This window comes from Stenotrophomonas sp. Iso1, assembly GCF_027497995.1.
Lineage (GTDB): Bacteria > Pseudomonadota > Gammaproteobacteria > Xanthomonadales > Xanthomonadaceae > Stenotrophomonas.
Window position 1 is genome coordinate 172830 of record NZ_JAODBT010000002.1, and the last position, 114413, is coordinate 287242.

A 114413-nucleotide genomic window follows, 5' to 3' on the forward strand; every position below is an offset into this window, starting at 1 on the left:
CGGTGCAGGGTGATGTGGTGAATCTGGATGGCCGGGTGACGCTCACCGAGGGTGATATCACCAGCCTCAACACGGTGGTCAACAATCTGTCCTCGGGTGCAGCCGGCATCGTCGTGTATGACGCGGCCAATAGCACGGTCAATGTGGCGGCGTTGCAGGGCGGGCAGCAGGTCAGTATTGCGGGCGCCGACGGTAACCGCGTTCTGGCTGGTGTGATTGGTGGCACGGTAGAGGACGGCAGCGATGAGGCGGTGAACGGCTCGCAGCTGAATGAAACCAACGTGCGAGTGGCCGACGCAGAGACCCATATTTCCAACCTGGATGCGCGGGTAACCGTCACCGAGGGTGATCTCGTCAGCCTCAACCAGCAGGTGACCAACCTGTCCAGTGGTGCTGCCGGTCTGGTGACCCTTGATGCGCTCACCGGCAACGTGCAGGTCGCCGCTGGCAAGGGCGGTGAAGCCGTGGATATGCGGGGCACAGAAGGCAAACGCCGTGTGGGCGGGGTGGCCAATGGCAAGGATGACGGTGATGTGGTGACGATGGCGCAGCTGCGCGCAGCCGGTGCAATTGATCCGGTCAGTGGCGATGTGCTGAGTGTGCTGACCTATGACGACAGCAGTCTGGCCAAGGCCACTCTGGGTGGCACCAATGGAACCGTGCTGGGCAACGTGGCCAGTGGCCTGATTGGGTTGGGTAGCCGTGAGGCGATCAATGGCGGCCAGCTGTACGACATGAAGCAGCAGCTGGAAGGCCGCTTGGACAACCTGGATGGTCGGGTCAGCACCATTGAGGGCGGTATCGCTGAAGGTTCGATCGGGGGCAGCGGCGAGGGCTCGACCACGTGGTCTGGAAGCGGCGAAGGTTCGATTGCGATCGGCGAGGATAGCGATAGCTCCGGTAGCGGCTCGGTCGCCATCGGCAAGGATGCGCAGGCCTCGGGGAGCAATTCGGTCGCACTCGGTGCTGGCTCCACGACCGACCGTGACAATGAAGTCTCGATGGGCTCGTTGGACAATGAGCGCGTCATCAGCAATGTGGCTGCCGGTACCCGCCCCACTGACGCGGTCAACCTGCAGCAGATGGATGACCGTTTCAAGGCCGAGCGTGCGTACACCGATGGTCGCTTCAACGCGGTGGACAAGCGTCTGGATCGGATGGGTGCGATCAGTGCGGCCTACGCGGGCATGGCGATCAACACGGCCGGTCTGGCCGGTGACAATCGCATCGGTGCTGGTGTTGGCTCACAGAACGGGCGTACCGCACTGGCGGTGGGCTATCAGCGCATTCTGGGCGAGAAGAAGAACGTATCTGTCTCGTTGGGTGGCGCCTTCAGCGGCAGCGACCAGAGCGTCTCGGCGGGTGCCGGTATGAGTTGGTAAGCCGTGTGAGATTGCCAGGGTGATACGCAGGGGTGACAGCCTCCGCTGAAACCAAGCCCGCGGCCTGAAGGCCGCGGGCTTTTTAGGGTTCTTGATCCAACGATGGAGAGTGCTGCGGACTTTGAGGATGTGCAGGCATCCTCCCTGTCGAGGGTGCGCTGAGTGATCCAGTGCCGCCTCCGCGGCCATGGCACGTCATGTTGGGCGCGTCCATGCCGCTGACCTCGGCAACGCCGGGCGCCTGGGTTGATACCGATGCGGGTACTCAACGGCGCCGCTGATTGAGGCGTGGCAAGTGCGGACACCGCCGCGCTCGACACCGATGCTCAGTAATGGTCTTTCCCGGTAAAACGTCAGCGGCGCGTGGCGCCGCTCTACAGGGCGCCTATCGCTGGATGTTCGTACGTGCCGCTTCGATAGCGCCGCTGATCGCTGCGCGTGCCTGCGGACTGTTGCGCCAGCAGCTGCTGCCGAGCATGGCCGAGGCCTGGGTGACGATGTCCACGGTCTGGGCTTGGGCCAGCTGAGCCAGTGAGTGGAAGCCCAGCTGCTCCAGCCGGGCCACCACGGTGTTGCCGACGCCTTTCACCGCCAGCAATACGGCGCGCTCTTCATCGCTGAAGCCGTTGGGCATCACCATGCCTTAGTGGCTGCGCTCGACGGCGTAGCGGGCCAAACCGCGCAAAGCGGCAATTGCATCGCACTCTGGCAGGCCAGCCAAGGCCTGTTCGGCGGCGTCGGCATACTCCACCGCGCGCTTGCGGCTGTATTCCAAGCCGCCAGTGGCGTGAATGGCAGACAGTACTTCCGGCATGGCACTGGCGTCGCCGTCCTGCACAATCGCACGCAGGCGCTCGCGGATGGCCGCATCGGAATGCGCCATCGCATGGATCAAGGGCAGTGTTGCCTTACCCTCGGCCAGATCGTCGCCCAGGTTCTTGCCCAGTTCGTCGGCATTGGCCGAGTAATCCAGCACGTCATCGGCGATCTGGAAGGCGTAGCCGAGGTTCATGCCGTAGTCGTACAGCTTCTGCTGCACGGCTTCGTCGGCACCGGTAGCCAGTGCGCCGAGACGGGTGCCTGCAGCGAACAGCACCGCGGTCTTGCGCTCGATCACACGCAGGTAGGCCGCTTCGTCGGTGTCCGGGTTGTGGACGTGCAGCAGCTGCAGCACTTCACCTTCTGCGATGCGGTTGGTGGTGTCGGCCAGGATCTGCATCACCGGCATACGGTCCAGCTCGACCATCAGCTGGAAGCTGCGCGAGTACAGAAAGTCGCCGACCAGCACGCTCGGGGCGTTGCCCCACAAAGCATTGGCGGTGCTGCGGCCGCGGCGCAGGTCCGACTCGTCGACCACGTCATCGTGCAGCAGGGTGGAGGTGTGGATGAACTCGATGATCGCCGCCAGCTGGTGGTGCTCCGGGCCGGCGCCACCGACCGCATGGCCGGCCAGCATCACCAGCATCGGCCGCAGGCGTTTGCCACCGGCGGAGATGATGTGGTCGGCGATCTGGTTGATCAGTACCACGTCGGAGGACAGGCGTCGGCGGATCAGGGCATCGACGGCAGCCATGTCCGGTGCAGCAAGGGTCTGGATGGCGGGCAGGCCCAGCGCGGGGCGGAGGTCTTCGACGAGGCTCATACGGTTGCTTCTTGGGGTACCGGGCGATTATAGGCGGTGCGGGTGAAAGACTGGCGTAGAGGGCTGGCAATTGGGCCCGGGGCAGTGAATACGTATGCAAGCAGCACCACCGGCAAAGCGCCACCGCTAAGCTGGCCGGCATACGTTTTGTGGCCCCTTTGGGGGCAATGAAGCCCGGAGGGGGCGGTCAATGTCGAAGACTTCATGGTGGCGTGGTGCCGTCATTTACCAGATTTATCCGCGCAGCTTCCTGGACACCAATGGTGACGGGGTAGGCGACCTGCCGGGCATCATCGAGCGCCTGGATTACATTGCTTCGCTGGGCGTAGACGCGATCTGGGTATCGCCGTTCTTCAAGTCGCCGATGGCCGATTTCGGCTACGACATCGCCGACCAGCGCGATGTCGACCCGCTGTTCGGCAATCTGGCCGACTTCGACCGGTTGTTGGCCAAGGCGCATGCGCTGGGCCTGAAGGTGATGATCGACCAGGTGTTCAGCCACACCTCGGTGGACCATGCCTGGTTCAAGGAAAGCCGCGAAAGCCGCGACAACCCCAAGGCCGATTGGTATGTGTGGGCCGATGCACGCGAAGACGGCACGCCGCCCAACAACTGGCTGTCGATCTTTGGTGGCGTGGCCTGGCGCTGGGAGCCGCGCCGCCGTCAGTACTACCTGCACAACTTCCTGTCGTCGCAGCCGGACCTGGATTTCCACAACCCGGCGGTGCAGCAGGCCACGCTGGATTACGTGCAGTTCTGGCTGGATCGCGGTGTGGATGGTTTTCGTCTGGATTCGATCAACTTCTGTTTCCACGACGCGCAGCTGCGTGACAACCCACCCAAGCCGGAAGACCAGCGGCTGGGCCGTGGCTTCAGCCCGGACAACCCGTATGCGTTCCAGTATCACTACTACAACAACACGCGGCCGGAGAACATCGGCTTCCTGGAGCGCTTGCGCGCCTTGCTGGACCAGTACCCGGGAGCGGTGACGCTGGGCGAAATCTCTTCGGAAGATTCGCTGGCCACCACGGCCGAATACACTGCGCCGGGCCGCCTGCACATGGGCTACAGCTTCGAGCTGCTGGTGGATGACTACAGCGCGGCGTACATCCGCAGCACGGTGGAGAAGCTGGAAGCCACCATGTTGGACGGCTGGCCGTGCTGGGCGGTCTCCAACCATGACGTGCAGCGTGCGGTGACGCGTTGGGGTAGCCATCCGGCTAACCCGCAGCTGGCGCGCATGTTGGCAGCGCTGGTGTGTTCGTTGCGCGGTTCGGTGTGCATTTATCAGGGTGAGGAGCTGGGGCTGGGCGAGGCCGATGTGCCTTTCGAGGCGCTGCAGGACCCATACGGCATCACTTTCTGGCCGAATTTCAAGGGCCGCGACGGTTGCCGCACGCCGATGCCGTGGACCGATGCCGCGTTGGCCGGCTTCACCAGCGGCAAGCCGTGGCTGCCGATTCCTGCCGAGCACCGCGCAATGTCCGTGCAGGCGCAGGAAGCGATGAGTGATTCGGTGCTGCAGGCGTTTCGCGCGTTTCTGGCGTGGCGAAAGACGCAGTCAACCTTGGTGGAAGGCGCGATTCGCTTCGTCGACAGCGCCGAGCCGGTGTTGATGTTTGAGCGCAGCCTGGGCGATGACGTGTTGCTGCTGGCGTTCAATTTGTCGGGTGAGCCAGTAAGGCATGCGTTGCCCGCAGGACAGTGGCAAATGGTGGAATTGCCGGGGCCGGTTGCCGGCCATGTGGATGGCGATGAGCTGGTGCTGCCGGGGCATGCGGTGTATTGCGCGCGGCAGGGCTGATTCCAAGCAAGCGATCCTTATTGAGGGACGGAGATCGTATCTCCGTCCCTTTTTCGTTGCTTGTTGTGTGAGCCACTCTCCGGCAAGGCGGGGTGAGATGAGAGGGGCTGATAAGGGTGCTTTTTGTCGATAAGTCAGAGCTGAAGTCAAAGCCGGAACGAGAGCCAGAGCCAGGGCGAGAGTGAGAGATCCCCCCATCCGCCCTTCGGGCACCTTCCCCCGCAGGCGGGAGAAGGGACGAAGCCAAAGCCAACGTCAAAATCAAAGCCAAAGCCAAAGCTAGAGCCCAAGCTCAAGCCCAAACCCAAACCCAAACCCAAAGCCAAAGCCAAAGCCCAAAGCCCAAAAGCCCAAGCCTTAAAGTCCAAGCCTTAAAGTCCGAAAGGCCATTTTTGTTGGTCGCGTAGGCTGCGTGCATCCGACTCCTTTCCGGGCCATTCGCGATGTTTCCGCTGGTTTGTAAGACCCCGCGTGTGCGGTTTCCACCTGGGCTACCCAGCTGTACCCAGTGCACGTGATCATTCGAAAAGCGTTTTACTCCCGGGCCGGAGGCTGCATCTTCTGCCCTCGTTTCCGCTGTGGGTGGGTTCAAACTCCAGCATTCCGGAGGTGGTATTCCCGCGGCATGTTTGGATTCCACATCGCTGCCTCCCTGTTCACCGATCTGCAGTGCCTAGTTGTGTTCGGCATCGGGCCTGCTCGGTGATGTTGCGGGGAGCATGGTTGCGCGCTACCGCTGGTGTCTGGCTGCTTCAATCGCGTTGTTTGCCCGTTACAGCTGTGATCGTGCAGTCGCCAGAAACGAAAAACCCGCTGCTTGGGCAGCGGGTTTTGTGTCGCATAAAACAGGTTCCGGATCAGAACTTGTAGTTCACGCCCACCTGGTAAGTACGGCCCCATTCCACGGTTTCCAGTGGACGGTCTTCGCTGCCTGCGTAGGTTTCGTACTTGGAGTTGGTAAGGTTGCTGGCCTGCAGGAACAGGCTCAGGCCCTTGAACATCGTGCCATCGGCGAAACTGTAGCCGACCTGCGCGTCCAGCACGTCCTCGCCTTTGACGTAGCGCAGGGTGCGCGCGCCGTTGAAGTTGCCGATTTCGCCGATGAAATCCGAACGCTTGCGCTGGTTCAAACGCACTTCAAAGCCGCTGTTTTCGTAATAGGCGGTGAAGTTGTACACGCGCTTGGACAGGCCCGGCAGCATGATCGGCTCCGAGCCCACGCTCGAGGTGGTCGCCGGGTCCGGCATGATGTTGATGTTGCTGTCGTTGAAGCTGGCACTGGCCACCACACCGAAGCCCTTCAGGCTTTCGAAGAACAGATCCAGCGGCAGGGATGCGGTCAGTTCAGCACCACGCAGGCTGCCACCGTTGCCATTGAACGGCGCGGTGTAAAAGCCGGTCTTGTCCACCACCAGGCCCGGCGGCAGGGTGATGCCGTTGGCGTCCAGCCATGCATCCACCTGCTGGGTGAAGTCATAGCCGTCGCGCTTCTCGGTGTAGATGTAGGTCTTCAGGTCCTTGTAGAATACGGCGACCGCTACGTATGCCTTGTTGCCAAAGTACTTTTCCCAGGACAGGTCGACCGCGTTGGCCACCCACGGATCCAGATTGGGGTTGCCGCCGCTGGCGCCGGGCTTGCCGGTGCTGGTGTCGACACCAAACTCCATCGACGCACGCAGTTCATCCACACGCGGGCGTGCCACCTGGCGGGCCATGGCGAAACGCACGGTGTTTTCGGCCGGCAGTTGGAAGGCGAGATTCAGGCTGGGCAGGAAGTCGATGTAGCTCTTGCCTTGGTTGATCGGAATCACCTGGCTGCCCACCGGCTGCGAGCCATCCCAGTAGTTCGAGCTCGACGACTGGTCCACGTGCTGGGCTTGAATGCCGATGTTGCCGCGTACTGGAATGGAACCGATCTGCGTGTCGATGTTGGCGCGCAGGAAGGTGGTGGTGATTTCCTCATCCACCGTCCACTGCTTGGGAATCAGGTAGCTCTCGGTGGTGGTCGGGTTGAACACCATGTAGCGGGCGACGGCGGCCGGTACATTCCACGCGGGAATGTAGCCTGCGCCGGCAAAGCCCAGGTTCACCGGCTTGTACTGCAGGTCGGCGGCGATGCTGGTGTCACCCTGTGCGCCGAGGTTGATGTTGCCTTCGGCCTGGGTCTTGTTCTTGCTGCGGTCGGCATAGTTGATACCCATGTCGATATCGGAGAACAGGGTGAAGCCGTCCGGTGCCGGGAACGTCGCTGCCAGCTTGAAGCCTTTCAACTCATCATCCACATGCGGGGTCTTGCCGTAGCCCGAGCCGTAGATGGTGTTGGTGAGATACAGATTGTTGTAGTCGGAGTAATCCCGTCCCGGCGTGAACTGCGGGAACTTGCCACCGTAGTTGAGCGTCACCGAATCCAGCTGCGGTGCCGGCAGCATCTGCAGGTTGTTTTCCAGGTTGATCTCGTCACGCTCAGCCTTGGACCAGCTGACGTCAGCCACCAAGCGCACGTCGCCGAAGGTGAATTCGTTGTTCCAGCCGAGGGCCTTGATGCTGTCTTCGCGGTGGTTGTACATGCCGCGCACCAGCGGGTAGACGTTGTGTGCCACGCCGCTGACGAAGCTGCCGTTGTCATTGATGACCGCGTCGGTCACGTTCAAACGGTCATAGCCACCGTTGAAATCGCCCAGATGGATTTCCATCTGGTTGGCGGTGTCGTACTCCTTAGCCTTGGTGTAGAAGGCATCGAGCGTGCTGGTCCATGCGTTGTTGGGGCGGAACTGCAGGGTGGCCATCACGCCGTCGCGCTTGGCCTTGCCGGTGCGGCGCAGCGCCTTGATGCCGTCGGAATAGTAGGTGCCGGCATCCACGCCCGGGCGCCAGCCATCACCGACGGCCTGCCACGGCTCGTACAAGCCAACCTGGTTTTCCTGCTTGGACATCTCCGAATGGGAGTAGCCGATGGCCAAGCCGATGGTGTCGTCGGCGAACTTGTCGACGAAGCTGGCATTGATGCGGTTGCCGTACGGGTCTTCACCAGCAGCTTCGCCCAACGAGTTCTTCTGATAGCGGCCGCTCAGCGCGATGACGCGGTCGCCGTAGCTCAGCGGGCGCACGGTCTGCATGTCCAGCGTGCCGGACAGGCCCTGGCCGACCAAGCCTGCATCCGGGGTCTTGTACACCGTGACGCCGCTGATCAACTCCGACGGGTATTGGTCGAACTCAACGCTGCGGTTGTCGCCGGTGCTGACCATTTCCCGGCCGTTGAGCAGGGTGGTGGCGAAGTCGGGCGACAGGCCGCGCACGCTGATGACCTGGGCACGGCCAGCCACGCGCTGCGCAGCAAGGCCGGGCAGACGGGCGATGGATTCGGCGATGCTGACGTCCGGCAGCTTGCCGATGTCCTCGGCCGAGATGGCCTCGACGATCGAGCTGGAATCACGTTTGACCGAGATGGCGCTTTCGATACCGCGACGGATGCCGGTAACAGTGACGGTGTCCAGGTCGGTTGCTTGGGCCTGGGCCTTGTTTTTGGCTTCTTCGTCTGCCGTCTGAGCCTGCACGCCGGTGGCAGTCAGCGTGATCGCAGAAGCAAGTGCCACGCTCAACAAATTGCGTTTGATGTCCAACATTCTCCCCTCCCAGGTAATGTCGTCGGATTATTTTTTTGTGCGTGCCAGGTGGTGTCGGGGCACTGTCGCCGGTGTGATATGGCTGATTGCGACATGTCTCGCATGGTAATCAGCGCGCAACGCTGCGGCGCCGGTCTGCATACGTATTCAATGCGTTTTGCGGTAGCGCATTGCATGCTGGAACCGCTTCCGGTCTGGTTGGAAGCGCGGGGCGTTCTTCGGGGAACGGCCAAACCGTCATTTCAGATCGTCATTCCCACGAAACGGGGAATGACGATTTGCGGGACTGCGGGTAGTGCTGCGTTGCGTTCCTGCCTACGCAGCGGCTCGCGACGCCTATCGCATCACTCCAATGGCACCAGTCGGATCGCGGCACCCCCGCCGGCGCCCAGCTGCAGCGTCAGTTCATCCGTACTCCGGACGTCTCGGGTCTCGCGGACGAAGGCAAATGGCTGGGTTTCCCAGTGGGCGCCCTCACCATCGCGGTAGATCTCGGCGCGGTAGCGACGCTTGGGATCGAGGAAAGACAACGCTGTTTTCAGCGTATGCGGCTGATCATCCCCCACGCTGCCGATGAACCACGCATCCCCGCCACGGGCTTTGCGGGCGAGGGTGACGTATTGGCCGACTTCGCCATTCAGTACGTGGCTTTCGTCCCAATCCACCGCCACATCCTTGATGAACTGGAACGCGTCTGGGTGCTGCGCGTAATGCTCGGGCAGGTCGGCCACCATCTGGATCGGGCTGTACAGCACCACGTACAGCGCCAGCTGTTTGGCCAAGGTGCTGCGCAACGGCAGGCCATTGCGGCCCTTCAGGCTGACGATGCCGGGCGTGTAATCCATCGGCCCGCCCAGCATGCGGGTGAACACCAGCGTGGCTTCGTGGCCCGGCGGGTTGGGCGGGTTGCCCCAGGCATTGAATTCCATGCCCCGTGCGCCTTCGCGCGATACCCAGTTCGGCCAGGTGCGACGCAGGCCGGTGTCCTTGATCGGCTCATGCGAGTTGATTGCGATGTGCTTGGCGGCGGCCTGCTGCAGCACGCGTACGTTGTGGTTGCTCATCCACTGGCCTTCGTGCCACTCCCGCACGATCGTGCCGTGCATCTTGTCCTGCCGCTGGATGTCGCCGGCGTCGCAGACATAGCCGGTCTTGATCACGTCCACGCCATTGCGCGCATACAGATCCAGCGCCGCCGGCAGTTGCCGCTCGTAGTGGCTGACCGCGCAGGCGGTTTCGTGATGGCCGATCAGGTGCACGCCCTTCTCGGCGCCATAGCGGGCCAGCGCGGGCAGGTCGAAATCCGCTGTGGGACGGGTGAAGTCAAAGCCCCAACCGTTGGCGAACCAGTCGCCGTCCCAACCCGGATTCCAGCCTTCCACCAGTACGCCGCGAAAGCCATTGGCGGCCGCAAAATCGATATAGCTACGGGTGTTGGCAGTGGTGGCGCCATGCCTCGGGCCGGTGGCCCAGGTTTCGGTTTCCAGATGCAGCGACCACCACACGCCCACGTACTTGGCCGGTGTGAACCAGCTCACGTCGCCGATTGCATTGGGCTCGTTGAGGTTGAGGATAAGACTGGATTCGACCAGATCGCCTGCTTTCTCACCCACCTGCACGGTGCGCCACGGCGTGTTGAATGGCAGCGTGCGCACCACCGGCGCGCCATTGCTGGACGGCGTCAGCGCGGCATGCAGCACATCGCCGTCACCCCGGGCCAGGTTCATGCCGGCGTAGTCCACCAGGGCAGCTTCGTGGATGGAGATATGCAGGCCGTTGTCACTGCGCAGGGTCAACGGGGTCTGCGCGGTGCCAATCTGGTTGAGCGGGGTGTGGTGGTACAGGTATTCCTCGCGGTTCCATTCAAAGGCGGGAATCCACCATGCCGTGGCCGGGCGGGCGATGGTGAATTCAGTCAACTCGGCGTTGATCTGTGCCTGCTGCATCGCCGGCTGCTGTGGGAATTCATAACGGAAGCCCACGCCATCGTCGTAGACGCGGAACACCACGTCGAAGCGGCGCCCGTCTTTGCGACCGCCACCGGCTTTTTCGGCGAAGCTGGCGCGCAATTCGTTGTAGTGATTGCGGGTGAGGCGGCGTTCGCCCCAAGGCTGCTCCCAGGTTTCGTCAAAGCTGCTGCGGGACTGGCCGGTCAGCACGATGTTGCGTTCCAGGCGCCCGTCGCTGAGCAGGAAGCCCAGCCGCGAGGGTGCAATGACTGCTTCGCCCTTGCGCTCAACACGGTAGGCCAAGCGGCCTTCGTGCTGGGATTGGATGGTGACGGTCAGCACGTCGCCGGGCGAGCTGATGTGGGCCAGGTCGGCGGCATGGGCGGCGGGCAGAGCGACCAGCAGCAATGCAAAGGCCATCTTCAGACGGAACATCGGCGAAGCAGGGCGTGGTTGGGCCATGTCAGGTGTCAACTCTTTGAGGCGGGACAGAAGGCAGGCGCTGCGGCGGGGGGCGTAGCTGCACCCACTATTCCAGCTGCCAGCGGGCGCGGTCCGTGATTCACGCACTGAATACGTATGCACCGGCGATGCGCATCCCGTAGCACGCCTCTACCATGAGCCAGCGCAACCGCGCAGCCACATCGCATCCGTGATTCCCGGAGGGGGGAAGCGCTTGATGAAAAGTAAACCGCAGTTGTCGTTCTGGCAGATCTGGAACATGTGCTTTGGCTTTCTGGGCATCCAGTTCGGCTTTGCACTGCAGAACGCCAATGCAAGCCGCATCTTCGAGACGCTTGGTGCCTCGATGGACGAGGTGCCGGGGCTATGGATCGCCGCACCGTTGACCGGTCTGCTGGTGCAGCCGGTGATCGGCTATCTGTCCGACCGCACCTGGACCCGCTGGGGCCGGCGTCGCCCGTTCTTCATGATCGGCGCGGTGCTGACGACGCTTGCGTTGTTGGTGATGCCCAATTCGCCGACGCTGTGGATCGCCGCCGGTACGTTGTGGGTGTTGGATGCATCGATCAACGTATCGATGGAACCCTTCCGCGCTTTTGTCGGTGATCAGCTCTCGCCCCGGCAACGGCCCAGCGGCTATGCGATGCAGAGTTTTTTCATTGGCGTGGGCGCCATCGTCGCCAGTTTCCTGCCCTACCTCCTGGCCCACTTCGGTGTGGCCAACACCGCAGCAGCGGGGCAGGTACCGGACACGGTGCGTTACGCCTTCTATTTCGGCGCGGCGGTACTGTTGGCCGCGATCACCTGGACCGTGCTCAGCACGCGTGAGTATTCGCCGACCGAGCTGGCCTCGTTCGACGATGCCGAACCGTCTGCGGCACACGCAACCGTGCGCGTCGCAGGTCCACCGGAATGGGGCCGCATCGCGTTATGGCTGGTGCTGGGTGTTTTGTTGGCTGCGCTGATCGCTTGGCGCCAGGGCGACCGCATGCTCTATGTGCTTGCCGGCCTGTGTGCGGCTTACGGCATGTTGCTGGGTGTGGCACGGTTGCTGCCGGGTACGCACATGCTCGCCGTCATCGTCGATGACTTGCGTGCGATGCCACAAACCATGCGGCGTCTGGCGTGGGTGCAGTTCTTCTCCTGGTTCGCTCTTTTCGCGATGTGGATTTACACCACCGCAGCGGTGGCTGGCACGCACTTCGGCTCCACCGATACCAAATCGGCGGCCTACAACGAAGGTGCGAATTGGGTAGGTGTGCTGTTCGGTGCGTACAACGGGTTTGCCGCGCTGGCCGCGCTGGTGATTCCGCTGATGGTGCGCAGGCTCGGCCTGCGCTGGAGCCACTTGATCAATCTGTGGCTGGGGGGGGGGGGGTTGATCTCACTGATGTTCATCAATGATCCCAAATGGCTGTTGTTGTCGATGGTCGGCGTGGGCTTTGCGTGGGCATCGATTCTGTCACTGCCGTATGCCCTGCTGTCCGACAGCGTGCCGTCGTCGAAGATGGGCGTGTACATGGGCATCTTCAATTTCTTCATCGTGATTCCGCAGCTGGTTGCAGCAAGCGCGCTGGGCTTTGCGCTGCGCACCTGGCTGGGCGGCGTGCCGATGCACGTACTGGTGTTGGGTGGCTGCAGTTTGTTCGTGGCGGGCGTGTGCGTGCTGCGGGTTCCGTCGCAATCGGAGGTGGTGTGATGCGTATGCGTTTGTCTGTCGCGGTTTCACTGGTGCTGTTCGCAAGTGCGGCATGGGCCGGCAACCGGCCGGATTACATCGGTACCACCGAGCCATTCGCCAGTGATGCGGTGTACTTCGTGGTCACTGACCGCTTCGTCAATGGCGATACCCGCAACGATCATCGTGATCAGGGCGGCGCGCACCGCACCTTCGATATCCCAGTGCCGTGTCCGGACAAGATCGACGGCAATATCGGCTACCTCGGTGGCGATTTCAGGGGTGTACTGGACAACGCCGGGTATATCCGCGACCTCGGTTTCGGTGCGGTATGGATCACGCCGATCATCGACAACCCGGATGAAGCCTTTACCGGCAGCAAGCCGATCAACTGCACCAGCACACTGACGGATCGTGGCAAGACCGGCTATCACGGTTATTGGGGCATCAACTTCTACAAACTGGACGAGCACCTGCCCAGCGTGGACCTGGATTTCGGCGGGCTGGCCAAGGGCCTGCACGATGCCGGGTTGAAAGTGGTGCTGGATATCGTAGGCAACCATGGTTCACCGGCATGGACCATGCCGGTCAAGCAACCCCAGTTCGGGCAGATCTTCGACAAGGACGGCAAGCACATCGCCGACCATCAGAACCTGGCGCCGGACAAGCTCGACCCCCAGCACAACCCATTGCACACCTTCTACAACAACATCGGTCCCGTCGATGGCAGCAAGGGTTCGATCTTCGACGGCAACTTGGCCGAGTTGTCCGACTTCAACGAACACAATCCAGCGGTGATGGATTACCTCACCGGCGCCTATCTGCAGTGGACCGCGCAGGGCGTGGACGCGTTGCGCATCGACACCATCGGTTGGCTGCCGCATCCGTGGTGGCATGCGTTTGTCAAACGCATCCGTGCGCAGCACCCAGGCATGTTCATGTTCGGCGAAGCGTTCGATTACGACGCCAGCAAGATTGCCGAACACACCTGGCCGTCCAATGCCAACGTCAGCGTGCTGGATTTCCCGCTGCGTGGCGCGCTGTCGGCCACCTTCGGAAAGGAACAGAAAGGTTTTGAGGCGTTGTCCGAGCCGCTGCATCTGCTCAACGGGCCCTATGCGAATCCGTATGACCTGATGAGCTTCTACGACAACCACGACATGGCGCGACTGGATGCCACCGACGCGGGTTTCATCAACGCGCACAACTGGTTGTTCACCGCACGCGGCATCCCGGTGGTTTACTACGGCTCGGAAACCGGCTTCATGCGTAGCCGTGCCGAGCACGCAGGCAATCGCGCCTACTTCGGTCAGGAGCGGGTGAATGCGGCACCGCAGAGCCCAATCTTCGCGCCGCTGCAACGCATCTCGAAACTTCGCCAAATGACACCGGCGTTGCAGCGTGGGTTACAGGTCAACGAACGTCTGCACGGTGACCAAGCGGTGTTCTTCCGCGTGCTACAGCATGGCGACACGGCGCAGACCGCGTTGGTGCTGCTGAACAAGGGGGACGCCACGCAGCGCTTTGAAGTGAGCCGATACCTGCAGCCTGGCCAATGGCGCGATGCGTTGGACGGCGGCACGCTGACGGTGACGCAGTCGCTCAGGACCGACGTGCCGGCGCACGGGGTCAAGGTGTTCGTGCTGGATAGCGTGGTGATGCAGGTTGAATTGCAGCAGCAGTTGGAGATGGCGATGGCCGACCAGCTGGCGCGCACGCAGCGTTTGAAGCGCTGAGTAGCGCTGAAATCCCTCTCCGGGAAACCGGAGAGCGGCGGCTGCCGCAGTCGCCTCGTCGGCGCCCAGCCACTGCGAGCCGAACCGCTACAATCAGCACCCCACAGCCGTCGCCCAATCTCCACATGAACGATCTCCCCCCGCAGACGCCCATCGAAACGCTGTTGCAGACGGCGATGGAAGGCAAACTGCCGATCAAAGCGTTCATGCAGGCCTTCGTGGCGTCCGAGGTGGTGTTGCTCACCGGCAGCCTGGTCACCCCGGACGGCAGCGGCTTCGACCCACTGCTGTTCGACAAACAGGGCGTGCTGCATGTGGCCGTGTTCACCGACATGGCACGCGTGGGTTTCAACTCCCAGCAGGCGCCGCACGACATCCGCATGCTGATGTTCGACGTGTTGCGTCGTGTGCCCGCTGGCTACGGCGTGGTGGTCAACCCCGGCACCACGTTGGGCTTTGAAATATCGCCATCGGGCGTGCAGGAAATCCTCAAAGATTTCAGCTGACCGGATTCTGGTGCAGAGGCGGCTATGGCCACGAAACGGGGGCTGCCGCGGTATCTGCAATTGCTGCGGTTTGCGGCGGCGCAGGAAGCGTGGACTTAGCGGCTGAAGCCGTTCCTAAGGAGCACTACGCCGCGAAGAATCACGCACCACCAGCTTCACCGGAATGTTGATCCCTTCCACTGATTCCCGTGCGACCAGTGCCAGCAGCTTTTCGACCAGCAGCTGACCGGCCTGCTTGGTGTCCTGCTGCACCGTAGTAAGCGCCGGCGATACCGATGCTGCCAGGGGAATATCGTCAAAGCCCGTGACCAGCACGTCGTCGGGCACCCGCAGCCCGCGCTCGCGCAGCGCCCGCAGCGCGCCGATGGCGATCAAGTCGCTGGCCGCACACACCGCATCAAAGCGTTCGCCACGGTCGAGCAGGGCCACGCAGGCAGCGTGACCGGATTCTTCAGTGGTGATGGCATCGTGCTGCAGCGTCGCGACGGGTTTCAGCCCGCGCGTACGCAGTGCTTCGGCATGGCCGCGATAGCGTTCATTGAATTCCGGGTAGTGACTGGAGGCATGGCCGAGGAAGGCGATGCGTTGGCAGCCCTGTTCAAGCAGATGCTCGGTGATGTCGAAACCGCCCTGGAAGTTGTCACTGCCCACTGACACCCCCGGCTGGCCCGGCAGCGCCGCACCCCAGCGCACGAAGTGGGTGCCTTGCTCCACCAGCCGTTGCAGGCGCTCCACCGACTCGTGGTAGTCGCCATAGCCCAGCAGGATGATGCCGTCGGCCTTGTTGCTGTCCTCGAAATCGGCATGCCAATCGCTGGACAGCTGCTGGAATGACACCAGCAGGTCATGCCCATGCAATGCACAGGCGCGGGTGATCGAGCCGAGCATCGAGTGAAAGAACGGGTTGATCAGCGAATCGTCCGGGGTGGGGTCCTCGAAGAACAGCAGCGCCAGCGTGCCGGACTGTTGGCAGCGCAGGCTGGAGGCGTTCTTGTCCACCTTGTAGTTCAGTTGCCGGGCGATCTCCAGGATGCGCTGGCGGGTTTCAGCATTGACCATCGGGCTGCCCCGCAGAGCACGCGAGACCGTGGGCTGGGAGACCCCGGCCATGTGCGCGATATCCAGTGAGGTGGCTTTACCTTTGATCGACATCATGACCGGCAACGTGAATGACGCCGGCATCATGCCATGCGCTGTCGTGTGCAGGGATGGGCCAGGTCTGCCCCGATCCCGCCGCTGCCCGTGGCGGGGCTTGGCGGCCACCGCGTGGGGCCGGGCGGGCCGCCCCGGGTGCCGCCAAAGGCAGCAAAGGCCTTGGCCCATAAGGGCTGCGGCAGTTGGCCGATATCGGCCGCCGGGGCGATATAATCCCATGGCTATTGCCCGCATCCGGCGGGTGGACCCCAACGGAAGAGTAGGAACCCTATGGCCCGCGGCATCAATAAAGTCATCCTCGTCGGCAACCTCGGTAACGACCCGGACACCAAATACACCCAGGCCGGCATGGCGATCACCCGTATCAGCCTGGCCACCACCAGCGTCCGCAAGGACAAGGACGGCAACCAGCAGGAGCGTACTGAATGGCACCGTGTGGTGTTCTTCGGCAAACTCGGTGAAATCGCTGGCGAGTACCTGCGCAAGGGCAGCTCGGTCTACGTCGAAGGCGAGCTGCGCTACGACAAGTACACCGGCCAGGACGGTGTGGAGAAGTACACCACCGACATCGTCGCCAACGAGATGCAGATGCTTGGCGGCCGTGGTGAAGGCGGCGGCGGTGGCGGTGGCAACGTCGGCGGTGATCGCCCGCAGCGCCAGTCGGCCCCGCGTCAGCAGGGCGGCGGCCAGGGTGGTCAAGGCGGCTACGGCAATCAGGATCAGGGCGGCGGTTACGGCGGCGGCCAGCGCCAGCAGCGTCCGGCACCGGCCCAGCAGCAGTCGGCTCCGCCGCCGATGGACGATTTCGCTGACGACGATATTCCGTTCTGATCAACGACCGATAACTCCGTTTTGCCAAAGGCCATGCATTGCATGGCCTTTTTTTTGCCTGATTCCGTAGACCAACGAAAGCTTGATGGCTAACAAGTTATCGCCATGAGCTGACTTGACCACCTCCCAGCTTTTTGAGCCATTCAAAAGTAGAGAAATTCGGCGAAACTAACCCCAAGCAGAAAGGTGGTTTTGCCATGAAGAAGTCGAAGTTCACCGAAGAGCAGATTGCGTTTGCCCTCCGTCAGGCCGAGGGCGGGACATCGGTCGGCTGTACTGGCCAAAGGGCGAGGTGCTTTTGTGGGTTCGAGGGATAGGGTGGAAGGAATGATGTCAGGATCTAAGCGTGACGCCATCGTTTTGGAGATGCGCAGTCTCGATAAAACTATGGATCCGCCTGCGCGGTTCCTATCGCAGCCGGATTGGTCGTGCGTTCTCATGGCAATTCGGGATGTCTTTGAAAAAGACGGTTTTGTTTATCTGAAGGTTTTGGCTCCAAGGGAATCATTTGTTAAAGAGATTTCCATGAAGGCGGTTGATGGTCGTTACAGAGTGGTAGCTCTTACGAGGTCTGGCGATCCAAAGATGGCGGTGTTGGAATGGCGGCAAGAAAGTGATTTCGCATTGATGAAGCAAGTTAGATTTGGCGGTGATGAGTGGGATGCACGTACGATATGCTCCGACATATCAGTTGCCGAGCGAATATTTAAGGAGGTATATGATTTTGGCGGCATTATGGAGGGGTTGAGTTGTATGAAGTCCCAGTGGGATTTGTCATAGGATTTTTCGGAAAAAATAGGCGGATTCGAAATAAGTGATTGCCGAAGGTAAGTAACAATAGGAGTTGATACGTAGAAATGCAGGGGCAAAGTCCGAGGGTCTCCCCACGTTTTTCGGCCCAACATCATCTCGCTGAGGATCTGCTCCGAGAGCGAGTGCAGTAGTTTGAGCATCTGTGCGATGGGAACGGTATCCCATCGCTTCAGCGATACATCACGAACGATGCGGAACGTGGGGTGGAGTTTGTGTTTTTGCTTTTTTTGATCGCGCCAACCAGGCATCGCGTCCACTTTGCTCGCAACTTATTCCCAATAGCCAGAGGTACGTCGTTGCTGATCGACCCCATTTCTTTCTTGCATCCAATGCCCGACTATTTACTGGGACGCTGGGACGCTGGGACGCTGGGACGCTGGGGCGGCACCTGCTGCGCAAAGCATGCGTGGTTTTTGCGGTGAAGTAAGGGGCCACGGCAATGACACGGTGTCTGGGACAAATGGACGTTTGATCAGGGGACGAGCATGAAGGGATTGGGATTAGGGATGCTGCTTGCGCTGGTATTGCCAATGGGCAGTGCCTGGGCGGCGGTCGATCTGGCGCAGTTCATCCGCAAGGATGATTTCAACGACATCAAAATTTCGCCGACGGGCAAGTACTACGCGGCCACTGTGCCGTTGGAGGACAAAACCGCGTTGGTAATTTTTACGCGGGATGGAAACAAAAGCGCCGGCACGTTCATGCCAGCACGTAACGCCCATGTGAGTGAATTTGAGTGGGTCAACAACGAGCGCGTATTGATCAGTATTGCCGAGAAGTACGGCATGTTGGATGTGCCGCAGCTCACCGGTGAGATCTACGCCATCAACGCTGATGGCGGCGGCGCCGAGCTGCTGGTCGGTTATCGCGTGCAGGACAATGGTTTGGGAACGCGCATTCAATCCAAGCGGGCAGAGCGGGTTGCGGCGTTCCTGACCGACTCACTCCCCGCGGATGATCGCTATGCCGTGGTCTCGGTGTGGCCAGAGGGCGATGATCCGTTTACCCGCGCCGATAAACTGGATGTCTTCAGTGGTCGCCGTACTACCTTGGCATTTGCGCCGGTACGTCGCGCGCGTTTCGCCACGGACAATAGTGGTGAGGTGCGTTTTGCATTGGGGGCAGGCGCGGACAATGCGAGCAAGTTGTACCACCGCCAGGCGAAGGGAACGGAGTGGCAACTGATCAATGATCAAATCGGTACCGGGCGCGTTGAGTTTCCGCTGGGCTTCTCCGCCGATAACCGGCTTGCCTATCTGCAGATACATGGCGATGGAGCAGGAACGGACAAGATTGTCAGTTGGGACCCGGCCAGCAACGAGCGAAAGACGCTGCTGCAGGACATGGGCGCCGACCCGCTGACAATCATTCAGCAGAATGGGACATCCATACCGGTGGGCACGCAGGTGATGGATGGGCGTTACCGAAATATGTTCTTCGACGAGGCATCGCCCGAGGCCCGTCAGCATCGCAGTCTGGAAGCTGCGTTTCCGGGGCAGTCGATCCGCATTACGTCCAGTACCCGCGATGGAACGTTGCAGTTGTTGCAGGTGTGGTCGGGCAACAATCCTGGCGACTTCTATCTGTACGAACCTGCGAGCAAGAAGGTCGGCCATGTGGTGAGCGCGGGTAGCTGGATTGACCCGGATAAGGCCGCTTTGGTGGAACCTTTCAGCTTCCCGGCGCGTGATGGTCTGCGCATCAGCGGTTATCTCACCGTGCCGCGTGGTGCGAGCGGCGCACGGCCGCTGGTGGTGATGCCGCATGGCGGGCCGTTCGGCATCTTCGACCAGTGGCGTTACGACAAGGACGCGCAAATGTTGGCAGCCGCCGGCTACAGCGTCATGCAGGTGAACTATCGCGGCTCAGGTAATCAAGGCCTGGCATTCCAGCGCGCCGGTGCGCGCCAATGGGGCGGCACCATGCAGGACGACCTTACCGACGCCACCCGCTGGGCGGTGGCGCAAGGCCATGCGGATGCATCGAAGATCTGCATCTACGGTGCCAGTTATGGCGCCTATGCCGCGTTGATGGGCGTGGCCAAGGAGCCGTCTCTGTATCGCTGTGCGGCCGGCTATGTAGGCGTGTACGACTTGCCGATGATGCAGCGCGAGGACGGCCGCAAGCGGCGCAGCCTGGGCAACTGGAGCAAGGATTGGGTGGGTGAGGATCAGGCTGCCCTGGCCGCCGCGTCGCCCAATCGTCTGGCCGGTCAGATCAAGGTGCCGGTATTTCTGGCGGCAGGTGGCGAAGATGAAATCGCACCGGTCGAACACACCCGGATGATGGAAGCCGCGTTGCGGAAAGCTGGCGTGCCGGTGCAATCGTTGTACTACGACACCGAGGGCCACGGTTTTTATACCGAGCCGCACCAGCGTGAGTACTACAGCCGCTTGCTGGCGTTCCTTGCGGAACATTTGAATGGCGAGACGGCCAAGTAAATGGCCGTCAAGGGTAGGCAGTGCCCCGAAGGGGCGCTGCCTGGAGAGTGGGGGGGAGTCGCAAGCCTGGCCCGGTGCCTTTGAGTGGACCTGATTGGCGCGATGGCTCAGTGATTCCGCTCTACAACTGCTCCCCCGCAAAAAACCGTTGCCCGGCAGCGAGACTCAACGCACCCCATGCATCATCCGCTTGAGCAGCGGTGACACCACCAGCGCGACGACCGCGCAACCCAGGCCGATCCACATCAGCAGCCAGAACAGATGCTCGTAGCGTGCGGCGGCTTCGGCAATGTTCATGACTTCGCCTTCGGGTACATCAATCGCAGCAAGCTTGCCGAATAGCGCCGCCAGCGTTTCGGAGAACGCCGTCGCCAGGAACCAGGTGCCCATCATCAGGCTTACGACGCGCGGTGCCGCCAGCTGGGTGACCGCCGACAAGCCCACCGGCGACAGACACATCTCGCCGATTTCCAGAATCAGATACGCCAGCACCAACCACCACACACTCGCCATCTGCCCGGTGAGGCCGACCTGCTGCGCAGCGAATGCCAACGGCACGAATGACAAGGCGGCGAATACCAAACCGAACGAGGATTTGATCGGCTTGGACGGATCCAGCCGACGCTTGTCCAGCCACGCCCACAGCGCGGCAAACAGCGGTGCCAGCAGCACCAGGAACAACGCACCCAGATAGGTGAGCGAACCTGCCGTCTGCGGCAACACCAGGCAGTCGCGCACCAGCATCACCAGCATGGCGACGACGATGACGGCGAACAGCGTGCGCGGTGCTTTCGATGCGGGGTTGCGGTCGGACAGGCGCGCCGCCACCACGAAACCCAATGGCGCCAGCAACAACGAAACAATCGACCACGGCAGCGGTGTGCCTTCGCGCACGACCAGCGAGGGCACCAGATCCTTGGTCAACAAACGGTCGGTGAAAGTGACCCATGAACCATAGGTCTGCTCATACAAAGTGAAGAACACCAGCGCCATGAAGATCAGCACCATCAGCGCGATCATCTGCTGGCGTTGTTCCGGTGTGCATTGGGTGCCGGTGAACCAAGCGAACCACAGCAGCACTCCGCCCAGCACCACGATCATCAGCATCAAGGCAAGGCTGATTTCGCCGCCCAGCGCGAACGCACCATTGGCAGCGGCCCACATCAATGCCGCCACTGGCAGCACCGCGACGATGGCCACGCCATAGATCAACCACTCACGCGGCATCCCGAGCACGCGCTCTCGCAGCGTTGCCGGTTGCGCAGGTTCGGCATGGCCGTGTAGATATTTCTGGCCCCACAGGAACATGCCAAGGCCCACCAGCATGCCGATGCCGGCGGCGCCGAAGCCGTACTTCCAGCCGTAGGCTTCACCGAGGAAGCCGCATACCAGCGAGGCGAACAGCGCGCCGAGGTTGATGCCGGCATAGAACAGCGAGAAGCCCGAATCGCGGCGCGGGTCATTCTCCGGGTACAGCTTGCCGACGATGGTGGAGATGTTGGGCTTGAGGAAACCTACGCCCATGATGATCAGCGCCAGCGACAGGTAGGTGATGCTCAGCGCGGCCTCGTCGCGCACCACTTGCCCGGCTACGCGATGCGCCTCATGGCCCTCGAACGCCATGCCGGCATGGCCCAGCACCAGCAGGATGCCGCCGAACACCACGGCCTTGCGCATGCCCAGCCAGCGGTCGGCCAATAGCCCGCCAAATACGGGAATGCAGTACACCAGCCCGCCATAGGCGCCGAGCAGATCCAGACCGGCCTTGTCACCGAACAGGTGGTACTTGGTCAGGTACAGCAGCAGCAGCGCCTTCATTCCATAGAAGGAGAAGCGTTCCCACATTTCGGTGAAGAAGCAGACGTATACGCCCTTGGGGTGGCCCAGGAAGTCGTCCGTGCCGGTCATGGGGAGGGAAGCGGAAGACATGCGCGACGGCCAGTACGAATGAAGCCGGCGAGTATAGAGGCGAGGGGCGGCGGGTTCTGCGGCACTGCGGCAACCTGCCGCAACAGGGGGGCTGGCTGTGCCAAATCCGGTCAGGGGGTGTACTTTGCCCCGCGCAATGGTCTGCCCCGACTGGACTTGCCGTTAAGCGGGCGTTAGCGTGACAGCGGTTTTTTGCCATCAAGGGCTTTACATGAACAACGCTGCGCCTGCGCAGCTCACATTCCGTGCGGTGGTTCTTGCCATCGTGCTGGCTGTGGTGCTGTCTGCTGCCAATGCTTACCTGGGCCTGTTCGCCGGCCTGACCATCGCCACCGCTATTCCAGCCGCCGTCGTCTCGATGGGTGTGCTGCGTCTGCTCGGTGGCGGCACCATTCTTGAAAACAACATCGTCCAGACCGGCGCCTCGGCCGGTTCGTCGATTGCCGCTGGTGTCATCTTCACCATCCCCGCGCTGGTGATCATGGGTTACTGGCCGGACTTCAAGTACTGGTGGGTGCTGGGCATCGCCGGCCTGGGTGGCCTGCTGGGCGTGCTGTTCTCGGTGCCGCTGCGGCGCTCAATGATCGTCGAAGATCCGCTCCCCTTCCCGGAAGGCAAGGCAGCGGCGGAAGTGCTCAAGGCCGGTGAGAATCCGGGCCCGGGCATGAAGATCCTCGGCTTGTCGGCGGCCATTGGTGGCTTGGTCAAGCTGGCCGCGGCTTCGGGCCTGCGTATCTTCCCGGATGCCTGGGCGCAGTCGGCTTATATCGGCAGCTCCAAGATCACCGCGTTCATCGGCACCAATCTGTCGCCGGCATTGCTGGGCGTGGGTTACATCGTTGGTTTGAACGTGGGCATCGTGGTGCTGTCGGGTGCGATCCTGTCCTGGCACATCGCCATTCCGCTGTATCAGGCGTTCTTCCTGTCGGGTAACCCGGATTTGGCTGCGTCGCTGGCTTCGGCGTCCTCATCGGATGCCGCGTTCGCCATCTGGGGCTCGCAGATCCGTTACCTCGGCGTGGGTGCGATGCTGATCGGCGGCGTATGGACGCTGTTCTCGCTGCGCAAGTCGCTGTTCAACGGCGTCAAGAGTGGCTTCGCCGCTGCCCGCAAGAGCACTGGTCCGGCCGTGGCCGAGACCGAGCGCGACCTGCCGATGAAGTGGATGCTGATCGCACTGATCGCCTTCACCCTGCCGCTGCTGGGCCTGTACCAGGCCATCGTCGGCCAGTGGCATGTGTCCATCCCGATGACCATCATCATGATCGTCGCCGGCTTCCTGTTCGTGTCGGTGTCGGCCTACCTGGCGGGCCTGATTGGTTCGTCCAACAACCCGGTGTCGGGCATCACCATTTCCACCATCCTGTTTGCCTCGGTGGTGTTGGTGTTGCTGCTGGGCAAGGACGGCCTACAACCGGTGGGTGTCGGTGGTGCACCGCTCGGTGCGGTGGCCGCGATCATGATTGGCGCGGTGGTGTGCTGTGCCGCCGCGGTGGGTGGTGACAACCTGCAGGACCTCAAGGCCGGTTATCTGGTCGGTGCCACGCCGTGGAAGCAGCAGTTGATGCTGGGCATCGGTGCGTTCTCATGTGCGCTGATCATGGCCCCGGTGCTGAACCTGTTGGCTCACGCCTACGGCATCGGTGCGCCGACGGCAGAGCACCCGAACTCGCTGGCTGCTCCGCAGGCCAACCTGATGGCATCGGTGGCGCGCGGCCTGTTCGGTGGCGAGCTGCCCTGGACGATGATCGCGCTGGGCGCAGGCGTCGGCGCGGCGATCATCGCCATCGACGAATGGCTGAAGAAGACCGGCAAGCGCTTCCGCGTACCGGTGCTGGCTGCGGCTATCGGCATCTACCTGCCGCTGGAACTGATGGTGCCGATCTTCCTGGGCGGCCTGCTGGCCCACCTGGTCGAGCGTTTCCACAAGCTGCGTGCGGACGATGAAGAGGGCCGTGACCGCGTGCATCGCCCGGGTGTGTTGTTCGCCGCCGGCCTGATCACCGGTGAAGCGTTGATGGGTATCGCCATTGCTGTGCCGATCGTGGTCAGCGGCCAAGGCGACATCCTGGCCCTGCCGCTGGGCGGTTTTGCCGATACCTGGGCGGTGTTGTCGTCCTGGGTGGGTTTGTTCGTACTGTTCCTGGTCGGCCTGTTGCTGTACCGGATTGGCAAGAAGGGCGAACCGGCAGCGCCGAGCAAGGGCTGAAGAGCGGGTTTTTGAGAGTTGTCCCTTCCCCCGCTTGCGGGAGGAAGGGGTCTGAAGGGCGGATAGGGGAGTTTTTGCTTTCGTTTCGGCTGGTGCTTTGGACCCAAAGCCAAGGCCAAAACAGGAGCGGCCTCACTCCAACCCCTCTGCCGCTGGAGCGGGAGAGGGGCTCTGGCAACCGCAACGTCAATCATCAGCAAAGCCGCCTTCGGGCGGCTTTGCTGTTTCCGGCCGTTGCACGGGCATGACTTCAAGCCTTTGCAACAGGGCAAGCTCGCCGCCTACCATCGGGGTTTGCCTTTATCCCGGGAGATGCCCATGAAGCTTCGTCACGTCCTGTTGCCGCTGTGCCTGTTGGCCGCATTGCCATCATTGGCCAGTGCGCGCGGTTTTGAAGTCCGCGACATGGTCAAGCTGGACCGCGCCTCCGCACCACTGCTCAGCGCCAATGGCGCCCAGGTAGTGTTTGCCAAGCGCACGGTCGATGCCGATCTGAAAGCCAGCAGCAGCCTGTGGATCCGCGACCTGCGTACCCGCGACATGGCACCGCCGCGCCAGTTCACGCCGGAAGGCTGGAACGTCAACTCGGCCTCGATCTCAGCCGATGGCCAAAACGTCTATTTCCTCAGTGCCAAGAACGGCAGCCAGCAGTTGTATGTCATGCCGCTGGCCGGCGGCGCACCGCAGCAGTTGACCGATTTCGCCACCGATGTGGACAGCTACCACGTCTCGCCGCAGGGTGACCGTGTGGTGTTCAGCGCAGGCGTGTTCCAAGACTGCGGCTCGGATTTGGCATGCACCAGCAAGCGTCTGGAAGCCGAGAAGGCGACCAAGACCAGCGGCCAGGTGTTCGACAGCATGTTTGTGCGCCATTGGGACACCTGGGCCGATGGCCGCCGCAACACGTTGTTCGTGGCACCGCTGCCAGCCGGCACGGCCGCCGCAGTGAAGGGTGCTTCGGCCATCAGCGCGACCCTGGCCGGCGATGCGCCGTCCAAGCCGTTCGGTGGCAATGAGGATTTCGCCTGGTCGCCGGACGGTAAGTCGGTGGTGGCCAGCATTCGCGTGCAGGGCAACCAGGAGCCGTGGTCGACCAACTTTGACCTGTACAAGCTCGATGCTGCCGGCAAGAAGGCACCGGTCAATTTGACCGCCGGCAACCCGGCGTGGGACGCCGGCCCGGTGTTCAGTGCCGACGGCAAAACCCTGTTTTATCGTGCGATGAAGCGCCCAGGCTTCGAGGCCGACCGCTTCGGCCTGATTGCACTGGACCTGGCCAGCGGCAAAACACGTGAGATTGCCCCGCAATGGGATCGCTCCGCAGATGGCATCACTTTGTCGGCTGACGGCACCACCATTTACACCACCGCGCAGGACATGGGCGAGCACCCGCTGTTCGCCGTGGCCGTGGCCGATGGTGCGGTGAGCAAGGTAGTAGGCGAGGGCAGCATTTCGTCCTTCGACATCGCTGGTGATGCGCTGGCTTTCAGCCGCAATTCGCTCAAGAGTGGCGACCAGGTGTTCACCAGTACCACCACCGCCGGTGCGCCGCTGCGTGCCATCACCCAGAGCGCCAGTGAGATGCTGCCGGGCGTGGACTTCGGTGATTTCGAGCAGTTCTCGTTCAAGGGGTGGAACGACGAGACCGTGCACGGTTATGTGGTCAAGCCGCACAACTACCAGGAAGGCAAGCAGTACCCGGTGGCATTCCTGATCCACGGCGGCCCGCAGGGCAGCTTCGGTAATGGCTGGAGCTACCGCTGGAACCCGCAGACTTACGCAGGCCAGGGCTATGCCGTGGTGATGATCGATTTCCACGGTTCCACTGGTTACGGCCAAGCCTTTACCGATGCCATCAGCCAGCATTGGGGCGACCGCCCGCTGGAAGATCTGCAGAAGGGCTGGGCGGCTGCGCAGCAGAAGTACAGCTTCCTCAATGGCGACAAGGCTTGTGCGCTGGGCGCCAGCTACGGCGGCTTCATGGTCAACTGGATCGCAGGCAACTGGAACGAGCCGTGGAAGTGCCTGGTGAACCACGATGGTGTGTTCGACCAGCGCGCCATGGGGTACGCCACCGAAGAACTGTGGTTCACCGAGTGGGAGCAGGGCGGCACGCCGTACGACGTCCCGCAGAACTACGAGAAATTCAACCCGGTCAACCACGTCGCCAACTGGAAAAAGCCGATGTTGGTAGTGCAGGGACAGCTGGACTACCGCATCCCGGTGGAGCAGGGCCTGGCTACCTTCACCGCGTTGCAGCGGCAGGGTATCGAGTCCAAGTTCCTGTACTTCCCGGACGAGAACCACTGGGTGCTCAAGCCGCACAACAGCGTGCAGTGGCATGACACGGTCAATGACTGGCTGAAGCAGCACATTGGTCAGTAAGTGAGTAGAGAAGGCATGCTTTTTGGCATGCCTTCTTTTTTGGGTGGGTGGTTTGGAGGGGAAGCGAAAGCCGCTCATCCGCCCTTCGGGCACCTTCTCCCGTTAGAGAGAGAAGGGAACAATCCAAAACAAGGCTGCACAGTCATAACCCCTCTCCCGGCTGCGGTGTGAGAGGGGCAACGTTTGCAAACCACTGGTTCGCTGTCCCACGAACGGCCTTGCGCTGGCGCAAGGGCCGGGGCGCGGAGAGGGGCGAGGGCAAGGGACTTGCCGATATCAATTCGTACTGCGCGCACGCTGCCGACATTGGAAGCGATGTCGTTGCGGCAAGGGGCTTGCCCGAATTCAAGCAACAAAGGGGATCGACGATGACGGCAGCCGCGACAGGCGCATTCATCACCAATGACATCATCGTGTTCGGCCTGATCGCGGCCACGCTGGGCGTTATTTTCTGGACGTCAGGCAGCAACAACGCGTTGCTGAAGAAGTTCTACAGCTTCGTACCGGCACTGCTGCTGTGCTACTTCATTCCCGGGGTCTACAACACCTTCGGCCTGATCGACGGTGAAACCACCAAGCTCTATAACCCGATCGCGCGGGATGTGTTCCTGCCCGCTGCGTTGGTGCTGCTGACGTTGTCCATCGATCTGAAAGGCATCATCGGTCTGGGTTGGAAGATGCTGGCCATGTACGTGGCCGCGGTGCTGAGCATCATGCTCGGCGCGGTGGTGGCCTTTCAGGTGATGACCTGGGTCCATCCGGAAACAATGGCCGGGGCTACCTGGGGCGGCATGGCGGCACTGGCCGGCAGCTGGATTGGCGGCGGCGCCAACATGCTGGCGATGAAGGAAATATTTGAAGTCGATGCCACTACGTTCGGGCAGTTCGCCGTGGTGGATGTCGGTGTGGGTTATGTGTGGATGGCAGTACTGATTTTCTTCGCTTCGCGTGCACCCGCTCTCGACAAACACAGCGGTGCCGACACCACCGCGCTGGATGAGTTGCGTGACCGCGTCGCCAGCTACCAGGCGCAGCACGCACGCATTCCCGTGCTGGGCGATCTGATGGTGATGGGCGGCGTGGCGTTCGGCACCGTTGCATTGGCACATGGCGTGGCCGGCCCGCTGTCGCAATGGTTTGCCGCCAACGTGAGCTGGTCCGCGTCGGTCAGCCTGGACAAGCCGTTTGTGTGGGTGGTGTTGCTGGCGACCTTCATCGGTCTGGGCCTGAGTTTCACCCGCGCACGTCAGCTGGAAGGCGTGGGCGCGTCGAAGTGGGGTTCGATGTTCTTGTACTTCCTGATCGCCTGCATCGGCATGCAGATGGACTTGTTGGCGCTGCTGGAGAAGCCGTGGCTGTTTGCGCTGGGCGTGATCTGGATTGGCGTGCACATCGTGCTGCTGTGGCTGGTCGGCAAACTGTTGCGGGTGCCGTTCTTCTATTTCGCCATTGCCTCGCAGAGCAACATCGGTGGGCCGGCATCGGCACCGGTGCTGGCTACTGCATTCCACCCGGCGCTGGCGCCGGTCGGTGTACTGCTGGGCACGTTGGGGTATGCAGTGGGTACCGGCGCGGCATATATGGTGGGCATCGCATTGCGGGCGATGGCCGGGGCGGGTTGAGAGCGGCGTCGCCTTTCCGTTCCTCAACCCTCACTCCGCACCCTGGCGCTTGCGTTGCTGCAAGGGTGTTCACTGAGCTGTGAACCAGGGGAAAGCTTCGCCCCGCAACGGGAAAGGGGCGAATGCTGCAGTTGCGCCAGTCCGCAGCGTGCCAAGCCCTTTCCCCACGGCGGGCGGGGGTTTGGCGAGAGTATTGAGCGCCAAGCGCGCCACCGACCATTTCCGCGCGCACGTCCCTCGGCGTTTAAAAGCCCGCATCCCACATTGGCATGCTAGGCTCTGCGCCTCCCACGCCACGTCACCCACGTGGCGTTTTTATTTCCCTTCGATCGACAGGAACAGGCCTTATGCCGACCGAAAATACCCCCGCACTCATCACCAATGACATCGTCGGACTTGGCCTCATCGCCGCCACGCTGGCATTGATCTTCTGGTTGGCCAGCGGACCAACACCGCTGTGGAAAAAAGTATTCACCTGGGTGCCGGCGTTACTGCTGTGCTACTTCATCCCCGCGATCTACAACACCGTCGGTCTGATCGATGGCCACAGCACCAAGCTCTACAACCCCATTGCACGTGACGTGCTGCTGCCGGCGGCACTGGTGCTGCTTACCTTGTCCATCGACCTCAAGGGCATCATCCGCCTTGGGCCGAAGCTGCTGATCATGTTTGTCACCGGTACCGTCAGCATCGTGCTGGGTGCAGCGGTGTCGTTCCAGGTGATGAAGCTGATCCACCCCGAAACCGTGGCCGGTGATACCTGGGCCGGCATGGCGGCATTGGCCGGCAGCTGGATCGGTGGCGGCGCCAACATGGCTGCCATGCGCGAGACCTTCAATGTCGATGCCACCACCTTCGGCCAGTTCGCGGTGGTCGATGTGGCCTGCGCCAGTCTGTGGATGGCGGTGCTGTTGTGGCTGGCCGGGCGCTCGCAGGCCATTGATGCCAAAAGCGGCGCAGACACCTCGGCCATCGACGACATGAAGCGTCGCATTGCCGAGTACGAAGCCAAGAGTTCTCGCAACCCGAGCCTGACCGACTTGATGGTCATTGTGGGTGTCGGCCTGGGGGTGGTGGGTCTGGCCCATGCGTTGGCCACGCCTTTGGCGTCCTGGTTTGGTGACAATGTCAGCTGGGCCAGCAAGGCCTCGTTGAATTCGTCCTTCGTGTGGGTGGTGATGCTGTCCACCCTGATTGGTCTGTTTTTGAGTTTCACCCGCGCACGCAATCTGGAAGCGGCCGGTGCATCGAAGATCGGCACGCTGTTCCTGTACTTTCTGATCGCCTGCATCGGCATGCAGATGGATCTGCTATCGCTGATCGACCGCCCGTGGTTGTTCCTGCTGGGCATGATCTGGATGGGCGTGCATATCGGCATGTTGTACGTGGTCGGCCGACTGCTGCGCACGCCGCTGTTCTTCTTTGCGATTGGCTCGCAAGGCAACATCGGCGCAGCCGCATCGGCACCGGTGGTCGCAGCAGCGTTCCACCCGACATTGGCGCCGGTGGGCGTGTTGCTTGGCACCGTGGGCTACGCCACCGGCACCGTCATCGCCTATATGACTGGCCTGATGTTGAAGTGGATGGCCGGCGCCTGAGGCAGCGGGGATGTCGTAACGGCGGCTGATACCGCGAAACGACGGGCTCCCTTGCTGCGGATGACCCTGCGGCCGGATGGTCTGCCGGCTTCACGGCGTAAGCCGCTCCTACGGAACGCAACCGCCGCTAGCAATGAAAAAGGCGGGGCCAATGGCCCCGCCTTTTTTGTTTTCCAATCACAACAAATCAGCAGCAGCGAAAGCCGCTCCTGCCGCCGAAGCGGGCTTCCTGACGTTCGCGGAAGAAGGTTTTGTAGTCCATGACCTCGCGGTCAGGATGTTTCTCCCGCATGTGCCGGACGTAGTTGTCGTAGTCCGGTACCCCGCAGCACAGGCGTGCGGTCTGCACCAGACGCCGCCACGTGCGGCGGAACGTCTGGTATTGACCAACAGGGACCAGCTCGGTGCCCATTACAGATCGATCTCGTGCGGCTTGAGGGCGATGTACGGCGTCTCGTGGTCGGTACGCACCGACGAGCGACGAGCGGCAGCGATGGTCTTGATCGAATACACCAGCACAGCGAACACTACGAACAGGAACAGCACGGTGAGGCCGGCATTGATGTAGTTGTTCACCATCACCTGCTGCATCTGGTCGAAGTTCTTCGACGGCGCCAGCAGGTTGCCGTTGGCGATGGCGTCACGGTACTTGTGCGCCTGCGCCAGGAAGCCCACACCCGGTTCGCTGGAGAAGATCTTGATGAAGCCGGCTGCGGTGGTGCAGATCAGCAGCCAGATGGCCGGGATCAACGGCACCCAGGCGTACTTGTCCTTCTTCATCTTGAACAGCACCACGGTGCACAGCAGCAATGCCACACCGGCCAACATCTGGTTGGCGATGCCGAACAGCGGCCACAACATGTTGATGCCGCCCAGCGGATCGGTCACGCCCTGATACAGGAAGTAACCCCACAGCGCGACGCAGCCACCGGTGGCGATGAAGCTGGCCACCCACGAGTCGGTGCGGCGCAGGGCCGGCACGAAGTTGCCCAGCAGGTCCTGCAGCATGAAGCGGCCCGAACGGGTGCCGGCATCCACGGCGGTGAGGATGAACAGTGCTTCAAACAGGATGGCGAAGTGGTACCAGAACGCCATCATGCCGTCGCCCGGAATCACGGCATGCAGGATCTGCGCGATGCCCACGGCCAGTGTCGGTGCACCGCCGGCACGGGACAGGATGGAGTGTTCGCCGATTTCCGCGGCGGTGGCGGTCAGCTGGTCCGGGGTGATCGCAAAGCCCCAGTTGGTCACGATCTGCGCAGCGTGGACCACGTCCGTGCCGATGATCGCGGCAGGGCTGTTCATGGCGAAGTAGATGCCCGGCTCGATGATCGAGGCAGCCACCATGGCCATGATCGCAACGAACGATTCCATCAACATGCCGCCATAGCCGATGTAGGCAATGTGGCCTTCATTGGCCAACAGCTTGGGCGTGGTGCCCGAGCTGATCAGCGCATGGAAGCCGGACACCGCGCCACAGGCGATGGTGATGAACAGGAACGGGAACATGCTGCCCTTCCACACCGGGCCAGTGCCGTCGGTGAACTGGGTCAGCGCCGGCATTTTCAGCTCCGGCATCACGATCAGGATGCCGATGGCCAGGCCAACGATGGTGCCGATCTTGAGGAAGGTGGACAGGTAGTCACGCGGGGCAAGTAGCAGCCACACCGGCAACACCGCTGCGACAAAGCCGTAGCCGATCAACATCCAGGTGATCTGCACGCCGGTGAAGGTGAACATCGGGCCCATCACCGGGTCTGCGGCGACCTTACCGCCGTACCAGATGGCGCCAAGCAGCAGCACCAGGCCGACCACGGAGATCTCACCGATCTTGCCCGGGCGGATGTAGCGCATGTACACGCCCATCAAGATGGCGATGGGCATTGTCGCGATGACGGTGAACATGCCCCACGGGCTGCCCTCCAATGCCTTCACCACAATCATCGCCAGCACCGCCAGGATGATGATCATGATCATGAAGACGCCGAACAACGCGATGGTGCCGGGCACCGGGCCCATTTCTTCGCGCACCAGATCGCCCAGCGAGCGGCCATTACGGCGCGTGGAGATGAACAGGATCATGAAATCCTGCACCGCGCCGGCCAGCACCACGCCGGCAATCAGCCAAAGCGTGCCGGGCAGGTAGCCCATCTGTGCGGCAAGCACCGGGCCGACCAATGGACCAGCGCCAGCGATGGCGGCGAAGTGGTGACCGAACAGGACGTGCTTGTTGGTCGGCACATAGTCCAGACCATCGTTGTTGATGATTGCGGGCGTGGCACGGGTGGGATCAACCCCCAACACCTTGTTGGCAATGAACAGGCCGTAATAACGGAAGGCGACCAGGTACAGCGAAACAGCTGCCACCACGATCCATAGGGCATTGATGTGTTCGCCGCGGCGCAGGGCCACAACACCTAGACAGAATGCGCCGATCAGGGACAGAAGCGCCCAGCCGGCTTTGGAAAAACCTTTCATCGAGTCGCCTCGCAGGGGGATGCAAGCAAGGTTCTACCCATGAAGGGCAGGGGTCAACGTGTATGGCAGGTGAAGCGGATGAGACTTTGGTAGTAGGACCCCGTGCCAGCTGTCTGACAACGTGTCCCGTTCTTGCAGGGTGATGACCCATTTGGAACGAATGGTTGCATCGGCAACGGTTGGCTCGGCCATCGACGGAGGCCATTGTCGGTGGAACTTGAAAGGAACCCGATATGAGCAGTGAACCGACCGCGCGCGTGCTGCGCACTTTCCGCGGCATGCCTACCTCCGACGGCGCCGGTGTGCGCCTGACGCGTGTCATCGGCACCCCGATGCTGCCGGATCTGGACCCCTTCCTGATGCTGGATGAATTCGGAACCGACCGTGCCGAGGACTACATCGCCGGTTTCCCCAATCATCCACACCGGGGCTTTGAGACGGTCACCTACATGCTTGATGGCCGTATGCGGCACAAGGACAACCACGGCAACGAGGGTTTACTGACCCCCGGGAGCGTCCAATGGATGACAGCCGGGCGCGGGCTGGTGCATTCGGAGATGCCTGAACAGGAGTCAGGGCGCATGCGCGGTTTCCAGCTGTGGGTGAACCTGCCGGCGCGCGACAAGATGAGCGAGCCGCGTTATCAGGAGTTTGCGCCCGACCAGATTCCGCAGGTCACGCCGGTTGAAGGGGTCACGGTGAAAGTGATTGCCGGGCAGTTGGGCGATGTTCACGGGCCCATCGTGCAGCCTGCGACCGACCCGCTGTACCTGGATATCGCCATGACAGCTGGCAGCCGTTATGTGTACCCATTGCCTGAAGGGCTCAGTGTCTTTGCCTATGTCTTTGAAGGCGGCGTAATGCTGGGTGATGCCGCTAACGCCCGCTCGGTGGTGCAGCACGAGCTGGCCGTGCTGGGTGACGGCCAGCTGGAAATGTTGGCTGGCGCCGGTGGCGCGCGGCTGATCCTGGTCGGAGGCCGTCCGCTGCGGGAGCCGGTCGCACGGCATGGCCCCTTCGTGATGAACACCCGCGAGGAGCTGATGCAGGCCTTTGTGGACTACCAGGAAGGCAAGTTCTGAAGCGCAGGAGCGCGCTGGCGGAAGCCAGAAGCGAGCAACGGCTCAGGCGCCGCCCACCCCGAGGCAACGCCCAGAGCCGGGTGTGTGCCCGGCTGGTTGTGCATGCGTCGATGCGTGGATGAAGCGGGCAGGGCAGTTGCGGCGATTGCCCCTGCTCACTGCGCTTCACTCACTCCTGGTTTGCACCGGCCAAGGTGGACGGGCTGAGGTTGAGCGTCTGCGTCAGGTTCTGCAGGTTGCCCAGCTCGCCGGTGTCGGCGGCATCAATCCAGATCTGTGCGTAGCGGGTCTTGTCCAACTTGACCGTCGTGATGCGGCGCGACTCCAGCCCCGGCAGGTCGCGGCCACCCATGTCGAGCTTGTACCAATGCAGGGACTCGCCGGCGAACGTGCCTTTTTCCGCACGCAAGGCGCGGTTCAACTGCAGGTCCGGGTCGCGCGTGGTCAGCATCAGGTTCAACACGGCACGGCCATCGTCGGTGGTGGCCTTGCACACGATGAACGCGCTCTGCGTCTGTTGCTCCCAATGCAGGCCGCTGTCGGACGGGAGGGTCGGGCACTGGTCGGCTTGCTGGCCCCAGGCGGTACTACAGGCGGCAAGCAACAGTGCGGCAGAAACAATACGGACAGTCTTCACTTCACATTCCCCATAAAACATCGGCCGTGGGCGGCACGACGGCAGTCGTGGATGGTTCTGAAGGCAGCAGCGTTGGCCGGTAGGCAATGTTCCCCTCGCCCCGTCAGCGCATCCCCATGCGCATCCGGCCAAACCCGACGTTATTACAGAATCTACCTCGCTGGCAAAAATGATGTTGCCGGATATGCAAACGGCCCCGTTGAGGGGCCGTTTGCAGGTTGCCGGAAGCGGAGGGCTTACTTGTCGTTACCGATCCACTTGTAGGCGATGCCGCCAATCATTGCGCCCAGAATCGGCGCCACCCAGAACAGCCACAGCTGGCTCAGTGCGCCGGAGCCGGCAAACACCGCCACTGCGGTGGAGCGGGCCGGATTCACCGAGGTGTTGGTCACCGGGATGCTGATCAGGTGGATCAGGGTCAGTGCCAGACCAATGGCGATAGGTGCAAAGCCGGCCGGGGCGCGGCCATGGGTGGCACCCATGATCACCACCAGGAACACCGCCGTCAGCACCACTTCACACAGGAAGGCCGCTGCAACGGCATAGCCGCCGGGCGACAGCGCGCCGTAGCCATTGCTGGCGAAGGCGCCGGCCTGGCTGCCGTCAATCAGGAAGTTGGGATTGCCCTGGGCGATCTGCAGCAGGATGAAGCCGGCAAAAATGCCGCCGAGCACCTGCGCCACGATATAGGGCACCAGGTCCTTGCCCGCGAAACGGCCGCCGGCCCACAGGCCGATGCTCACCGCCGGATTGAAGTGCGCGCCGGAGATGTGGCCAAACGCGTAGGCACCGGTCAACACGGTCAAGCCGAAGGCCAGTGCCACACCGACGAAGCCAATCCCGAGCGGGTTGCCATCACCACCGAAATTCGCTGCCAACACCGCACTGCCGCAGCCTCCCAACACCAGCCAGAAGGTGCCGAGAAACTCGGCGGTCAGTCGCTTTCCCATGCTCATTAGTGTTGTTTCCTTATTGACCCCGAACGGGCGTACGAAAAATAGCCGAATAACCTGTGTAGGTGAATCTAAATCGTTTGCATCTGTCGTCATGTGCCGGCAAATAGCTCCCTGGACAGGCCAAGCGAAGCACGCCGCACTGATCATCCGTGCTTCCCGTCCCCGCCGGGCCAAGCCGGGGAGGGCTGGACTGAGGGACGTCGAAGGCGGATCAGATGGACAAATTGCGGGCGGGCCCGATGTAGAAGTCTCACCCCCGAAAACGGCAACAACGCCCCTCATCTGCCCCTGCGGTGCACCTTCTCCGCTTACCGGGAGAAGGGACGGAAGCACACATTGCCGGCGCTTTTTTGCCGACCCAAGCGAGATTCGGCGCTAACCAGACCGGGGAGGAGCTGCGAGCGAGGGGTCTTCGTGCGAGCGTCAGCGGCGAGGTCGAAGGTGGTTGAATGCGATCCAACGGCAGCGGCATGTCGACGAGACTGTTCACCGTATCCGAGGGCCCAGCTCACCGCGGCAGCGGGATGAACTCCTTGTCATCGCCGGGGATGGTGCCGAAGCGTCCGCTCTGCCAATCGTCCTTGGCCTGCTCGATGCGCTCTTTAGAGCTGGACACAAAGTTCCACCACAAATGCCGAGGGCCATCCAACGGTTCGCCGCCCATCAACATCGCTTTGACCGGTGTCTTGGCACGCAGGCGGCCCCGCGCACCCGGCTCGGGAATGATCAGGTGCTGGGTGGGCACATCGACGCCATCCAACTGTGCGTCACCTTCCAGGATGTAGAGCGCGCGTTGTACATGCGAGGTGTCCAGATCAATTTCGGCATCCGGGTTCAGGTCGATGGCGACATTCAAGGTGTCAGCGAAGACCTTGACCGGCGATTCTTCGCCGTAGGCGCGGCCCGCGATCACCCGGAGCCAGGCACCATCACGGCGCTGTTGCGGTAGCTGCTCGGCCGGGAAATGAAAGAATGCCGGGTCGGTTTCCTCGTGCGCTTTGGGAAGCGCCACCCAGGTCTGCATGCCGTGCACCGCCTGCTCCTGCGCGCGGACGTCGGCCGGGGTGCGTTCGGAATGGGCGATGCCGCGGCCGGCAGTCATCCAGTTCACGTCGCCGGGGCGGATCACCTGTTCCGAGCCGAGCGTGTCGCGGTGGCCGATCTGCCCGGCCCAGAGGAAGGTCACCGTCGCCAGGCCGATGTGCGGATGTGGACGCACATCGATGCCTTGGCCTGGGCTGAAGATGGCCGGCCCCAGGTGGTCCACGAATACAAACGGCCCGACACTGCGTGCCTGCAACGAGGGCACCGCACGGCGTACCTGAAAGCCGCCGAGGTCATGAACGCGTGGGCTGATGATGGTGGTCATGATGTCTCCATGGTGGGAACCAGGGCCGCAGGATGGCATGGGCGATGCGAGTACGTCGTGACCAGCGCGGCAACGGATTGTCTTGTTGGCTTGGTTCTTTTGTCTTGAAAGCAGGTGCAACGGCAATGCTCCCGCACGTCTCTTCGCCGTTGAAGGTGGAGCGACTTCATCAAGTGTGAAGGGCGGGAAAGGGCTGCGTGCTACCGGCGCGATGCCAACCTGTCCGCCAATCGTGTCGGTTCGGGCAGTCGATAACCGCGCAGGCAATCCAGCACCAACGGCAGGCACGCTGCCACCGAGACACGATGCCCGGGTGATACGAACAACGGGTTGCATCGTGGCTTGCTGCGCAGCACCCAACCCACCTGCCGGCCTTTGAACATCAATGGCGAATGATCACCCTGCAGCGGGCCGGGCTCGTCGTAGTCGCCCACCAGCCGGCTCTTGCCAATGCCGATGCTGGGCAGCCCGGTGAGTACACCAAGATGCGCGGCAATGCCAAGCCCGCGTGGATGCGCGATGCCGTGACCATCGACCATCACCAGTTGCGGTACATGCGGCAACTGCGCAAGCGCCTGAAGGGCCGCAGGCAACTCGCGGAAGCTGAGCAGGCCGGGGATGTAGGGCAGGGCCGTGGGTAGGCGCGCCAGCGCAGACGCCATGGCCGCAAGGCTGACGCCATCCAGCAATACCGCCGCCGCAAGCGTGGTGCGGCCACTGTCCTCGAATCCGCTGTCGATACCGGCAACCCGGGCGGGCAGGCCAACCAGCGCATCGGTCAGTTCAACCTGTGCTGCCAACGCCACCTGTTGTTGGCGCAGCTTCGCGTAGTCGGGGGAAATTGAATTCATGGCACCCAGCCTGCCAGCTCACAGGTCATCGGGGCGTGTGGGGCGGGGGGTGTGGCGACCGGCTACAATCGGCCTCTTTCTTCCCCCCAACCCGGAGACATCCGCAGTGACCCGCAAACTCGTGCTGTTGCGCCATGGCCAGAGCCAATGGAACCTCGACAATCGCTTCACCGGTTGGGTGGACGTAGAGCTCACCGAGCAAGGCCGCCGGGAAGCTGCCGCCGCCGGTCGGCTGATGAAGGAAGAAGGGCTGCAGTTCGATGTCGCCCATACCTCGGTGCTCAAGCGTGCCATCCACACCTTGCAGGGCGCGTTGGCCGAACTCAACCAGGACTGGCTGCCGGTCAGTAAATCCTGGCGACTGAATGAGCGTCACTATGGTGGCCTGCAGGGTTTGGACAAGGCTGAAACCGCTGCCAAGCATGGCGAGGAGCAGGTCAAGGTCTGGCGCCGTTCCTACGACATCCCGCCGCCGTCGATGGACCTGGAAGACCCGGGCCACCCGATCCACGACCGTCGTTACGCCGGGCTGGACCGCAACGCGCTGCCGGGCACCGAGTCGCTGGCGACCACGCTGGACCGCGTGCTGCCGTACTGGCACGACGCCATCGCACCGCAGTTGAAGGACGGCAAGACTGTGCTGGTCACCGCCCACGGCAACTCGCTGCGCGCGCTGTACAAGTACCTCAACAACGTAAGCAAGGAAGCCATTCTGGAGCTCAACATTCCGACTGGCATCCCGTTGTTGTTTGAATTGAATGACGACCTCACCGTGCAGTCGTTCCGTTACCTGGGCGATCCGGAGGCGGCGAAGAAGGCCGCCGAGGCCGTCGCCAACCAAGGCAAGGCGAAGTAAGCCAGCGCCCACGTTTCACCTGGACACCCGGCCTTGTGCCGGGTGTTCTGTTTTTGTGGCCGTGGTTGGCCCTGTGCCATGATCCGGCACGGAAAAAACAAAGGAGTGAAGCGTGAGGCGAAAGGTGATTTCTGGATGTCTTGCCCTGCTGTTGGCAGGCAGCGCCATGGCGGCGACCGCACCGGCGGCCCCATCCGCTTCGCCAACCTTGCAAGATGCGCAGCGTGGTGGCGGCCAACCCTACGAAGTCATCGGCAGTGAAGTGTGGGATGTGCCGGATCCGGTATCGGCCCGTGTCTACCAGGTGTTCGTCGCCTTGCCGACCGGTTATGCCGAGAACCCGGAACGGCGCTATCCGGTGCTTTACGTCACCGACGCGGATTATGCCTTTCCTTTGATTCGGCAGATGGCGCGGCGCTTGAACGTCGAAGGGCCGCGTATCGAGGACTTCATTCTGGTGGGCTTGTCCTATGCGAAGGGTGACGGTGGCATGCCCAGCCGCCGCCGCGACTACACGCCCACCCCCAACGGTCCGAGTGGCACGCCCGCCGATAGCGTGCACGGTGGCGGTGCGTCCTACCTGGGGTATCTGGACAGCCAGGTATTACCGTTCATCGCACAGCATTACCGCACCGACGAACAGCGCAGGTTGTTCCTCGGCCACTCCTACGGCGCCTTGCTGGGCACGCAGATTCTGTTCGAGCGTCCGCAGCTGTTCTCCGGCTACATCCTCGGAAGCCCGTCGTACTGGTACGACCAGCACGTGATGGAGCGTCAGGAGAGCCGCTTCGCTGCAGCGCATCGTGACCTGCCGGCACGGATATACATGTACGTCGGTGAGCGTGAGGCACTGGCACACGGTGGCGACGCTGACATGGTGGAAGATGCCCGGCGGATGCAGAAGGTGTTGGCATCGCGCAGGTATGCATCGCTGCAGTTGCACCTGGATGTGCTCAACGACGAGGACCACCTGACCGTCGCGCCGCGTGGATTCATGCAGGGGCTGCAGTACCTGCTGGCGCAGTCAGCATCTGCGGGCAAGGCGGAGTAAGCCACGCCCTTGGAATCCCTCTCCAGAACCCGGTGCAAGCCGGGTTTTTGTTTGCCCGGCGCAAACCTCACGGGCCATTTACGGCACAGCTGAAAAATTGTGCACTCCATCCTGTTGTGTACGGCCCTACGGCGGGGCGCGTAGCGGCAGCGAGGCTTCTTCCCAAGTGCAGGAAAAAAGATCATGAGCAAGCCGGCAGTAGTACTGGTACATGGTTTCTGGGGCGGTGCGGCCCATTGGGCCAAGGTCATCCTGGAGCTGAAGAAACTGGGGTACACCGATATCCATGCGGTGGAGAACCCGCTCACGTCATTGGCCGACGACGCCGAGCGCACCCGCAAGATGGTGGCGCAGGTGCAGGGCCCGGTGGTGCTGGTCGGGCATTCCTACGGCGGTGCGGTAATCAGCGAGATGGGCAACCAGAGCAACGTGAAAGCGCTGGTGTTCATCGCCGCGTTTGCGCCCGATGCCGGTGAAAGTCCGGGCGGTATCACCCAGCAACACTTGCCGGAAGCGGCGCCCAACGTGGTGCCCGACAGTGACGGTTACCTGTGGTTGAACCCAGCAAAGTTCCACGAAAGCTTCTGTCAGGATCTGTCGTCCGACCAGGCCTTCGTGATGGCGGTGACGCAGAAAGCACCGCTGGCCAGCACCTTCGGCGACAACGTCACCGACCCGGCATGGAAGCACAAACCCAGCTGGTACCAGCTCTCCCGCCAGGATCGGATGATCCACCCGGCAAACCAGAAAGCGATGTCCGACCGCATGAACGCGCGCAAGGTGCTGACGTTGGACGCAAGCCACGCTTCATTGGCATCGCATGCCACGGACGTTGCGGCATTGATCGACGACGCTGCGAAGGCCACCGTGGGTTGATGGCTGCGTGGCCGGGCAGGCGAAATGCACCCGGCTCGTCGTGTCGCGCAGTAGCGCATCACCCAATCAATTGCAGGAGCAACGCGTGGTCGTGCAGTGGGTTGATGCGTGCGCGACTTTGTTTGACTGGCACAGGGCAGGTTTGGTGGCTCAGGCTGCGCCGGTGCCAGCGCCGAGGCGGCCTGATAGCAACCAATGTCCGTCGTATCGTGACCTACGGCAGGTGCGGCGGTGGCAGCGTTGACTAGTCTGCAGGCAGACATCTCTGCAGGTTGCCGCCACCACCATGCTGTCTCCTCGCACATCCCCTCGGGCCGTACTGCCACAGTCGCGTCGCCGTACGTTGTTCGAGGCAGAGCGGCTATCGGTGCGGGTGAGCTGGTATGCGCCTGGCCTACGCATGCACCGACATGCGCACGATTGCCACCAGGTGTCATTGCTGTTGATGGGAACGCTGGGCGAGCAGGGGCCGCGTGACGACGTGCGCCTGGCCACGCCCGCTGTCGGTATCAAGCCAGCGGGCGCAGTGCATGCCAACGACTACGGGCCGGTGGGTGCTTTGATCCTTGGCTTCAATTTACCGCCAGCGTTCAACCTGCCGGATGCACTGGGTAGCAGCGACGCCGCGCAGTGGCGGCTTGATCCGCCACCTGCGTTGCTGGCGCAGGGGCGCTCGACATTAGCCCAGCTATTGGCTGGCGCCACGGCGGCCTGCGACACCGAGGCGATGTTGTGGGAACTGCTCGCTACCGTGGGCAGCGTCCCACCGCGCCCATCAGGCACGCCGCCCCTATGGATCGCGCGGGTATGTGAGCGGCTGCAGCAGGAAGCCGCTTCGCTGACGGTGCTGGCACAGGAGCAGGGCCTGCATCCGGTGTACTTCGCTCGTGCGTTCGCACGCTGGATGGGCTGCACGCCTTCCACCTTCCGTACACGTGCGCAGTTGCAACGCGCCTTGCCCCTGCTTGCTGCTGGGCAGCCGCTGGCGATGGTGGCATTGCATGCGGGCTTTGCCGACCAGGCGCATTTCAGCCGTGTCGCGCGCCAGCACAGTGGGCTGACGCCTGCGCGATTGCGAGGGTTGCTGGGCGATTGAGCAGGTTCAATCCGTTCAATACGCGGTGCCATATGCAGCTTCATCCTCGTCACACCTCTCATTGGAATCGACGTATGTCGCTGCGCGCTGTGTGTCTCTGGCTGATGATCGTGCCGGCCTGTCTCTCGACGCTGTGGTCTGCACACGCGGCAGCGCCGGAGCGGGCAACGCAGCAGCTGCGTGTGTTTCTGGATGGCATCCCCGAGCTGGGGCCGGGCTATGCGGTGGTGGTGGTTGATCGCGAGCGGCAGTTGCTGGGCTATGTCCGTGGCACGCGCAATGCCGCCAGTGGCGCGCCGCTGACGATGGCCACGCCGATGTACATCGCTTCGCAGACCAAGTCCTACATGGGCCTGCTGGCAGAGTTGCTGGATCAGCGCGGTGTGCTGCGTCTGGACAGCACCTTGGTCGAGCACTGGCCGCAGCTGCGGCTGCCTGATGGTGTGGATCCAGCAGCGTGGACGCTGGCCGACCTGCTCAATCACCGGGTGCCCTTGAGTGGCGATGCCCTCACCACACTAGAGGCCTATATCGGCGCACCGGATCCAGCCTTGTATCCGCAGTTGCTTGGCAGTTTGGCCACGGCGCGTGCCGCCGGGTTCGACTACGACAATCTCGGCTACAACATCTATGCGGCAATCCTGTACCAGCACACCGGCAAGTCTTGGCAGGCATGGTTGCAGGATGAATTGTTCACGCCGTTGCAGCTGCGCGAAACCGCCGCACAAACCTCCGCATTCGAACCGACGCAGTTGGCCTTCAATCATCAATGGCTGGGGCAGGACTTGGGCTGGCAGGTGGTCGCGCCGAAGCCGGACGCCATCATGCATTCGGCGGGCGGGATGATGACCTCACCACGCGACCTGGGCCGTTGGCTGCGGTTGCAGCTGGGTGGTGCGGCACCTGCGGGTTTGGATGCGCGCGCGCTGGAAGCGGCGCACCGCATCGGGGCAGACGTGGATATCAAGGCGCGCAACGCCTATGAATTGCCGTGTCGCGGCTATGCGTTTGGCTGGAATGTCTGTGATTTCGAAGGCCATACGCTCTACATCCATGGCGGCAGTTACACCGGCGCGCGCAGCATGATGGCGTTCTCGCCGGACCTGGGCGTGGGCATCGGCGTGTTCTCCAACTCGGACAACGCCACCGGTTGGCTGACCTCGCGTACCGTGGTGCAGTTCTTCCAGTACCTCGTGGATCATCCGGATGCCGCCACCTGGGCCAGGACCCGCCAGGACATTTACCCGCAACGCGTCGCCGAGCAACTGGCAGGCATGCGCGCCCGCCAGGCGAAGGCGCGTGACAACGTGCGTTGGCACGGTTGGACGTGGAAGCCGCAGGGGGACGAGCTGCAAACCTATGTAGGTAGCTATCGCGGTGAGCGTCTGCCGGTAGAGGCGCAGGTCCTTGCAACCGACGGTGGGCTACGCCTGCAGATCGGCGCGCTGGCGCGCAGTCTGGAGCCAGCGGTTGTGGATCTGTTCGGCGCCCAGAATGGCTCATTGGATGCAGTGGAACCACTGCAGTTCCTGCATCGCGGATTGGAGCTGGGGTTTCAATTCGATGGAGAGCGCTATTGGCGGGCGGACGCACCTGCAGCGCGTTGATCAGGCAGAGAAAACTGCTGGCAATGGATCGGCGCAATGCAGCGTGATGGGGCCGGGAAGAAATGCCCCGCCGTAAGTCGAATACGGGTCGTCGTCGTGTCGCTGTTTGCTTGAGCAAGTGCACAGGCAGATGGCGCCAAGCTGCGAAACGCGAGGGTGTCACAGGTGCGGATGCCGGTTATTTCTGGTGGTGGTTTGTCCAGTAGGAATACCAACAATCAATCCGTATCAAGGGATTGATTGTTGGCCGGTTCTGGCTTCCGCAGCCGCCTGTTGATTATTGATCAGCGACTCACAGCGGTGACAGCACCCACGGGCTGTCCTTATCGGTCATAAGATCTTCCGCAGTGCCGATAATTCCATCCAGCATCATGTTCTGGCCCGACCAGCTGGCCCGGCCGATAATGTAGCTCTTTGCAAACTGTGGCCAGGACGAAAAATTGGAGTGCAGCTCGCTGTCAACATGCGCAAGGATGCGGCTCAGCTCTTCTTTTTCTATGTACCCACAGTCAAATGACATCCGGGAAACAGTGACGAGGCGGCCCAGATCCCAGGCCAATATCCCATTGCTGTAATCCTTCGGAGGATACTGCCCGTTGACCTTGTCTTTAAGCAGGCGGAAAACAGACCGAATATTCTCCAGCATATCCATGGCCTTGCCGAGTGCTGCAAGAACCTGATGCTTTTCCTCGGACGACTCCTCCGCAGCAATCAACCCACGCACCGTTTCCGGCGGGCCGTATCGGCCGCTTGCCACCAATGCTTCAAGTACTTCGTGAACTTCGTCTTCTGGGCTTCCCTTCATGTAAATGGGAAAGACAATGTCGTACAGAAATCTGTGCCCATACCGGCTGAGTGATTCGAGTGCTTCAGTTGCCTCTTCGCGCGAATTTATATCCCAGTTTGAATCAAGCGTGTCGGTGATGCTGTCGTGGGCCAATCCCGTTGTGTGACTGTCGCAATACGTCATGATCTGCTCGGAGTTGATCAGGCCAGCTTCGAGCGCTCGCCGCTCTTCTCGGCTTGTCACCGCTCCATTCGGGCATTTCCGGTATTTTTTTCCGGAGATGGCCTGGAACAGTTTTTTGAGTAGGCTCATGAATCAGATTGCCTTGAAAGTGGCACTGGTGGCACGGCGCTTGAGCTCGCCTACAAGCGCATCAAAATCAGAGTCTTTTGCCATGTGGATGGCGTCGAACTCATGTTTCCTGGGCGTCAATGACGGCATGCTGATTTCTACGGTTTTCTCTTCGACCGATGTATTGGTTTCCGGGATGTTGGTGATGGTGACTTTGTCGATTGCGTCATAGCTCACCGTGGTCGGTATGCCGCGGAATCGCTGAACTGTGGTGAAGGTCAAGCCCTTGTCATCAAGGACGATGTTGGCCCCCTGGCTGTTGGCTGCGCGCTTCTTGAAAAGTGTTCCAACTGTCAGGTACGTGACATAGAGCCCCAGCAAGGTGAGAACGCCGTTGGCCACACCTTTGGGAAGATGCAACCAAAGGGTGCCTATTTTCAGGTCGGGGATTGGGATGATGATTGAAGCGATAATTATTGCGGGGCCAATGAGCCCAAAAGCGAGCTCAAGAATGGAGTATTCCATTTTGTAGTTAATGGTCTGCATGTGAATCAGGTCCTTTAATGTCATGTGTTGACGTGTCCCGCCCTTGGTATCCGGCTGGAATGCGAGGGTAGGGTTGGCATAATGCACAAGCGGGGAAGGGCGCTCTTGTCGCCACTTCTTCCTCCCGGGAGATGGCGCCAAGGTCTCGGCCTCGGGCGGATTCTACCCATTTTTCACAAATTTAAATGGGAGTTGTCACACGGACAGCGCCAGCCTTTTGCCGGGTTGCGGATGAGGGGTGAGTTGTCCAACTGCCTTGGTCAGATCGACCTTTCTCAGGCAGTCGCCATTGCACGACCTCGCCGGGGGCAGAGATCGTTGCGGTCAAAACTGGACGTGTGCAGTAGCGGCTTTCTGCAGTGCCGCCGGATGAGGAAAAGTCGATCCCTGCTTGTAACGACCCACTCATTTTCATGGGCGTAGCAACGTACCTTTTCGACGGAACGACGCGATGCCGAAATGAGTTTTTACAACGGCCGCTGCATCAACGGAAAAACTGACTGGGTGTCAGCCCAAAGCGGCGCTTGAACATGGTGGTGAACGCGCTTGGGCTTTCGTAGCCCAGCGCCAGCGCCACGTCGATGACTTTCTCGCCTACCGCCAACCGTTCTAGTGCGCGCAACAACCGCGCCTGCTGTCGCCACTGCCCGAAGGTCATGCCCAGCTCGCGTGCGCACAGGCGCTGGATGGTCTTTACGTCCACTTTCAAGCGAGCGGCCCAGTCCTGCAGGGTGGAGGCATCTTCCGGACGTCGCTCCAGTTGCCGGGCGATCACGCGCAGGCGTTTGTCGCTGGGCTCGGGCAGGTGCAGCGGCAGCACCGGCAGGGTCTGCATTTCATCCAGGATCAAGCGCATCAAACGGCCATCGCGAGAGTCTTCGCGATAGGGTTGTTTGACTGTCACCGCGGCGCGTATCAATGCGGCCAACAAGGGCGTGATCGACACGGCAGAAGGCCCCGCCGCTGGCTGCGTCATCGCGGCGGGGGAAATGTACAGGCTGCGCATCTGCACCAGACCAATGCAGTGCACCTGGTGGCCGGTTCCCGCCGGTATCCAGATGGCGCGGGTGCTGGGTACTACCCAGCGGCCGATGCCCGCACGCACCACCAGCACGCCCGATTCGGCGTAAACCAACTGGTGGCGATCAGGATGGTGATGCAGCGGGATGACGGTGTCCGCGCTGTAGTCGCGCGCCTTGCAGAACACCGTCGTCTCCGGCCCGGCCGGCAGTGGGCGGCGCTTGCCGGCGCGGAGTGGGGTGTCCTTTTCGAGAGGGTGCATGACCATATCGCGCAAGAAGGGCGTTCGCGGCGACTCTACCATGCAGCCGGTCCTTCCCCCCTGCGGTCTTGCCATGTCCTCTACCGTTCCACCCGTTGCTGCATCGACCACCGCTCCGCGCCGCCCGGTTGCAGTGGGCGTGCTTGCTGCCATCAGCAGCTCGCATCTGGTCAACGACATGATGCAGTCTTTGATCCTGGCGCTGTATCCCATCTTCAAGTTGCAGTTCCATTTGAGCTTCACTCAAGTGGGCATGATCACCTTGACCTACCAGCTCACCGCGTCGTTGTTCCAGCCACTGATCGGCCTGCGCACCGACAAACAACCGGCGCCGTACTCGCTGCCGATGGGCATGACCTCGACGTTGTGTGGGCTACTGCTGTTGGCCTATGCGCCGAACTTCAGCATGGTGCTGGTCGCAGCAATGCTGGTAGGCATTGGCTCGGCCATTTTCCATCCGGAATCTTCGCGCATCGCGCGTTTGGCATCGGGCGGCCGCCATGGCTTGTCGCAATCGGTGTTCCAACTGGGCGGCAATGCTGGCACGGCCATTGGCCCACTGTTGGCTGCTGCGGTCATCGCACCGAACGGGCAGCGTAGCGTGGCTTGGTTCAGTGGTGCGGCACTGCTGGGCATTGGCTTGCTGATGTATGTGAGCCGCTGGTATCAGCAGCATCTGGTCGTCAGCGCGGCCAAGCCCAAGATCGCGGTGGCGAACAATGAATCCTTGCTGCCGCCGCGTACCGTGGCCTGGGTGATCGCTATCCTGCTGGTGCTGATTTTCAGCAAGTACTTCTATATCGCTGGCTTGAGCAGCTTTTACACGTTCTACCTGATGCAGAAGTTCAACGTCACCGTGCAGAGTGCGCAGCTGCACTTGTTCGGTTTCCTGGCGGCATCGGCGGCAGGCACCTTGCTGGGTGGCCCGCTGGGCGACCGCATTGGCCGCAAGCCGGTGATCTGGGCGTCGATTCTGGGCGTAGCGCCGTTCGCCTTGATGCTGCCGTACGCCAACCTGCAATGGACGACCGTGCTGACGTTGATCATTGGCTTTGTACTGTCGTCCGCATTCTCGGCCATCCTGGTCTACGCGCAGGAGCTGATGCCGCATCGTATCGGCGCGGTATCGGGCATGTTCTTCGGCTTCGCGTTTGGTATGGGCGGGCTGGGGGCAGCGGTGCTCGGTGTGCTGGCCGATCACACCAGCATTCTGTGGGTCTACAAGGTGATCTCGTTCCTGCCGCTGCTGGGCATGGTGGCGGCATTCCTGCCCAATCGCCGTTCGCGTTGAGGTTATCCTTTGCACGTATGACGAAGCCCGGCCTGTGCCGGGCTTCGTCGTTCAGGGTTTGGCCGCGCCACCTGCTTCGTACCAGCCGCGCGAGCGGTTGACGATGGCTACCACGGACAGCATCACCGGCACTTCAATCAACACGCCGACCACCGTTGCCAGCGCGGCCCCGGAATGCACGCCGAACAGGCTGACCGCAGCAGCGACTGCCAGCTCGAAAAAGTTGCTCGCACCGATCAACGCCGACGGCCCGGCCACGCAATGGGCCACGCCCAGTCGTCGGTTGAGCCAATAGGCCAGTCCAGCGTTGAAGTACACCTGCAGCAGGATCGGCACGGCGAGGATGGCGATGATCATCGGTTGCTGGATGATCTGCCGGCCCTGGAAGCCGAACAGCAATACCAGCATCAGCAGCAATGCAGCCAGCGAGAGTGGCCCAAGCCGATGCAGTACAGACTGCAGTCGCACCGGCCCGCCATGTGCCAGCAGCCAGTGCCGCAACAATGCCGCCACTCCAATCGGGATCAGGATGTACAGCGTCACCGACAGCATCAACGTCGCCCAAGGCACGCTGATGGCGGAGATGCCCAGCAGCAGTGCGACCAGCGGTGCGAATGCAAGCACCATGATCGCGTCGTTGAGTGCTACCTGGCTCAGGGTGAAGTTGGCATCGCCCCGACACAGGTTGCTCCATACGAACACCATCGCGGTGCAGGGCGCGGCGGCCAGCAGAATCAGGCCTGCCATGTAGGAGTCGATCTGCGCGACCGGCAACCATGGTGCGAAGACATGACGCAGGAACACCCAGCCCAGCAGCGCCATCGAGAACGGTTTGACCGCCCAGTTGATGAAAAGGGTGACGCCGATACCGCGCCAGTGCTGGCCAATCTGACGCATCGCGCCGAAGTCCACCTTCAGTAGCATGGGGATGATCATCAACCAGATCAGTACCGCCACTGGCAGGTTCACCCGGGCAACTTCCATGCCACCCAATCGGGCGAAAAGAGCAGGGAAGGCGTGGCCCAGCGTGGTACCGACGACGATGCACAACGCGACCCATAACGTCAGGTAGCGCTCGAAGCCACCCATGCGTTGGGTTGGGTCAGTCATCGCTACGGATCTCGTCCTTCGTCTGCAACAGGCCAATACGGTCCAGCGCCGTCTTCAATCGAGCGCGGTCCGTCCAGGTATCGGGAGGCAGCGCCAGCAAGGCTTGCAGGCGGGCCTTGACGATGCCATGCGCCCACGCGAATGCCTGCTGCTTGTCTGCATCGCTACCTTCCACTGCCGCCGGATCGGGCAGCCCCCAATGCGTACGCAAAAAATCGCCGAACACGACCGGGCAGGTTTCGGCAGCAGCCGAATCGCACACGGTGATGATCAGATCCATTCTTGGTGCATCGGGCGTGGTGAATTCATCCCAGGATTTGCTACGTAGGCCGATGCTGCTGATGCCATCGGCAGAAAGCTGGGCCAGTGCGAAGGGGTTGATCGTGCCGGTGGGCTGGCTGCCGGCGCTGAAGGCAGCGAAGCGGTTGCCGCCCCAAGCACGCAGCGTTGCTTCGGCCAACACGCTGCGCGCGCTGTTGCCGGTGCACAGGAAAAGAATATTTGTGGTCATGGTTCAATCCAGGACGAAGTGTTTGTGCATGCAGGTTGCCGAGGCAGGGCAGAGGCTGCGGAACTCGCTGGTGGCAGCAATCGCATCGGCGACGTGCCCGCGCTCAATCACGGCATAGCCAAGGTGGCTGAAGAACGGCGCTGCGGTTTCAGTCAGTAACGTCAGCTGGGTAACGCCCCGCAGCGCGGCGTGTTGCTCCAGTGCGTATATCAGGCGCTTGCCGAGGCCGGTTCCGCGCACGTTGGGTGCCACCGCCAATGAACGCAGCAGCCCCGCTGGCGGCATCACCTGTACACCGACGACGCCGACGATCTGCTGGCCCGTAGCTGCAACCAGGAACTCGATGTGGCTGGTTGCGAGGTCGTCGCAGGGCAGTGCGGCCAAGGCCAGCAAAGCGTGGATAGCGGAGAGGTCGGCTTGGCTGGCGGGGCGAATGCGGAGTTCCATCGTCGATTACTCAGCAGCGGTCTTTGGGCGCAGCGGCATCGCAGGGCGCGCCACCGCAACAGTTGTGCGTGAGGTAAGCCAACAACGCATTCATGGCCGGGTAGTTGGCGCGGTAGCAGACGTTGCGCCCGATGCTCTCGCTCTGCACCAGACCGGCATGCACCAGCTCTTTCAGATGGAAGGACAGCGTGGCATTGGGCACTGACAACGCCTCGGCGATATCGCCGGCCATGCGCCCGTCCGGGCCGGCCTCTACCAAGAGGCGGAAAGCCGCCAGCCGGGTGGCATGGCCGAGTGCGTTCAGGGCGGAGATTGCGTGGTTTGTTTCCATTCTTCTAGAATAGTCGAATGAATATGACAGAACAACCCACCCTCATCGATCTCCCTGCGGTTGATCCCAACCTGCTGCCAGCACCCTGCGTCGAGCGGCTGAGCTCCGGCACGGCCACCCATCCACCACGCATCCTGTTGCTGTACGGTTCACTGCGGCCAGAGTCCTACAGCCGCAAGCTGGCACTGGAGGCCGAGCGCATCCTGCGCCAGCTGGGCGCTGATACGCGCGTGTTTGATCCGCATGAGCTGCCAATGCTGGACAGCTGTGGCAAGGAGCATCCCAAGGTGCAGCAGTTGCGAGAATGGTCACAGTGGTCCGAAGGGCAGGTGTGGGTGTCACCCGAGCGGCATGGCACGGTGACCGGCGTCCTCAAGAATCAGATTGACTGGTTGCCACTGGAAGAAGGCAGCGTTCGCCCCACGCAGGGCCGCACATTGGCGGTGATGCAGGTCAGCGGTGGCTCGCAGTCGTTCAATGTGGTCAACGCACTGCGCGTGTTGGGCCGTTGGATGCGCATGGTCACCATCCCCAATCAATCGTCGGTGCCGAAGGCGTGGCAGGAGTTTGATGGCAACGGTCGCATGCGCCCATCGCCTTACTACGACCGCGTGGTGGACGTGATGGAAGAGCTGGTGAAGTTCACGCTGATGGTGCGCGGGCGCAGCGACTACCTGGTTGATCGCTACAGCGAACGCAAAGGGGCGGCCGAAGCGGCTGCCTTGGCGCGTGCTGCGGGGGTGATCGAAACGGTCGAGAGGTGACGGATCGGCCTGGCCGGTGATGTGAAAAGCCCGGCTCTGCCGGGCTTTTATGTGGCAAACACGATGGTTTTACGACAGCGGGTACGGAACGCGGGCCGCTCCGCGCAGGTTCGCCAGCGATGCCTTGCCAGAGCAGCGTTTGGGGAAAGAGGATATGCGTCGCGTGCCAGAGGCTCCCTTTGAGGGGGCGCCCGCTCATGCATCTGATTGACCTCATGTAAGAATGTTCCCCGGTTCGTTCACCACAAGGGTGTATCGCAGCCTCGCCGTGCGGTCACAACCTGATGAGAAGCCTCTTTTCGATGTATCGATCATGCTGAGCCAACACTTCCTGTTCTTCTTCGCCATGCTCGGCGCCTTCAGTGGTGTCAGTGCGGCAACGTTTCTGTGGTGGCAAGCCAAGGGCAAACCCACACAGCGTTGGCTGTCGTTGCTGATCTTGGCCGTGGGGGTGCGGACCGGAAAATCCGTGGCCTTCTATTTCTGGTCGGATATCCCAAGAGTCGTTCTGCAGATCGGCCTGACCGCTTGCTTCATGATCGGGCCGTGCCTGTTCTTCCTGGTGCGCTCAAGCCAGAGCGATACCGCAGGGCTGGGGCGAGCAGACCGCTGGCATATCGCCGGCGTGCTGCTTCTGGTAGTCGCCGTGAACGTATTCCTGCCTTATGCCGACAACATCGAGCTGTGGCGCGATGTCATAACGCCGGGTATCAATTACGCGTGGCTGGCTTACCTATTGCTTGCCACCGTCCAGGTGTATCTCCATCGCACCCGGCTTCCGGGTGCTGCATCCAGCCGGTTGGTGCTGGCGGCATTGGTGAGCATCTGGATCATCTGGGTCGCGTATTACACCGCTGGCTACACCTCTTACATCGTGGGTGCGCTGTCCTTCACTTTCATTCTGGCTTCGAGCGTCGTGATTTATCTGCGCCTGCGTTCTGGTCAGGCGCCGATTGAGCCCTACCAGGATCGTCGGATTCCCGAATCAGAGGCGGCTGTGCAGCTGCAGGCATTGGCCGCGTTGATGGCGCAGGAACGGTTGCATCTGGACCCCGGACTGACCCTGCCTCGGCTTGCTCGCCGGCTGGGTATGCCCCAGACCCGGCTGTCGCAGTTGCTCAACGACAATAACCAGACCTCGTTCAAGCAGTACCTGGCGCAACTGCGCGTGGTCGAGGCAAAAGTGCTGCTGCGACAGTCGCCCACCAAGCCTCTCGAAGCAGTGGCCGAAGAGGCGGGCTTCCAATCGATGTCGACCTTCCACAGCGCCTTCAAAAAGTGGGAAGGGGTCACGCCTGCAGCGTTCCGAGCGGGTGGAATCGACTCCGGAAATCGATTTCAGCACTCCTGAAATATAACGCAACACATTGATCTGAAAGGGATGCCATAGGGTTGCTGCTCCGACCAACGAGCTGGCCCCGATGCATACATTCCGCTTCATCAGACTCCCTCTTCTGCTCCTGCTGTCTGCCTGGTTGGGCGGTATTTCCGACGTCCATGCGGGTAACGCCGCCGCTGGGGATGTCGCTGCCAGCCGCACACTCACCCGTGTTCCTGCAGCGCCGGCCGGTGCTGTCCAGTCTGTCGCCAAGGCCGTCATCCAGCCCGCCGACCACGGCAGCCAAGGGCGCATCCTGTTCATCCTTGCCAGTAGCCGTGTCCATGGGACATCGCTTTTGCCGGCCAGCATCAGCTTCGGCGAAGTCGTGCATGCGTGGGATACGTTCCAGGCAGCGGGCTATGCGGTGGACTTTGTTTCGCCCGACGGCGGGGGCGTACCGATCCTCGACGAATATGTCAGCGAGGATGTGGCGTCCCGTGTGGAAGACGAGAACCTCATGAGCGGACTGAGGAACACGGCCAAACCCGAGCAAGTCGACCCTGGCCGATACCGCGCCGTGTACTACGTCGGGGGGAGCAATGCCATTTATGGCGTGCCGGAGCATCCCGTCCTCCAGAACATCGCCATGCAGGTTTACGAGCGCAATGGCGGCGTGATCTCGGCCGTTTGTCATGGCACGGCTGGAATCGTGAACCTCAAGCTCTCCGGTGGACCAAACCTGGTGGCGGGCAAGCGCATCACTGGCTTTCCCGAAGAACACGAAAGGCAGGACGCGGCCTATTTCAAGGAATTTCCCTTCCTGATCCGGAAAACGGTCGAAGCCCGTGGGGGCGTGTTCCATGCGCTGGACAGTGAAGCGCCCTATATCGAAATCGATGGTCGTGTGGTCACCGGCCAGAACTATGCGTCCGCAAAGCCGGTCGCTGAGGCCGTCGTCGATGTTCTTCGCACGTTATCCAGCCAGCAGCCGGGCAGCAGCGCTGAAGGTTGAGTTGTAGAAAACCGCCCATGCCGGGCGATGCAGGGCCACATTCGTACTTCAACCATTTCAGGAAAAGCCATGAAAATTTCGATTCGATCAACGATTCTTGCGGGCGTACTTCTGCTTCTTTCCACGCCGGCTATCGCCCAGAACAGCGAGCGTGAAGCGGTGGATCAGGTCATGCAGAAGATGATGCGGGCGTTTGAAGCGGGCGACCCCAATCTGATCTTTGAGGTGCTCAGACGGGACGGCGTGGTGGTGGGCTACTCGGCCCCCAGAGGCAGCATGGTCACGCAGACCGGGGAAGAGTGGGGGAGTGGATTCCCGGGTAAACCCGCAGACGACGAAGCGTTGCGTAAACGCAGCTACGAAATCGTGGATGTGACCCCGAACGCGGCGGTCGTCAAAGTACTGCTGGACTATCCCATGTGGGATGGGGTGGACTACCTGGCGTTGTCGAAGATCGACGGGAAATGGATGATCGTGAGCAAGTCGTGGAGCGGTCAACGCAAGCCGTCAGCGCCGTAATACGCCAGATGAGGCCTGGGTTTTGTGTGAAACAACGTGCCTGAAGGACACTGTGAGGGCACGTTGTTTCCGCGAAATTTGGGGGTGCAAAACAAGGGTCGGCGTCGGGATTTAGCCCGGGGCCGGTGGCCGGGGACCACCGCTGCACCGAACTCCTGGCTGCTCGCGCCCGCCGGCCGCACCTCGTATCGCCGGGCAACGTGACCTTCGGCTGTTTCTCCCAGCCCCGTGAATCCACTAGGCTCGCAGGTTGCGCTGCGTCATCCATGCGCAGCCTTTCCCTGCCTGGTCGGAGATGTACATGTCGTTTTCCAAACTCGTTCCGTTGACCCTGACGGTCGCTATCGCTGCCTCGCTGGCCGCCTGCGGCAAGACCGAAGCGCCCGCCGCGCCGGCTGAACCCGCCAAGGCGGCATTCGATCAGTCGCAGATCAAGACGCAGCTGATCTCGCTCAATACCGCTGATCTGGACCCGTCCATCCAGGCTTGTGCGGACCTCAATGGCTTCGTCAACAGCAAGTGGCTCAAGGCCAACCCGGTGCCGGGCGACCAGACCACCTGGGGCAGCTTCGAGATCCTGCGTGAACGTTCTTTGGAAGTGCAGCACGCACTGGTACAGCAGGCCGCTGCTGCCAAGGCTGACGCCGGCTCGGTGGAAGCGAAGATCGGCGATATCTGGAAGACCGGTTCGGACGAGGCCACCATCGAGGCCGCCGGCATCACGCCGCTGCAGCCGGAGCTGGACAAGATTGCCGCACTGAATGACACCGCAGCCATCGGCAACTACCTGCGCGATAGCTACGCGCAGGGCAACGGCTTCCTGTTCTCGCTCTACGCCAGCCCGGATTTCAAGGATTCGTCCAACGTCATCGCCTACGTCGGTCAAGGCGGTCTGGGTTTGCCGGAAAAGGGTTACTACTTCGACGAATCGCAGGCCAAGATCCGCGATGCCTACGTGGCGTATATCGAACAGCTGCTGACCCTGTCCGGCGTGGATGCCGCGCAGGCAAAGGAGCAGGCCAAGGCGGTGATGGATTTCGAAACCCGCCTGGCCAAGGCATCGCTGTCGCGCATCGAACTGCGTGATCCGGCCAAGCGTTACAACCCGGTCAGCGCCGCCGATGCCGACAAGCAGACGCCGAACTTCAATTGGACCGCGTTGTTCGACACCCTGAAGGTGCCGGCCAAGGACAAGTTCTCGCTGGCACAGCCGGGCTTCTTCGATGAACTGGACAAGATGCTGGCCGACGTGCCTGCCGCAACGTGGCAGGCTTATCTGCGTTTCCACACCCTGGACAACGCCGCGCCGTACCTGAGCAAGAACATCGAGCAGGCCAACTTCGATTTCTTCAACAAGACACTGCGCGGCCAGCAGGAAATGCAGCCGCGCTGGAAGCGCGTGCTGGATTCGGTCAACGGCTCAATGGGCGAAGCACTGGGCCAGCTGTACGTGGATGCGGTGTTCCCGGCCGAATCCAAGGTGGCGATGGAGCACCTGGTGCAGAACCTGTCGGTGGCACTGAAGGCACGCCTGGAATCGTTGCCGTGGATGGGCGCCGATACCAAGAAGAAAGCGCTGGAAAAGTGGGCCAGTTTCACGCCGAAGATTGGCTACCCGGACAAGTGGCGTGACTGGTCGGGCTTGACCACCAATGGCGACAGCTACCTGAGCAACATGCAGGCGACGCGTGCGTTCAACTACCGCTACATGCTGGACAAGATCGGCAAGCCGGTGGACAAGAGCGAGTGGGGCATGACGCCGCAGACGGTGAATGCGTACTACAACGCCACCAAAAATGAGATCGTGTTCCCGGCCGCCATCCTGCAGCCGCCGTTCTTCGACGCCAAGGCCGATCCGGCGCTCAATTACGGTGGTATCGGTGCGGTGATCGGTCACGAGATGATGCACGGCTACGACGATTCGGGCAGCCAGTTCGCTGCCAACGGCAACTTCGACAACTGGTGGACGGATGCCGATCGCACCGCGTTCAACAGCCGCACCGACCAGTTGGTCGCGCAGTTCGATGGTTATGAATCGCTGCCGGGTGTGAACGTGAAGGGCAAGCTGACCCTGGGCGAGAACATCGGTGACCTGGGCGGTTTGACCGTGGCTTACGACGCGCTGCAGATGGCGTTGAAGGAAGACGAGAAGGTCAACGTGCCGGTGGACGGTTATACGCAGGACCAGCGCTTCTTCATGAATTGGGCCACCGTGTGGCGCCGCAACTTCACCGAAGGTGAGCTGCGCGTGCGCTTGAACACCGACCCGCACGCACCGGCAAACTTCCGCGCCAACGGCACGCCGTCGAACATGCCGGCATATGCCGCTGCATTCCAGTGCAAGGCTGGCGATGCAATGGTGCGCGCTGACGACAAGCGTGTCGTGATCTGGTGATTGCGGCGGTTGTTGTTTGCTGAAATATGGAGAAGGCCCGGCAATGCCGGGCCTTCTTTTTTGGGCCGTCCTGGACGACATATTCGCAGTGCGGCGTGATGGCGATGGACAGCGGCATCACCGGTTATAGCCCCTGCAAGGGCACTGAAAAGGATGGTGCCCGATACGACCGTATGTCCCAGCCATGCGCCTACGAGATGGACTGAGCAGAAAGGGGCGGGCCATGTCTGCGTGCTATACGAGCTTGTTTGTGTGTGTCATCGCAGGTTTTTGGGATGGCCAATTCATTTATTTGAATTCGACATGAAATTGGAGGTTTTTGCTTTCTGATAGATTCCGGTGGCGGAAACCGACACATACCCGCGTATTGAGAGGGTTGTCACAACTTCTGGGGACAGCATGGAACAGCTGAATCACCTGATGTCGCAGATTGCGGGTTTGAACAGCGCGCAGCGTTTGTACCGTCTGGAGAGCGAGTTCCTCGGTCACGGTGTCGTGGAACGCTGGTGGGGGCACGATGCGTTGAATGCGCATGTCCTGACAGGGGTCGATGTGCTCTGCACGGATCAGGCGGTGGACCTGGAAGGCGCGTTGGGAATGCCTGCGACATTGCTGGCCCACATGGCCAATGGCGGCCAATGGCAGCGTAGTGGTCTGGTTTCCGAAGCCCGCCGCCTGGGCAGCGATGGTGGCCTGGTGCGCTATCGCCTGTCGTTGGCCTCCTGGACCTGGTGGTTGCAACATGCGCGCAACAGCCGAGTGTTCCAGGAAAAAAACGTTCGACAGATCGTCGATGAGGTATTGCAGGCACATGGCGACCTGGCCAGCTGGCAATGGGCAGATGGCTGTGATGCCTTGCTGGGCGGGCGCGTGCGCAGCTACTGCGTGCAGTACCGCGAAAGCGATCTGGCTTTTGTGCAACGCCTGCTGGCCGAGGAAGGCCTGGGCTGGCGGCTGCACGAGGATGCACAGGCACGCTGTGGCAATGGCATGGAGATATTCGCTGACAGCCTCGGTCTTCCCGAAGCAGCGGTCAGTGCGGACGGCGGCGTGCGTTTCCATCGCAGTGATGCCACCGAATCCAGTGACAGCCTTCAGCAGTTGGGCCGTCAACGCCAATTGAGCAGCACCCGTATCAGCCTGCTGAGCAATGACTACCGGCACGTGAGCAGCATCGCGCGGCAACTGCCAGTGGATGGCGGTGGATCGCAATCGCAGCGAGAGCAGTACGACGCGGTCGGCGCATACGCATTTGCCGATGGTACCGCCGCTGACCATTACGCCCGGTTGCAGGCGCAGGTACTTGAAGCGCACAGCCGCAGTTGGAGCGGGCAAGGCAGCGTGCGCGGGCTCCAGTCCGGCACTTGGTTGAGCGTGCAGCAGGCTCCGTTTGCTGCGCCACCGGAACTACTGCTGGTGGAGGTGGAACACGCAGGCATCAACAACCTGCCAACGGATCTGCGCAAGGCTGTGGATGAACTGCTGGGGATGGCGCCCATGCAAGTCGGCAACGCCGTCAGCTGGCTGCAGGCCGAGAAAGTGGGCTATGGCGGCGCATTCAGGGCGGCTGAGCGGAGCCTGCCGTGGCGACCGCAATTGCACGATGCCACCGGTGCGCGATTGAACCCGCGACCGCTCGCACCGGGCTACCAGACCGCCTTGGTCGTGGCGGGTCACCAGAGCGGCGGCCAGGATGTGCATGCCGACAGCCTGGGCCGGATCCGCGTGCGTTTTCATTTTCAGGAGTCGCAGGGCGATACCACATGGTTGCGCGTGGCGCAGCGCTACGCCGGGCCGGGCGTGGGCAGCCAGTTCCTGCCGCGCGTGGGCCAGGAAGTAATGGTGGGTTTCCTGGAAGGCGACATCGACCGTCCCATCGTGCTGGGTGCGTTGTACAACGGTCGTGGTGAAGCGGGCGTGCCACCCACGCCGGCCGGTACCGAGGGCAGTACAGACCGCGCCGTATTCGCACAGGCCAAGGACCAGCGAAGCAGCGCGCAGGGCAACCTGAGTGGCGGTCACGCCCCGGCCTGGCATGCGGCCGGCGCAGGTGATGACGCCCATCGCCATGCAGGGGCGTTGTGGGGCATCCGTTCGCGCGAGTGGAAAGGCGGCCAGGGCAGCAATCATTTGTTGTTTGATGACTCCGACCAGCAGTTGCGCGTGCAGCTGGCCAGCAGCCAACAAGCCTCGCAGCTGACGATGGGGCACCTGCGGCATCAGGCCGACAACTTCCTGGGCAGTTTGCGCGGCACTGGCTTCGAACTTCGCAGCGACGGCTGGGGAGCGGTGCGTGCGACCGCAGGCAGCTGGTTCAGTGCCTATGCGCATGACGCAGAGAATCCGGCAGGCGAAGCCGTGCAGCCGGCGGCGCTGATCAAGCAGGTGAACCTGCTCGGCGAACGCTTCAGCACGATGGCTCGCACCCATCTGACCAGCCCATTGGCATTGCAGGAAGGTGCACGCGGCAACGGCCGTTCCCGCATCGTGGCTGACAAGCCGCCACTGGCCGCAGTGCTGGACAGCATGAACACCACCGTGACCGGCGCCGAGTTTGCAGTCGCCTGTGATCAAGCCAGCCAGCGGCAGGCGCAGCCCGGTGACGGCCGCGTACCGCACAGTGGCGATCCGCTGCTGGGGCTGGCCGCACCGGCAGGGGTCGTGCTGGTGGCCGGGCAGGCGCTGCACTGGGCGGTCGGTGAAGGCCTGTTGCTGGCCAGCGGCACGGACAGCGACACCACGGTGATGGGCGATGCACGGCTGCATGCGGCACAGGCCGTCGGCATGCTTGCGGCAGCCGCCGAAGGCGGCAGCAAGGACGGCAACGCGCTGAGCGTGGTGACCGGCACCGGCGAACTGGATATGCAGGCGCAAAGTGACAAGGTGCAGTTACAGGCCCGGCAGTCGCTGCGTGCGGCCAGTGCGCAGGGAGTGCTGGAGCTGGCCGCTGGCAAGACCGTGCATATCGCCACCACCGGCGGTGCCAGCGTGACGATTGAAGGCGGCAACATCATCTTCAACTGCCCTGGCACGATCACCGTGCATGCGAGCAAGAAGAGCTTTGTTGGGCCGACGTACCTGTCCACCGAAATGAACACCTGGCCGAATGCACGGTTTGACGACCTCTACGTGGTACGGCACCGGGCCACAGGAGAGCCGATGGCCAACACGCGAGTGGAGATCACCCGCGGCGATGGAGGGCGCACGGAAGCGGTTACCGATGCGCAGGGACGCCTACCGCGACAGCGCGGGCAGGGTATCGATGAAGTGATCATCAAGATTCTGGGGAAGGCCTAGTGCATGGATGAAAAACAGGAAGTCATACTCCCCAGCGGAGATTGGGATGCGGATGGCCGGCCGGTTGCGCGCGCACGTCTGACCCAGCTGAAAGACCAACGCGACAAGGTCGTCGAGGCGGATACCGATGCAGTGATTCCGGTCGTGTTCCTGCCCGGCATCATGGGCACCAATCTGAAGTCGAAGATCACCGGCGATCCCGTGTGGCGGCCGCCGAATCTCGACGGCGTGGGGGCGATACTGGGCGCAGTGGGCCAGATGTTCGTCTTCCTTTTTCGTGGTGCCGCGACACGTCAGCGGTTGCTGAATCCACTGACCGCAGAGGTGGACGAAGGGGGCTCGATCGATGCGGAAAACCTTCTTCCGGAGGCGCTGGCCCGTGAGCGTGGATGGGGCGCCTTGATGCGCTCAGCGTACAACCCGGTGATGGCCGAGATGCACCGCAAACTCAATGACCTCATGTCTGCAGGGCAGCTGCAGCCATGGTGGGCCGAGGAGGGCGCACGTGCTCCTGCGGAATACGGGGAGGTGGTGGGCGGCAATGCAGCGTTGACGATGGAGCAATGCAGGCATGCGGCGCATTACCGGTTTGAGGTGTGGTCCGGTGGTTACAACTGGTTGCAGAGCAATCGCAACTCGGGCCAGGACATCGTCAAGCGTATTGATGAAGTGATTCTGCCGTACTACGCCAAGCGTGGGGTTCGTGCAGGGAAAGTGATATTGGTGACCCACTCGATGGGCGGCCTGGTATCACGAGCGGTTGCCCACCTGGAAAAGTACGGCAAGTTGCTGGGCGTATCCAACGGGGTGATGCCGGCTACGGGTGCGGCGGCGACTTACCATCATTGCCGCGCCGGATATAGCGGTGTTTCCAGCATCATTCTTGGCCGCAATGCGGGTGAGGTGGTGGCGATCCTCGCAAGGGCACCGGGTGGTCTGGAACTGTTGCCAGCGGCCGATTACAACGATGGACAGCCGTGGTTGCAGCTGGGTGATGGTGGGCCACGTATCCCTACCGGCGGTGATCCCTATGGCGAGATCTACCTCAGCACACAGTGGTATGGGCTGGTTCCCGAAGGCAATACGGAATTACTTGACCCCACCGCACCGGAGCCAGCAGCAGCATCTGCACGCGAGGAGGAAGATGGTCCGACGCTTTCGGCGCGCACGCTTTTCCAGATCAACATCGAAGGCGTCGCCGCGTTTCATTCGGATATCGAGCGCAAGTACTACAAGCCGACCTTCGTGCATTACGGCGATGACGCCAAACAGCTGAGTTGGGGGGCGCTGGCCTGGAGTGGTGGCAGCATGACCGGCGTCGACTCCATGCAGCCCATATCTGATAACCGCAACGGGAAGATCAAGCTGCGAGGCGCCACTGGCGTCGTGAAGCTGGAGATTGCCGATCCGGCCGACCCCGGGGACGGAACCGTACCGGCATGTTCAGGCGCTGCGCCCAAAGCTGACGTAGCGGGATGCTTCCGGCAGGGCAGCTTCGCCACGGGCCACTATGCGATCAAAGGCAAGAAGGGCTATGAACATCAAGGTAGCTACAACGATGAACGTCCGCGCTGGGCAACGCTGTATTCCGCGGTTCGGATGGCGCAAGCCGCGGACTGGGCATGAGCTGCGACGGGCTTTGTCCGTGAGCTGGGCTGCATTGCGGGCCTTGGCAGTGGTTGCGGTGGTGGTGCTTGCTTCGGGCGGCGTGGCAGGCGCAGCCCCGATACAACGGGATACTCAGATGAAGACAGTGTGTGTAGGTCGATTTTTGATTGATGTTCCTTCCGGCACCAGAATCAGCCCTGGCTATGTGTATGCCAAGAAGAACATCCAGACCACGGCCGGCGTATCCGTCGAGGATTTCCGTCAGCGGATCAACGCGCGTGGCGCCGCGTTGAGTGCGAAGCGGCATCGAATGGGGGGCGCGATGTCGGTGAGCGAGACACGCATCGATGACGATGCCGTTCTGCTCACCTCATGGGTTGCCGACAGCAGCCGGGCGGGCCATCGACAGGAGCTGTATGTATTGGATCGCGCGCATGGCGTGCAGTACCTGGTGAGCGGCGACACCGACGCCGCAAAGCTGCCAGCGGCGATCGAGAACTACCGGGCGCTGCGCCCGCGCATCAGTTATCGGCGCCCTGAATCCATTCCTGCCACCGCAGGGTTCTGCATTGATTCGGGTTTCATCGCGGGTAATCGCATCAACAGCGAGGAAATGACAATTGGCTTGCGCCCACGAGAGTATCCGGGCGTACGTATGACGTTAATGTCTTATGTGACCGGTAAGCCGGATCGACCGCTGTTGCAACGCAGCGCCGACCTGCCACCGGAATATGCGGCAGCCCAGGCCAGGATGCGCAACCTGCGACGTGGTGAGCGCAATGTCGGGCCTATCGCTGGCCAGGAAATCCTCGCGCATGCAGAGAGCGACGGCAGCCGGATGTATGCGTTTCTTTGGGAGTCGCAAGGGCGTGCCGAATCGCTGCAGTTTCCGTTCCTGTCGCTGCAGTTGTTGACGGAGGAAACGGAGGCCGGTGCAACTGCGTTTCGTGATGATGCCCAGGCCTTGGACGTATGGGACCGCGTGCTCGGTAGTCTGCGTTTGCGGCCTGGCGCAATCTGACGCGTGACGTTGGCACCGCGACGGGTGTGCCCGCGCGGTAGTGCCCTGCGGTAACCCGGCAACGGGAGGCAGTGAGATCACTACCTCAACGTCGGGGACCACGACGAGCGTGCGAGCGGATCAAGGTAAGGGGTGCATGTAGTAATTGCCCGCTTCCGTCACAGTGCACTGTTCATCGTGACGCGCCACCTTCCGCTGCCATAACCCAAGGCCCGCGCAGCCACGCACTCGTCTAAATCATTCGCCGATCCAGCCTTCCAGCAGGTCGGCGAAGTCGTCGGCGTGTTCTTCTTCCTGCGCCAGGATCAGCTCAAGAATACGTTTGGTGGTGGTGTCTTTGTCGCCGATGAAATTGATCATCTCGCGGTAGCTGTCGATGGCAATGCGTTCGGCGATGAGGTTTTCACGCACCATGTCGCGCAGATTTCCGCCTTCTTTGTACTCAGCATGCGAGCGGGCGGTGAGGGTGTCTGGATCAAGGTCGGGCTCGCCGCCCAGTTGCACGATGCGTTCTGCCAGCAGGCCGGCATGTGCCTGCTCCTGTTGCGCGTGCTCCAGGAACTCGGCCTTCACCGAATCGGCGAGCATGCCCTTGGCCATGTAGTAGTGCCGGTAGTAGCGCAGCACGCACACCCATTCGGTGGCCAGCGCATCATTGAGCAGCTTGATCACCGCTTTGCGATCAGCACTGTAGGTGGGCGTCACCGCGCCATCTTCAATGCCTTTGCGTGCATTGGCACGCAGGGTTTTGCGATCACTGATACCTGCAGGTTGCGCGGTTGAAGGCGTTTTCCTGGTGGCGGGCTGCTTGCTCATGGCTGGCCATTCCTTTTGTTGGGGAAATTATCCGGGCAGGTGCTCCAGCACGTACTCGGCGGAGGAAACTTCAAATTGGCCGGGCTCTTCGATGTAGCAGGCGCGCACGATGCCGTCTTCCACATACAACGCAAAGCGGCGCGAACGCGTGCCCATGCCGGAACTGCTGGCGTCCATTTCAAGCCCCAATGCACGGGTGAATTCACCATTGCCGTCGGACAGCATCTGCAGGCCATCCGGCACGGATTGGGACTTTGCCCATGCCTGCATCACAAACGGATCGTTGACCGCCATGCAGAACACCTCGATGCCCTTGCTGCGGAAATCGTTGAAGTGCTCGACATAACCGGGCAGGTGACGCGCAGAGCAGGTCGGGGTGAACGCGCCGGGTACGGCGAACAACACGGCCTTGCGCCCGTCAAACAAGGTGTAGGTGTCAATCGTTTCCAGCCCCTCGCGCAGACGCTTGAGAGGCACTTCCGGAACACGATCGCCAACTTGAATGGACATTGCGAACTCCTAATCTGAATTGAAGTTTAGTGATGGGGTGGAAGCGCAGCGTCAACGGCTTGAAAAGGCCGCCTTCACACAATACGTGGTGGGCATGGAACGGCAGCACCGTTGTGGTGTGCCGGCCGCTACTTAGCAGGAGGACATGATGAGCATCGTACGTTACCGGCAGTGGCCGACGCAGTCCGAAATCCGCCACTTGCTTGCGCCGTTGCTGGAGACGCCCGCCGCTGCGCGTGAGGGTTGGGTGCCAGCCGTGGATATCCGTGAAGAACCCTCGCAGTTCGTGCTGTTGGCCGACCTTCCCGGTGTGGAGCCGTCCAGCATCGAGGTTCAGATGGACAAGGGCGTGCTGTCCATCAAGGCTGAGCGCGCAGCAGCTGCGGTCACCGAAGGTGCGCTGTTTTCGCGCAGTGAACGGGGCCATGGTGCTTTCAATCGCCGCTTCACGCTGCCCGATACCGCCGATGCGGAGGGCATTGTCGCGCGCAGCCACAACGGCGTGCTGGAAATCCGCATTCCCAAGCGCAGCGAGGCCGAGCCCCGGCGTATCCAGGTGGAACCGGCGACCGCTGCCTGAGCGGTGTGAGCATCTTTCCACCAGCATGACTGCCGTGGCCCGTTAGAATGGCGCCACGGCGGTTGCCGGTTGCATGACGGCCCGTTGCCGAAAGGCGGCGGGCCTGACTTTTTTGCAGAGGTGTAAGGATGGAATTCAAGGATTACTACGCAACGCTGGGCGTGGAGCCCACCGCCGGCGATGCGGAGATCAAGACCGCTTACCGGCGGTTGGCACGCAAGTACCACCCGGATGTCAGTAAGGAAGCCGGCGCCGAAGACAAGTTCAAAGCCGTCAACGAGGCGTATGAAGCGCTGCGCGACCCGGCCAAACGCAAGGCGTATGACCAGCTGCGCGCGCAGGGTTATCGGCCAGGCGAAGAGTTCCAGGCACCGCCGGATTTCGGGGGAGGCCAGGGCTTTGATTTCGAGGAAGTGTTCGGCGGCGGGGGAGCCGGCGGCGGCTTCAGTGATTTCTTTGAAAGCCTGTTCGCCCGTCAGCGTGGCGGCGGCGGTGGTGGTGCGCGTGGTCGCAGCGGTTTCGGCGGAAGCGCAGGCCCGCAACCGATGCGCGACACACGCGCCAAGCTCTCGGTGCCGCTGGAGGCTGCTTACAACGGCGAGACGCTGCGCATTACCGTCGATGGCCGTCAGTTGGATGTACGCGTGCCCAAGGGCATTCGTCCGGGGCAGGTGATCCGTCTGACCGGGCAGGGCGGCGGCGGTGGCAACCTGATGCTGGAAGTGGAATACGCCGCGCACCCGCAGTTCGAGGTGGATGGTCGCAACATTCTGTACACGCTGCAGGTCACGCCGTGGCAGGCCGCGTTGGGTACCAGCATCAGCGTGCCTACGCTCGGCGGCCCGGTTGAACTGAAGGTGCCGGCCGATTCGGACAGTGGCCGCAAGCTGCGCCTGCGTGGCCGTGGCTTGCCGGGCAAGCCGGCCGACGGTGACCAGATTGTCGAGCTGGAAGTCGTCGCGCCGGTGCCGGAGAACGAGGCCCAGCACGCGGCCTACCGTGAGCTGGCAAAAGCGTTTGGCGACAGCGTTTGAGTGTGAGTTTTTCGCGGTGTGGGCGAAAGCGCGCGACGTGAATGTTCGGAAGCAACGGGCGTAGCACTTCCCGTTGCAGCGGAACTCTCCCTTCTCCCGTTTGCGGGAGAAGGGGCCCGAAAGGGCAGACGAGGGGTTTTTGGTTTCCTGATGGTTTTGAAGCGATCAGCGTCTGTTCCAGCAACGCCGCATCGGCTTCGCCATCCCCTCAACGCTGCCCGCGCCTCGGCCTTGCGCCAGCGCAATGGCGTTCCATGGCAGCGAGCCGGTGGTTCGCAAACGGCCCCTCTTGTCCCGCTTGCGGGGGAGGGGCTTCACGGCCCGCAGCCTTCAGGCTCACTTGCCCGTTGCGCGCAACGCCTGCTCCAGGGCCTTCGGGTCGCCGTCGTTGGGCTGCGCAGGGATCCCGATCAGGCGCGTCAACAACGGATACACATCCACGTTGTCGAACGCGGTCAGTTGCTTGCCCTGTGCGAACGCCGGGCCACGTGCGACGAACACCGCCTGCATTGACGGCAGTGCTGGATCGTACCCATGCGAACCACTGTTGCCGGGTGCACGCTTGGCGCGCATGGCGGGGGTTATCACATCCCAACCTTCATCCATCTGGCAGATGATCGCCGGCACGCGCGGGTTGTGGCCGTAATGCCAGCGCGTGGGAAGCTGCGCTTTGTTCCAGCACTCGTAATGCGCATGACGGCCGAGCAGGGCTTGTTCGGCCTCCGTCTGTTTGCCCGGTTGGGGGACGAAACCAATGGACTGGCCAATGGAAACCACACGCGCGATTTCCGGGGCGATCATGTCGGCGGGGGTGATTACCTGATCCTCCTTGACCGTGGCCATGCCGTGATCAGAGACGACGACGATGTTGGTGCTATCCAGCGTGCCATCGGCGGCCATGCCGTCGATCAGCAGGCCGATGGCAGCGTCCACCTGGCGTAGCGCGGCGGCGTACTCGGGCGAATTCGGGCCGTATTTGTGACCGGCCTTGTCGACGTGCTCCATGTACGCGGCGACGAAGCGCGGCTTGACCGAGTCCGGCGCGCCTTCAAGCCACGAGAGCACTTGTTGCATGCGGTCGGCCAGCGGCACGCTGTCGTCATAGGGGTGGCGCTGCTGCGCCTGCAGGCCGTGGATTGGCGCTTCGCTACCGGGCCAAGACCAGGTGGCGCTTTTGTAGCCGGCTTTCTCGACGCTGACCCAGAGCGGCTCGCCGCCTTCCCACCACGCGGGGTTGCGCACGGCATCGCGGTTTTCGACGCGGAAATCGCCCAGCTCACCGGCATTCATGCTGTTGTGAACCATGCCGTGGTGGTCCGGACGCAGCCCGGTTACCAGCGTGTAGTGGTTGGGAAAGGTCAACGATGGATAGGACGGGCGCATGCCCACGGAGCGCACACCTTCGCGCGCCAATCGCGACAGGGTGGGGCTGTTGCCGCTGTCGAGCATGTCCGCGCGCAGGCCGTCGATGGACAACAGCAGCACGGTTGGCGGCGTGGGTGGCGGCGCGTGCGGCGTGGGCGAGGATGCGCACGCAGCGAGCAGGGCACAGGTTAGTGCCGCAACAGGAAAACGAAAGGAAATCATCGCGCCATGATAAATCGGACGTGTGACGCTTTGGGGCCAATAGACAGGAATGTGGCGACAGGTGGCAGTGATTGGGGGAGAGATATGCGAGCAAACAAGGGCCGCTGAACCCCTCCTCAAACTTTCCGTTCGCCCAGGAAAGGCACAGGGGAGATCACCCGCTCACCGGATTTCGCAGGTGGCGTTTGGCTGCCGCTCTGTCGTCTGGCGAAGGGGAGGGGCCCCTCTTTTTGCGCGCCATTGGTTCGTCTTCACGCATACCCGCGCGAGCGGATCAGGAAAACAAATCCGCCACCGGCTCTTCGATGCCAATGCCTTCCAGCCGCAGCAGCGCGGCCTTGGTTGGTAGACCACCGCCGAAGCCGGTGAGTGCGCCGTTGTTGCCGATTACCCGGTGGCAGGGCAGCACGATGGGGAGCGGATTGCGGCCATTGGCGGCGCCGACAGCGCGGGTGGCGGTGGGTTTGCCAATGCGTTCGGCCAGTTGCCGGTAGCTCCAGGTGGCACCAAACGGAATCTGCGCCAGCATCTGCCAGACATCCAATTGAAAATCAGTGCCGGCCGGCGCGAGGATCAGGTCGAACTTGCGGCGCTTGCCTTGCAGGTACTCCAGCAATTGTCGACGCGGTTCGGCCACAGCATCTGCGTCGCGCTGCCACTGCTCGCGCCCTTTGGTGTCGTGGCGGTTCTCGGCGAACAGAATATGACGCACGCCGTTTTCATCGATGGCAACGGTGAGCGGACCGATAGGGGTATCGAAACGGTCGTAGTAGAGGGTCATGTCAGGACTCCTTGGTCGGTTCGGCAGACAAATGCCATAGGTGCAATACCGCGTAGGCACGCCACGGGCGCCAGGCCTGTGAGCGGGCTTCGGTGGCGCGTTCGCTCAGACGCTGGCCTTCGCCCAGCACCTGTTGCAGTACCAGGTCACCGGCGGGGAAGGCGTCGGGCATGCCCATCGCCCGCAGTGCCATGTAGTGCGCGGTCCAGGGGCCGATGCCGGGCAGGGCGGTGGCCTGTTGGACGAAATGCTCCAGCGTCTGCGCCCGGCTGAAATCCAGACGGCCTTCGGCGCAGGCACGCGCTACTGCACGCAATGTGGCGGCGCGGGTACGGGGCAGACCGATCGATTCCAGCGGTGCCTCCACCAGCGTGGCCGGTCCCGGGAATTGCCGGTCCAGGCCTTCCGGCATACCGGGCAGATGTTCGCCGAAACGGTCCACCAGCCGCCGTGCCAAGGTGGTGGCCGCCGCCACGCTGACCTGTTGACCGAGCACGGCGCGTGCGGCCACTTCAAAGCCGTCCCAACCGCCGGGAATGCGCAGGCCAGGGCGCTGGGCGATGCCGCGCGCCAGCAGTGGTTCGTGTTCGAGGCTGGCGTGCACGGTAGTCAGGTCGGCATCGAGGTCGAACACCCGGCGCACGCGCGCGACGATGGCGGGAATGGCGCGCGGATCGGTGGTGCCCAGCTGCAGGCGCAGTTCCGGGCGCTTGGGATCGGCAGTGACGCGGATCAGGCTGGCGCTTCCATTGGCCACGATCACGCGCTGGTAGCTGTTTTCATTGATGCATTCGATGCCCGGCAGCGAGCGCCTGCGTAGAAACGCCAGCATCGCGCTGAAATCCAGTGGCGGTCGGTAGGCCAAACGCAGCACCGGCTCGCCACCGTTTACCGCGCCACGCTGCCGGCGCAGCGCACTGGGTGGCATGCCGCAGCCCTCCAGAAAGGCACTATTGAAGCGACGCAGGCTATTGAACCCGGCCGCCAGGGCGACCTGGGTGACCGGCAAGGCGGTTTCGGTCAACAACTGCTTGGCCAACAGCAGGCGCCGGGTGGAATGCAGTTGCGCCGGGGTGGCGCCAAGACGGGCGACGAACAGGCGCTGCAGCTGGCGTGCGCTCAGGCCCATTGCCGTTGCCAGTGCCGCGGCCGATTGGTCCTGCAGGATGCCTTCGTTGAGCAGGGTCAGGGCGCGGTGCAGGGTGTGATCCTGCAGCAGGCTCGCATCGTCGGGCGATAGTTCGGGCCGGCAGCGCAGGCAGGGGCGATAGCCTGCGGCCGTGGCCGCAGCGGCACTCGGGTAGTAGCTGACATTGCGCGGGCGCGGCGGCGGTGCCGGGCATACCGGCCGGCAATAGATGCCGGTAGAGCGCACGGCGGTGAAAAACAGCCCGTCAAAACGCGCATCGCGGGCCAGTCGGGCCTGTTCGCATTGATCGTGGGTGGGCATGGACGGTGTGTGCATGTGGGCAGTCTAGGCCCGTTGCCAACGCGACACTGGTCAATTCCGGACATCAATGCTCATGACGATCTGTTGTTAAGCAGGGATTGCAGCGATAGCGGCCTCGGGCACTAGACTGTGTGCTTTCCGGCGCCCGTTGCGCCGCTGTAGGGACGCTCTTGCTCGCCATGTTGCCCAGATTCTGGTGGTCGTCGTTGTTGTGTGTCGGGCTGGTGGCCTGCAATGGTCAGGCGCCAACTGCCAAGCCGGCGGCTGATCCGTCCGTGGCATTGGCCGCCGATGGCGACCATATGGTCTCCATCAACGCGGCCGATGCGCCGCCGCCGGTCGCACCGGTGCTGCCGGCCAAGGGCCGTACATGGCCGGATGTTCCTCTGGAAAACGGCAAGGCCTGGGTCAGTTGCGATACCGATTACGCGGGCGAGGCCGGCGATGGCATCGCGCTGGAGGCATTGGATCGCGCATCGGTGGATGCGGCGCTGGCGCCATGCCAGGAGCGCGGGCTGGTACGCGTGCGTTATGCCGGCAAGATCAATCCGTCATTCACGGCGCTGGTATCGCGGTTGGCGGTAGTGGCCGATGCAATGAAGATCAGCCGACGCATTCTGGACCTGGATTCCAGTGGCGGGCAGGTGGAAGCGGCCATCGTTGCCGGTGACAACATCGGTGCCTCGGGTTGGACCATCTGGGTGCGCGAAGGCTCCATCTGTCACAGCGCCTGCGTGTTCGTGCTGGCCGCCGGCGACAACCGGCTGATCTCCGGCAAAGTGGGCATCCACCGCATGATGCGCATCAGTTCTACCGCCACCTCGCGTGCGGAGTTGAACAAAGAGCTGCACGAGGTCTACGACAACGTGAAGGACTACCTGCAGCGCAACGGCGTGGCGGTGGGTGTGGCCGATTTGATGATGACCGTACCCAACCGCAGCCTGCGCTTGCTGACCAATGATGAGCTCAAGCAGTTCGGATTGGATGGCACGAATGCCGTGCAGGATGATTTGGAGCGGATCAAGCAGATGCGCAAATGCGGTGATGATTTCGTACGTCGCAAGGATGCGTTCCTGGTCGCCTTCGACCGCGAATGCAAGGTGGAAGGTGTCGACCTGGAAGTGGTCAACAGCTGTGGCCAGACCTTGAAAGAGCGCTTCGGTTTCCCGGACGAGGGGTGTCCGGACGAAAGCCCGTTGTCGGAGATCGATACGGCTTTGCTGGTGCCCGAGCCGGTGGCTACGCCGTCAGCGGAAGAGACCGGCTCGGCAGCAGCTGCCGCACAGCTGGCTGTACCCCCGCAGCGGAACTGAATCCCGGTCTTTGTGTGAAGGAAGGGATTTCGTGATTGGATGGCGTTTCCGTTCAACCGACCGCGTCGTGGAGAGAGCTATGCGTTCCAGTTGTGTGCTGATGGTGTTGTCCCTTTGCTTGCCTGCCGGAGCGCTGATGGCGCAGGCATCGGCACCGGTTGCGCCAGCCCCGGCGGCGGCTTCCGCCCGTTCGGCTCCGGTTCTGAGTGCCGCGCAACAGGCGCAGTTGGTCCGGCAGGATGAAGAAATGCGGCTTGCTGCCCAGCGCGTGGCGCAATTGGTTGATGCCAGCCAGGCGGGGCAAGTCTGGGATGGCGCCTCAGCCGTGGCCCGCAAGGCGGTGACGCGCGATCAGTTCGCCAATACCGTCAGTGCCGATCGCAACCGGCTGGGTGCGCTGGTATCGCGTGGCAAACCCTCGATTACCCGGGTGCAGTACCCGGCCGGCGCGGCGGTACCCGAAGGCATCTACGTCAACGTCAGCTTCCCAACGCGGTTTGCCAACAATGCGCAGCCGGTACGCGAGCTTGTGTCATTCCGCCTGGACGAAGACAAGGTCTGGCGGGCGTCCGGCTACAGCGTCCGCGCCGCAAACAACTGACCGCAAGCAACACGGGTTCTGAAGCGGGCACCGGAAGGTGCCCGTTTCGTTGTTGTGGGTTGCCTGTCATCGCGCTGGCTGCACACATCGCACCTCAGCAGTGCCGCCCCCTGGGTAATCGCGGGAGTTCCCAGCGCAACCCCACGTCTACGTTGTGCTTATCCGGGCGACCGAAGCGCAGCAACCGGCGGTTGGCGGCTTTCACGGCTCATGGACTTCGTTCTGCGTCTCACCTGATCCAGATCAATGTTTCCTTACACCCGCCTGTTTAGGCTTGCAGCCCAGTGCCATGGCGGAGTCTGAAATGCGCAAGGTGGATGTACTGGTAGTGGGAGCCGGCCCGGCCGGATTGAGCCTGGTCCGCAGCCTGGCAGGCAGTGGCCTGTCGGTGGCCGTGGTCGAGCCGCAATCGGCCGCCGCATTGGCCGAACCGGCGTTCGATGGCCGCGAGATCGCGCTCACCCACGCCTCGCATCAGCTCATGCAGACCATGGGGCTATGGCAACACATCGATCCAGCCGAAATTTCCCCCTTGCGTAGCGCCTGTGTGATGAACGGCACCTCGCCGTTTGCGCTGGGCTTTGCTGCCGAGCGCGAGAACGTGGATCAGCTCGGCTGGCTGGTACCCAACCACCTTATTCGCCGTGCCGCATGGGAGTCGGTGCAGGGCCAGGCTGATCTGGACGTGTTGGACGGCGCGTCGGTCACCGCCATCGAGACCGGCAGCGCGGACAACACCGTTACCTTGTCCGACGGTCGCCGCCTGATGGCGCGACTGGTGGTGGCGGCCGACAGTCGTTTCTCCTTTACCCGGCGGATGATGGGTATCGGCGCGCAGATGCGTGATTTCGGCAAGTCGATGATGGTGTGCCGCCTGCAGTGCGAACGTCCGCATCGCAATGAGGCCTGGGAGTGGTTCGGCTATGGCCGCACCCTGGCCATGCTGCCGTTGCCGGGGAATCAGGCGTCGGCGGTGATCACCCTGCCGCCGCAGCAGATCCAGGGGCTGGTGGCGATGGATGAGGCTCAGTTCGGCCGGACCATCACGGGCTTCTTCGAGCGCCGCCTGGGCGAGATGCAGCCGGTTGGGACGCGCCATGTCTATCCGCTGGTGGGTGTGTATGCGCGGCGTTTCGTCGGCCACCGCTATGCGTTGGTGGGTGATGCCGCCGTGGGCATGCATCCGGTCACCGCGCATGGTTTCAACTTTGGTCTGCAGAGCCAGCAGCGGTTGGCGCAGTTGATCAACGAGGCCGCAGGGCAGGGCGGCGATATTGGTGCAGCGGCACTACTGGCGCGCTACGAGCGCAGCCACCGGTTGGCGACGCGCCCGTTGTACGAGGCCACCAATGCCATCGCCACGCTCTACAACGACGACCGCCTGCCGGCCCGGCTGCTGCGCGGGGCCGCGCTGCGGGCCGCACACGGGGTTGTGCCGTTCAGGAAGTTGATTGCCGGCCATTTGACCCAGCGGCAGGGAGGGGGCAACCGGGAGCCCGGAGTGGTTGAGGGCTGGGTACGGAGCCGTTTGCAGGGTTAAGGCGTGGACAGGCGCTGCGCGGACGATAGGGGGTAGTTCATACCCCCTCCCGCTTCCCGGCTGTCAAACCACGTGGATCTGCACTTCGCCCAATGCAACCAGTTGGCCGGCGCGGATTTTGCAGGCTTTGCGCAGTTCAACCTCACCATCGACGGTTACCTGGCCTTCGCCAATGATTATCTTGGCTTCGCCACCGCTCGAGACCAGGTCGGTCAGCTTGAGCAGCTGCTTCAGTTCCACGTATTCACGATCAAGCTCGAAATCAATGCGCTGCATGGGTCTTCACAGGGGGGAATGCGGGCGCTATTGTGCGCTAATGGTTCGCTCATCGGGGCGGCCCAGCAGCTGGGGCGTGGGCGCCAGCTGAACGAGTATTCGGCCCCCACGCGACAGCAAGGGGTTTCAGGGCGCACAATATGCGTCTTTTCGCCCGCCCGTTCGCGGCGGTGCCCCCGGAGTTCCCATGACCCAAGAAGCCCCCGCGCCGCTGCTGTTTGCAGATCTCGGCCTCTCAGAGCCTGTGATGAAAGCTGTAGCCGCTGTTGGCTACGAGTCGCCGTCGCCCATCCAGGCCGCCACCATTCCCGCCATGCTGCAAGGTCGCGACGTGCTCGGCCAGGCGCAGACCGGTACCGGCAAGACCGGTGCCTTCGCGCTGCCGGTGCTGTCCAACATCAACCTGTCGGCGACCAAGCCGCAGGTGCTGGTGCTGGCCCCGACCCGTGAGCTGGCCATTCAGGTGGCCGAAGCGTTCCAAACCTATTCCTCCGGCATGCCCAGCTTCCGTGTGCTGCCGGTTTACGGCGGCCAGCCCTATGGCCAGCAGCTGTCAGCCCTGCGCCGTGGCGTACACGTCGTGGTGGGCACCCCGGGCCGCGTGATTGATCACCTCAATCGCGGCACCCTGGATCTGTCCGAGCTGAAGACGCTGGTCCTGGACGAAGCCGACGAAATGCTGCGCATGGGCTTCATCGACGACGTCGAAGCCGTGCTCAAGAAGCTGCCGGAAAGCCGCCAGGTGGCCCTGTTCTCGGCCACCATGCCGCAGCAGATCCGTCGCATCGCCCAGACCTATCTGCGCGATCCGGTGGAAGTGACCATCCAGTCCAAGACCACCACCTCGGCCAACATCCGCCAGCGTTACTGGTGGGTGAGCGGCATGCACAAGCTCGATGCACTGACCCGCATCCTGGAAGTGGAGCCCTTCGACGCGATGATCGTCTTCGCGCGTACCAAGGCTGCTACCGAAGAGTTGGCTGGCAAGCTGCAGGCCCGTGGCCTGGCCGCTGCCGCCATCAACGGCGACATGCAGCAGGCCCAGCGCGAGCGCACCATCGCCCAGCTGAAGGAAGGCAAGCTCGACATCCTCGTCGCAACCGACGTGGCTGCACGCGGTCTGGACGTGGAGCGCATCAGCCATGTGCTGAACTACGACATTCCGTATGACACCGAAAGCTACGTGCACCGCATTGGCCGTACCGGCCGTGCCGGCCGCAGCGGTGATGCAATCCTGTTCGCCACCCCGCGCGAAAAGGGCATGCTGCGTCAGATCGAGCGCGCTACGCGTCAGCCGATCGAAGAAATGCAGCTGCCGAGCGTGGATGCGGTCAACGACACCCGCGTGACCAAGTTCATGGAGCGCATCAGCCAGACGTTGGCCAGTGGCGACACTGACTTCTATCGCGACCTGGTGCAGCGTTTCGAGAACGAAAACAACGTGCCGGCGGTCGAAGTCGCCGCTGCGCTGGCCAAGCTGTTGCAGGGCGATGCCCCGTTCCTGCTGAGCACCCAGGTGCGTTCGAGCGCACCGTCGCACCATGACCGCCCGGAGCGTCAGCAGCGTGGTGACCGTGACGGTGGTTTCTCGCGTGGTCGCGATGACCGCGGCGATCGCGGCGAACGTCCTGCACGCTTCGAGCCGCGTTTTGAGCGTGGCCCGCGTCCCGATGCCGGTGGCGAGCGCGCACCGCGCCCGCCGCGTGCCGAGGGTGAGTTCAACGAGCGTCCGCGTCGCGAAATGGCACCGCGCAGCGCGCCGGAGTCGGGCATGGAGACCTACCGCATTGAAGTGGGCCATACCCATGGCGTGAAGCCGGCCAACATCGTCGGCGCCATCGCCAACGAGGCGGGCCTGGAAAGCCGCTTCATCGGCCGCATCGATATCCACGACGGTCACTCCGTGCTGGACCTGCCGGCGGATATGCCCAGCGACGTCCTGCAGCACCTGAAGAAGGTGTGGGTGTCCGGCCAGCAGTTGCAGATGCGCCGGCTTGAAGAGGGCGAAGACGCGGGTTCCGCACCGCCGTCCAAGCCGCGCTTCGACAAGAAGCCGGGTGGCCGTCCGGGTGCGCCGGCAGCGCATCCGCGTCGTGACGGCTTCAAGCCGCGCGGCCCGCGCAACTTCTAAGGGTTACGACAACCTGGCTGCCCAAGACAACCCTGCATGTGCAGGGTTGTCTTTTTTTGTCCCTCGCAACACGCCGGACGACCACCCGGATGAAGAGGAGGGAGCCTGCTCGTTAGGCTTTGTCGGGGACGCCACTGCGGAGCTTGGCCCCGGTGCTGTTGTTGGTGGGTGGCGGATGAACGGCAGGAAAGGCATCTGCAGACATCATGAACGTCAGGGTATTTCCACATATCGCCATCACCTTGTTGTTGCGATAATCCGCACGATTGCGTCGGGGGACGCAGAAGGGAAGTCATGGCGGAAGGCGGGGGGGCAAAAGGACGGTGTGCTGATCGCGCTTGGGCGCTGAAGCTGCTGACACTGCTTTGGGTGCTGCTGTGGCCGATAGCCGGTATGGCGCAGGCGTTGCAGGTTGATCGTGATTTTCTGCTGTTGGGCGAGGCGACCGACCAACAGGCGCCGGTGCGTGCCTGTACCCCCGAAATCCTGGCGCGCCTGACCCACGTCATCGAAGTGCCGCCGCCGGTGGCTGGCTGGTCCGGTGCACCGCAGGCCTTGGATGTGTTCAATGTGTTTGCCGGTGAGGTGATGATTTCCCACGGCGAACGGCAGGTGTGCGGCCACATGCAGGATGCACGCACCCGCGATTCGCGGTTCCGTGCCGGCATCGGCATGGTGATGGTGCCCAGCGCCGGCAATACCGATCCGATCCTGGTGGCTTGGGAGCCGCCGCTCAAGGCGCGCTGGATTCCCACGGTGCGCCTGGGCGCGCCCAGCCCGGTACAGCAGAGTGATACCGCTCGCCTGCTGGTTCGCACGGCCTGCATCGCCATTGCGCTTGCGCTGGCGCTGTCAGCATTGATGGGCTACTTCACCACTCGTGGCCGGGATTTCCTGACCTACACGCTGGTGTGCGCATTGCTGGTGGTCTGGCAGTCGATTCTCAGCGGGCTGAGTGGGTATCCCGAGCCGTGGTTGCCGGTGGGCCGGGCTGCGCCGATGTGGATGGTGGCCATTTCCGCGCTGAGTTACGGGGTGATGATCTGGATGCTGTGGCGCCTGTGCGGCGGCCGCAGAGTGGTGCGCAACTCGCGACGCTGGATGCTCTGGATGGCGGTCGTGCTGGGCGTGGTTGCGCTGCTGACACCGTTCATGTCCTGGCACATGCTGGCGATGACGGCCGTTGCATTGGACGGCGTATTCGCACTGGCCTGCATGATCGCGTTGGGGGTGGGCTTCGTGTCGTTGCGACGTGGGCACTATCACGTCGTGGATGGCATGGTCGCCGTGGTACCGCTGCTGCTGTTGATGCTGGCCGACGTATCGGGGAACCAGTTGCTGGTCGAATACCGGGTTGAGGCCGCGCAGCTGTCAGTGACCTGGTTCTTGATGATGTCGGCCTATTCGCTCAATCGCAGTCTTGGCCACATGCGCCAGCAGCGCGATGAAATGCGCCAACTGGCCGATACCGACATGTTGACTGGCCTGCCCAATCGTCGCGCCGGCCTGCGCCAACTGGAGCAGTACCTGCTGGAAACGCGGTTGAACGGGCAGCCATTGTCGATTGGTTTCCTGGATATCGATCTGTTCAAGCAGATCAACGACCGCTACGGCCACGATGTGGGCGACCAGGTGTTGGTGTCGGTGGCACGCACGCTGGAATCGGGCGTGCGCAATCGCAGCGATGTGATCCGCATGGGCGGTGAGGAATTCCTGATCCTGCTGCCCGGCAACAGTGCCGATGTCGCCCTGCCAAGGCTGGAGCAGCTGCGTGAGCGGGTGAGCCAGCAGGTCGGCGGGCTGGACCACGATGGCCTCACCGTCACTTCCAGTATTGGTCTGGCCGAACTGGGCCCGGATGACAACGACGTGGCCGCGCTGCTGCGCCGTGCCGACAATGCCATGTACCGGGCAAAGCGCAGTGGGCGCAACCGCGTGGTGGATGCGCGCGACACGCCACTGGCCGACTGAACACGCCGCGCGCTGTTCGGGCCGGTGGCGATGGCGGATAATCCGCCGATGACAATTCGACTCAACAAGCACATTGCCGAAACCGGCTTCTGTTCCCGCCGCGAGGCCGATCGGCTGATCGGCGAACGCCGCGTCACCGTCAACGGCATTGCCGCCGGCACCGGCGCGGTGGTGGGTGAGGGGGATGAAGTTCGTGTGGACGGCCAGCCGCTGCGCGCGCGCGCGGTCCAGAAGAGCACCGGCCGCAAGCACGTCTACATCGTTCTGAACAAGCCGGTGGGCGTCACCTGCACCACCGAAAGCGCGGTTAAAGGCAACATCGTCGATTTCGTCGGCCATGAGCAGCGCATCTTCCCGATCGGCCGCCTGGACAAGGAATCCGAAGGGCTGATCCTGATGACCAGCAATGGTGACATCGTCAATCAGATCCTGCGCGCCGAAAATGGCCACCAGAAGGAATACCTGGTAGCCGTGAACAAGCCGGTGACCGATGAATTCCTGCGTGGCATGGCCCGTGGCGTGCGCATCCACAACCAGATGACCTTGCCGTGCCGCACCTCGCGCATCGCCAAGTTCGGTTTCCGCATCATTCTGGAGCAGGGCTTGAACCGGCAGATCCGCATGATGGCGAGCGAGTTCGGTTTCCGCGTCACCCAGCTGCGCCGTGTGCGCATCGACAACGTCAAGATCGGCGCCCTCAAGCCCGGCCAGTGGCGCAACCTCTCCGAGCAAGAGCTGCGCGGCCTGCTGCCGCAACAGCGCGAGTGGTGAAGTGTGACCGCCTCACCGCGCCTTGCGCGCGGTGCGGCTAGACTCTCCCGCGTTCAGAAGGTGCCCTTTGCCAGAGCCGGGAGCTGCGCATGATCAAACCCTCGATGCCGGCCAATGAAGCCGAGCGGTTGGCTGCTCTGCAGCGCTATCGCATCCTCGATACCGACCGCGAGCAGGGGTTTGACGACCTGGTGACCATTGCCCGCGCCCTGTGTGGCACGCGGATGGGTGCGGTAACGCTGATTGATCGTGACCGCCAATGGTTCAAGGCGTTGCAGGGCCTGGAGGGCGTGCAGACGCCACGTGATGAAGCATTCTGCGCCCACACCATCCTGCAGCCGTTGCAGCTGACGGTGGTGGAGGACACGCTCCAGGACACGCGCTTTGCCGGTAATCCTTCGGTGTTGGGGGAACCCCACATTCGTTTCTATGCAGGTGCGCCGCTGCTGAGCAGCGATGGCTATGCATTGGGCTCGCTGTGCGTGTTCGACTCAACCCCCGGCGTGCTGGGCGGGCAACAGGCTGAAGCACTGCAGGCCTTGTCGCGACAGGTCGGCAAACTGCTGGAAATGCGTGTGCTGCGGCAGCAGATCGAGCACCACCGGGCTGAGCACGATTGGTACGAGGCGCACTTGGCCCAGTACTACCAGCAGCTTGAGCAGCTGAACACGGAACTGTCCGAACAGACCCGCACCGACCCACTGACCGGGTTGCCGAACCGGCGCGCGCTGGCAGCGGCATTGTCTGAAGCGATCGAGCGCGGCACGGCGGTCACCCCAGCAGTTGCCATCGTCGATATCGACCACTTCAAGATGGTCAACGACATCCACGGGCATGACGAGGGTGACCGTGTGCTCACCGAGTTGGCCAGTGCCTTGCGCTCCCAGTTCGCTGGGCGTGGCATGGCCGCACGCTATGGCGGCGAGGAGTTCGTGATCCTGATGCCGGAAACCCCGATGCAGCAGGCCGAGCTGCAATGCCAGTACCTGCGCGAATCGGTGAGCATGCTGCCGGTCGGTCTGCCGATCACCGTGAGCATTGGTCTGGCCACGCACCGTCCGGGTGAGACACCGCAGGACACCCTGCGTCGCGCCGATGCGGCGCTCTATCAAGCCAAACACCAGGGCCGCGACCGGGTGATCGTGGCCGACTGACCCTCGGCGTGAGGGTGTCTCGGTCGCTGCGATCAGGCTCTGCCACGCTGCGGAGATTCCCCGCGTGTTGAGAGACTCCGATGCTGCAGACCCTGGCGGTTGCCAACTATCGCTCGTTGCATGCGTTGGTCGTGCCGATGACCCGCTTGAATCTGGTCACCGGAGACAACGGCAGCGGCAAATCCAATCTTTATCGCGCGTTGCGCCTGTTGGCACAGACCGCAGGCAATGGCGTGGCCAATGCCTTGGCCGGCGAGGGCGGGTTGGAGTCGGCATTGTGGGCCGGTCCGGAGCAGATCAGCCGACGTATGGTCACCGGCGAGGTGCCGGTGCAGGGCACTGCACGCACCACGCCGGTATCGCTGCGGCTGGGCTTTGCCGCCGAGGATTTCGGTTACGCGATTGATTTGGGTTTGCCGGTGCCCAGTAGGTCGATGTTCGACCGTGATCCGCAGATCAAATGCGAAAGCCTCTGGGCGGGACCATTTCTGCGGGCCAGCAATGTGCTGGTCGAACGCCGTGGCAGCGTGGTGCGGCGGCGCGTTGGGCGGGGTTGGGAAGTGGTTGAAGAACACTTGTCATCGTTCGACAGTGTGTTCGGCCAGTTGTCCGACTCGCAGCGCATGCCCGAAGTGCTGGCGCTACGCGAGTACATCCGGCGCTGGCGGTTTCATGATCACTTCCGTTCGGACGGTGCCGCGCCCGCCCGGCAACCCTGCATGGCCATTCGCACTCCGGTACTTAGCGACGACGGCCACGACCTCGCCGCCGCTTGGCAGACCATCCTCGAGATCGGCGATGACGTCGGGCTGCGGAGTTCACTGGACGATGCGTTTCCCGGCGCGCAGGTAATGATCGAAGGCTGGGACGGGCGGTTGTCGTTGAAGTTCCAGCAGCCGGGTTTGTTGCGCCCGCTGGCGGCCAGCGAGCTCTCCGATGGCACGCTGCGCTACCTGCTGTTGATCGCAGCCCTGTACACGCCACGCCCGCCGCCGCTGATGGTGCTCAACGAGCCGGAAACCAGCCTGCATCCGGACCTGTTGCCGGCATTGGCGCGCCTGATCATCAAGGCTTCCGAACGCAGCCAGTTGTGGGTGGTGTCGCATGCGTCGCGGCTGATCGCCGCGTTGCAGGAGGACCCCGCCTGCAACGCGATCCGCCTGCACAAAGAGTTCAGCCAGACCCGCGTGTGGGGCGTGGGCAATCTTGAAGCGCCTGCCTGGTATTGGCCGCAACGCTGATCAGTCGACCGGGGTGTTGCCGCGGTGGGCGACCACGGCTGCCGGTCGACGGCGGTTGAGCAATGGGTGCAGGAACACGCCACCAAGAATGATGGCCACGCCCAGATAGAACTGCGGCGTCAGCTCATGTTGCTCGCTCAGGAACAGCGCGGCCAGCACGATGGCGTAGACCGGCTCCAGGTTGGTCACCAACTGCACGGTGTAGGCGCTGAGGTGACGCAGGGCGACCAGCGCCAGGGCGAACGGCAGCAACGTGCACAGGCCGGACAGCACCAGCAGCAAGGCACCATCATGCAGGTTGGGCAGCACCCACAGGTCGCTTGCCAGGGCAGGCAGCAAAAACGGCAATGCCGGTGCCAGCAGCGTCAGGGTGAGCGTGCCGGCACCCAATTCCAGCGCGGTGACGGTCAATGGATCGGCATGGCTGACCAGACGTTTGTTGAGCGAGCCGAACAGCGCAACCAGCAAGGCGGACGCTGCGCCCACCGCCACGCCCAGGCGCATGCCATCGGGTACGCCGCCGACCACCAAGGCCACGCCCGGCAGCACCACGATGGCCAAAGCCAGCTCCTTCATCTGGAATGGACGGCGCGCGATCCACGGCTCGATGACCGAGGTGAATACCGGTGCCAACGCAATGCACGTGGCAGCGACCGAAGCGTTTGCCAGCTTCACCGAGCCGTAGAACGTGAGCCAGTGCAGCGCCACCAGCGCGCCGACGCCGGCATAGCCCAGCGCCAGCCGTGGCGTGAGCGCTGAAAGCCCGCGCCAGACGCGCGGCAACAACGCCAGCATCACCACCACCAGCAGCATGCGCCACCACACCAGCGGCAAGGCGGGCAGGGTGATGAGTTTGCCGAGGATGGCGGTTATGCCCCACAGCAGGACACAGAAATGAATTTGCAGGAGCGCTTTGCGCGTATCAGGGTTCGACATGCGGGAATTGTCGCCGAAGTGCCTGTTTATCGCCGCGCAAATCGCTTCAGGTTTGCTCCCAAAGACGCCGCAGTTCCCCCGCTGCAGCGGGGTTGCGGTGCTTGGCGGCGCTGATGAAGTAAATGAATACTTCGCGTGGTGTTTCAGCGGCCGCAATTGGGGCGACATGCGGCAGATCCTGCGGATCCTGCCCGTTACGCCACGCGTGTGCGCGTTGATTCCATTGCGCCAGTTCGGGCAGCGGATAGCCGGTGTGGTATTCGTCGCGGCTGCGCATCAGCCGTGCGTAGACGAAGTCGCTGCACAGGTCGGCAGCATTGGGATGGTCCGGCGAATCGGTGTAGACCAGGGCCACGTTGTGCTGGCGTGCGAGTGCGACGGTCTGGGCGTCGAGGAAGGCCGGGTCACGGATTTCCAGCGCATGCCGTTGGCGACGGCCGTTTACCCGCGCAGGCAGCAGCGCCAGGAACGCGGCGACATCGTCGCGGTCCAGGGTACGTCCGGCCTCGAACTGCCACACCAGTGGCCCGAGTCGGTCGCCCAGATGGCTGATGCCGTCGATGAAGTCGTCGATCTGCGCGCCAGTGCCGGCGAGCCTGCGCGCAGTGACGATGCGCTTGGGCGCCTTGGCCGAGAACACAAAGCCCTCCGGCGTTGCATCGCGCCAGCCGGCGTACACCGCTGGCTTCTGTGCGCCGTAGTAGGTGCCGTTGATCTCGATGCTGGTCAACTGGCGGCTGGCGAATTCAAGCTCGCGGCGTTGCACCAAGCCGGTGGGATAAAACATGCCGCCGCGCCACGGCGCGTAGACCCAGCCGCCGATGCCGACGTGGATGCCGGGCATGGTGGGGACGGGGGCGAACAGATCGTTCAAGGCAGGGCCTGCAGGTGTAGGAGCGGCCTTGGCCGCGATGTCGGCAATGTACCTGTGTCGAGCTTCGCTGGGAGCAGCGGTCGTTGCGAAAATCGCGGTCGTACCGCACGCACTTTGCTGGCGCAGCGGATTGAATAGCGCCCGCGCATGTGGCGCGCATCGGGGCTCAGGTTGCCCAGACTGAAATTTCGGCCATGACGCGGCCCGTCGCATTGACGGCCGCGCCGCTTACGCCGTTTCTGCTGAAGCCGGCTCTTTCCACGGGTCGTAGGTGCCAAACCACCACAGGTGCCCTTCGACATCTCGGCAGGCATAGCCACGGCCGCCATAGTGCTGGTCGGCGATGTCCATGATGATCTCCGCGCCGGCAGCCTTGGCCTGTGCGTAATGGGCATCGGCATCGCTGACGATCACGCAGGCGCTCTGTGTTTCCTGCCCACCCACTTCGTCAGGTTGGATCATGTTGTTGCCCCATTCGCCGGGCGTCACTGAGCTGAGCATCACCATGCCGCTGCCGAACACCAGCTGTGCATGCTGGACGACATCGCCTTGCTGGTACACCGCGTGCCGCTGAAAGCCGAACGCCTTGCACAGCCAGTCAATGGCGGCCGGGGCGTCGCGATAGCGCAGGCAGGGAATGATGGTGGCGGTCGTGCGTGCGGCGAGGTCCATGGTGGTGCTCCGGCAAGTGCGCAGGAGGCGAGGGTGTACGTGGCCGCGTTACCATCGCGAGAAGGCTGGCCCGGGCATGGGCGGGCATCGATCCAATGGGAGAGTGCATTGAACAAATGGTTTGGGGGCGGGCTGGTGCTCGCGATGGGCGTAGTGGCACCAATGGCCAATGCGCAGGAGGCTGCAGTGCCTACGGAATTGCAGCAGTTGGATGCCACGGTTGAACGGGTACGTCAGCAGTTCGATGTACCGGGCGTGGCAATTGCTGTGGTCAAGGACGGCAAAGTGGTGCTGGAGCGCGGCTGGGGCATTCGTGAATTGGGCAAGCCCGAACCGGTGCAAGCCGATACGCTGTTTGCCATCGCTTCCAACACCAAGGCGTTCACTGCCACATCGCTGAATCTGCTGGCCGAAGACGGCAAGCTGAAGATGGATGACCGGGTGATCGACCACCTGCCGTCGTTCCGCATGTCCGACCCGTATGTCACCGGTGATATGCGTATACGCGACCTACTATCACACCGTAGCGGCCTCAGCCTGGGTGCTGGCGACCTGCTGTTCTGGCCGACCACCACCTACAGCAATGCCGATGTCGTGGCGCGTTTGGCGCAGGTGCCGCTGAAGAATGGGTTCCGCGACCGCTACGCCTACGACAACATTCTCTATGCAGTGGCCCAGCAGGTGATCGAGAAGGTGTCCGGGCAGTCGTTTGCCGACTTCCTGCAGCAACGCATTTTCGACAAGGTCGGCATGGCCGATACGCGCTACAACGCCGATCATTTGAAGCCCGGTGACAAGGCTGCCATTGGCCACGCCAAGTTCGACTTCACCGATCTGCGCCCGGTGCCGCCACTGACCTGGTCCAACAATGCCGGTGCCGGTGGCATTTATTCCAGCGTGCATGACCTGGCCAAATGGATGAACGTGCAGCTGGCCGAGGGCAAGCTCGCCGATGGCACGCCGCTGTTCACCGAAAAAACCCAGCAGCAGATGTGGCAGATGCAGATTCCGCAGGTGGTGCCCAAGCCGTCGGTGCCGGAACTGGAAGCGGCGCGCCCGAACTTCGCCGGTTATGCCGAAGGTTGGAGCCTGAGCGATTACCGTGGGCAGAAGCTGGTTTGGCACACCGGCGGCTGGCCGGGCCAGGTGTCGCGCCTGACGCTGGTGCCGGGGCAGAACCTGGGTGTGGTGGTGCTGACCAATCAGGAATCCGGCGCTGCGTTCAACGCCATCACCATGAGCGTGCTCGACGCCATGCTCGGTGCGCAGGGCAATGATTGGGTAGCCGCCTATGCGGCCAGCGTTGCCAAGGCGCAGGGTAATGCTGACGAAGGCTGGGCCAAGCATGAGGCCGCGCGTAATGCCAAGTCCAAACCGTCGCTGCCGCTGTCCGGCTATGCCGGCGCGTACCGTGATGCGTGGTACGGCGATGTGTTCGTGGAGCAGAAGGGCAACGCGCTGCGTCTGCGTTTCGGCGCCACGGCAGATCTGGTCGGCACTCTGGAGCACTGGCAGCACGACACCTTCATCGTGCGCTGGGATAACCGCTCGCTCAATGCCGACGCCTTCGTCAACTTCAGCCTGGACCCGGATGGCAAGGTGCGCGACGTGCGGATGCAGGCGGTGTCGTCGCTGACCGATTTCAGCTTCGACTTCCAAGACCTGCTGTTGAAGCCCAGGGCAGAGTGATTTGTCCTTGGTGACGTCGCCCGGGTAAGCACAGCGCACCAGGAATGATCGCCAGCAGAACAGCACAACCCGGCGTAGACAGACACAACACAGGCCGCGATGGGACAATCGCGGCCTGTTCTGTTTTTTTCAGGCCGTGACGATGTTGCGTTGGTTTGAATCGTTGATTCCCGTGTTCCCGCCGCTCGATCCACGCCAGCCACCGCGCGGTGTGGTGCGGTTTTACCTGCATTACCTCACGCCGGTATGGCCGGTGCTGCTGGCCACACTGGTCGCTGGCCTGTTGCTGGCGTTGGTGGAAGTGGCAATGTTCGACTTCCTGGGCCGCATCGTCGATATGCTGTCTGCCAATCCCGGCCGCGATTTCTTCCAGCGCAATGCCCGTGAATTGCTGTGGATGGCCGGTATCACGTTGTTGGCGCGGCCGGTGTTGGTGGCGTTGCACAACCTGCTGGTCAACCAGGCCATCGTGCCCGGCCTGAGCAACCGCTCGCGCTGGCAGATGCACAACTATGTGGTGCGGCAGAGCCTGACCTTTTTCCACAACGATTTTGCCGGCAGCATCGCCAACCGGGTGATGCAGACCGGCACGTCGCTGCGTGAATCGGCTGTGCAGATGGTGGATTCACTCTGGTACATCGTGGTCTACACCGGCACCGCGCTCTACCTGTTCGCGCAGGTGGACTGGCGCCTGATGCTGCCGCTGGCGGTGTGGATGGTGGCCTACGTGGGAATTGGTGTGTACTTCGTGCCGCGTATGAAAGAACGTGCATGGATTGCCTCGGAAGCACGTTCCAAGGCGATGGGGCGCATCGTGGACGGCTATACCAACATCGCCACGCTCAAACTCTTCGCACACAGCGGCCATGAGCAGCGCTATGTTGCCGATTCCATCCAGGAGCTGGCCGAGAAGCATCGCGGCCAAACCCGCATCACCACCGGGCTGGAAATGGTGATTGCCGTGCTCAACGGCTTCCTGATCGTGGGGACATGTGGGCTGGCCGTGTGGCTGTGGAATGACAGTTTGATCAGCGTGGGTGCCATCACGCTGGCCACCGGCCTGGTGATCCGCATCCACAACATGTCTGGCTGGATCATGTGGACGGTGAACGGCATCTTCGAGGACATCGGCACCGTGCAGGACGGCATGGAGACCATTGCCCAGCCGCTGACCGTGCAGGACAGCACCGACGCCGCACCGTTGAAAGTGACGGCCGGCGCCGTGGATTTCCAGAACGTGCACTTCCACTACGGCAAGCGCGGCGGCGTGATGGCGGGTCTGAACCTGGCGGTGAAGCCGGGCGAGAAGATTGGTTTGGTCGGGCCGTCGGGTGCCGGTAAATCCACCTTGGTGAATGTGCTACTGCGGCTGTACGACCTGGAAAGCGGGCAGATTCTGATCGATGGTCAGGACATTGCCCGCGTCACCCAGGAAAGCCTGCGGGCACAGATTGGCGTGGTGACGCAGGACACCTCGCTGCTGCACCGCTCCATCCGCGACAACCTGCTGTACGGGCGCCCGGAGGCGACGGAGGAGCAGCTACGGGCTGCGGTGGCCAAAGCCCGTGCGGATGGCTTCATTGACGCGCTGGTGGACGGGCAGGGCAGGCAAGGCTACGACGCGCATGTCGGCGAACGTGGCGTAAAACTCTCCGGCGGCCAGCGTCAGCGCATCGCCATCGCCCGCGTGTTGCTCAAAGACGCGCCCATCCTGATTTTGGACGAGGCGACTTCCGCGCTGGATTCAGAAGTGGAGGCCGCCATCCAGGACAGCCTGGATGAGCTGATGGGCAACAAGACGGTGATCGCGATTGCGCATCGCCTGTCCACCATCGCGCGCATGGACCGGCTGGTGGTGATGGACCAGGGCAGGATCGTTGAAACCGGCACGCACGCCGAGTTGATCGCCGCCGGTGGACTGTATGCACGTCTTTGGGCGCGGCAGACCGGCGGGTTTGTGGCGGTCGAGAGCTGAGGCAGTCGGATTGAGACGGGGCCGATGCGGAAGTACCGCATCGGCCTGCTCTGGTGCCAGTACGTTTTGGGCCCGGACAACCATCACCCAATGGCAACGCTGGCGGACGCCGTTCAACGGCGTCCTGTTCTACCGAAAGACTCAGTAGCTGCCCATGTAATCGCGCTTGCCGATATCAACACCGTTGTTGCGCAGGATGGCGTAGACGGTGGTCACGTGGAAAAAGAACTGCGGCAAGCCGTACTGCAGCAGGTAAACGTTGCCCTGCAGCTTCTTTTCTTTCGGTGTGCCCGCGCGCAGCACGATCTCGCGTGATTCGCTGCCGTCGAACTGCTCCGGTGCGAAGGCACTCACATGTGCCAGCGCCTTGGCGATGAGTTCCTGCAGTTCGGCGAAGCTGGCGTCGGCATTGTCCGGCCACGACGGCACGTCGGTATTGGTCAGGCGTGAGCTGATGCCCTTGGCGAAATCAGCTGCGATCTGCACCTGACGCACCAGCGGGAACATATCCGGGAACAGGCGCAACCCGAGCAGCACTGTCGGGTCGATCTTCTTGTCGGTGGCATGTGCTTCGGCTTTGTTCAGCACGTCGGACAAGGCCGAGAGCATCTGCTTGAGAACGGGAACCGAGGCGCTGTACATGGAAAGGGACATGATGGAATTCCGTAGAAGGGGTGACCGGCGTGGCAGCTGCCACGCATATGCTGAAACCCCGATAGCATAGGCCGTCTACCGGCGATGCGTCGCGGGTAGGGTTCATATGCGGCATTCCGCCACGGCGACAGTGCACGCGGTACCCATGCTGGCAACGGTCAAGGCTGCGCACAGTGCGTTTCCGCCTGGCGCAGCGGAGAGCGGTTTCAGCGCACGGCTTTCTTGACCAGCGCCGTGACCTTCTTCTCAACGTCCGCCGTCAGCGTGATCAGTGCGAATACGGTTGGCCACATCTGCCCATCATCCAGCATGGCGGTGTCGTTGAAGCCCAGCGTGGAGTAACGCGAGCCGAACTTGCTCGCGCCCTGGAAAAACACCACCACCTTGCCGTCCGCATTTGCGTACGCAGGCATGCCGTACCAGGTCTTGGGCGAAAGTGCGGGAGCCGTGGCGGTGATGATCTCGTGCAGGCGGCGGGCCATCTTGCCTTCAGCGGCCGGCATCTGCCCGATCTTGTCCATGATATCGGCTTCGCCTTCCACCTTCAGCTTGCCGGCCTTGGCTTCGGCTTTCAGTTCTTTGGCACGCTCTTTCATGGCAGCGCGTTCTTCGGCGGTGAACCCATCAGACTTGGACATGGCGGCTCCGGTGCGTGTTGTGAAGGACGGGGTGCGGCTTTTATACCGCTAGGCTGCGTTGGGTAATGTTGAATGCGTCACGCCAAGAGAATGCGATTACAGCAACCGCGTACCCAGCGGCACGTCGTGTTCAGGCACGCACAAGGTGACGTGGCCTTCAGTGTTGTGGAAGCCGGTGACCAAGCATTCGGACATGATTGGGCCGATCTGCTTGGGCGGGAAATTCACCACCGCTACCACCAGCCGGCCCAGTAATTGTTCCGGCGTATAAAGCGCGGTGATCTGTGCGCTGGATTTGCGCGTGCCGATCTCCGGGCCAAAATCCACCTGCAGGATATAGGCCGGCTTCCGGGCTTCGGTAAAGGGCTCGGCAGCGGTAATACGGCCGACGCGTAGTTCTACTTTGGTGAAGTCATTCCAATCGATGGTTTGCATGAAGGATCGGTCGCTTGAAGGTGTCGTTGAGTACGGCTGCCGCATCGTGCGGGCCGGGTTTGATGGTTTGGCCGCTGGAGTGCGGTGTTAATCGTCGTAGGGAAGGTCGTCTGGATCGACGCCAACGAAGTCAGGCGCGGGAAGCTCCGGCAGTCGATAGACCTGAATGCGGTCAAGGCCCAGCACCAAGGCTTTGACGGCGCGATGCATGCCGTCCATCAGCCGACCTTGTGGACACAGAATGATCGGGTAGGCCAGATCGGCAGCATTCACCAACTGTATATGCATCGCAATGGAGCGCCCGCTGGGTGTGTCGCCTTCGTTGTCGTACCAATACGGTTCGTCCAGTTCGGCGATGGCACTCACGGGAATCTGCTCGATGGGGAGGTTGGTTGCCAAGTCGATCAGGCGATGAACATCCCAAGCGAGCAGCCCGTCTGCGGATTGTCTGAAGTGATATTGCTTTCGCATTGTTTTGCCGTGCAAGCGGGGGAGTATGAAATTGTTTGCTGCGCGCATCAGTGCACGCCAAATTCGAGATAGCTGGTGCCGTACCAGTGGATCTGCATTGGCTCGCCGGCGTCGGCAATGCTTTCATCGGCCGGCTCTTTGCCACTGCCAAGATTGAGTTGCAGGTCTGCTTGTTTGACCACGCCCAGCGACACTACCAAGCGGCTTCCCGCAACGAGCTTCCGGCCAAGCAGCCGGGTGTCTTTCACTTCCAATTGTTGCGGAACGTTGGGATTCAGCAACTGCCGGTGGCGACGGTCGGCATTGTAGCTGGCCCGCTGTAGCCACCAGCCGAGATCGAGATATTCGCCTTGGGCGTTGAGCTCATAGATGCCGATGGCGATATCCGCATCATGCTTGTTGATGCTGAAATCCAACACGCCCTGAAATGCGCCCGCCAGCTCCGTGTCCTGCGTCATGGGTGCACTGGTAAACACCAAGCCTGCGCGCGGGTCCAATTGCATGTGCACCGAATCTTCCGGCAGGGGTTTTGCGGCATCGCTGCGGTCGGTGAAGTCGATGCGTTGCGTCACCACCGCGTGTGGTTGGGACTGCGCTGCCAACTGGGGCGGACCATCGTCAGTTCCCGCTACGAGGTGCAGCTTCAGCGCCTGTGTAGGCATGGCATCCAGCGTATGTGCATGGCGCCAGGTGTTGGCACCCATCACCTGCCAGTTGACACGGTCGGCGAGCAGGGCGGGTTTCGGCGCGCCTTTGAATACATGGTCAAACCATGCCAGCCGCAGTGCTTGCAGATCAATGCGGGCCACAGCATCGGGCGTGTAACCCTGCACCGTTGGTGGTACGCCGGTCTGCATCGAGAGGTGCTGGTAAGGGCCGATGAGCAACGTGTGGTCGGCATCCGGGTGGTGCTTCAGATGCTCGCGGAAGTAGTGCAGCACGCCAATCTGCGCGCCGTCGAAGTAACCGGTGGTCGCCAGCACCGGGATGTCGATATCCGCGAACGCTTCGTTCTGTGGAATTAGCCGTTGCCAGTAGTCGTCATAGGCCGGATGACGCAGCCATTCGGAGAACAATGGGTTGGGGCTGCCATCGATGGCCGGTAACTCGCGATAGGCGCGGCCGCTACTGTAGAGGTTGCGGTCAAGCCCCGCCCAGCGCGCAGTGTCGCCATAGGTTGCGTCGTTCAACGTGCGGTTGCTGGCGGTGTAGGCCGGCCACGCATATATGAAATTGAGGAAGACGCCGCCTTCCATTGGTACGTCGATGCCGGGTGCGACGGTTGCCGAGGTGGCAATGGCTTTCAGTGCCTTGGGCCGCTGCTTCAGCGCTGCCCATTGGGTGAAACCGCTGTAGCTTCCGCCGTACATGCCCACCCGGCCGTCGCTCCATGACTGCTGGGCGACCCAGTCGATAACGGCGGCCGCATCGGCGCCATCATGTGTGTAGGGGGCAATGGCATCCGTGCTGCGGCCCTTGCCGCGGCTGTAGGCCACTACGCCAACGTAGCCATAGGCGGCCATCTTCTTTGCATCGGCCCACGCCCAGTCGTCGTTGGCGTAAATGGTGAAAGTAAGCAAGGTGGGCAACGGCGTCGCGACACGTGGGCGCACGGTGAGGACGGCGAGGTTGGCGTTGTCTGGCGTGCGCACCAGCGCTGAGCGGTCGATGGCATAGCGGCGCGCATCGTCCTGCGCCAACGCATCGGCGAACAACGGCTGGAACGCGCGGTAGGCAGCATGCACCTGCCACGCACGGATGACGTCGATAGCCTCGGCCTGCGTCAACCGTTGTTTGCCCGCAATATTTGCCAAGGCTTTGTCGAGGTCGTCGCGCATACGGGGCAGGTAACCACCAAATGCGAACTCGGCCTGCTGCGCTGTGCGGTCGTCCAGTGCTGCAAAGCGCTCGGCGAAGGTGGTACGCCATGTGTGTGCGAACGTCGTATGGGTTGACGCCTCGCGGATTTTTGCCAATGCGTAGGTTTCATATTGGAAGAACACTGGCGGCTGCGTGGCATCGTCTGCACGCAGGGCGCGGAGGGCGTGGATGCTCTGGACCGCCTGCGCATAGTCACCAGTGGCCATCTGTAGCCGGAACAGCGTGCCGAAGTGGCGTTGCTTGTCTTCGTCATGGAAGTCGGCCATGACCTGGCGCGCCAGTGTTGGCACGACACGGTCGACATTGTTGGCCTGCAGCGGCGCGTGCAATGGAATATCCGTCGCGCGCGCCATGAATGGCACACACAGGAGCAACAGGAGCAATGCCAGGCAATATCGCATTGGTAGTCGGTCGCGGTTGTTTTGTTTGAATGCCATGCCGGCGTGACGCGATGGGTATCAGGTCGCGCGTTGCGTTTGTCGGTGTGCCATTAGTTGGCTTGCAGCATCTTCCCAGTTGCGGCCATCGAACTGCTGACGCGGTAGTGCGGCCAGATCAATGTCATCCACGCAGCGCAGATTGACCACCCACATGTGCGGTGCGATGCGCGGATTACTGAAGGTGCTGGTACCGCATTGGCTGCAGAAGAAATGCTTGGCCGTGCGAGTGCCGAACTTGTAGGTGGCCAGGCTTTCATCACCGGAAATGACGCGGAACTGTTCATTCCCCACCGCGTGCCAGAGCGCGCCTTTGCGGTGACAGATGGAGCAGTTGCATTCCAGGATGCCGGTGACCGGCGTATCGAACTGGAAGGTGATGTTGCCGCAGTGGCATGAACCGTTACGCGTTTGCACGGAGATTCTCCAGTGATGCAGACGGGGCCAGCGTTGGCGGTTTGCTGGCAGGTGAGAGCTGGCGGTGGCGCCGGCCGGAGCAACGATACCGCGTCATCCGCGATGGGTCAGCCGCGCTCAGGCTGGGGGAGTAGCCGCCGCTCCATTGGCTGGTAAACCAGGCCTGCCGATTCGGCCACATCCCCGCTGCAATGGAAGCCATAGCTCAGGTAGGCGGGGACCGAGGGGAGAGAGGCGCTCACGGTCACCTGATCGCCACGCGCATGGTTCAGTGCCTCGGCCACCAGCCGACGGCCGACGCCGCTGCGCTGCTGGCCCGGGGCAATGAACAACATGGCAATGTGCCGACCCTGTTTGAGTTCAATCAGCCCGATCACCTGGTTTGCGACCTCGGCGAGCAGCATTACGTTGTCCTGGTCTTTGCGCATGGCGAATGCATCCGCCGCAGCAATCTTCTGGAAAGTCGCAATGCCTTCATCACCCAACGTAGGCGCCACCGACGCCATGAACGCGGCCATGCAAAGGCTGCTGGCGGTGTCGAGGTCGTCGTGGGTGAGAGGCCGGATATGCATGCATGTGCTCGTATGGTGCGGTGGGTTTCAGTAAATCAGGATGCCCTATGCCGCGGGCTTCTTGAAGGCCATGCCGACGCTGGCCGGTGCGGTGAGTGAGAAACCAAACTGCTGATAGAGCCGGTACGCTTCGCCATCGGCCAGCAGACTGACATATGCCGATGGCGGCACTTCCCGTTCGATGTAAGCGCTGATCTCGTGCATGACCCTCTTGCCCAGACCTCGCCCTTGATGCGCGGGCAACACGGCGATATCCACTACTTGATAAAAGGTGCCGCCGTCACCGATTACCCGGCCCATCGCCACTGTTTCGCCCGCGCACAGTACCTGCACTGCAAACAGTGAGTTGGGCAACCCACGAGCTGCGGCTTCCAGTGTCTTCGCGCTGAGCCCGGCGGATTGGCGCAGGTGCCGGTAGGTTTCGATGGAGGGAATGTCGTGGGTAAAGCGGTAGATGGATTCAGTCATTGAAATTCGTAGGAGCGGGCCGAGTTACGCGATGGGTGTCTGGTCAGCAGCGTGGTGGTTCAGGCTGGCATCGTTAGTGGCACATACACTTCATGCCACAGCGTTACTTTGCCCGCGTCGTTAAACTGCATGAGCAACATCGCGCGAAACCGTTCGGTGCGCCCATCGCCGTAGGCAATCCGCGCGCGCATCGAGAACACCACGGACGCGCCATCAACCAGTGTGTGATCGATCTCGTAGTCGATGCCCACCATGTCGGCCTTCATGTCATTGAGGAATTCCAGATAGTTCGCGTGTGTGGCTTCGTACCGGCGGCCGTTGGGTTCGACAATGAAATGCTCGGCGAAGCACTGGCCGATCAACGCTTCAGTCAGCGAGGCATCCCTGTTGAGGTGTTTCCTGTTCCAGTCGAGTACGGCATGTGCGAGTTGGAGAGAGTGATTGTGATCCGTCGTCATTCGAATAATTCGCTGGCTGAAGAGGGTTCATGTCGCCTCTTTGAGAGGCGCTGAGCGGCGCATTCCACGGGGCGGCCTGATGATGCCACGGCCAGTGAATGGGTACTGGCGTTGCGATGGAATCCTCGCTGTTTTCGGAATGCGTCCGTGGGCCGGCCATTGTCGTCGAGCACGCTTTCGTCCAGAAGGGCGTAATGCCTTTCCCGCCATGCCAGCGGTGATACCTGGAATGCGATTCCTGCCTGTTGCAGGAGCTTTTCGGCCTCATCCAGTGTGTTGAATGTGAGGCGCAGGAAATCAGCGCGTGCACGTTGCTGCCGCAGCGCCGGTTCGTTGAGTTTGAACCAAGCTTTCCAGGAGACGATTGCGCGCCCCTCAAGCAGATCTTTGAAATAGACGGGATGTTCCGGAAGCCTGCGGCACGCGGCGACAGGGAAAGCGGAACGTTGAATGGCCCCGCTGCTAGACGCCGCTGTGGATGCGGGTAGCGTTGAGCTGGGGGAAGCGGTCGATGATGGTCACCGCCTGATCCCAGTGGCCGTGATGGATGATCGGCAGGATCACGACGGGCAGCTCCTTGAAGCGGAATTCCACGCTGTGGTCAGACGCCGATTTGAGGGTGATCAGGGTCGGCATGCGCCCGTTTCTGAGGTGCCAGACGAGCTCCTCGATCACATCGTTCCAGGCTTCTTTCTCCAGATCATCGATCCATTCCATGCGTACCAGACGTCCGGACTAAGCCGGTCGCGCGAACGCCATCGGCTTGGAGGAAAGTGCGGGCGACGTCTGGCGGTAACCCGATCCTGTGCCGAAGCCGCTCGGTGCGTACTGCGCAATGCCGGCTGATGATGCCACAGCATTGGCCGGATGTTGCCCGGCCGGATAGGTGATGCTTGTTGCACAGGCCGCGTGCGACTTACCTGAATACCATCGTCGCAAGTCCCGTCAGCCCGAGCAGGCTAAGGGCGCTGACCTTGATCCAGAGGATTGCCAGCAAAAAGCTGGTGCCAGTGCCGTTTGATTGCCTGCCATGCGCCAGCAGCCGACGTATCAGGATCACGAGATAGGCGACCAGCGTGACCAGTACCGCCGTGTAGGCAGTCGCAGAGCCGACCGTTGCAGTGAGGATCTTCTGCAACGCCATGGCGAGGACAAACCAACCAAAGCTGCCCAACGCGCCATACATCATGAAGGTTTCCATGATCGAGAGCGGTTGCGGAAGCGGCGAGGCCTCCCTCAGCTTGCTGGCCTGTTGGAGTGAAGCCTCATCGGTACCGCGCGTTTGGAGCTCTTCGCGCAGCACCGCTTCGGCCCACGGTTCGAGCGCCTGTTCACTCCACATCTGCATCAGATGGGAGGTGTCCATCGCGCCGAAGCGCGAGCGCAACGCTGCCTGCTGTTCCATTGTTCCTTCCCTGGTGGGGCGAATTGCTTTGCTTGATGGTCTACTGCCGCGTCTTTTCGTAAACCGCTGCGACCTGAGCGAGGCTTGGGTTGGACATTCCCATGCCGTTGATGAACACCGCCGGCGCACCTTGTTTGAATACCTCGACGGTGCGATCCACCGCAGCCCGCTGCTCGGCACTGGGGTTGGCTATGTTGAAGTCAATGGAGTTGCCGCGTGCCACCCGGATGCCTTGGTCCTGCAATGCCTGGATAAGGGCTTCCGCCCGTTGCGCCTGCTCGGAAGGGCAGTTGGCCGGCGCCAGGACAAGTACGGTGTTGGGCGGCGTGTTGCCCGGCATTTCCACCGAGATAAAACCATCGCTGCTGACCACGCTGCCTGCAGTAACTGCTGCGTGGTCGGACGGCACACGCTTGCTCCACCAGTTGACGCCGCCTGCCAGGCCCAGAGCCAGCAGAAGAATCATCCACAAACGCATCTTCATCTCCTTGTGTGCGGTAGTTCGAATCAGTTTGAAGCGCGGCTTCTCAATACTTCATCCGGGCATCGGTTTGCTTGACCGCGCTTCGGCTGCGCTGCCACTCGCAAGTGCCGATAGCGTCGTGACCGACCTGTCACGCTGCAGACGTTGGCATGACTATCCCCCCGCATGGCAACCCAGCTTGTCCCCGCCGCGCGGCGCCCAGCGTACAAGAACACGATGAGCGGTGGGAGGGGGTTGGGGGTGAACCGCGTTGCCCGCAATCGCGGCCGGGACCGGGGCGTCAAACGAAGCCGCTGGATAACAAAAGCCCGGGAAATCCCGGGCTTTTGCATCAATCCGATTTCAACAACCAGCCCATCACTCGATCGGCTGGTCCAGCATCAGCTGGCGTGCGAAACGCACTGGCGGTGCGCCGTACGACAGGATTTGGTCGTGGTACGCCTTCAGGTTGAAGTTGGCGCCCTGCTTTTCTTCCACGGCCTTGCGCGTATCGAAGTGTTCCTGAGCGCCAACGAAGTACGTCGGCAGCTGGGCCGAGGTGAGCTGGGCGCGGATCCACTTGCCCGAAGCTTCGCTTTCCTGCTGGAAGGCGTCGTGGGTCATCAGGTGCATGGCCTGATCGCGGCTCCAGTTGTCCACGTGCACGCCTTGGTCGAGGATCGCGTTGGCGATGGTGCGCAGGTAGAACTTCAGCTGCACCAGGTGGAACAGCGGGTCGTTATCCAGATAACCCTGTTCCTGCATCATGCGCTCGGTGTACACCGCCCAGCCTTCGGCAAACAGGCCCGAACGCAGCACGGCGCGCAGCGTCGATGGGAACTTGCCCGAATGCCAGCCTTCCAGGTAATGGCCCGGCGTGCCCTCGTGGATGGAGAGCAGGTGGATCATGCGGCTGTTGTATTCGCGCAGGAACGAATCCACCTGCTTGTCGTTCCAGTCGTCCGGAATCGGCGAGACGGCGTAGAAGGTCTTCAGGTTCTTGTCGAGCGGGCCGGGCGAATCGCAATACGCCACGGCCACGCCACGCTGGAATTCCGGCATCAGGATGATGTCCACCGGCGCATCGGGCAGGGTCATCAGGTCATGCTTGCGCACGAATTCGGTGGATTGCGCCAACGACGCCTTGGCATCGTCTACGACCTTGTCGCGTGCGGGCTTTTCGGCATAGGCCAGTTCCAGCGCCGCCTCGATGGCCGTCTGCTGTTGGTCATCCGTCGGGTTGGCCGGCATTTCCGGTGCGCCCGGCTTGTCCTTCAGTACCACTTGGGCGATGCCGTACATGTCGGTACGTACACGTGCCAGCTCGGCACGGGCACGCTCGCCGATCTCGGCGCGCGACAGCGAGGAGTTGAGCGAGAACTTCAGCTTCTGGTCGTACTTTTCCGCACCGATGCGGAACTCACCCTTGGCGTTCGGCACCAGGGTCTTGTCCAGCCACGTCTGCTGCTCTTCGACGGCGGTGGTGAGGTTGGCGATGGCGGTCTTCAGGCGCTCCTGGTCGGCGGCTTCGAGCTGGCCGATGTTGGGCACGATGAAGGTTTCCACCAGGCTGAGGATGCCGCGGTTCTGCTTGGACACGGTTTCAGCATGGATCTTCGGCACGCGGGCCGGATCAAGGTTGGTACGGGCGGCGGCGAAGATCTGCGGAATCTTCTCGATGCGTGCGGTGGCCGACTTCAGGCGCTCGGGCAGCGGCGCGAACTCGCGGGCCATCAAGCCGTAAATGGCGCTGCCGGCCAGGCCGTTGTAGGTCTGCGGGTCCCACTTCCACGACTGCAGGGTTTCGTTGTTCCAGATGTCCGACTGCAGCTGGTTGCGCAGGATCGCGGCATCCACCTGGTTTTCGCGGCCGAGCTTGCTGACGTCGATCTTTTCCAGATCGGCGAGCAGGGCCTTGCTGGCCTCCAGGCTCTTCTGCTGGCCGGCGGCGCTCAGGTCGTCGAGCTCGCTGTCGTAACGGTGGTCACCGATCTGGGTGGCGCCGACCGGGGACAACTGCATCCACGTATCCAGTGCCTTCTTCGACAGTTCGGCGAACTGTGCATCGGCCTGGCTTTGGCCGGCTTGTTCGGCAGCGGCGGTGGGAGCGTTGGGGGCTTCGCCACTCTGGCAGCCGGCCAGAGCGGCAAGCAGGGCGGCGGCGAGCAGGTGCTTGCGCATCGGTAATCCTGGAACTTTGGGGAATCCCCGAGCATAGGCGGACTGGGCCGGTGCCGCACATGCCTTTGGTTGGGCGGACCTTGCCGAAGCGGGCGGTTTGCGTCCCTGTCCTTGGCGACGGTTGAGTGCCCGGCGATGACGGCATCCACACTTTCTTAGCGTTCGTATTCAGGCTTGCCGCTATGCTTCCCGCGCTGCCGGGTGGCCGGCACCAACTTTTCAGGGAACACGGAAGCATGAAGCGTTTGCAGGGAAATGGCTGGGTATTGAGTGCGGGACTGGGCGTGCTAATGGCGTTGGCCGGTTGCGCCCAACATGACATGGCAGCCGAAGCGAGCGCGGCGCCGGCCGAAGCGCTGCAGTCACCCGATGGTGCGTTCTTGGCCTACGAGCACACCGTGCAGTTGCGGCTGCCGGGCAAGGACATCGCGCCCCGGGTGAAGGCTGTGACCGAAGCCTGCCAAAGCGCGAAGTTCGGCGATTGCGCGGTGCTCAATGTGTCGCAGCAGGCCGGCGACGCGCCCAGTGGCTCGGTGCAGGTGCGCATCGCGCCCAAGGGTGTGGAGCCACTGATCGCGCTGGCCAGCGACAAGGGCGAGCTGACCACGCGCAACACGCAGGCGGAAGATCTTGCGCAACAGGTTGCCGAAACCCAACTGACCCAGGCGCGCTTGAAGAACGAACACGAGCGCTTGGTCGAGTATCAGCAGCGGCGTGATCTGGTCGTTGCGGATCTGCTCACCATCTCGCAGCGCCTGTCGGAAATTGAAGCAGGATTGGAACAGGCCAATCGTGCGTCGGCGCAACAGCACCGCCGCATAGACACGCAGTTGGTCACGATCAGCCTGGAATCGACCAGCAGCCAGCGCAACCGCAGCGAGATTGGCCGCGCATTGGGTGACTTCGGCGAGATCTTCAGCACCAGCCTGGCCTATGTCATCCGCGTCGTTGCCGGCTTGCTGCCGGTGGCGATCATCGGCGGCTTCGTGTTGTGGCTGGCACGTGCGTGGTGGCGTCGCCGCCGCACCAAGCGCGCGGCCAAGCCGTAAGGCAAACAATGACGGCGCCGAAAGGCGCCGTTGTTCTTCATGCACTGCAGGAACAGCCGGTTACGAATGCAGACGCAGCTCGGGAATGTTCTTCTCGTGCAGCGCGAATAGCTCCTGAAATTCTTCTTCGGTCAACTCGTCGGGCAGATACACCGCCACCTTGCCGGCAACACCGTTCTGGTCCACGCGTTCGCGTGGGCCGGCACGTAGGGACACCTCGCGGTCCTTCCAGGTGATGACCATGGGCGCTTCTTCCCACTGCGTCACTTCGACGTTCTTGCTGTCCCAGATGATGACGATCGTATACATGCGGTTACCTGCCTTCAGTTGCGCGTTCGCTGGTGATGGTGGCGCCTTCGCGCATCACCAGGGTGACGGGTGTGCGCGACACCACGTCGAGCAGACGATCCCATTGTTCTTCGGACAACGGGCCGGTCGCGGCGAGTATGCGGTGCACCTGCAGCTTACCGGCTTCATCACGGCTGGAACTCAACTGCGCACTGAACTCACCCAGGTCCCAGCCTTTTTTCTCTGCATACATACGCAAGGTAATCGCGGTGCATGCGGCCAATGATGCGAGGTACAGATCGAACGGCGCCAGCCCCGCATCCTGCCCGCCAAGACTGGCGGGTTCATCGGCCACCAGGCTGTGCTTGCCGTTGCTGATCTGATGGGCGTAGTTGGTGCCCGACGATTGAATGCTGACGTGAGCCATGTGGCGTCTCCGGTTGTGCAGGTGCAGTCACGTTAGTGCTTGCCTGTGACCGCCGGTAGTCTGCATTCGGTGGTCGCACCGTTCTGTGAAGTGAACGATGCGGCCAGAGTGCCGTGATTCGGGTAGCCCGTGTGAGCGCAGCGCACCCGGTGAATGGTTTGCTGGAATTCTGTGGATGCTCGCGGAGAGCCCCGGGTGCGGTTGTGCTTACCCGGGCTACGGGGCAGCGCATATGGCTTGCGGGCTTACTTGCCGATACGTACCGGCAGCGGAATGTTGCACAGGTCGATATGCCCGGCGGCGCGCTTGTAGAAGCCATCCACGCGGTTGCGACGGGCTTCCACTGCGTCAGCGAAGGTCTTGGAATCCGTGCGCAGTACCTGCAGCGGCACGCGTTGGTCGGCCGGCAGTTCACTGGCCAATTGGACGGAGACGATCGGTGTGCGTTCGGCCGCGTTTTCGTAGAAGCCCATCGGGTCGGGGCCGCGCTTGATCGTGCTGAGCAGTTCCATGCCCTTGAGCACGCGGCCGACCAAGGTGATGTTGCGGTCGAGCTGGCGTGGCGACTGACCGGTGACGACATACAACTCGGCGCCCACGCTGCTGTCTTCGTCGTTGTTGCGGCCTGCACCCAGCGCGCCGTAACAGTGCGCCAGCCACGTTTGTTCGCCATCACTGCCCACCGCGAAGTCACCCACAAAACCGGTCTTGCTGGCCCAGCCATCGCGGTCGGGCAGGGCGGTAAACGCCAGGCCCTTGGCCGGGCGCTGGAACTCGGCCGGCAGATGCTTCTTGGCGCTGCCCATCGACTTGGCCTTGGCGCTGTCGTCGGCATCCACGTCGCCGAACTGCACGACGAAGTTGTCCTGTGAGCGATAGATGCTTAGCCCATCCCAGAAGTGCTCGCGCGCCATCGTGCGGATGTTGCCTGCATGTTCGGGGGCGAATTCCGGCGCCAGCTCGATGATGACGCGGCCGCCTTCCAGATTCATGTACAGCGTGTTCTCCGGCGCCGGGGTGTGCCAGTCGCTGGCCGGCGAGGCCTCGATGATTTCCTGCGCGCTGCGGTACTTGGCGGGTGCATCGGCGGCCAGCAACGGCAGCGGGGAGAGCATCAGGGCCAGGGCCAACAGCGAAGGGCGAAGCGTCATCGGGAAGATTCCGTTAGTTGGATATGGAGATTCTGAGGGGCTCGGAACAGCGTTGCCAGTGCACTGGCGGGGGTATCTGGTATACGCGAGGATAGACGGCTTTTGGTCAAGGAGTGTCCATGTTCTCTCGTATCTTCCGCCGACTTTTCAATGTATCCAGTTCCGCCGGTACATCGGCCACGGGGGCGTCTGAGGGGGCATCGCCTCACGCTCGGGGTCTTGAGGCTACGGCTTCACACGGTTCGGCAGAGACCGTTGCAAAGGATTTGTTGGGCGCCGCGTTGCTCCATATCAGGGGCCCGGAAATCGCGGCTTCGCGGTGGATTTCAGACCAGCCCGCAGCACGGCTCCCCGATCTGGATATGCGCTTGCGCAGCTGGTCGATAGGGGCATTTGCACAATGGCCGAAGCAAGCGAATGGCTTGCCTTCGTTGGAGGAGTTGGACGATGCCACGCGTCAGGCTCTGCTGTTTGTCGGGGGCTGCCACTCAGATGGGCGTTTTCGACAGGCAATTTTGACGGAAGGGGAGTTGTGGCCGGGACGGCTGATGCTTTCACTGGCGTTGATTCGAGCCAATGATTGGGCAGCACCCGTAAGGCTGGCGGCACAGGACGTGGTTATGCATCTGCTTGAGCATTGTGACGAGCAGGCGGTGTTGGACGCGTGGCCTCTTGTATTGCGTTTAGTGGATGGCGAGCGGGTGGATGCGCAGTGGATCCAGCAAGGGCCGCTGGAGTGGCTGCTGCAACCCGGTCGACGGAATCTTCTGGAGGCGTTGCTTCGTAGCAACTGTCCGCGCACGCGTGTTTGGGCGCATGCAATCGCATTTGCGTTGGATGAGTCCTGGAGCCGGGAGCTTCGTTGGAACGCTGTCCTGGATGCCCATCCAACGATTGCGTTGCATGCTTTTCAGTGCGGGCTGCAGGATGCTACTGCGGGGGAGAAGCAGGCACTCGCACGGCATGCACAACGGGCGCATTCCGGACCGGTGCGCTCTTTGGCATTGCGGACTTTGAGCGAGTTGCAGGTGCCTGATTTGATGCAGTTGCTGCTGTCAGCGGTGTTCGATCGCTCTGCAGGCGTGCGTGGACTCGCTGCCTGGTTGATGCGGCAGAACGGCGAACAGCCGGAGCTGTTGTGGCGGAAGGTGATTGACGAAAGATCGCCGAGACACTTGGTCGTTGCCGTTTCCGCACTTGCGGATTGTGCCGAGGCGACGGACGCGTTCCGATTTGAACAGGTGCTGGCGGGCTCATCTCCCAAGCTCGCCAGGCAATGTGTGCGCGGATGGATCCGGGCTGAAGGAGGCGCATCCTGGTCGCTGCTGTTGGCGACGCTGGTGATGGACGACCGCGTGATTGGAAGGCTCTTTGACGGAGCCGGCCAGCAGTGGCAGGCGGATATCACCGCGGCGCAGCTGGAAGCACTCTGGGTGTCGGGGCCATTGGGCGATATCCCCGCGAATCGCATGCGGCAAGTGCTGGCGACAGTGCCTTTGTGGCGTCGATTGCAGTTGCTGCTGGACTACCTGCCTCCGGATTCCGCTCAGCAGGATTGGCATGGGCAGCTGATTGAGGATTGGCTGCATGGCAGCGGGGGATTCTCGCCGTTGGATGCGACTTCAAGGGAGCGGCTGCTGAGACAGCTGGCGGAGCGCCCTCATGTCATGGCCGGCGACCTGGGGGCTCGGGTCGAGCAGGCTGTTCTGGAGGCGTCCTTTAGGTAGGAGTGACTACTGGCACATCCGCTATAGCGAACTGAGTACTAGTGTTTGCTTCAGGCTAGTCCACAGGAGTGAGGGTCATGAGCGACTTGGAAGCCCATCTACGCAAGTTCCAGAAGGAGCTGAGCACCGGCACGGTGTCGCTGGCATTGCTGGCGGTGCTGGCCAAGGCGCCGGAGCCGCTGTACGGCTACCTGATTGCCAAAGAGCTGGAGCGGGTTGGCGATGGCGTACTCAGCGGCAAGCAGAGCGCGTTGTACCCGGTGCTGCGCAACCTGGAAGGGGCGGGTCTGCTGGAAAGTCACGTTGAACCGTCGGTAGCGGGACCGCCGCGGCGCTACTACCGCATCAATGACGACGGTCGCGCCGCGCTGCGGCAGTGGATCGCCGCCTGGACAGCCACCCGGAATTCGCTGGAATCCGTACTGGAGGGAATCACCTGATGAACACCGAAAACACCCCAAGAGCGCTGCCGACCACGATTCCCGAGTATCTCGAGCAGCTACGTGCCGCGCTGGCCGGTGCCGACCCGGCGATGATCCAGGACGCGCTGTACGACGCCGAGGAATACCTGCGTTCGGAGTTGGCCGAGCAGGCCGGCAAGAGCGAAGCCGAAGTGATCGCGGGCGTCGCTGGCAGTTATGGCGCGCCGGAAGAAGTAGCCGAGATCTACCGCGAGACCGAAGTCACCGTGAACCGTGCATTGCGCGCACCCGGGATGCGGATGACGCCGGCAGCGGTGGCCGCCGCTGCTGCGGCAACCTCGGCGGGCACGGCCATTCCGCCACCGCCGGCATCGCCACAACCGCGTTCGTTGGCGGCGCGTTTCTTCGGCGTGGCATTGGATCCACACACCTACGGCGCGCTGTTCTACATGCTGCTGTCGGTGGCCACGGGCACCTTCTTCTTCACCTGGGTGGTGACCGGTTTGTCGTTGTCGGTGTCGTTGCTGATCCTGATCATCGGCATCCCGATCCTGCTGCTGTTCCTGGGCTCGGTGCGCGTGTTGTCGCTGGTGGAAGGCCGCATCATCGAAACCATGCTCGGCGTGCGTATGCCACGTCGTCCCGCCTACACGGACAAAAGCCAGGGCTGGCTGGCACGCATCGGTGCCATGTTCTCCGACGGGCGTACCTGGCTGACGATGCTGTATTTCCTGCTGATGCTGCCACTGGGCACCTTGTACTTCACCATTGCCACAACGCTGCTGTCGCTGTCGTTGGCCCTGCTGTTCGCGCCGCTGGCACGGTTGTTTCTGGATCAACCGGTGGGCATCTGGATCGACGGTGTGAATGTTGCCGCAGGTTTCTGGTTGTGGCCGGTATCGGCGGCGCTGGGTGCGCTGTTGCTGTTCGCCACGTTGCATCTGGCACGCGGTATTGGCCGACTGCACGGCGCGATGGCCAAGCAGTTGCTGGTACGTCTGTAATCGGTCTGGAATGAACAAACAGAACAGGGCGCCAATGGCGCCCTGTTCTGTTTTTCAGGTGCGGCAACAGCCGCGAAGCTGCAGGATCAGGCCGCTCGCACGAGTGCCGACGTTGCCTTGCGAACCACTGGCAGGAGCAACAGCAACACCGGGAATGCGATGAGCCACGAAATCCCCCAGGCGCCCAGCCACTGCGACGTGAGCTGGGGCGACATGCCGATGCTCTTGAGCGTGCTGATCAGCGACACGATGCAGGTCATCAATACCGATAGCAGTAGCGGCATGACCAGCGAGCCGTAGCGCACGGGAAGTTTGGGGATGCCAAGAAAATGGGTGGATGTGTTTGAAGCGTTCACGAGTGATCTCCTTGATCCGGTCAAGCAAAGGCGCCTTTCACCCGCGAGCGGGCGAACAGCCCCGGCAGTGCCGGAGATGGTGGGCGCGTTGGTTGACGTGAACGCTTACGGCCGTCGCGAGACCCGCGATGACGGCGGGAATGTTAGGAGTCGCGGCTGCGCCTGGCAAGAAGGGCGTGGCAGATATTCTGTAGTTGCGGCGTTCTCTTGAGTTACTGGTTGGGCTATTTCGCAGCCCACACCGCGCCTGTGAATGGCTGCAGAGTTTGAATGCCCACTTACCCGCAACACCGCGTCGGCTTGACTCGGCGGTTTCAATTTCTAGAATGACTGACAGTCAGTCAGTAAGTTCCGAGTTCATGGACAAACGCACCACCATCATCGAGGCCGCCATTGCCGTGTTCGGCGAAAAGGGTGTGGAGAAAACCACGGTCTCGGACATCGTCAAACGTGCGGGCATCGCACAGGGCACCTACTACCTGTACTTCCCGTCACGGCTGGCGGTGATGGGCGGCATTGCCGAGCACGTGGTCGCACGGATGCTGCAGCGTCTGCATGCGCAACTGGACGGGCTGTCGCCGGCTGCGCAACTGGACGCATTGGCCGGCGCGATCTTCGCGGTGGTGGAAGAGCAGCATCAAGTGGTGGCGCTGCTGTACAGCGGTATGACCCAGACCGATGAAATGCGGCGCTGGGAAGCCATCTACGCCCCGCTGTACGACTGGCTGCAGCAGGTACTGGAACAGGCCCGTGCCGAAGGCGCAGTGGTTGGCAATGTGCAGCCGCGTTATGCGGCCAGGGTACTGGTCGGTGCCATCGAAGCAGCGGCCGAGCAGGTGCACCTGTACGCAGCGACTGCGCCGGATGAAGCGCGTGCGCATCGCGCGGAGCTGGAACGCTTCATCCGTGCTGGCCTGGGCCGCGATCAGGCCCTTTAATTCATCGCGTGACTGCGCGATGCAGACAACAACGAGGAGAATCACATGGCCGGAAAAGGCTGGTTTTACGTGGCCCTGACCTGCCTGTTCGAGCTGGTCTGGGTGTACGGCTTCAACGTGGCAACCGCATGGTGGCATTGGATACCGATCATCGCGGTGATCTTGGTGGACTTCCAATGGTTGGCGCGCGCCTGCGAAACGCTGCCGACCGGTACGGTGTATGCGGTGTTCGCTGCCGTGGGCACGGTGGGTGCTGCTTTGATGGATATCTTTCTGTTCGATGGCAGCTTTAGCGTTGCCAAGGGTGCTTTCATGGCGCTATTGGTGGTGGGTGTGATCGCGCTGAAGCTCGCCGACGGCAAGACAGACAGCGCCGGTGCTGCCGGTCAGGGAGGCTGACATGGGTTGGTTTTTGGTAGTGGCCGCCGCACTGATGGAAACGCTGGGCGTGATTGGCCTTAAGCGCTACAGCTTGCGCAAGAATGCGCTCAATGCGTTGTTGTTCTTCGGCGGTTTTGGCGCATCGTTCGTGTTGTTGTACCAGTCGTTCCGCTACATCCAGCTCAGCGTGGCCTACGCCGTATGGATTGGCCTGGGCACTGCCGCAGCGGTACTGGTGAACATGCTGTTCTTCGGCGAGTCACGCAGCACCGCGCGGCTGCTCAGCCTTGGCGTCATCGTCATCGGCGTGGTGGGATTGAAAGCGGTGTCGTGAATGTAAAAGCCCCGGTGATTGCCGAGGCTTTTTTTGCGAGGCGATGCTTGATCGCGCATCCCTTCTCCCGTTTACCGGAGAAAGTGCCCCGTAACGGCGGATGAGGGGATTTTGAGCACTTGAGCTTTTCGTCTTAACAGAAGGCTTCGGTCGATATCTCGCCAAGCCCACGAGCACTGCTTCGATCTTCCCCTCACTCCAACCCCCGCTCCTCGGCCCTTGCGTTTCCGCAAGGGCGCTCACCGGGCTGCCAACCAAGGGTTCGCAAACAGCCCGTTTCGCCCCGCAGGCGGGAGAGGGGCTTTCAGAGAGCAGTGCCTAAACCCTCAGCGCTGCGTGCGACGACGCAGCGGGGTGACGTTGCTAGGGGTGCTTGCGGCTTTCTTGCTCTTCTTCGCTGCCGTTGGTTGCGACTGTGCGATGAAGAAATCACGCATCTTCGGATACACCACCTCGCGCCAGCGACGGCCGCTGAAAATGCCGTAGTGACCGGCGCCTTCAACGATGAAGTGGTTGCGGCGCGAAGCCGGAATACCGGTACACAGTGCTTGTGCGGCTTCGGTCTGGCCGAGGCCGGCGATGTCGTCCAGCTCGCCTTCGATGCTCAGCAGGGCGGTGTCGCGGATTGCTGAAGGATCCACGCGCTCACCACGGACATACCACTCGCCGCGCGGCAGCAGGAACTCCTGGAACACCACGCGAATGGTGTCCAGATAGAACTTCGCCGGCATGTCCAGCACCGCGTTGTATTCGTCGTAGAAATGGCGATGCGCGTTGGCATCGCTCATGTCGCCCTTGACCAGGTCGGTGTAGAAATCCCAATGCGACATCAGGTGGCGGCTGGGATTCATCGCCATGAAACCGGCGTGCTGCAGGAAGCCCGGATACACACGACGACCCTGGCCCGGGTAGGGCGCCGGGATGGTGTGGATGACGTTGTTCTCGAACCATGACAGCGGATTGCGCGTGGCCAGGTTGTTGACCGCAGTCGGACTGCAACGGGCATCGATCGGGCCGCCCATCATCACCAGCGAGCGCGGTGTGGGCTCGCCACGGCTGGCCATCAGCGACACGGCGGCAAGTACCGGCACGGTCGGCTGGCAGACGCTCACCACGTGCACGTTGTCGGCACCGAGGTGACGGATGAATTCCTGCACGTACTCGATGTAATCGTCCAGGCCGAACTCACCTTTTTCCACCGGCACCATGCGCGCATCCACCCAATCGGTGACATAGACGCGGTGGTCACGCAGCAGCGTGCGCACGGTGTCGCGCAGCAGCGTAGCGTGGTGGCCGGACAACGGCGCTACCACCAGCACGGCAGGCTGTGCGAGCAGGGCTTCAACCTTGGAGGTGTCGTTGCTGTGGCGCTTGAAGCGCAGCAGCTTGCAGAACGGTTTTTCCATTTCCGTGAGCTGGGCAATGGGGACGATTTCGCCATCCAGCTCCAGCTCATGGATGCCCCACTCGGGCTTCTCGTAATCCTTGCCGAGGCGGTGGAACAACTCGTTCATCGCGGCGAAGCGATCGGCACCCGGCATGGCTGACCACCAATGCCCCGGTTGGTTGAAAAACGCCGCGTTGGCTTGCGCCTGGTGAACCCAGGGCGCGAGCAGGTTGCGGGTCAACTCATGCAGGTTATAAAGCATAGAGATGCAATATGTATGGTCATATGGTGCTTCGCAGCATAGCGCAATCGAGCGGCAGCGGCGTTAAGCGTTAACGCCGCCTATTCAGCGGGTTTGCTCAAGCGCGGCGATGTCGTCGCTGATGGCTGGCCCCAGCCAGCAGTGCGAGCCCACCGAACGGAAGCCAACCTGCTGCAACTGGCGTCGGTACCAGCTCGCTGGGCGCTTCTGGAAGCCATCGTGGTCACCGTGGAAATCGTCCTCAGCGGTGAAGGTTTCCAGGAAGGCGACACCGCCACAGAGCTCGGCGAGGCCTTCAATCCCCTGGCGCAGTTCACGGCTGGGTACGTAATGCATTACGTCCGAGCAGATCAGCAGATCCACCGGTGCGCATGGGCGCAACCATTGGAAATCGCCGAAGCGGGCCAGGTGCATGTCGCGGGTGCGGCCGTAGCGGCGTACCGCGTATTCGCTGCTGTCAAAGCCCATGTACTGCACCTTGGGGCGCAGTTTGAGGAGCGGCGCACGCCAAGCGGCTTCACCGCAGCCGATATCCAGCACGCTGCGGATGGGGCGTTCGAGGTAATACTCCGCGCTGGCAACGGCCAGCTGCACCTTGCGGGCCAGGCGTGCTGCGCCGCCGATATCACCGCGTCGGTACCAGCGTTGGAAATAGGCGGCGTCGTACTGCTTGTCCTGCATGTGCGTGTCTTGTGTGGATGGGTGAAAATGGCGCTCATCCTACGCCGCCGCTGGAGCACATGCATGCAGTCTTATTTCTGGGTCAAGACCTTCCATCTGGTGTTCGTGGTCGCGTGGATGGCGGCGGTGTTCTACCTGCCGCGGATCCTGGTCAACATTGCCGAGGCATCGGGCCAGCAAGCCGTGGTTGAACGGCTGCAGCTGATGGGCAAGCGCTTGTACGGTTTTGGTCACAGCATGTTCGGCATTGCCTTCCTGCTGGGCCTGGTGCTGTGGCTGGGTTACAAGGTGCTGCCGGATTTCCCGACCATGGTCGCGCCGGGGGCTGCCGGTTGGCTGCATGCCAAGCTGGGTCTGGTGATGCTGCTGCTGGTGTATTTCATCTTCACCGGCCGCTGGTTGAAGGGCACGCTGAAGGGCAAGACACTGCCGTCCTCGCGTGCGCTGCGTTGGTTCAATGAGTTGCCGCTGGTGTTGTTCATTGCCATTGTTTACTTGGTGCTGGCCAAGCCGTTCTGAACCTGTAGGCCTTTAGCAGCGACTTTGCTTGCGCAGCCGATGAGCTGAGCGGCTGCAAGCGTTGCTGCAATGGCAGAATGCGAGAGGGCAGTTTGTGCTGACGCCGGATGCCGCATTGGCTTCGCGCCCCAACCGACGCGGGAATCTGAAATGCAAAAGGCCGGCAATGCCGGCCTTTTTCTATTTCGCATTGCTTACTGCTCGGTGTCGCGCAGCCGAGCATGCGTTGCCACCGGTGTGCTCGCCGGGTTTCGAATCCTGGGTTCGTAAGCGACCCGTTTCATTTCGCGATGGCAGCTACTTGCGGGCAAAAAGAAGGCCGGCAATGCCAGCCTTCTTTATCAACAGTGCAAGGGCTGGCTTACGCCGCCTCGTAGGCACCATAGCTGCGCAGGCGCTTGTAGCGCTGCTCCAGCAGCTCTTCCACGCTCAGCTTTTCCAGCGCATCCAGCTCGTTGAGCAGGACGGCCTTCAGGCGCTTGCCCATTTGTGTGGGATTACGATGCGCGCCGCCGATTGGCTCGCGGATCATCTTGTCGATCAGGCCCAGACTCTTCAGGCGCGGGGCAGTCATGCCCAGTTGCTCGGCAGCGTCCTTGGCCTTGCCAGCGTCCTTCCAAAGGATGGAGGCACAGCCTTCCGGGCTGATGGTGGAGTACACGCTGTATTCCAGCATCAAAGTGCGGTCGCCGACGCCCAGCGCCAGTGCGCCGCCGGAACCGCCTTCACCGATCACCGTGCAGATCACCGGTACTTTCAGTTCGGCCATTTCCATCAGGTTGCGGGCGATGGCTTCGGACTGGCCGCGCTCTTCGGCATCAATGCCCGGCCATGCGCCAGCGGTGTCGATCAAAGTCAGCACCGGCAGCTTGAAGCGCTCGGCCATCTTCATCAGACGCAGTGCCTTGCGGTAGCCCTCGGGCTTGGGCATGCCGAAGTTGCGGCGCACCTTTTCCTTGGTATCGCGGCCTTTCTGGTGGCCGATCAGCATCACTGAACGGCCGCCGATGCGGGCCAGGCCGCCGACGATGGCTTTGTCATCGGAGAAGGCGCGGTCGCCAGCCAGCTCCTGGAACTCATCACAGAAGATACGGATGTAGTCCAGCGGGTACGGACGCGACGGGTGGCGGGCCACCTGCAGTACCTGCCACGAGGAAAGGTTGCGGAAGATCTGCGCGGTACGCAGCCGCAGCTTGCCTTCCAGCGCCTTCACCTCGGCATCGACATTGACCGCCGGCCCCGCGCTGGCACTGCGCAGGTCCTTGATCTTGGATTCCAGATCAGCGATGGGTTGCTCGAAGTCGAGGTAGTTCGGATTCATCGAAAACCGTCATGAATTTTAAAGGAGGGAAGTGTAGCCGAACGCGCCCGGGCAACCCGTACGCGTCCGTTCGGTCAGTTGGCCCAGGGCGGGCTGTACTTGACCTTGACCCGGCGCACGGCCGGGTCTTCGCGCAGGGCGTCGAGCAGCTGCTTGCTGACCCGCACCGCGCCAGGGCCACCCAGGTCGAGCATGCCGGCGATGCTGCCGCTGGGCTTGCCGTTGAGCAGCAGGTCCAGACGCAGCGGGGTGCGGCCGGGGCGGGCGGTGGCGAGCAGGGCATCAATGCGTTGCCAGGTGGGGCCGCCACGGCCATCCACCCGCAGCGACAGCCGCAGTGCATGGTCGGCGCACAGTTGCTCGTAATCCCAGCACTGGCGGATGCGCAGCGCGTAGCCGCCGTTGAATTCGTCTTCGCGCAGGCCGCCCTTGACCACCAGGATGCGGTCCTTGGTCATCAGGTGGCCGAATTCAGCCAGGCCATCGGTAAATGCGCTGCATTCCACACGGCCCTTGCCGTCTTCCAGCTGCATGAACACCTGGCTGTCGCCCTTGCGGCGCACGCCGACCACCATGCCGGCGAGGATGACCGGCGACTCCTGGCGCCAGGCCCGCTTTTCGCCGTCCTTGGATGGGAAGGCCGGGGCGATGAGCTTGTCCAGCCCGCCCAGGTCGGTGCCGACCAGTTCCTTGACGTCGTCCGCGTACGGGTCGAACGGGTGGCCGCTGAGATAGAAGCCCAGCGTTTCGCGTTCACCGTTGAGCAGTTGGCCCAACGCCCATTCCTTGCTCTCGGGTAGATCGAGCTGGCGGGCGGTGCTGGCTGCATCGGGCGCGCCAAACAGCGAGTTCTGGCCGGACGCCTTTTCGCGGGCCATCTGGTCGGTGGCCTTGAGCACTTCCGGCAGCTGCAGCATCAACGTTGCGCGATTCTTGCCCAAGCCATCAAGCGCGCCGCAGTTGATCATGGCTTCCAGCGTGCGGCGGTTGAGCTTGCCTGACTCGATGCGCGTGCAGAAATCCAGCAGCGTGGCGTACTCGCCGCTGCGCTGACGTTCTTCGACCACCGCTTCGCACGCGCCCTGGCCGACGCCCTTGATGGCACCCAGACCGTAGCGGATGGTGTCGGCGTTGGCCGCTTCAAACATGTAGCAGGAATCGTTCACGCGCGGCGGCAGTACGGTCAGCCCGAGGTTGCGCACCTCGGCCAGGAAGCCCACCACTTTGTCGGTGTTGTCCATGTCCGAGGACAGCGTCGCGGCCATGAACTCGGCCGGGTAATGACGCTTGAGCCATGCGGTCTGATAGCTGACCAGCGCATACGCGGCGGCGTGCGATTTGTTGAAACCGTAGCCGGCGAATTTTTCCATCAAGTCGAAGATGGCGTCGGCCTTGGCCTCGTTCACGCCGTCTTTGGCTGCGCCTTCGCGGAAAATTTCGCGGTGCTTGGCCATTTCCGCCGGCACCTTCTTACCCATCGCGCGGCGCAATAGATCGGCGCCGCCCAGCGAGTAGCCGCCGACGATCTGCGCCATCTGCATCACCTGCTCCTGGTACACCATGATGCCGTAGGTGTCTTTCAGGATGGCTTCGGTACGCGGATCGGGATAGATGATTTCTTCCTGCCCGTGCTTACGCGCGTTGAAGGAGGGAATCAGGTCCATCGGGCCGGGGCGGTACAGCGACACCAGCGCGATCAGGTCTTCGAAGCGGTCAGGGCGCGCATCTTTCAACAGCCGGCGCATGCCCGAGGATTCGAACTGGAACACCGCACCGGTATTGCCGTTGGCGAAAATGTCCTTGTAGGTCGGTGCGTCGTCCAGCGGTATCGCGGAAATATCGACCGGGGGAATGCCCGCGCGCTCATGGCGCTTGTTGATCGCCTTCACCGCCCAATCAATGATCGTCAACGTACGCAGGCCGAGGAAGTCGAACTTCACCAGGCCCACTTCTTCAACGTCGTTCTTGTCGAATTGAGTGACCGGGTTCTTGCCGAGCCCGCCTTCGTCATGTTCGGCGTACAGCGGGCAGAATTCACTCAGCGGCTCGGGACCGATGACCACGCCACCGGCATGCTTGCCGGCGTTGCGGGTGAGGTCTTCCAGTTGCAGCGCAAGGTCGATCAGGTCGCGGACGTCATCCTCGCTTTCATAGCGCGAGATCAACTCGGCGGATGCCATTTCCGAATTCGCGCCCTCCTTGCCCATGCCCAGCGCATCCTTCAAATGGATGCCGAGGATGTTGGGGATCAACTTGGAAACGCCGTCCACCAAGCCGTAAGGGAAGCCCAGCACGCGCCCGGTATCGCGCACCACAGCCTTCGCCGCCATGGTGCCGTAGGTGATGATCTGGCTGACGCGTTCGCGGCCGTACTTGCGCGCGACGTAGTCGATTACTTCATCGCGACGGTCCATGCAGAAGTCGATGTCGAAGTCGGGCATCGACACGCGTTCCGGGTTGAGGAATCGCTCGAACAGCAGGTTGTAGGGCAGGGGATCAAGATCGGTGATCTTCAGCGCCCACGCCACCAGCGAACCGGCACCCGAACCACGGCCGGGACCGATCGGAATACCTTGATTCTTACCCCATTGGATGAAGTCGGCCACGATCAGGAAGTAGCCGGGGAAGCCCATCTTGATGATGGTATTGAGTTCGAACTCCAGCCGCTCGACATAGTCTTCGCGGCTCATGCCCGGCGCCAGCGGGTTTTTCTGCAGGCGTTCGTCCAGACCGTCGCGCGAGATTTTCTGGATCCAGGTGTCCAGCGTTTCGTCGTCGGGCACCGGGTAGTTGGGCAGGAAGTAGGTGCCCAGCCGCATCTCGACGTTGCAGCGCTCTGCCAGCGCTCGCGTATTGTCGATGGCGTCGGGGATATCGGCGAACAGTTCGCACATTTCCTCCGGCGTCTTCAGGTACTGCTCGCGGCTGTAATCGCGCGGACGCTTGGGGTCGTCCAGCACGCGGCCGGTAGAGATGCACACGCGCGCTTCGTGCGCGTCGAAATCGTTCGGCGACAGGAAGCGCACATCGTTGCTGGCGATCACCGGCAAGCCGCGCTGGCCGGCAGCCATCAGTGCGAACTGATTGAAGGCTTCTTCACCGTCGCGCTTGGTGCGGGTGAGCTCCAGGTGCAGGCCATCACCGAACACGCGCTGCCAATCGGCGAGCTGTTGCTCGGCCAGGTCATGGCGGCCTTCGCTGGCCAGGCGTCCGGCCAGGCTCTCGCGGCCGGCCAATGCAAACAGATTCCTGCAGCCATCCTTCAGCCACTGCGGGTGCACGGCCACGCCGCCCTCATTGCGGTGGCCTTCCATCCAGGCGCGGGTGAGCAGCCGCGACAGACTCAGATAGCCCTCGCGGTCGCGGCAGAGCAGCGTCATCCGCCACGGATCCTGGCCTTCCTCGGCAATCAGCAGGTCGGCACCAGCGATGGGCTTGATGCCCACGCCTTCGGCGGCCTTGTAGAACTTCACCAACGCGAACATGTTGTTCAGGTCGGTGACGGCCAGGGCGGGTGCCTTCATCTCCACCGAGCGGCTGAGAAGGTTGGCCTGCTTGGCCTTCTTCGGATCAGCCTGGTCCGGCTTGGCCGGCACACGGATGGTGGAATCCACCATCGAGAATTCGGTGTGGACGTGGAGGTGTACGAAGCGGGAAGAAGTAGACATGCCGGGCCAGAAGTGTGCCGAAGCAGGGTAGCGACGGGGGGAGCGAGGGACAAGAGCTTGAAGCTGAAGTGAGTGAGGAGGGGTGAGGAATCAGGCGTGGGCTACTAGCCGTGAAGGGGAGGCGGAGTAACCGTCTTGGCTGCGTGCGTTAGGTATCACGACACCGCGCGATGATTCTCGCTGTTGTTTTGATGCTGTCGCTGCGGGTGCTTTGTTGCTGCTCTCTTCAAAGGAGACCGAAAGCAGGAGAAGACTGGCGCAGTCGTGCGTTTGCGTTCGCTACCGTCTTCACTTTATGCATCACACCTGTTTACTAACTCCTGCCGTCAAGCGCAGCCCTGACCGGCGCAAACGAGCGGCGATGTTCCAGGCAAGGGCCGTGCGCTTTCAACGCTGCCAGATGCGCCGGCGTGCCATAACCCTTGTGCTGGTCGAAGCCGTATTCGGGGTGCTGCTGGTGCAGGTCCTGCATGTATCGGTCGCGGCTGACCTTGGCCAGGATTGAGGCTGCCATGATCGCGCGGTCGATGGCATCGCCACCGATCAAGGCTTCGGCCGGGCAGGGCAGGCCTTTGGGGACTTTGTTGCCGTCGATGCGCGCGAACTGGGCGACATGCGCCACGCCTTCCACAGCCTGCCGCATGCCCTGCATGGTGGCCTGAAAAATGTTGAGGCTGTCGATCTGCGTCACATCGACCATGACGATGCTGTAGGCCAGCGCTCGCTCGATGATGCGGTCGTAAAGTACTTCGCGCTTGGCGGCGGTCAATGCCTTGGAATCATCCAGGCCATTGAGGCGTGGCCGGTCCGGGCAGAACACCACCGCAGCAACGGCCACCGGGCCGGCTAGCGGGCCGCGTCCGGCTTCGTCGACACCGGCGATCAGGCGCGGGCCCTGGCGTTCGCTCAATACGGCATCGTCAAACAGGGACAGCGAGGCGTCCGCTGCCTTGGCAGGTACACGACGGGTGGTCACGGCTGGCCTGTACGGGCCGGTGCTTCCAGCAGGCCCGCCACGGCCTCGGCGGCACGCGCCGAAGCGTCTTGGCGTAGTTGCTGATGCAGTCGCACGTAGTCGTCCTGCAGGGCACTGACACTTTCGGGGTGCGCAAACCAATGTCGCACGGCAGCTGCCAGGTTTTCCGGGGTGCAGTCGTGCTGCATCAGTTCCGGCGCGAGGTCTTTGCCGGCCAGCACGTTGGGCAGTGCATAGCGGTTGACCTTGATCAGGCCCAGCGTGCTGACGATGCGATACGTAAGTTCAGCCACACGGTAGCCGACTACCATCGGCCGCTTGACCAGCATGGTTTCCAGCGTGGCCGTTCCAGAGGCCAACATCACCACGTCGGAGGCGATCATCGCGTCGCGGGCCTGGCCATCCAGCAGGTGCACGCGCGCGCTGGGCAGCGCCGCGGTGCGCATCTGTTCGACGATCATTGCCTTGCATTTGGCGTTGGCTGCCGGCACCACGATATGCAGGTCGTGCTTGTCTTCGCACAGCTGCCACGCGGCAGCGAAGAACGGTGGGCCGAGGCGACTGACTTCGCCCAGGCGGCTGCCGGGAAGCACCGCCAGCACCGGCGCCAGCGCGGGAATATCCAGCGCCGCGCGTGCTTGCTGGCGATCGCTTTTCAGCGGAATCTCATCGGCCATCGGGTGCCCGACAAAGCGTGCGTCGATGCCGTGGCGGGCATAGATCGGCGGTTCCATCGGGAACAGGCACAGCACCATGTCCGCGCTGGCACCAATTTTTTCCGCGCGCTTTTCACGCCATGCCCATACCGACGGGCTGACGTAATGCACGGTGCGCAGGCCGCGTTGCTTGAGCCACTTTTCCACGCCCAGATTGAAATCCGGCGCGTCGATGCCGATGAACACATCCGGCTGCCACTCGAGCACGCGCTGGCGGAATGCCTTGCGTAATTTCAACAGACGCGGCAGGTGACGCAGGATTTCGGTCAACCCCATCAATGCCAGTTCGCTGGCATCAAACCAGGTTTCGCAGCCAGCATTGCGCATCGCATCGCCACCGATACCCGCGAACTCGGCATCGGGATAGCGCTGGCGCAGGGCGCGGATCAAACCTGCGCCCAGTCCATCACCCGAGGCTTCGCCAGCGACCAGCGCGATACGGGGTTTTCGGTGGGAAACGGGGATTGGGGAATGGGGAACGGAAGATGAGTGCACCGATGGCAGCTCGTTCCCTGTTCCTTGTTCCTTGTTCCCTGTGGTGTTCCCTATGCTCATCGCTGCAGCGGACGCTCGGCGCTTTCGATGAAGTCCAGCAACTGCTTGACGTCATCGCTGTCCTGCGCCTGCTCGGCCAGTTGCTGCTTGGCTTCGGCCAGCGGCAGGCCTGCCACATAGATCGTGCGGTACGCGCGTTTGATCGCGGTGATGCGTTCGCTATCAAAACCGCGACGCTTCAGCCCTTCACTGTTGATGCCGCGCGGGCGGCCGTGGCCATCGATGCCGACCATGGTGAACGGCGGGATGTCGCCCGTCACCAGCGAGCCCATGCCGAGGAAGGCGTGGTCGCCAATGCGGCAGAACTGGTGGGCACCTGAGAAGCCGCTGATGATCACCCAGTTGCCGACGCTCACATGGCCGGCCAGTGTGGTGTTGTTGGAGAACACACAGTGGTCGGCAACATGGCAGTCGTGCGCCACGTGGGTGTAAGCCAGCATCCAGTTGTCGTTGCCAATGGTGGTCACGCCGCCACCACCCGCGGTGCCACGACTGAGCGTGACGAATTCCCGGAACACATTGCGGTCGCCAATCACCAACTCGGTACGTTCACCGGCGAACTTTTTGTCCTGCGGCTCCCCACCTACGGCGACGTGGCCGATGAAGCGGTTGTCGCGGCCGATGCGGGTCGGGCCGTGGATACTGCAATGAGGACCTACTTCGGTGCCATCACCAATCTCGACATCGGCGCCGATCAGGGTGAACGCGCCCA

The 114413-nt window shown here is 62.3% G+C and carries 98 protein-coding genes and 1 pseudogene (2 of these 99 cut by a window edge); 47 read left to right on the forward strand and 52 right to left on the reverse strand.

Going from position 1 to position 114413, the window contains the following annotated elements:
- Window positions 1-1382: the 3' portion of a YadA-like family protein gene (locus PAN08_RS09775; RefSeq protein WP_269791333.1), read on the forward strand. 1330 nt of this gene lie to the left of the window's left edge; only the last 1382 of its 2712 coding nucleotides appear in the window; its start codon lies off the left edge, out of view; it ends in the stop codon at window positions 1380-1382.
- 385 nt (window positions 1383-1767) lie between these two features.
- On the opposite strand, the gene PAN08_RS09780 is transcribed toward PAN08_RS09775, so the two are convergent.
- Both PAN08_RS09780 and PAN08_RS09785 read right to left on the reverse strand, forming a co-directional pair.
- Window positions 1768-2016 (reverse strand): helix-hairpin-helix domain-containing protein, encoded by a 249-nt coding sequence (locus PAN08_RS09780; protein WP_269791334.1) that lies wholly within the window; start codon window positions 2014-2016, stop codon window positions 1768-1770.
- Window positions 2017-2025: 9 nt separating this feature from the next.
- On the reverse strand, window positions 2026-3024 hold the full coding sequence (locus PAN08_RS09785) for a polyprenyl synthetase family protein (protein ID WP_269791335.1): 999 nt from the start codon (window positions 3022-3024) through the stop codon (window positions 2026-2028).
- Window positions 3025-3214: 190 nt separating this feature from the next.
- Here PAN08_RS09785 and PAN08_RS09790 point away from each other — a divergent pair, with 190 nt between their 5' ends.
- Complete coding sequence (locus PAN08_RS09790) at window positions 3215-4828, forward strand: alpha-glucosidase (protein ID WP_269791336.1); 1614 nt, start codon at window positions 3215-3217, stop codon at window positions 4826-4828.
- Window positions 4829-5685: 857 nt separating this feature from the next.
- On the opposite strand, the gene PAN08_RS09795 is transcribed toward PAN08_RS09790, so the two are convergent.
- On the reverse strand, window positions 5686-8451 hold the full coding sequence (locus PAN08_RS09795) for a TonB-dependent receptor (RefSeq protein ID WP_269791337.1): 2766 nt from the start codon (window positions 8449-8451) through the stop codon (window positions 5686-5688).
- Window positions 8452-8795: 344 nt separating this feature from the next.
- On the reverse strand, window positions 8796-10820 hold the full coding sequence (locus PAN08_RS09800; protein WP_269791889.1) for a glycoside hydrolase family 97 protein: 2025 nt from the start codon (window positions 10818-10820) through the stop codon (window positions 8796-8798).
- Window positions 10821-11079: 259 nt separating this feature from the next.
- On the opposite strand from PAN08_RS09800, the gene PAN08_RS09805 reads away from it, so the two are divergent.
- From PAN08_RS09805 to PAN08_RS09815, 3 genes are all read left to right on the forward strand, one after another.
- On the forward strand, window positions 11080-12561 hold the full coding sequence (locus tag PAN08_RS09805; protein WP_269791338.1) for an MFS transporter: 1482 nt from the start codon (window positions 11080-11082) through the stop codon (window positions 12559-12561).
- Window positions 12561-14276 (forward strand): alpha-amylase family glycosyl hydrolase, encoded by a 1716-nt coding sequence (locus PAN08_RS09810; RefSeq protein ID WP_269791339.1) that lies wholly within the window; start codon window positions 12561-12563, stop codon window positions 14274-14276. The genes PAN08_RS09805 and PAN08_RS09810 overlap by 1 nt, the downstream gene beginning before the upstream one ends.
- Window positions 14277-14401: 125 nt before the next feature.
- Window positions 14402-14782: an SseB family protein gene (locus PAN08_RS09815; protein WP_269791340.1), complete on the forward strand. Its 381-nt coding sequence runs from the start codon at window positions 14402-14404 to the stop codon at window positions 14780-14782.
- A gap of 114 nt (window positions 14783-14896) precedes the next feature.
- Here the strand turns inward: PAN08_RS09815 and PAN08_RS09820 are convergent, their stop codons facing one another.
- The gene (locus PAN08_RS09820) at window positions 14897-15934 is read right to left on the reverse strand and encodes a LacI family DNA-binding transcriptional regulator (protein ID WP_269791890.1); all 1038 of its coding nucleotides are present in this window, start codon (window positions 15932-15934) and stop codon (window positions 14897-14899) included.
- A gap of 273 nt (window positions 15935-16207) precedes the next feature.
- Here PAN08_RS09820 and PAN08_RS09825 point away from each other — a divergent pair, with 273 nt between their 5' ends.
- The 3 genes from PAN08_RS09825 (at window position 16208) to PAN08_RS09835 (ending at window position 20022) form a co-directional block, all read left to right on the forward strand.
- Window positions 16208-16768 (forward strand): single-stranded DNA-binding protein, encoded by a 561-nt coding sequence (locus PAN08_RS09825; RefSeq protein ID WP_269791341.1) that lies wholly within the window; start codon window positions 16208-16210, stop codon window positions 16766-16768.
- A 330-nt stretch (window positions 16769-17098) separates the two neighbouring features.
- Entirely contained in the window at window positions 17099-17548 is a 450-nt protein-coding gene (locus PAN08_RS09830; protein ID WP_269791342.1) for a hypothetical protein, read from the forward strand.
- Between the two features lie 518 nt (window positions 17549-18066).
- Complete coding sequence (locus PAN08_RS09835; RefSeq protein WP_269791343.1) at window positions 18067-20022, forward strand: prolyl oligopeptidase family serine peptidase; 1956 nt, start codon at window positions 18067-18069, stop codon at window positions 20020-20022.
- A gap of 165 nt (window positions 20023-20187) precedes the next feature.
- Here PAN08_RS09835 and PAN08_RS09840 read toward each other — a convergent pair whose 3' ends face one another.
- The gene (locus PAN08_RS09840) at window positions 20188-21951 is read right to left on the reverse strand and encodes an oligopeptide:H+ symporter (RefSeq protein ID WP_269791344.1); all 1764 of its coding nucleotides are present in this window, start codon (window positions 21949-21951) and stop codon (window positions 20188-20190) included.
- A 211-nt stretch (window positions 21952-22162) separates the two neighbouring features.
- Between PAN08_RS09840 and PAN08_RS09845 the strand changes: the two genes are divergently transcribed.
- From PAN08_RS09845 to PAN08_RS09860, 4 genes are all read left to right on the forward strand, one after another.
- Window positions 22163-24160: an oligopeptide transporter, OPT family gene (locus PAN08_RS09845; RefSeq protein ID WP_269791345.1), complete on the forward strand. Its 1998-nt coding sequence runs from the start codon at window positions 22163-22165 to the stop codon at window positions 24158-24160.
- Between the two features lie 318 nt (window positions 24161-24478).
- Window positions 24479-26545, forward strand: a complete 2067-nt coding sequence (locus PAN08_RS09850) for a S9 family peptidase (RefSeq protein WP_269791346.1) — start codon at window positions 24479-24481, stop codon at window positions 26543-26545.
- Between the two features lie 368 nt (window positions 26546-26913).
- Entirely contained in the window at window positions 26914-28167 is a 1254-nt protein-coding gene (locus PAN08_RS09855; RefSeq protein ID WP_269791347.1) for a DUF819 family protein, read from the forward strand.
- Window positions 28168-28514: 347 nt separating this feature from the next.
- On the forward strand, window positions 28515-29765 hold the full coding sequence (locus PAN08_RS09860; RefSeq protein ID WP_269791348.1) for a DUF819 family protein: 1251 nt from the start codon (window positions 28515-28517) through the stop codon (window positions 29763-29765).
- A gap of 187 nt (window positions 29766-29952) precedes the next feature.
- Here the strand turns inward: PAN08_RS09860 and PAN08_RS09865 are convergent, their stop codons facing one another.
- Both PAN08_RS09865 and PAN08_RS09870 read right to left on the reverse strand, forming a co-directional pair.
- Complete coding sequence (locus PAN08_RS09865) at window positions 29953-30177, reverse strand: CstA-like transporter-associated (seleno)protein (RefSeq protein ID WP_057626620.1); 225 nt, start codon at window positions 30175-30177, stop codon at window positions 29953-29955.
- Window positions 30177-32243 (reverse strand): carbon starvation CstA family protein, encoded by a 2067-nt coding sequence (locus PAN08_RS09870; RefSeq protein WP_269791349.1) that lies wholly within the window; start codon window positions 32241-32243, stop codon window positions 30177-30179. The genes PAN08_RS09865 and PAN08_RS09870 overlap by 1 nt, the downstream gene beginning before the upstream one ends.
- A gap of 233 nt (window positions 32244-32476) precedes the next feature.
- Here PAN08_RS09870 and PAN08_RS09875 point away from each other — a divergent pair, with 233 nt between their 5' ends.
- Window positions 32477-33325 carry a pirin family protein gene (locus PAN08_RS09875; protein WP_269791350.1) on the forward strand — a complete coding sequence of 283 codons (849 nt, stop codon included), beginning with the start codon at window positions 32477-32479 and terminating at the stop codon, window positions 33323-33325.
- Window positions 33326-33494: 169 nt separating this feature from the next.
- Here the strand turns inward: PAN08_RS09875 and PAN08_RS09880 are convergent, their stop codons facing one another.
- The 4 genes from PAN08_RS09880 to nfi all read right to left on the reverse strand — a co-directional run bounded on the left by PAN08_RS09880 (window position 33495) and on the right by nfi (window position 37138).
- On the reverse strand, window positions 33495-33962 hold the full coding sequence (locus tag PAN08_RS09880) for a hypothetical protein (protein ID WP_269791351.1): 468 nt from the start codon (window positions 33960-33962) through the stop codon (window positions 33495-33497).
- A gap of 236 nt (window positions 33963-34198) precedes the next feature.
- Window positions 34199-34918: an aquaporin Z gene (gene aqpZ, locus PAN08_RS09885; RefSeq protein WP_269791352.1), complete on the reverse strand. Its 720-nt coding sequence runs from the start codon at window positions 34916-34918 to the stop codon at window positions 34199-34201.
- 508 nt (window positions 34919-35426) lie between these two features.
- On the reverse strand, window positions 35427-36287 hold the full coding sequence (locus tag PAN08_RS09890; RefSeq protein ID WP_269791353.1) for a pirin family protein: 861 nt from the start codon (window positions 36285-36287) through the stop codon (window positions 35427-35429).
- A gap of 200 nt (window positions 36288-36487) precedes the next feature.
- The gene (gene nfi / locus PAN08_RS09895) at window positions 36488-37138 is read right to left on the reverse strand and encodes a deoxyribonuclease V (RefSeq protein WP_269791354.1); all 651 of its coding nucleotides are present in this window, start codon (window positions 37136-37138) and stop codon (window positions 36488-36490) included.
- 106 nt (window positions 37139-37244) lie between these two features.
- Between nfi and gpmA the strand changes: the two genes are divergently transcribed.
- The 5 genes from gpmA (at window position 37245) to PAN08_RS09920 (ending at window position 42624) form a co-directional block, all read left to right on the forward strand.
- Window positions 37245-37994 (forward strand): 2,3-diphosphoglycerate-dependent phosphoglycerate mutase, encoded by a 750-nt coding sequence (gpmA, locus tag PAN08_RS09900; protein WP_269791355.1) that lies wholly within the window; start codon window positions 37245-37247, stop codon window positions 37992-37994.
- A gap of 166 nt (window positions 37995-38160) precedes the next feature.
- The gene (locus PAN08_RS09905) at window positions 38161-39045 is read left to right on the forward strand and encodes an alpha/beta hydrolase-fold protein (protein ID WP_269791891.1); all 885 of its coding nucleotides are present in this window, start codon (window positions 38161-38163) and stop codon (window positions 39043-39045) included.
- A gap of 180 nt (window positions 39046-39225) precedes the next feature.
- Window positions 39226-39921 (forward strand): alpha/beta hydrolase, encoded by a 696-nt coding sequence (locus PAN08_RS09910; RefSeq protein ID WP_332840104.1) that lies wholly within the window; start codon window positions 39226-39228, stop codon window positions 39919-39921.
- A 286-nt stretch (window positions 39922-40207) separates the two neighbouring features.
- Entirely contained in the window at window positions 40208-41017 is an 810-nt protein-coding gene (locus tag PAN08_RS09915; RefSeq protein WP_269791357.1) for an AraC family transcriptional regulator, read from the forward strand.
- A gap of 74 nt (window positions 41018-41091) precedes the next feature.
- Entirely contained in the window at window positions 41092-42624 is a 1533-nt protein-coding gene (locus PAN08_RS09920; protein WP_269791358.1) for a serine hydrolase domain-containing protein, read from the forward strand.
- Between the two features lie 292 nt (window positions 42625-42916).
- Here the strand turns inward: PAN08_RS09920 and PAN08_RS09925 are convergent, their stop codons facing one another.
- The 3 genes from PAN08_RS09925 to PAN08_RS09935 all read right to left on the reverse strand — a co-directional run bounded on the left by PAN08_RS09925 (window position 42917) and on the right by PAN08_RS09935 (window position 45530).
- A complete protein-coding gene (locus PAN08_RS09925; protein ID WP_269791359.1) occupies window positions 42917-43723 on the reverse strand; it encodes a DUF1266 domain-containing protein in 807 nt (268 codons plus the stop codon).
- A 3-nt stretch (window positions 43724-43726) separates the two neighbouring features.
- Window positions 43727-44248: a hypothetical protein gene (locus PAN08_RS09930; RefSeq protein WP_269791360.1), complete on the reverse strand. Its 522-nt coding sequence runs from the start codon at window positions 44246-44248 to the stop codon at window positions 43727-43729.
- Window positions 44249-44732: 484 nt separating this feature from the next.
- Complete coding sequence (locus PAN08_RS09935) at window positions 44733-45530, reverse strand: helix-turn-helix transcriptional regulator (RefSeq protein ID WP_269791361.1); 798 nt, start codon at window positions 45528-45530, stop codon at window positions 44733-44735.
- A gap of 73 nt (window positions 45531-45603) precedes the next feature.
- On the opposite strand from PAN08_RS09935, the gene PAN08_RS09940 reads away from it, so the two are divergent.
- Entirely contained in the window at window positions 45604-46821 is a 1218-nt protein-coding gene (locus tag PAN08_RS09940; RefSeq protein ID WP_269791362.1) for an MFS transporter, read from the forward strand.
- Between the two features lie 51 nt (window positions 46822-46872).
- On the opposite strand, the gene arsB is transcribed toward PAN08_RS09940, so the two are convergent.
- The 4 genes from arsB to PAN08_RS09960 are packed head-to-tail and all read right to left on the reverse strand — an operon-like array spanning window position 46873 to window position 49220.
- A complete protein-coding gene (arsB, locus tag PAN08_RS09945; protein ID WP_269791892.1) occupies window positions 46873-47910 on the reverse strand; it encodes an ACR3 family arsenite efflux transporter in 1038 nt (345 codons plus the stop codon).
- Window positions 47911-47923: 13 nt separating this feature from the next.
- A complete protein-coding gene (locus tag PAN08_RS09950) occupies window positions 47924-48442 on the reverse strand; it encodes an arsenate reductase ArsC (protein ID WP_269791363.1) in 519 nt (172 codons plus the stop codon).
- Between the two features lie 3 nt (window positions 48443-48445).
- The gene (gene arsN2, locus PAN08_RS09955; protein WP_269791364.1) at window positions 48446-48889 is read right to left on the reverse strand and encodes an arsenic resistance N-acetyltransferase ArsN2; all 444 of its coding nucleotides are present in this window, start codon (window positions 48887-48889) and stop codon (window positions 48446-48448) included.
- Between the two features lie 10 nt (window positions 48890-48899).
- Window positions 48900-49220 carry a metalloregulator ArsR/SmtB family transcription factor gene (locus tag PAN08_RS09960; protein WP_269791365.1) on the reverse strand — a complete coding sequence of 107 codons (321 nt, stop codon included), beginning with the start codon at window positions 49218-49220 and terminating at the stop codon, window positions 48900-48902.
- Between the two features lie 23 nt (window positions 49221-49243).
- Between PAN08_RS09960 and arsH the strand changes: the two genes are divergently transcribed.
- From arsH to PAN08_RS10000, 8 genes are all read left to right on the forward strand, one after another.
- The gene (gene arsH, locus PAN08_RS09965) at window positions 49244-49984 is read left to right on the forward strand and encodes an arsenical resistance protein ArsH (protein ID WP_269791893.1); all 741 of its coding nucleotides are present in this window, start codon (window positions 49244-49246) and stop codon (window positions 49982-49984) included.
- 223 nt (window positions 49985-50207) lie between these two features.
- The gene (locus PAN08_RS09970; protein ID WP_269791366.1) at window positions 50208-51335 is read left to right on the forward strand and encodes a helix-turn-helix domain-containing protein; all 1128 of its coding nucleotides are present in this window, start codon (window positions 50208-50210) and stop codon (window positions 51333-51335) included.
- A 70-nt stretch (window positions 51336-51405) separates the two neighbouring features.
- Complete coding sequence (locus PAN08_RS09975) at window positions 51406-52317, forward strand: type 1 glutamine amidotransferase domain-containing protein (RefSeq protein ID WP_269791367.1); 912 nt, start codon at window positions 51406-51408, stop codon at window positions 52315-52317.
- 69 nt (window positions 52318-52386) lie between these two features.
- Complete coding sequence (locus PAN08_RS09980) at window positions 52387-52836, forward strand: nuclear transport factor 2 family protein (RefSeq protein ID WP_269791368.1); 450 nt, start codon at window positions 52387-52389, stop codon at window positions 52834-52836.
- 301 nt (window positions 52837-53137) lie between these two features.
- Window positions 53138-55231, forward strand: coding sequence for a M13-type metalloendopeptidase (locus tag PAN08_RS09985; RefSeq protein WP_269791369.1), 2094 nt, complete (start codon window positions 53138-53140; stop codon window positions 55229-55231).
- A gap of 399 nt (window positions 55232-55630) precedes the next feature.
- Complete coding sequence (locus PAN08_RS09990; RefSeq protein ID WP_269791370.1) at window positions 55631-58528, forward strand: type VI secretion system Vgr family protein; 2898 nt, start codon at window positions 55631-55633, stop codon at window positions 58526-58528.
- A gap of 3 nt (window positions 58529-58531) precedes the next feature.
- Window positions 58532-60154 (forward strand): hypothetical protein, encoded by a 1623-nt coding sequence (locus PAN08_RS09995; protein ID WP_269791371.1) that lies wholly within the window; start codon window positions 58532-58534, stop codon window positions 60152-60154.
- Between the two features lie 49 nt (window positions 60155-60203).
- The gene (locus PAN08_RS10000) at window positions 60204-61157 is read left to right on the forward strand and encodes a T6SS immunity protein Tli4 family protein (protein ID WP_269791372.1); all 954 of its coding nucleotides are present in this window, start codon (window positions 60204-60206) and stop codon (window positions 61155-61157) included.
- Window positions 61158-61394: 237 nt separating this feature from the next.
- Here PAN08_RS10000 and PAN08_RS10005 read toward each other — a convergent pair whose 3' ends face one another.
- Window positions 61395-61973, reverse strand: coding sequence for a ferritin-like domain-containing protein (locus PAN08_RS10005; protein WP_269791373.1), 579 nt, complete (start codon window positions 61971-61973; stop codon window positions 61395-61397).
- 27 nt (window positions 61974-62000) lie between these two features.
- Complete coding sequence (locus PAN08_RS10010) at window positions 62001-62483, reverse strand: peroxiredoxin (protein ID WP_269791374.1); 483 nt, start codon at window positions 62481-62483, stop codon at window positions 62001-62003.
- 148 nt (window positions 62484-62631) lie between these two features.
- Here PAN08_RS10010 and PAN08_RS10015 point away from each other — a divergent pair, with 148 nt between their 5' ends.
- Both PAN08_RS10015 and PAN08_RS10020 read left to right on the forward strand, forming a co-directional pair.
- Window positions 62632-63063 carry an Hsp20/alpha crystallin family protein gene (locus PAN08_RS10015; protein ID WP_269791375.1) on the forward strand — a complete coding sequence of 144 codons (432 nt, stop codon included), beginning with the start codon at window positions 62632-62634 and terminating at the stop codon, window positions 63061-63063.
- A gap of 128 nt (window positions 63064-63191) precedes the next feature.
- Window positions 63192-64097 (forward strand): DnaJ C-terminal domain-containing protein, encoded by a 906-nt coding sequence (locus PAN08_RS10020; RefSeq protein WP_269791376.1) that lies wholly within the window; start codon window positions 63192-63194, stop codon window positions 64095-64097.
- Window positions 64098-64433: 336 nt separating this feature from the next.
- Here the strand turns inward: PAN08_RS10020 and PAN08_RS10025 are convergent, their stop codons facing one another.
- The 3 genes from PAN08_RS10025 to PAN08_RS10035 form a co-directional block, all read right to left on the reverse strand.
- Window positions 64434-65684 (reverse strand): ectonucleotide pyrophosphatase/phosphodiesterase, encoded by a 1251-nt coding sequence (locus PAN08_RS10025; RefSeq protein ID WP_269791377.1) that lies wholly within the window; start codon window positions 65682-65684, stop codon window positions 64434-64436.
- A gap of 274 nt (window positions 65685-65958) precedes the next feature.
- The gene (locus tag PAN08_RS10030) at window positions 65959-66465 is read right to left on the reverse strand and encodes a methylated-DNA--[protein]-cysteine S-methyltransferase (protein WP_269791378.1); all 507 of its coding nucleotides are present in this window, start codon (window positions 66463-66465) and stop codon (window positions 65959-65961) included.
- A 1-nt stretch (window position 66466) separates the two neighbouring features.
- Window positions 66467-67930, reverse strand: a complete 1464-nt coding sequence (locus PAN08_RS10035) for a DNA-3-methyladenine glycosylase 2 (RefSeq protein WP_269791379.1) — start codon at window positions 67928-67930, stop codon at window positions 66467-66469.
- Between the two features lie 164 nt (window positions 67931-68094).
- Here PAN08_RS10035 and PAN08_RS10040 point away from each other — a divergent pair, with 164 nt between their 5' ends.
- From PAN08_RS10040 to ubiM, 3 genes are all read left to right on the forward strand, one after another.
- A complete protein-coding gene (locus PAN08_RS10040) occupies window positions 68095-69228 on the forward strand; it encodes a hypothetical protein (protein ID WP_269791380.1) in 1134 nt (377 codons plus the stop codon).
- A 79-nt stretch (window positions 69229-69307) separates the two neighbouring features.
- Complete coding sequence (locus PAN08_RS10045; protein ID WP_269791381.1) at window positions 69308-69829, forward strand: DUF4019 domain-containing protein; 522 nt, start codon at window positions 69308-69310, stop codon at window positions 69827-69829.
- 304 nt (window positions 69830-70133) lie between these two features.
- Window positions 70134-71369, forward strand: a complete 1236-nt coding sequence (gene ubiM, locus PAN08_RS10050) for a 5-demethoxyubiquinol-8 5-hydroxylase UbiM (protein WP_269791894.1) — start codon at window positions 70134-70136, stop codon at window positions 71367-71369.
- A gap of 63 nt (window positions 71370-71432) precedes the next feature.
- On the opposite strand, the gene PAN08_RS10055 is transcribed toward ubiM, so the two are convergent.
- Window positions 71433-71645, reverse strand: coding sequence for an RNA-binding S4 domain-containing protein (locus tag PAN08_RS10055; RefSeq protein ID WP_269791382.1), 213 nt, complete (start codon window positions 71643-71645; stop codon window positions 71433-71435).
- A 187-nt stretch (window positions 71646-71832) separates the two neighbouring features.
- Between PAN08_RS10055 and PAN08_RS10060 the strand changes: the two genes are divergently transcribed.
- From PAN08_RS10060 to PAN08_RS10080, 5 genes are all read left to right on the forward strand, one after another.
- Complete coding sequence (locus tag PAN08_RS10060; RefSeq protein WP_269791383.1) at window positions 71833-73776, forward strand: DEAD/DEAH box helicase; 1944 nt, start codon at window positions 71833-71835, stop codon at window positions 73774-73776.
- 294 nt (window positions 73777-74070) lie between these two features.
- Window positions 74071-75747, forward strand: a complete 1677-nt coding sequence (locus PAN08_RS10065) for a diguanylate cyclase (RefSeq protein ID WP_269791384.1) — start codon at window positions 74071-74073, stop codon at window positions 75745-75747.
- A 48-nt stretch (window positions 75748-75795) separates the two neighbouring features.
- Window positions 75796-76518 carry a pseudouridine synthase gene (locus PAN08_RS10070; RefSeq protein WP_057635091.1) on the forward strand — a complete coding sequence of 241 codons (723 nt, stop codon included), beginning with the start codon at window positions 75796-75798 and terminating at the stop codon, window positions 76516-76518.
- 89 nt (window positions 76519-76607) lie between these two features.
- Window positions 76608-77672, forward strand: coding sequence for a sensor domain-containing diguanylate cyclase (locus PAN08_RS10075; protein ID WP_269791385.1), 1065 nt, complete (start codon window positions 76608-76610; stop codon window positions 77670-77672).
- An 80-nt stretch (window positions 77673-77752) separates the two neighbouring features.
- Window positions 77753-78913, forward strand: coding sequence for an AAA family ATPase (locus tag PAN08_RS10080; RefSeq protein ID WP_269791386.1), 1161 nt, complete (start codon window positions 77753-77755; stop codon window positions 78911-78913).
- Here PAN08_RS10080 and PAN08_RS10085 read toward each other — a convergent pair whose 3' ends face one another.
- The 3 genes from PAN08_RS10085 to PAN08_RS10095 all read right to left on the reverse strand — a co-directional run bounded on the left by PAN08_RS10085 (window position 78914) and on the right by PAN08_RS10095 (window position 81395).
- A complete protein-coding gene (locus PAN08_RS10085) occupies window positions 78914-79849 on the reverse strand; it encodes a DMT family transporter (protein WP_269791387.1) in 936 nt (311 codons plus the stop codon).
- 46 nt (window positions 79850-79895) lie between these two features.
- Window positions 79896-80723: a DUF72 domain-containing protein gene (locus PAN08_RS10090; RefSeq protein WP_269791388.1), complete on the reverse strand. Its 828-nt coding sequence runs from the start codon at window positions 80721-80723 to the stop codon at window positions 79896-79898.
- A gap of 228 nt (window positions 80724-80951) precedes the next feature.
- Window positions 80952-81395 (reverse strand): VOC family protein, encoded by a 444-nt coding sequence (locus PAN08_RS10095; protein ID WP_269791389.1) that lies wholly within the window; start codon window positions 81393-81395, stop codon window positions 80952-80954.
- Between the two features lie 144 nt (window positions 81396-81539).
- Here PAN08_RS10095 and PAN08_RS10100 point away from each other — a divergent pair, with 144 nt between their 5' ends.
- Both PAN08_RS10100 and PAN08_RS10105 read left to right on the forward strand, forming a co-directional pair.
- Window positions 81540-83084 carry a serine hydrolase gene (locus PAN08_RS10100; protein ID WP_269791895.1) on the forward strand — a complete coding sequence of 515 codons (1545 nt, stop codon included), beginning with the start codon at window positions 81540-81542 and terminating at the stop codon, window positions 83082-83084.
- Window positions 83085-83226: 142 nt separating this feature from the next.
- The gene (locus PAN08_RS10105) at window positions 83227-85059 is read left to right on the forward strand and encodes an ABC transporter ATP-binding protein (RefSeq protein ID WP_269791390.1); all 1833 of its coding nucleotides are present in this window, start codon (window positions 83227-83229) and stop codon (window positions 85057-85059) included.
- 141 nt (window positions 85060-85200) lie between these two features.
- On the opposite strand, the gene PAN08_RS10110 is transcribed toward PAN08_RS10105, so the two are convergent.
- The 13 genes from PAN08_RS10110 to PAN08_RS10170 all read right to left on the reverse strand — a co-directional run bounded on the left by PAN08_RS10110 (window position 85201) and on the right by PAN08_RS10170 (window position 95539).
- Window positions 85201-85713 (reverse strand): DUF1993 domain-containing protein, encoded by a 513-nt coding sequence (locus PAN08_RS10110; RefSeq protein ID WP_269791391.1) that lies wholly within the window; start codon window positions 85711-85713, stop codon window positions 85201-85203.
- A gap of 206 nt (window positions 85714-85919) precedes the next feature.
- On the reverse strand, window positions 85920-86351 hold the full coding sequence (locus tag PAN08_RS10115; RefSeq protein WP_269791392.1) for a DUF1801 domain-containing protein: 432 nt from the start codon (window positions 86349-86351) through the stop codon (window positions 85920-85922).
- A gap of 96 nt (window positions 86352-86447) precedes the next feature.
- Entirely contained in the window at window positions 86448-86786 is a 339-nt protein-coding gene (locus PAN08_RS10120; protein ID WP_269791393.1) for a tRNA-binding protein, read from the reverse strand.
- A gap of 87 nt (window positions 86787-86873) precedes the next feature.
- Window positions 86874-87185 (reverse strand): hypothetical protein, encoded by a 312-nt coding sequence (locus PAN08_RS10125; RefSeq protein ID WP_269791394.1) that lies wholly within the window; start codon window positions 87183-87185, stop codon window positions 86874-86876.
- Window positions 87186-87304: 119 nt separating this feature from the next.
- Window positions 87305-89491: a CocE/NonD family hydrolase gene (locus PAN08_RS10130; RefSeq protein ID WP_269791395.1), complete on the reverse strand. Its 2187-nt coding sequence runs from the start codon at window positions 89489-89491 to the stop codon at window positions 87305-87307.
- A 105-nt stretch (window positions 89492-89596) separates the two neighbouring features.
- Window positions 89597-89992, reverse strand: a complete 396-nt coding sequence (locus PAN08_RS10135) for a GFA family protein (RefSeq protein WP_269791396.1) — start codon at window positions 89990-89992, stop codon at window positions 89597-89599.
- A 107-nt stretch (window positions 89993-90099) separates the two neighbouring features.
- Entirely contained in the window at window positions 90100-90564 is a 465-nt protein-coding gene (locus PAN08_RS10140) for a GNAT family N-acetyltransferase (RefSeq protein ID WP_269791397.1), read from the reverse strand.
- A gap of 45 nt (window positions 90565-90609) precedes the next feature.
- Window positions 90610-91032, reverse strand: a complete 423-nt coding sequence (locus PAN08_RS10145) for a GNAT family N-acetyltransferase (protein WP_269791398.1) — start codon at window positions 91030-91032, stop codon at window positions 90610-90612.
- Between the two features lie 59 nt (window positions 91033-91091).
- A complete protein-coding gene (locus tag PAN08_RS10150; RefSeq protein ID WP_269791399.1) occupies window positions 91092-91490 on the reverse strand; it encodes a nuclear transport factor 2 family protein in 399 nt (132 codons plus the stop codon).
- Between the two features lie 462 nt (window positions 91491-91952).
- Window positions 91953-92207 carry a hypothetical protein gene (locus tag PAN08_RS10155; RefSeq protein ID WP_269791400.1) on the reverse strand — a complete coding sequence of 85 codons (255 nt, stop codon included), beginning with the start codon at window positions 92205-92207 and terminating at the stop codon, window positions 91953-91955.
- A 199-nt stretch (window positions 92208-92406) separates the two neighbouring features.
- The gene (locus PAN08_RS10160) at window positions 92407-92895 is read right to left on the reverse strand and encodes a hypothetical protein (RefSeq protein ID WP_269791401.1); all 489 of its coding nucleotides are present in this window, start codon (window positions 92893-92895) and stop codon (window positions 92407-92409) included.
- A gap of 40 nt (window positions 92896-92935) precedes the next feature.
- On the reverse strand, window positions 92936-93373 hold the full coding sequence (locus tag PAN08_RS10165; protein ID WP_269791402.1) for a hypothetical protein: 438 nt from the start codon (window positions 93371-93373) through the stop codon (window positions 92936-92938).
- 363 nt (window positions 93374-93736) lie between these two features.
- Window positions 93737-95539: a DUF885 domain-containing protein gene (locus PAN08_RS10170; protein WP_269791403.1), complete on the reverse strand. Its 1803-nt coding sequence runs from the start codon at window positions 95537-95539 to the stop codon at window positions 93737-93739.
- A 236-nt stretch (window positions 95540-95775) separates the two neighbouring features.
- Here PAN08_RS10170 and PAN08_RS10175 point away from each other — a divergent pair, with 236 nt between their 5' ends.
- Window positions 95776-96588 (forward strand): DUF4349 domain-containing protein, encoded by an 813-nt coding sequence (locus PAN08_RS10175; protein ID WP_269791404.1) that lies wholly within the window; start codon window positions 95776-95778, stop codon window positions 96586-96588.
- Window positions 96589-96648: 60 nt separating this feature from the next.
- Here the strand turns inward: PAN08_RS10175 and PAN08_RS10180 are convergent, their stop codons facing one another.
- The 3 genes from PAN08_RS10180 to PAN08_RS10190 all read right to left on the reverse strand — a co-directional run bounded on the left by PAN08_RS10180 (window position 96649) and on the right by PAN08_RS10190 (window position 98454).
- Entirely contained in the window at window positions 96649-96897 is a 249-nt protein-coding gene (locus tag PAN08_RS10180; protein ID WP_269791405.1) for a hypothetical protein, read from the reverse strand.
- Between the two features lie 4 nt (window positions 96898-96901).
- Window positions 96902-97303, reverse strand: a complete 402-nt coding sequence (locus PAN08_RS10185) for an OsmC family protein (protein WP_269791406.1) — start codon at window positions 97301-97303, stop codon at window positions 96902-96904.
- Window positions 97304-97548: 245 nt separating this feature from the next.
- Window positions 97549-98454 carry a peptidylprolyl isomerase gene (locus PAN08_RS10190; RefSeq protein ID WP_269791407.1) on the reverse strand — a complete coding sequence of 302 codons (906 nt, stop codon included), beginning with the start codon at window positions 98452-98454 and terminating at the stop codon, window positions 97549-97551.
- 119 nt (window positions 98455-98573) lie between these two features.
- On the opposite strand from PAN08_RS10190, the gene PAN08_RS10195 reads away from it, so the two are divergent.
- From PAN08_RS10195 to PAN08_RS10205, 3 genes are all read left to right on the forward strand, one after another.
- Window positions 98574-100181 (forward strand): hypothetical protein, encoded by a 1608-nt coding sequence (locus PAN08_RS10195; protein WP_269791408.1) that lies wholly within the window; start codon window positions 98574-98576, stop codon window positions 100179-100181.
- A 77-nt stretch (window positions 100182-100258) separates the two neighbouring features.
- Window positions 100259-100621 carry a PadR family transcriptional regulator gene (locus tag PAN08_RS10200; RefSeq protein WP_269791409.1) on the forward strand — a complete coding sequence of 121 codons (363 nt, stop codon included), beginning with the start codon at window positions 100259-100261 and terminating at the stop codon, window positions 100619-100621.
- Window positions 100621-101607, forward strand: coding sequence for a sensor domain-containing protein (locus PAN08_RS10205; RefSeq protein ID WP_269791410.1), 987 nt, complete (start codon window positions 100621-100623; stop codon window positions 101605-101607). Before PAN08_RS10200 ends, PAN08_RS10205 begins: the two co-directional genes overlap by 1 nt.
- Before the next feature lie 86 nt (window positions 101608-101693).
- Here PAN08_RS10205 and PAN08_RS10210 read toward each other — a convergent pair whose 3' ends face one another.
- Window positions 101694-101963 carry a DUF2798 domain-containing protein gene (locus PAN08_RS10210; protein ID WP_269791411.1) on the reverse strand — a complete coding sequence of 90 codons (270 nt, stop codon included), beginning with the start codon at window positions 101961-101963 and terminating at the stop codon, window positions 101694-101696.
- Window positions 101964-102322: 359 nt separating this feature from the next.
- Here PAN08_RS10210 and PAN08_RS10215 point away from each other — a divergent pair, with 359 nt between their 5' ends.
- Genes PAN08_RS10215 through PAN08_RS10225 form a run of 3 tightly spaced genes read left to right on the forward strand, consistent with a single transcriptional unit; the run spans window position 102323 to window position 103616 of the window.
- Window positions 102323-102901, forward strand: a complete 579-nt coding sequence (locus PAN08_RS10215) for a TetR family transcriptional regulator (protein WP_269791412.1) — start codon at window positions 102323-102325, stop codon at window positions 102899-102901.
- A gap of 45 nt (window positions 102902-102946) precedes the next feature.
- Window positions 102947-103300 (forward strand): SMR family transporter, encoded by a 354-nt coding sequence (locus tag PAN08_RS10220; RefSeq protein ID WP_269791413.1) that lies wholly within the window; start codon window positions 102947-102949, stop codon window positions 103298-103300.
- Between the two features lies 1 nt (window position 103301).
- The gene (locus PAN08_RS10225; protein ID WP_269791414.1) at window positions 103302-103616 is read left to right on the forward strand and encodes a multidrug efflux SMR transporter; all 315 of its coding nucleotides are present in this window, start codon (window positions 103302-103304) and stop codon (window positions 103614-103616) included.
- Window positions 103617-104041: 425 nt separating this feature from the next.
- Here the strand turns inward: PAN08_RS10225 and phaZ are convergent.
- Together phaZ and PAN08_RS10235 are read right to left on the reverse strand one after the other, a co-directional pair.
- Window positions 104042-105265, reverse strand: a pseudogene (gene phaZ, locus PAN08_RS10230) (polyhydroxyalkanoate depolymerase); the annotation flags it as partial.
- 84 nt (window positions 105266-105349) lie between these two features.
- Entirely contained in the window at window positions 105350-105946 is a 597-nt protein-coding gene (locus tag PAN08_RS10235) for a class I SAM-dependent methyltransferase (protein ID WP_269791416.1), read from the reverse strand.
- A gap of 63 nt (window positions 105947-106009) precedes the next feature.
- On the opposite strand from PAN08_RS10235, the gene PAN08_RS10240 reads away from it, so the two are divergent.
- Window positions 106010-106465, forward strand: coding sequence for a CopD family protein (locus PAN08_RS10240; protein WP_269791417.1), 456 nt, complete (start codon window positions 106010-106012; stop codon window positions 106463-106465).
- A 361-nt stretch (window positions 106466-106826) separates the two neighbouring features.
- Here PAN08_RS10240 and PAN08_RS10245 read toward each other — a convergent pair whose 3' ends face one another.
- The 5 genes from PAN08_RS10245 to lpxA form a co-directional block, all read right to left on the reverse strand.
- Window positions 106827-107786, reverse strand: coding sequence for an acetyl-CoA carboxylase carboxyltransferase subunit alpha (locus PAN08_RS10245; protein ID WP_269791418.1), 960 nt, complete (start codon window positions 107784-107786; stop codon window positions 106827-106829).
- A gap of 74 nt (window positions 107787-107860) precedes the next feature.
- Window positions 107861-111454 (reverse strand): DNA polymerase III subunit alpha, encoded by a 3594-nt coding sequence (gene dnaE / locus PAN08_RS10250; RefSeq protein ID WP_269791419.1) that lies wholly within the window; start codon window positions 111452-111454, stop codon window positions 107861-107863.
- A gap of 313 nt (window positions 111455-111767) precedes the next feature.
- Window positions 111768-112430: a ribonuclease HII gene (locus PAN08_RS10255; RefSeq protein ID WP_269791420.1), complete on the reverse strand. Its 663-nt coding sequence runs from the start codon at window positions 112428-112430 to the stop codon at window positions 111768-111770.
- A complete protein-coding gene (gene lpxB / locus PAN08_RS10260; protein ID WP_269791421.1) occupies window positions 112427-113701 on the reverse strand; it encodes a lipid-A-disaccharide synthase in 1275 nt (424 codons plus the stop codon). Before lpxB ends, PAN08_RS10255 begins: the two co-directional genes overlap by 4 nt.
- Window positions 113698-114413, reverse strand: partial view of an acyl-ACP--UDP-N-acetylglucosamine O-acyltransferase gene (gene lpxA, locus PAN08_RS10265; protein WP_269791422.1) — the 3' portion only. It continues 76 nt past the right edge of the window; 716 of the gene's 792 nt are visible here — the last part of the coding sequence; the start codon falls outside the window, past its right edge; the stop codon is at window positions 113698-113700. The genes lpxB and lpxA overlap by 4 nt, the downstream gene beginning before the upstream one ends.

What these genes read in the sequence shown, in the direction of transcription:
- PAN08_RS09780 (WP_269791334.1), bottom strand. Translation starts at nt 2,016, where the DNA reads ATGCCCAACGGCTTCAGCGATGAAGAGCGCGCCGTATTGCTGGCGGTG.
- PAN08_RS09785 (WP_269791335.1), bottom strand. Translation starts at nt 3,024, where the DNA reads ATGAGCCTCGTCGAAGACCTCCGCCCCGCGCTGGGCCTGCCCGCCATC.
- PAN08_RS09790 (WP_269791336.1), top strand. Translation starts at nt 3,215, where the DNA reads ATGTCGAAGACTTCATGGTGGCGTGGTGCCGTCATTTACCAGATTTAT.
- PAN08_RS09795 (WP_269791337.1), bottom strand. Translation starts at nt 8,451, where the DNA reads ATGTTGGACATCAAACGCAATTTGTTGAGCGTGGCACTTGCTTCTGCG.
- PAN08_RS09800 (WP_269791889.1), bottom strand. Translation starts at nt 10,820, where the DNA reads ATGGCCTTTGCATTGCTGCTGGTCGCTCTGCCCGCCGCCCATGCCGCC.
- PAN08_RS09805 (WP_269791338.1), top strand. Translation starts at nt 11,080, where the DNA reads ATGAAAAGTAAACCGCAGTTGTCGTTCTGGCAGATCTGGAACATGTGC.
- PAN08_RS09810 (WP_269791339.1), top strand. Translation starts at nt 12,561, where the DNA reads ATGCGTATGCGTTTGTCTGTCGCGGTTTCACTGGTGCTGTTCGCAAGT.
- PAN08_RS09815 (WP_269791340.1), top strand. Translation starts at nt 14,402, where the DNA reads ATGAACGATCTCCCCCCGCAGACGCCCATCGAAACGCTGTTGCAGACG.
- PAN08_RS09820 (WP_269791890.1), bottom strand. Translation starts at nt 15,934, where the DNA reads ATGTCGATCAAAGGTAAAGCCACCTCACTGGATATCGCGCACATGGCC.
- PAN08_RS09825 (WP_269791341.1), top strand. Translation starts at nt 16,208, where the DNA reads ATGGCCCGCGGCATCAATAAAGTCATCCTCGTCGGCAACCTCGGTAAC.
- PAN08_RS09830 (WP_269791342.1), top strand. Translation starts at nt 17,099, where the DNA reads ATGTCAGGATCTAAGCGTGACGCCATCGTTTTGGAGATGCGCAGTCTC.
- PAN08_RS09835 (WP_269791343.1), top strand. Translation starts at nt 18,067, where the DNA reads ATGAAGGGATTGGGATTAGGGATGCTGCTTGCGCTGGTATTGCCAATG.
- PAN08_RS09840 (WP_269791344.1), bottom strand. Translation starts at nt 21,951, where the DNA reads ATGTCTTCCGCTTCCCTCCCCATGACCGGCACGGACGACTTCCTGGGC.
- PAN08_RS09845 (WP_269791345.1), top strand. Translation starts at nt 22,163, where the DNA reads ATGAACAACGCTGCGCCTGCGCAGCTCACATTCCGTGCGGTGGTTCTT.
- PAN08_RS09850 (WP_269791346.1), top strand. Translation starts at nt 24,479, where the DNA reads ATGAAGCTTCGTCACGTCCTGTTGCCGCTGTGCCTGTTGGCCGCATTG.
- PAN08_RS09855 (WP_269791347.1), top strand. Translation starts at nt 26,914, where the DNA reads ATGACGGCAGCCGCGACAGGCGCATTCATCACCAATGACATCATCGTG.
- PAN08_RS09860 (WP_269791348.1), top strand. Translation starts at nt 28,515, where the DNA reads ATGCCGACCGAAAATACCCCCGCACTCATCACCAATGACATCGTCGGA.
- PAN08_RS09865 (WP_057626620.1), bottom strand. Translation starts at nt 30,177, where the DNA reads ATGGGCACCGAGCTGGTCCCTGTTGGTCAATACCAGACGTTCCGCCGC.
- PAN08_RS09870 (WP_269791349.1), bottom strand. Translation starts at nt 32,243, where the DNA reads ATGAAAGGTTTTTCCAAAGCCGGCTGGGCGCTTCTGTCCCTGATCGGC.
- PAN08_RS09875 (WP_269791350.1), top strand. Translation starts at nt 32,477, where the DNA reads ATGAGCAGTGAACCGACCGCGCGCGTGCTGCGCACTTTCCGCGGCATG.
- aqpZ (WP_269791352.1), bottom strand. Translation starts at nt 34,918, where the DNA reads ATGAGCATGGGAAAGCGACTGACCGCCGAGTTTCTCGGCACCTTCTGG.
- PAN08_RS09890 (WP_269791353.1), bottom strand. Translation starts at nt 36,287, where the DNA reads ATGACCACCATCATCAGCCCACGCGTTCATGACCTCGGCGGCTTTCAG.
- nfi (WP_269791354.1), bottom strand. Translation starts at nt 37,138, where the DNA reads ATGAATTCAATTTCCCCCGACTACGCGAAGCTGCGCCAACAACAGGTG.
- PAN08_RS09905 (WP_269791891.1), top strand. Translation starts at nt 38,161, where the DNA reads ATGGCGGCGACCGCACCGGCGGCCCCATCCGCTTCGCCAACCTTGCAA.
- PAN08_RS09915 (WP_269791357.1), top strand. Translation starts at nt 40,208, where the DNA reads ATGCTGTCTCCTCGCACATCCCCTCGGGCCGTACTGCCACAGTCGCGT.
- PAN08_RS09920 (WP_269791358.1), top strand. Translation starts at nt 41,092, where the DNA reads ATGTCGCTGCGCGCTGTGTGTCTCTGGCTGATGATCGTGCCGGCCTGT.
- PAN08_RS09925 (WP_269791359.1), bottom strand. Translation starts at nt 43,723, where the DNA reads ATGAGCCTACTCAAAAAACTGTTCCAGGCCATCTCCGGAAAAAAATAC.
- PAN08_RS09930 (WP_269791360.1), bottom strand. Translation starts at nt 44,248, where the DNA reads ATGCAGACCATTAACTACAAAATGGAATACTCCATTCTTGAGCTCGCT.
- PAN08_RS09935 (WP_269791361.1), bottom strand. Translation starts at nt 45,530, where the DNA reads ATGCACCCTCTCGAAAAGGACACCCCACTCCGCGCCGGCAAGCGCCGC.
- PAN08_RS09940 (WP_269791362.1), top strand. Translation starts at nt 45,604, where the DNA reads ATGTCCTCTACCGTTCCACCCGTTGCTGCATCGACCACCGCTCCGCGC.
- arsB (WP_269791892.1), bottom strand. Translation starts at nt 47,910, where the DNA reads ATGGGTGGCTTCGAGCGCTACCTGACGTTATGGGTCGCGTTGTGCATC.
- PAN08_RS09950 (WP_269791363.1), bottom strand. Translation starts at nt 48,442, where the DNA reads ATGACCACAAATATTCTTTTCCTGTGCACCGGCAACAGCGCGCGCAGC.
- arsN2 (WP_269791364.1), bottom strand. Translation starts at nt 48,889, where the DNA reads ATGGAACTCCGCATTCGCCCCGCCAGCCAAGCCGACCTCTCCGCTATC.
- PAN08_RS09960 (WP_269791365.1), bottom strand. Translation starts at nt 49,220, where the DNA reads ATGGAAACAAACCACGCAATCTCCGCCCTGAACGCACTCGGCCATGCC.
- arsH (WP_269791893.1), top strand. Translation starts at nt 49,244, where the DNA reads ATGACAGAACAACCCACCCTCATCGATCTCCCTGCGGTTGATCCCAAC.
- PAN08_RS09970 (WP_269791366.1), top strand. Translation starts at nt 50,208, where the DNA reads ATGTTCCCCGGTTCGTTCACCACAAGGGTGTATCGCAGCCTCGCCGTG.
- PAN08_RS09975 (WP_269791367.1), top strand. Translation starts at nt 51,406, where the DNA reads ATGCATACATTCCGCTTCATCAGACTCCCTCTTCTGCTCCTGCTGTCT.
- PAN08_RS09980 (WP_269791368.1), top strand. Translation starts at nt 52,387, where the DNA reads ATGAAAATTTCGATTCGATCAACGATTCTTGCGGGCGTACTTCTGCTT.
- PAN08_RS09985 (WP_269791369.1), top strand. Translation starts at nt 53,138, where the DNA reads ATGTCGTTTTCCAAACTCGTTCCGTTGACCCTGACGGTCGCTATCGCT.
- PAN08_RS09990 (WP_269791370.1), top strand. Translation starts at nt 55,631, where the DNA reads ATGGAACAGCTGAATCACCTGATGTCGCAGATTGCGGGTTTGAACAGC.
- PAN08_RS09995 (WP_269791371.1), top strand. Translation starts at nt 58,532, where the DNA reads ATGGATGAAAAACAGGAAGTCATACTCCCCAGCGGAGATTGGGATGCG.
- PAN08_RS10005 (WP_269791373.1), bottom strand. Translation starts at nt 61,973, where the DNA reads ATGAGCAAGCAGCCCGCCACCAGGAAAACGCCTTCAACCGCGCAACCT.
- PAN08_RS10010 (WP_269791374.1), bottom strand. Translation starts at nt 62,483, where the DNA reads ATGTCCATTCAAGTTGGCGATCGTGTTCCGGAAGTGCCTCTCAAGCGT.
- PAN08_RS10015 (WP_269791375.1), top strand. Translation starts at nt 62,632, where the DNA reads ATGAGCATCGTACGTTACCGGCAGTGGCCGACGCAGTCCGAAATCCGC.
- PAN08_RS10020 (WP_269791376.1), top strand. Translation starts at nt 63,192, where the DNA reads ATGGAATTCAAGGATTACTACGCAACGCTGGGCGTGGAGCCCACCGCC.
- PAN08_RS10025 (WP_269791377.1), bottom strand. Translation starts at nt 65,684, where the DNA reads ATGATTTCCTTTCGTTTTCCTGTTGCGGCACTAACCTGTGCCCTGCTC.
- PAN08_RS10030 (WP_269791378.1), bottom strand. Translation starts at nt 66,465, where the DNA reads ATGACCCTCTACTACGACCGTTTCGATACCCCTATCGGTCCGCTCACC.
- PAN08_RS10035 (WP_269791379.1), bottom strand. Translation starts at nt 67,930, where the DNA reads ATGCACACACCGTCCATGCCCACCCACGATCAATGCGAACAGGCCCGA.
- PAN08_RS10040 (WP_269791380.1), top strand. Translation starts at nt 68,095, where the DNA reads ATGTTGCCCAGATTCTGGTGGTCGTCGTTGTTGTGTGTCGGGCTGGTG.
- PAN08_RS10045 (WP_269791381.1), top strand. Translation starts at nt 69,308, where the DNA reads ATGCGTTCCAGTTGTGTGCTGATGGTGTTGTCCCTTTGCTTGCCTGCC.
- ubiM (WP_269791894.1), top strand. Translation starts at nt 70,134, where the DNA reads ATGCGCAAGGTGGATGTACTGGTAGTGGGAGCCGGCCCGGCCGGATTG.
- PAN08_RS10055 (WP_269791382.1), bottom strand. Translation starts at nt 71,645, where the DNA reads ATGCAGCGCATTGATTTCGAGCTTGATCGTGAATACGTGGAACTGAAG.
- PAN08_RS10060 (WP_269791383.1), top strand. Translation starts at nt 71,833, where the DNA reads ATGACCCAAGAAGCCCCCGCGCCGCTGCTGTTTGCAGATCTCGGCCTC.
- PAN08_RS10065 (WP_269791384.1), top strand. Translation starts at nt 74,071, where the DNA reads ATGGCGGAAGGCGGGGGGGCAAAAGGACGGTGTGCTGATCGCGCTTGG.
- PAN08_RS10070 (WP_057635091.1), top strand. Translation starts at nt 75,796, where the DNA reads ATGACAATTCGACTCAACAAGCACATTGCCGAAACCGGCTTCTGTTCC.
- PAN08_RS10075 (WP_269791385.1), top strand. Translation starts at nt 76,608, where the DNA reads ATGATCAAACCCTCGATGCCGGCCAATGAAGCCGAGCGGTTGGCTGCT.
- PAN08_RS10080 (WP_269791386.1), top strand. Translation starts at nt 77,753, where the DNA reads ATGCTGCAGACCCTGGCGGTTGCCAACTATCGCTCGTTGCATGCGTTG.
- PAN08_RS10085 (WP_269791387.1), bottom strand. Translation starts at nt 79,849, where the DNA reads ATGTCGAACCCTGATACGCGCAAAGCGCTCCTGCAAATTCATTTCTGT.
- PAN08_RS10095 (WP_269791389.1), bottom strand. Translation starts at nt 81,395, where the DNA reads ATGGACCTCGCCGCACGCACGACCGCCACCATCATTCCCTGCCTGCGC.
- PAN08_RS10100 (WP_269791895.1), top strand. Translation starts at nt 81,540, where the DNA reads ATGGGCGTAGTGGCACCAATGGCCAATGCGCAGGAGGCTGCAGTGCCT.
- PAN08_RS10105 (WP_269791390.1), top strand. Translation starts at nt 83,227, where the DNA reads ATGTTGCGTTGGTTTGAATCGTTGATTCCCGTGTTCCCGCCGCTCGAT.
- PAN08_RS10110 (WP_269791391.1), bottom strand. Translation starts at nt 85,713, where the DNA reads ATGTCCCTTTCCATGTACAGCGCCTCGGTTCCCGTTCTCAAGCAGATG.
- PAN08_RS10115 (WP_269791392.1), bottom strand. Translation starts at nt 86,351, where the DNA reads ATGTCCAAGTCTGATGGGTTCACCGCCGAAGAACGCGCTGCCATGAAA.
- PAN08_RS10120 (WP_269791393.1), bottom strand. Translation starts at nt 86,786, where the DNA reads ATGCAAACCATCGATTGGAATGACTTCACCAAAGTAGAACTACGCGTC.
- PAN08_RS10130 (WP_269791395.1), bottom strand. Translation starts at nt 89,491, where the DNA reads ATGGCGCGCGCGACGGATATTCCATTGCACGCGCCGCTGCAGGCCAAC.
- PAN08_RS10140 (WP_269791397.1), bottom strand. Translation starts at nt 90,564, where the DNA reads ATGCATATCCGGCCTCTCACCCACGACGACCTCGACACCGCCAGCAGC.
- PAN08_RS10145 (WP_269791398.1), bottom strand. Translation starts at nt 91,032, where the DNA reads ATGACTGAATCCATCTACCGCTTTACCCACGACATTCCCTCCATCGAA.
- PAN08_RS10150 (WP_269791399.1), bottom strand. Translation starts at nt 91,490, where the DNA reads ATGACGACGGATCACAATCACTCTCTCCAACTCGCACATGCCGTACTC.
- PAN08_RS10155 (WP_269791400.1), bottom strand. Translation starts at nt 92,207, where the DNA reads ATGGAATGGATCGATGATCTGGAGAAAGAAGCCTGGAACGATGTGATC.
- PAN08_RS10160 (WP_269791401.1), bottom strand. Translation starts at nt 92,895, where the DNA reads ATGGAACAGCAGGCAGCGTTGCGCTCGCGCTTCGGCGCGATGGACACC.
- PAN08_RS10165 (WP_269791402.1), bottom strand. Translation starts at nt 93,373, where the DNA reads ATGCGTTTGTGGATGATTCTTCTGCTGGCTCTGGGCCTGGCAGGCGGC.
- PAN08_RS10170 (WP_269791403.1), bottom strand. Translation starts at nt 95,539, where the DNA reads ATGCGCAAGCACCTGCTCGCCGCCGCCCTGCTTGCCGCTCTGGCCGGC.
- PAN08_RS10175 (WP_269791404.1), top strand. Translation starts at nt 95,776, where the DNA reads ATGAAGCGTTTGCAGGGAAATGGCTGGGTATTGAGTGCGGGACTGGGC.
- PAN08_RS10180 (WP_269791405.1), bottom strand. Translation starts at nt 96,897, where the DNA reads ATGTATACGATCGTCATCATCTGGGACAGCAAGAACGTCGAAGTGACG.
- PAN08_RS10185 (WP_269791406.1), bottom strand. Translation starts at nt 97,303, where the DNA reads ATGGCTCACGTCAGCATTCAATCGTCGGGCACCAACTACGCCCATCAG.
- PAN08_RS10190 (WP_269791407.1), bottom strand. Translation starts at nt 98,454, where the DNA reads ATGACGCTTCGCCCTTCGCTGTTGGCCCTGGCCCTGATGCTCTCCCCG.
- PAN08_RS10195 (WP_269791408.1), top strand. Translation starts at nt 98,574, where the DNA reads ATGTTCTCTCGTATCTTCCGCCGACTTTTCAATGTATCCAGTTCCGCC.
- PAN08_RS10200 (WP_269791409.1), top strand. Translation starts at nt 100,259, where the DNA reads ATGAGCGACTTGGAAGCCCATCTACGCAAGTTCCAGAAGGAGCTGAGC.
- PAN08_RS10205 (WP_269791410.1), top strand. Translation starts at nt 100,621, where the DNA reads ATGAACACCGAAAACACCCCAAGAGCGCTGCCGACCACGATTCCCGAG.
- PAN08_RS10215 (WP_269791412.1), top strand. Translation starts at nt 102,323, where the DNA reads ATGGACAAACGCACCACCATCATCGAGGCCGCCATTGCCGTGTTCGGC.
- PAN08_RS10220 (WP_269791413.1), top strand. Translation starts at nt 102,947, where the DNA reads ATGGCCGGAAAAGGCTGGTTTTACGTGGCCCTGACCTGCCTGTTCGAG.
- PAN08_RS10225 (WP_269791414.1), top strand. Translation starts at nt 103,302, where the DNA reads ATGGGTTGGTTTTTGGTAGTGGCCGCCGCACTGATGGAAACGCTGGGC.
- PAN08_RS10235 (WP_269791416.1), bottom strand. Translation starts at nt 105,946, where the DNA reads ATGCAGGACAAGCAGTACGACGCCGCCTATTTCCAACGCTGGTACCGA.
- PAN08_RS10240 (WP_269791417.1), top strand. Translation starts at nt 106,010, where the DNA reads ATGCAGTCTTATTTCTGGGTCAAGACCTTCCATCTGGTGTTCGTGGTC.
- PAN08_RS10245 (WP_269791418.1), bottom strand. Translation starts at nt 107,786, where the DNA reads ATGAATCCGAACTACCTCGACTTCGAGCAACCCATCGCTGATCTGGAA.
- dnaE (WP_269791419.1), bottom strand. Translation starts at nt 111,454, where the DNA reads ATGTCTACTTCTTCCCGCTTCGTACACCTCCACGTCCACACCGAATTC.
- lpxB (WP_269791421.1), bottom strand. Translation starts at nt 113,701, where the DNA reads ATGAGCATAGGGAACACCACAGGGAACAAGGAACAAGGAACAGGGAAC.